Source organism: Candidatus Electronema sp. PJ (assembly GCF_048287395.1).
Classification (GTDB): Bacteria; Desulfobacterota; Desulfobulbia; order Desulfobulbales; family Desulfobulbaceae; genus Electronema.
Genome location: NZ_JBLWEO010000046.1, coordinates 1 through 110,690, shown reverse-complemented (window position 1 = coordinate 110,690; position 110,690 = coordinate 1). Strand labels below are relative to the sequence as shown.

General features: G+C 54.2%; 111 protein-coding genes, 1 tRNA gene and 2 pseudogenes. 44 read left to right on the top strand and 70 right to left on the bottom strand.

From position 1 onward, the window contains the following. Positions 1 to 197: 197 nt before the first annotated feature. The 4 genes and pseudogenes from ACNKIB_RS07695 to elbB form a co-directional block, all read right to left on the bottom strand. Entirely contained in the window at positions 198 to 254 is a 57-nt protein-coding gene (locus tag ACNKIB_RS07695) for a hypothetical protein (protein WP_417909965.1), read from the bottom strand. Positions 255 to 321: 67 nt separating this feature from the next. Then, positions 322 to 663, bottom strand: a pseudogene (locus tag ACNKIB_RS07690) (23S rRNA (pseudouridine(1915)-N(3))-methyltransferase RlmH); the annotation flags it as partial. Then, positions 663 to 1,085 (bottom strand): YkgJ family cysteine cluster protein, encoded by a 423-nt coding sequence (locus ACNKIB_RS07685; RefSeq protein WP_417909959.1) that lies wholly within the window; start codon positions 1,083 to 1,085, stop codon positions 663 to 665. The gene ACNKIB_RS07685 and the pseudogene ACNKIB_RS07690, both read right to left, overlap by 1 nt. A 10-nt stretch (positions 1,086 to 1,095) precedes the next feature. Further along, on the bottom strand, positions 1,096 to 1,764 hold the full coding sequence (gene elbB / locus ACNKIB_RS07680; RefSeq protein ID WP_417909958.1) for an isoprenoid biosynthesis glyoxalase ElbB: 669 nt from the start codon (positions 1,762 to 1,764) through the stop codon (positions 1,096 to 1,098). Positions 1,765 to 1,977: 213 nt separating this feature from the next. On the opposite strand from elbB, the gene ACNKIB_RS07675 reads away from it, so the two are divergent. Beyond that, a complete protein-coding gene (locus tag ACNKIB_RS07675; RefSeq protein ID WP_417909957.1) occupies positions 1,978 to 2,181 on the top strand; it encodes a hypothetical protein in 204 nt (67 codons plus the stop codon). A 39-nt stretch (positions 2,182 to 2,220) separates the two neighbouring features. Here the strand turns inward: ACNKIB_RS07675 and dauA are convergent, their stop codons facing one another. After that, the gene (dauA, locus tag ACNKIB_RS07670; protein WP_417909956.1) at positions 2,221 to 3,912 is read right to left on the bottom strand and encodes a C4-dicarboxylic acid transporter DauA; all 1,692 of its coding nucleotides are present in this window, start codon (positions 3,910 to 3,912) and stop codon (positions 2,221 to 2,223) included. Positions 3,913 to 4,309: 397 nt separating this feature from the next. Between dauA and ACNKIB_RS07665 the strand changes: the two genes are divergently transcribed. From ACNKIB_RS07665 to ACNKIB_RS07650, 4 genes are all read left to right on the top strand, one after another. Beyond that, positions 4,310 to 5,545, top strand: coding sequence for an aspartate kinase (locus ACNKIB_RS07665; protein WP_417909955.1), 1,236 nt, complete (start codon positions 4,310 to 4,312; stop codon positions 5,543 to 5,545). 346 nt (positions 5,546 to 5,891) lie between these two features. Next, positions 5,892 to 6,902, top strand: coding sequence for a cytochrome-c peroxidase (locus tag ACNKIB_RS07660; protein ID WP_417909954.1), 1,011 nt, complete (start codon positions 5,892 to 5,894; stop codon positions 6,900 to 6,902). Next, a complete protein-coding gene (locus ACNKIB_RS07655) occupies positions 6,892 to 7,791 on the top strand; it encodes a hypothetical protein (RefSeq protein ID WP_417909953.1) in 900 nt (299 codons plus the stop codon). Before ACNKIB_RS07660 ends, ACNKIB_RS07655 begins: the two co-directional genes overlap by 11 nt. Before the next feature lie 22 nt (positions 7,792 to 7,813). After that, positions 7,814 to 8,545, top strand: a complete 732-nt coding sequence (locus ACNKIB_RS07650; protein ID WP_417909952.1) for a UPF0280 family protein — start codon at positions 7,814 to 7,816, stop codon at positions 8,543 to 8,545. A gap of 3 nt (positions 8,546 to 8,548) precedes the next feature. Here the strand turns inward: ACNKIB_RS07650 and rfbD are convergent, their stop codons facing one another. The 20 genes and pseudogenes from rfbD to ACNKIB_RS07550 form a co-directional block, all read right to left on the bottom strand. Continuing rightward, a complete protein-coding gene (rfbD, locus tag ACNKIB_RS07645) occupies positions 8,549 to 9,430 on the bottom strand; it encodes a dTDP-4-dehydrorhamnose reductase (protein WP_417909951.1) in 882 nt (293 codons plus the stop codon). Continuing rightward, complete coding sequence (rfbA, locus tag ACNKIB_RS07640) at positions 9,427 to 10,308, bottom strand: glucose-1-phosphate thymidylyltransferase RfbA (RefSeq protein WP_417909950.1); 882 nt, start codon at positions 10,306 to 10,308, stop codon at positions 9,427 to 9,429. The genes rfbD and rfbA overlap by 4 nt, the downstream gene beginning before the upstream one ends. Before the next feature lie 243 nt (positions 10,309 to 10,551). Next, entirely contained in the window at positions 10,552 to 10,806 is a 255-nt protein-coding gene (locus ACNKIB_RS07635) for a hypothetical protein (protein ID WP_417909949.1), read from the bottom strand. Positions 10,807 to 10,884: 78 nt separating this feature from the next. Next, positions 10,885 to 11,598, bottom strand: coding sequence for an ABC transporter ATP-binding protein (locus ACNKIB_RS07630; RefSeq protein WP_417909948.1), 714 nt, complete (start codon positions 11,596 to 11,598; stop codon positions 10,885 to 10,887). Next, positions 11,598 to 12,371, bottom strand: coding sequence for an ABC transporter ATP-binding protein (locus ACNKIB_RS07625; protein ID WP_417909947.1), 774 nt, complete (start codon positions 12,369 to 12,371; stop codon positions 11,598 to 11,600). The genes ACNKIB_RS07630 and ACNKIB_RS07625 overlap by 1 nt, the downstream gene beginning before the upstream one ends. Beyond that, positions 12,368 to 12,985, bottom strand: coding sequence for an HNH endonuclease (locus ACNKIB_RS07620; protein WP_417909946.1), 618 nt, complete (start codon positions 12,983 to 12,985; stop codon positions 12,368 to 12,370). The genes ACNKIB_RS07625 and ACNKIB_RS07620 overlap by 4 nt, the downstream gene beginning before the upstream one ends. A gap of 8 nt (positions 12,986 to 12,993) precedes the next feature. Continuing rightward, positions 12,994 to 13,950, bottom strand: coding sequence for a DNA cytosine methyltransferase (locus ACNKIB_RS07615; protein ID WP_417909945.1), 957 nt, complete (start codon positions 13,948 to 13,950; stop codon positions 12,994 to 12,996). Further along, positions 13,950 to 14,966 carry a catalase family protein gene (locus ACNKIB_RS07610; protein ID WP_417909944.1) on the bottom strand — a complete coding sequence of 339 codons (1,017 nt, stop codon included), beginning with the start codon at positions 14,964 to 14,966 and terminating at the stop codon, positions 13,950 to 13,952. Before ACNKIB_RS07610 ends, ACNKIB_RS07615 begins: the two co-directional genes overlap by 1 nt. Positions 14,967 to 15,076: 110 nt before the next feature. Further along, complete coding sequence (locus ACNKIB_RS07605) at positions 15,077 to 17,923, bottom strand: alpha-amylase family glycosyl hydrolase (RefSeq protein WP_417909943.1); 2,847 nt, start codon at positions 17,921 to 17,923, stop codon at positions 15,077 to 15,079. A gap of 147 nt (positions 17,924 to 18,070) precedes the next feature. Then, positions 18,071 to 18,259: a hypothetical protein gene (locus ACNKIB_RS07600; protein WP_417909942.1), complete on the bottom strand. Its 189-nt coding sequence runs from the start codon at positions 18,257 to 18,259 to the stop codon at positions 18,071 to 18,073. Then, complete coding sequence (locus tag ACNKIB_RS07595; RefSeq protein WP_417909941.1) at positions 18,240 to 18,737, bottom strand: type II toxin-antitoxin system VapC family toxin; 498 nt, start codon at positions 18,735 to 18,737, stop codon at positions 18,240 to 18,242. Before ACNKIB_RS07595 ends, ACNKIB_RS07600 begins: the two co-directional genes overlap by 20 nt. Positions 18,738 to 18,739: 2 nt before the next feature. After that, positions 18,740 to 19,807, bottom strand: coding sequence for a hypothetical protein (locus tag ACNKIB_RS07590; protein ID WP_417909940.1), 1,068 nt, complete (start codon positions 19,805 to 19,807; stop codon positions 18,740 to 18,742). 268 nt (positions 19,808 to 20,075) lie between these two features. Then, complete coding sequence (locus tag ACNKIB_RS07585) at positions 20,076 to 20,348, bottom strand: type II toxin-antitoxin system YafQ family toxin (RefSeq protein WP_417909939.1); 273 nt, start codon at positions 20,346 to 20,348, stop codon at positions 20,076 to 20,078. Next, positions 20,345 to 20,572, bottom strand: coding sequence for a hypothetical protein (locus ACNKIB_RS07580; protein WP_417909938.1), 228 nt, complete (start codon positions 20,570 to 20,572; stop codon positions 20,345 to 20,347). Before ACNKIB_RS07580 ends, ACNKIB_RS07585 begins: the two co-directional genes overlap by 4 nt. Positions 20,573 to 20,587: 15 nt before the next feature. Further along, positions 20,588 to 21,847 carry a branched-chain amino acid ABC transporter permease gene (locus ACNKIB_RS07575; RefSeq protein ID WP_417909937.1) on the bottom strand — a complete coding sequence of 420 codons (1,260 nt, stop codon included), beginning with the start codon at positions 21,845 to 21,847 and terminating at the stop codon, positions 20,588 to 20,590. 9 nt (positions 21,848 to 21,856) lie between these two features. After that, on the bottom strand, positions 21,857 to 22,870 hold the full coding sequence (locus ACNKIB_RS07570; RefSeq protein WP_417909936.1) for a hypothetical protein: 1,014 nt from the start codon (positions 22,868 to 22,870) through the stop codon (positions 21,857 to 21,859). 9 nt (positions 22,871 to 22,879) lie between these two features. Continuing rightward, entirely contained in the window at positions 22,880 to 23,158 is a 279-nt protein-coding gene (locus ACNKIB_RS07565; RefSeq protein WP_417909935.1) for a hypothetical protein, read from the bottom strand. 18 nt (positions 23,159 to 23,176) lie between these two features. Further along, complete coding sequence (locus ACNKIB_RS07560; RefSeq protein WP_417909934.1) at positions 23,177 to 23,329, bottom strand: hypothetical protein; 153 nt, start codon at positions 23,327 to 23,329, stop codon at positions 23,177 to 23,179. Positions 23,330 to 23,344: 15 nt separating this feature from the next. Next, positions 23,345 to 26,935 (bottom strand): formate dehydrogenase subunit alpha, encoded by a 3,591-nt coding sequence (fdhF, locus tag ACNKIB_RS07555; protein WP_417909964.1) that lies wholly within the window; start codon positions 26,933 to 26,935, stop codon positions 23,345 to 23,347. Further along, a pseudogene (locus ACNKIB_RS07550) lies at positions 26,936 to 27,466 on the bottom strand (2Fe-2S iron-sulfur cluster-binding protein); the annotation flags it as partial. It abuts the gene before it with no gap. A 563-nt stretch (positions 27,467 to 28,029) separates the two neighbouring features. Here ACNKIB_RS07550 and ACNKIB_RS07545 point away from each other — a divergent pair. From ACNKIB_RS07545 to ACNKIB_RS07525, 5 genes are read left to right on the top strand one after another with little or no spacing between them, the layout of a single operon-like run. Beyond that, on the top strand, positions 28,030 to 28,806 hold the full coding sequence (locus ACNKIB_RS07545) for an MlaE family ABC transporter permease (RefSeq protein ID WP_417909963.1): 777 nt from the start codon (positions 28,030 to 28,032) through the stop codon (positions 28,804 to 28,806). 11 nt (positions 28,807 to 28,817) lie between these two features. Next, complete coding sequence (locus ACNKIB_RS07540) at positions 28,818 to 29,603, top strand: ABC transporter ATP-binding protein (RefSeq protein WP_417909933.1); 786 nt, start codon at positions 28,818 to 28,820, stop codon at positions 29,601 to 29,603. A gap of 12 nt (positions 29,604 to 29,615) precedes the next feature. Further along, the gene (mlaD, locus tag ACNKIB_RS07535; RefSeq protein WP_417909932.1) at positions 29,616 to 30,068 is read left to right on the top strand and encodes an outer membrane lipid asymmetry maintenance protein MlaD; all 453 of its coding nucleotides are present in this window, start codon (positions 29,616 to 29,618) and stop codon (positions 30,066 to 30,068) included. 14 nt (positions 30,069 to 30,082) lie between these two features. Then, positions 30,083 to 30,868 (top strand): VacJ family lipoprotein, encoded by a 786-nt coding sequence (locus ACNKIB_RS07530; RefSeq protein ID WP_417909931.1) that lies wholly within the window; start codon positions 30,083 to 30,085, stop codon positions 30,866 to 30,868. A gap of 35 nt (positions 30,869 to 30,903) precedes the next feature. After that, complete coding sequence (locus ACNKIB_RS07525; protein WP_417909930.1) at positions 30,904 to 31,509, top strand: MlaC/ttg2D family ABC transporter substrate-binding protein; 606 nt, start codon at positions 30,904 to 30,906, stop codon at positions 31,507 to 31,509. Positions 31,510 to 31,531: 22 nt separating this feature from the next. Here the strand turns inward: ACNKIB_RS07525 and yhbY are convergent, their stop codons facing one another. Next, entirely contained in the window at positions 31,532 to 31,876 is a 345-nt protein-coding gene (gene yhbY / locus ACNKIB_RS07520) for a ribosome assembly RNA-binding protein YhbY (protein ID WP_417909929.1), read from the bottom strand. A gap of 193 nt (positions 31,877 to 32,069) precedes the next feature. On the opposite strand from yhbY, the gene gspG reads away from it, so the two are divergent. From gspG to ACNKIB_RS07465, 11 genes are all read left to right on the top strand, one after another. Beyond that, a complete protein-coding gene (gspG, locus tag ACNKIB_RS07515) occupies positions 32,070 to 32,489 on the top strand; it encodes a type II secretion system major pseudopilin GspG (RefSeq protein ID WP_417909962.1) in 420 nt (139 codons plus the stop codon). Continuing rightward, positions 32,461 to 33,006, top strand: coding sequence for a pilus assembly FimT family protein (locus ACNKIB_RS07510; protein ID WP_417909928.1), 546 nt, complete (start codon positions 32,461 to 32,463; stop codon positions 33,004 to 33,006). Before gspG ends, ACNKIB_RS07510 begins: the two co-directional genes overlap by 29 nt. Further along, positions 33,003 to 33,437: a type IV pilus modification PilV family protein gene (locus tag ACNKIB_RS07505; protein ID WP_417909927.1), complete on the top strand. Its 435-nt coding sequence runs from the start codon at positions 33,003 to 33,005 to the stop codon at positions 33,435 to 33,437. Before ACNKIB_RS07510 ends, ACNKIB_RS07505 begins: the two co-directional genes overlap by 4 nt. Then, positions 33,434 to 34,120 (top strand): PulJ/GspJ family protein, encoded by a 687-nt coding sequence (locus ACNKIB_RS07500; protein ID WP_417909926.1) that lies wholly within the window; start codon positions 33,434 to 33,436, stop codon positions 34,118 to 34,120. Before ACNKIB_RS07505 ends, ACNKIB_RS07500 begins: the two co-directional genes overlap by 4 nt. A 3-nt stretch (positions 34,121 to 34,123) precedes the next feature. Beyond that, entirely contained in the window at positions 34,124 to 35,188 is a 1,065-nt protein-coding gene (locus tag ACNKIB_RS07495; RefSeq protein WP_417909925.1) for a general secretion pathway protein GspK, read from the top strand. A gap of 13 nt (positions 35,189 to 35,201) precedes the next feature. Beyond that, entirely contained in the window at positions 35,202 to 36,728 is a 1,527-nt protein-coding gene (gene gspL / locus ACNKIB_RS07490) for a type II secretion system protein GspL (protein ID WP_417909924.1), read from the top strand. Position 36,729: 1 nt separating this feature from the next. Then, on the top strand, positions 36,730 to 37,275 hold the full coding sequence (locus tag ACNKIB_RS07485; RefSeq protein WP_417909923.1) for a hypothetical protein: 546 nt from the start codon (positions 36,730 to 36,732) through the stop codon (positions 37,273 to 37,275). A 3-nt stretch (positions 37,276 to 37,278) separates the two neighbouring features. Continuing rightward, positions 37,279 to 38,226, top strand: coding sequence for a type II secretion system protein GspN (gene gspN, locus ACNKIB_RS07480; protein WP_417909922.1), 948 nt, complete (start codon positions 37,279 to 37,281; stop codon positions 38,224 to 38,226). After that, positions 38,223 to 39,002 (top strand): type II secretion system protein N, encoded by a 780-nt coding sequence (locus tag ACNKIB_RS07475; protein ID WP_417909921.1) that lies wholly within the window; start codon positions 38,223 to 38,225, stop codon positions 39,000 to 39,002. Before gspN ends, ACNKIB_RS07475 begins: the two co-directional genes overlap by 4 nt. A 696-nt stretch (positions 39,003 to 39,698) precedes the next feature. Beyond that, on the top strand, positions 39,699 to 40,121 hold the full coding sequence (locus ACNKIB_RS07470; RefSeq protein WP_417909920.1) for a NifB/NifX family molybdenum-iron cluster-binding protein: 423 nt from the start codon (positions 39,699 to 39,701) through the stop codon (positions 40,119 to 40,121). An 8-nt stretch (positions 40,122 to 40,129) separates the two neighbouring features. Then, on the top strand, positions 40,130 to 40,429 hold the full coding sequence (locus tag ACNKIB_RS07465; RefSeq protein ID WP_417909919.1) for a DUF134 domain-containing protein: 300 nt from the start codon (positions 40,130 to 40,132) through the stop codon (positions 40,427 to 40,429). A 22-nt stretch (positions 40,430 to 40,451) separates the two neighbouring features. Here ACNKIB_RS07465 and ACNKIB_RS07460 read toward each other — a convergent pair. The 5 genes from ACNKIB_RS07460 to ACNKIB_RS07440 form a co-directional block, all read right to left on the bottom strand. Further along, positions 40,452 to 40,528 (bottom strand) — tRNA-Arg (locus tag ACNKIB_RS07460). A gap of 50 nt (positions 40,529 to 40,578) precedes the next feature. After that, positions 40,579 to 42,930 (bottom strand): cysteine--tRNA ligase, encoded by a 2,352-nt coding sequence (gene cysS / locus ACNKIB_RS07455; RefSeq protein ID WP_417909918.1) that lies wholly within the window; start codon positions 42,928 to 42,930, stop codon positions 40,579 to 40,581. A 116-nt stretch (positions 42,931 to 43,046) separates the two neighbouring features. Further along, positions 43,047 to 43,949, bottom strand: a complete 903-nt coding sequence (locus tag ACNKIB_RS07450) for a response regulator receiver protein (RefSeq protein ID WP_417909917.1) — start codon at positions 43,947 to 43,949, stop codon at positions 43,047 to 43,049. Positions 43,950 to 44,257: 308 nt separating this feature from the next. Beyond that, positions 44,258 to 44,860 carry an RNA 2'-phosphotransferase gene (locus ACNKIB_RS07445; protein ID WP_417909916.1) on the bottom strand — a complete coding sequence of 201 codons (603 nt, stop codon included), beginning with the start codon at positions 44,858 to 44,860 and terminating at the stop codon, positions 44,258 to 44,260. A gap of 9 nt (positions 44,861 to 44,869) precedes the next feature. Next, positions 44,870 to 45,919, bottom strand: coding sequence for a ferritin-like domain-containing protein (locus ACNKIB_RS07440; protein WP_417909915.1), 1,050 nt, complete (start codon positions 45,917 to 45,919; stop codon positions 44,870 to 44,872). Between the two features lie 311 nt (positions 45,920 to 46,230). Here ACNKIB_RS07440 and ACNKIB_RS07435 point away from each other — a divergent pair, with 311 nt between their 5' ends. The 4 genes from ACNKIB_RS07435 (at position 46,231) to ACNKIB_RS07420 (ending at position 49,440) form a co-directional block, all read left to right on the top strand. Continuing rightward, positions 46,231 to 47,040 (top strand): leucine-rich repeat domain-containing protein, encoded by an 810-nt coding sequence (locus ACNKIB_RS07435; protein WP_417909914.1) that lies wholly within the window; start codon positions 46,231 to 46,233, stop codon positions 47,038 to 47,040. A gap of 198 nt (positions 47,041 to 47,238) precedes the next feature. Then, the gene (locus ACNKIB_RS07430) at positions 47,239 to 48,015 is read left to right on the top strand and encodes a leucine-rich repeat domain-containing protein (RefSeq protein WP_417909913.1); all 777 of its coding nucleotides are present in this window, start codon (positions 47,239 to 47,241) and stop codon (positions 48,013 to 48,015) included. Positions 48,016 to 48,066: 51 nt separating this feature from the next. Further along, positions 48,067 to 48,390 (top strand): hypothetical protein, encoded by a 324-nt coding sequence (locus ACNKIB_RS07425; protein ID WP_417909912.1) that lies wholly within the window; start codon positions 48,067 to 48,069, stop codon positions 48,388 to 48,390. A 222-nt stretch (positions 48,391 to 48,612) separates the two neighbouring features. Continuing rightward, positions 48,613 to 49,440 carry a leucine-rich repeat domain-containing protein gene (locus tag ACNKIB_RS07420; protein WP_417909911.1) on the top strand — a complete coding sequence of 276 codons (828 nt, stop codon included), beginning with the start codon at positions 48,613 to 48,615 and terminating at the stop codon, positions 49,438 to 49,440. Between the two features lie 98 nt (positions 49,441 to 49,538). Here ACNKIB_RS07420 and ACNKIB_RS07415 read toward each other — a convergent pair whose 3' ends face one another. The 4 genes from ACNKIB_RS07415 to ACNKIB_RS07400 all read right to left on the bottom strand — a co-directional run bounded on the left by ACNKIB_RS07415 (position 49,539) and on the right by ACNKIB_RS07400 (position 54,171). Beyond that, on the bottom strand, positions 49,539 to 49,811 hold the full coding sequence (locus ACNKIB_RS07415; protein WP_417909910.1) for a Txe/YoeB family addiction module toxin: 273 nt from the start codon (positions 49,809 to 49,811) through the stop codon (positions 49,539 to 49,541). Beyond that, positions 49,792 to 50,064: a type II toxin-antitoxin system Phd/YefM family antitoxin gene (locus ACNKIB_RS07410; RefSeq protein ID WP_417909909.1), complete on the bottom strand. Its 273-nt coding sequence runs from the start codon at positions 50,062 to 50,064 to the stop codon at positions 49,792 to 49,794. Before ACNKIB_RS07410 ends, ACNKIB_RS07415 begins: the two co-directional genes overlap by 20 nt. Positions 50,065 to 50,181: 117 nt before the next feature. Further along, a complete protein-coding gene (locus ACNKIB_RS07405; protein WP_417909908.1) occupies positions 50,182 to 51,618 on the bottom strand; it encodes a tetratricopeptide repeat protein in 1,437 nt (478 codons plus the stop codon). A 174-nt stretch (positions 51,619 to 51,792) separates the two neighbouring features. Continuing rightward, positions 51,793 to 54,171, bottom strand: coding sequence for a sulfurtransferase TusA family protein (locus ACNKIB_RS07400; RefSeq protein WP_417909907.1), 2,379 nt, complete (start codon positions 54,169 to 54,171; stop codon positions 51,793 to 51,795). Between the two features lie 294 nt (positions 54,172 to 54,465). Here ACNKIB_RS07400 and lepB point away from each other — a divergent pair, with 294 nt between their 5' ends. Continuing rightward, complete coding sequence (gene lepB / locus ACNKIB_RS07395) at positions 54,466 to 55,119, top strand: signal peptidase I (RefSeq protein WP_417909961.1); 654 nt, start codon at positions 54,466 to 54,468, stop codon at positions 55,117 to 55,119. A 96-nt stretch (positions 55,120 to 55,215) separates the two neighbouring features. On the opposite strand, the gene ACNKIB_RS07390 is transcribed toward lepB, so the two are convergent. The 3 genes from ACNKIB_RS07390 to ACNKIB_RS07380 all read right to left on the bottom strand — a co-directional run bounded on the left by ACNKIB_RS07390 (position 55,216) and on the right by ACNKIB_RS07380 (position 57,762). Further along, positions 55,216 to 55,341 (bottom strand): hypothetical protein, encoded by a 126-nt coding sequence (locus tag ACNKIB_RS07390; protein WP_417909906.1) that lies wholly within the window; start codon positions 55,339 to 55,341, stop codon positions 55,216 to 55,218. Between the two features lie 123 nt (positions 55,342 to 55,464). Continuing rightward, on the bottom strand, positions 55,465 to 55,944 hold the full coding sequence (tsaE, locus tag ACNKIB_RS07385) for a tRNA (adenosine(37)-N6)-threonylcarbamoyltransferase complex ATPase subunit type 1 TsaE (protein WP_417909960.1): 480 nt from the start codon (positions 55,942 to 55,944) through the stop codon (positions 55,465 to 55,467). A gap of 6 nt (positions 55,945 to 55,950) precedes the next feature. Continuing rightward, positions 55,951 to 57,762: an extracellular solute-binding protein gene (locus tag ACNKIB_RS07380; RefSeq protein WP_417909905.1), complete on the bottom strand. Its 1,812-nt coding sequence runs from the start codon at positions 57,760 to 57,762 to the stop codon at positions 55,951 to 55,953. A 418-nt stretch (positions 57,763 to 58,180) separates the two neighbouring features. Here ACNKIB_RS07380 and ACNKIB_RS07375 point away from each other — a divergent pair, with 418 nt between their 5' ends. From ACNKIB_RS07375 to ACNKIB_RS07360, 4 genes are all read left to right on the top strand, one after another. Beyond that, positions 58,181 to 58,387, top strand: coding sequence for a hypothetical protein (locus ACNKIB_RS07375; protein WP_417909904.1), 207 nt, complete (start codon positions 58,181 to 58,183; stop codon positions 58,385 to 58,387). Next, positions 58,377 to 58,796: a PIN domain-containing protein gene (locus ACNKIB_RS07370; RefSeq protein WP_417909903.1), complete on the top strand. Its 420-nt coding sequence runs from the start codon at positions 58,377 to 58,379 to the stop codon at positions 58,794 to 58,796. Before ACNKIB_RS07375 ends, ACNKIB_RS07370 begins: the two co-directional genes overlap by 11 nt. 31 nt (positions 58,797 to 58,827) lie before the next feature. Further along, on the top strand, positions 58,828 to 60,141 hold the full coding sequence (trmFO, locus tag ACNKIB_RS07365; protein WP_417909902.1) for a methylenetetrahydrofolate--tRNA-(uracil(54)-C(5))-methyltransferase (FADH(2)-oxidizing) TrmFO: 1,314 nt from the start codon (positions 58,828 to 58,830) through the stop codon (positions 60,139 to 60,141). A gap of 282 nt (positions 60,142 to 60,423) precedes the next feature. Then, complete coding sequence (locus ACNKIB_RS07360) at positions 60,424 to 61,026, top strand: Uma2 family endonuclease (RefSeq protein WP_417909901.1); 603 nt, start codon at positions 60,424 to 60,426, stop codon at positions 61,024 to 61,026. Positions 61,027 to 61,166: 140 nt separating this feature from the next. Here ACNKIB_RS07360 and ACNKIB_RS07355 read toward each other — a convergent pair whose 3' ends face one another. Genes ACNKIB_RS07355 through ACNKIB_RS07340 form a run of 4 tightly spaced genes read right to left on the bottom strand, consistent with a single transcriptional unit; the run spans position 61,167 to position 63,719 of the window. Further along, the gene (locus ACNKIB_RS07355; protein ID WP_417909900.1) at positions 61,167 to 62,372 is read right to left on the bottom strand and encodes an ABC transporter permease; all 1,206 of its coding nucleotides are present in this window, start codon (positions 62,370 to 62,372) and stop codon (positions 61,167 to 61,169) included. 30 nt (positions 62,373 to 62,402) lie between these two features. Next, on the bottom strand, positions 62,403 to 62,783 hold the full coding sequence (locus tag ACNKIB_RS07350) for a PIN domain-containing protein (RefSeq protein WP_417909899.1): 381 nt from the start codon (positions 62,781 to 62,783) through the stop codon (positions 62,403 to 62,405). Continuing rightward, positions 62,770 to 63,009: a hypothetical protein gene (locus ACNKIB_RS07345; RefSeq protein ID WP_417909898.1), complete on the bottom strand. Its 240-nt coding sequence runs from the start codon at positions 63,007 to 63,009 to the stop codon at positions 62,770 to 62,772. The genes ACNKIB_RS07350 and ACNKIB_RS07345 overlap by 14 nt, the downstream gene beginning before the upstream one ends. A gap of 11 nt (positions 63,010 to 63,020) precedes the next feature. Continuing rightward, entirely contained in the window at positions 63,021 to 63,719 is a 699-nt protein-coding gene (locus ACNKIB_RS07340) for an ABC transporter ATP-binding protein (RefSeq protein WP_417909897.1), read from the bottom strand. Positions 63,720 to 63,752: 33 nt separating this feature from the next. Between ACNKIB_RS07340 and ACNKIB_RS07335 the strand changes: the two genes are divergently transcribed. After that, positions 63,753 to 63,983 (top strand): hypothetical protein, encoded by a 231-nt coding sequence (locus ACNKIB_RS07335; RefSeq protein ID WP_417909896.1) that lies wholly within the window; start codon positions 63,753 to 63,755, stop codon positions 63,981 to 63,983. A gap of 132 nt (positions 63,984 to 64,115) precedes the next feature. On the opposite strand, the gene ACNKIB_RS07330 is transcribed toward ACNKIB_RS07335, so the two are convergent. From ACNKIB_RS07330 to ACNKIB_RS07315, 4 genes are all read right to left on the bottom strand, one after another. Next, positions 64,116 to 65,426 (bottom strand): efflux RND transporter periplasmic adaptor subunit, encoded by a 1,311-nt coding sequence (locus ACNKIB_RS07330; RefSeq protein WP_417909895.1) that lies wholly within the window; start codon positions 65,424 to 65,426, stop codon positions 64,116 to 64,118. 39 nt (positions 65,427 to 65,465) lie between these two features. Beyond that, positions 65,466 to 66,041, bottom strand: a complete 576-nt coding sequence (locus tag ACNKIB_RS07325; RefSeq protein WP_417909894.1) for a DUF4405 domain-containing protein — start codon at positions 66,039 to 66,041, stop codon at positions 65,466 to 65,468. Next, complete coding sequence (locus tag ACNKIB_RS07320; protein ID WP_417909893.1) at positions 65,992 to 68,094, bottom strand: hypothetical protein; 2,103 nt, start codon at positions 68,092 to 68,094, stop codon at positions 65,992 to 65,994. Before ACNKIB_RS07320 ends, ACNKIB_RS07325 begins: the two co-directional genes overlap by 50 nt. Positions 68,095 to 68,254: 160 nt before the next feature. Then, positions 68,255 to 68,872 carry a Spy/CpxP family protein refolding chaperone gene (locus tag ACNKIB_RS07315; RefSeq protein WP_417909892.1) on the bottom strand — a complete coding sequence of 206 codons (618 nt, stop codon included), beginning with the start codon at positions 68,870 to 68,872 and terminating at the stop codon, positions 68,255 to 68,257. Between the two features lie 977 nt (positions 68,873 to 69,849). Here ACNKIB_RS07315 and fdnG point away from each other — a divergent pair. From fdnG to ACNKIB_RS07295, 4 genes are read left to right on the top strand one after another with little or no spacing between them, the layout of a single operon-like run. Further along, complete coding sequence (gene fdnG, locus ACNKIB_RS07310; RefSeq protein ID WP_417909891.1) at positions 69,850 to 72,873, top strand: formate dehydrogenase-N subunit alpha; 3,024 nt, start codon at positions 69,850 to 69,852, stop codon at positions 72,871 to 72,873. Next, the gene (locus tag ACNKIB_RS07305) at positions 72,873 to 73,688 is read left to right on the top strand and encodes a formate dehydrogenase accessory protein FdhE (RefSeq protein ID WP_417909890.1); all 816 of its coding nucleotides are present in this window, start codon (positions 72,873 to 72,875) and stop codon (positions 73,686 to 73,688) included. Before fdnG ends, ACNKIB_RS07305 begins: the two co-directional genes overlap by 1 nt. A gap of 3 nt (positions 73,689 to 73,691) precedes the next feature. Beyond that, positions 73,692 to 74,843, top strand: coding sequence for an aminotransferase class V-fold PLP-dependent enzyme (locus ACNKIB_RS07300; protein ID WP_417909889.1), 1,152 nt, complete (start codon positions 73,692 to 73,694; stop codon positions 74,841 to 74,843). Then, a complete protein-coding gene (locus ACNKIB_RS07295; RefSeq protein WP_417909888.1) occupies positions 74,840 to 76,906 on the top strand; it encodes a tetratricopeptide repeat protein in 2,067 nt (688 codons plus the stop codon). The genes ACNKIB_RS07300 and ACNKIB_RS07295 overlap by 4 nt, the downstream gene beginning before the upstream one ends. Before the next feature lie 175 nt (positions 76,907 to 77,081). Here ACNKIB_RS07295 and ACNKIB_RS07290 read toward each other — a convergent pair whose 3' ends face one another. After that, positions 77,082 to 77,228 carry a hypothetical protein gene (locus ACNKIB_RS07290; RefSeq protein WP_417909887.1) on the bottom strand — a complete coding sequence of 49 codons (147 nt, stop codon included), beginning with the start codon at positions 77,226 to 77,228 and terminating at the stop codon, positions 77,082 to 77,084. A 54-nt stretch (positions 77,229 to 77,282) separates the two neighbouring features. On the opposite strand from ACNKIB_RS07290, the gene ACNKIB_RS07285 reads away from it, so the two are divergent. Both ACNKIB_RS07285 and nrfD read left to right on the top strand, forming a co-directional pair. Further along, on the top strand, positions 77,283 to 78,059 hold the full coding sequence (locus ACNKIB_RS07285) for a 4Fe-4S dicluster domain-containing protein (protein ID WP_417909886.1): 777 nt from the start codon (positions 77,283 to 77,285) through the stop codon (positions 78,057 to 78,059). After that, positions 78,056 to 79,186 carry an NrfD/PsrC family molybdoenzyme membrane anchor subunit gene (gene nrfD, locus ACNKIB_RS07280; RefSeq protein ID WP_417909885.1) on the top strand — a complete coding sequence of 377 codons (1,131 nt, stop codon included), beginning with the start codon at positions 78,056 to 78,058 and terminating at the stop codon, positions 79,184 to 79,186. Before ACNKIB_RS07285 ends, nrfD begins: the two co-directional genes overlap by 4 nt. A gap of 129 nt (positions 79,187 to 79,315) precedes the next feature. Here nrfD and ACNKIB_RS07275 read toward each other — a convergent pair whose 3' ends face one another. Together ACNKIB_RS07275 and ACNKIB_RS07270 are read right to left on the bottom strand one after the other, a co-directional pair. Further along, on the bottom strand, positions 79,316 to 81,163 hold the full coding sequence (locus tag ACNKIB_RS07275; protein ID WP_417909884.1) for a SulP family inorganic anion transporter: 1,848 nt from the start codon (positions 81,161 to 81,163) through the stop codon (positions 79,316 to 79,318). A 206-nt stretch (positions 81,164 to 81,369) separates the two neighbouring features. Continuing rightward, positions 81,370 to 81,552 carry a hypothetical protein gene (locus tag ACNKIB_RS07270; protein ID WP_417909883.1) on the bottom strand — a complete coding sequence of 61 codons (183 nt, stop codon included), beginning with the start codon at positions 81,550 to 81,552 and terminating at the stop codon, positions 81,370 to 81,372. 247 nt (positions 81,553 to 81,799) lie between these two features. Here ACNKIB_RS07270 and ACNKIB_RS07265 point away from each other — a divergent pair, with 247 nt between their 5' ends. After that, positions 81,800 to 83,215, top strand: coding sequence for a sensor histidine kinase (locus ACNKIB_RS07265; RefSeq protein ID WP_417909882.1), 1,416 nt, complete (start codon positions 81,800 to 81,802; stop codon positions 83,213 to 83,215). Between the two features lie 345 nt (positions 83,216 to 83,560). After that, the gene (locus ACNKIB_RS07260; RefSeq protein ID WP_417909881.1) at positions 83,561 to 84,925 is read left to right on the top strand and encodes a sigma-54-dependent transcriptional regulator; all 1,365 of its coding nucleotides are present in this window, start codon (positions 83,561 to 83,563) and stop codon (positions 84,923 to 84,925) included. 84 nt (positions 84,926 to 85,009) lie between these two features. Here the strand turns inward: ACNKIB_RS07260 and ACNKIB_RS07255 are convergent, their stop codons facing one another. The 3 genes from ACNKIB_RS07255 to ACNKIB_RS07245 all read right to left on the bottom strand — a co-directional run bounded on the left by ACNKIB_RS07255 (position 85,010) and on the right by ACNKIB_RS07245 (position 88,090). Beyond that, positions 85,010 to 86,074 (bottom strand): hypothetical protein, encoded by a 1,065-nt coding sequence (locus ACNKIB_RS07255; RefSeq protein ID WP_417909880.1) that lies wholly within the window; start codon positions 86,072 to 86,074, stop codon positions 85,010 to 85,012. A 578-nt stretch (positions 86,075 to 86,652) separates the two neighbouring features. Beyond that, entirely contained in the window at positions 86,653 to 87,096 is a 444-nt protein-coding gene (locus ACNKIB_RS07250) for a hypothetical protein (protein WP_417909879.1), read from the bottom strand. Beyond that, entirely contained in the window at positions 87,086 to 88,090 is a 1,005-nt protein-coding gene (locus ACNKIB_RS07245; protein WP_417909878.1) for a sulfite exporter TauE/SafE family protein, read from the bottom strand. The genes ACNKIB_RS07250 and ACNKIB_RS07245 overlap by 11 nt, the downstream gene beginning before the upstream one ends. 316 nt (positions 88,091 to 88,406) lie before the next feature. Here ACNKIB_RS07245 and ACNKIB_RS07240 point away from each other — a divergent pair, with 316 nt between their 5' ends. Then, positions 88,407 to 89,264, top strand: a complete 858-nt coding sequence (locus ACNKIB_RS07240) for a universal stress protein (RefSeq protein WP_417909877.1) — start codon at positions 88,407 to 88,409, stop codon at positions 89,262 to 89,264. Here the strand turns inward: ACNKIB_RS07240 and ACNKIB_RS07235 are convergent. The 6 genes from ACNKIB_RS07235 to ACNKIB_RS07210 form a co-directional block, all read right to left on the bottom strand. Further along, positions 89,194 to 89,646: a hypothetical protein gene (locus tag ACNKIB_RS07235; RefSeq protein WP_417909876.1), complete on the bottom strand. Its 453-nt coding sequence runs from the start codon at positions 89,644 to 89,646 to the stop codon at positions 89,194 to 89,196. The two genes, ACNKIB_RS07240 and ACNKIB_RS07235, sit on opposite strands and share 71 nt — an antisense overlap. An 89-nt stretch (positions 89,647 to 89,735) precedes the next feature. Further along, positions 89,736 to 90,704 (bottom strand): tryptophan--tRNA ligase, encoded by a 969-nt coding sequence (trpS, locus tag ACNKIB_RS07230; RefSeq protein ID WP_417909875.1) that lies wholly within the window; start codon positions 90,702 to 90,704, stop codon positions 89,736 to 89,738. A gap of 87 nt (positions 90,705 to 90,791) precedes the next feature. Further along, positions 90,792 to 91,703, bottom strand: a complete 912-nt coding sequence (locus ACNKIB_RS07225) for a neutral zinc metallopeptidase (protein WP_417909874.1) — start codon at positions 91,701 to 91,703, stop codon at positions 90,792 to 90,794. Positions 91,704 to 91,743: 40 nt separating this feature from the next. Further along, the gene (locus ACNKIB_RS07220) at positions 91,744 to 92,313 is read right to left on the bottom strand and encodes a UbiX family flavin prenyltransferase (protein ID WP_417909873.1); all 570 of its coding nucleotides are present in this window, start codon (positions 92,311 to 92,313) and stop codon (positions 91,744 to 91,746) included. Then, positions 92,310 to 93,017, bottom strand: a complete 708-nt coding sequence (locus ACNKIB_RS07215) for a ubiquinone/menaquinone biosynthesis methyltransferase (protein WP_417909872.1) — start codon at positions 93,015 to 93,017, stop codon at positions 92,310 to 92,312. The genes ACNKIB_RS07220 and ACNKIB_RS07215 overlap by 4 nt, the downstream gene beginning before the upstream one ends. A 1-nt stretch (position 93,018) precedes the next feature. Beyond that, on the bottom strand, positions 93,019 to 93,849 hold the full coding sequence (locus ACNKIB_RS07210) for a menaquinone biosynthetic enzyme MqnA/MqnD family protein (protein ID WP_417909871.1): 831 nt from the start codon (positions 93,847 to 93,849) through the stop codon (positions 93,019 to 93,021). A gap of 81 nt (positions 93,850 to 93,930) precedes the next feature. Between ACNKIB_RS07210 and ACNKIB_RS07205 the strand changes: the two genes are divergently transcribed. Further along, positions 93,931 to 94,155 (top strand): hypothetical protein, encoded by a 225-nt coding sequence (locus ACNKIB_RS07205; RefSeq protein ID WP_417909870.1) that lies wholly within the window; start codon positions 93,931 to 93,933, stop codon positions 94,153 to 94,155. A 447-nt stretch (positions 94,156 to 94,602) separates the two neighbouring features. Here ACNKIB_RS07205 and ACNKIB_RS07200 read toward each other — a convergent pair whose 3' ends face one another. The 7 genes from ACNKIB_RS07200 to ACNKIB_RS07170 all read right to left on the bottom strand — a co-directional run bounded on the left by ACNKIB_RS07200 (position 94,603) and on the right by ACNKIB_RS07170 (position 102,092). Then, positions 94,603 to 95,826, bottom strand: coding sequence for an amidohydrolase family protein (locus ACNKIB_RS07200; protein WP_417909869.1), 1,224 nt, complete (start codon positions 95,824 to 95,826; stop codon positions 94,603 to 94,605). Continuing rightward, positions 95,823 to 96,878: a cyclic dehypoxanthinyl futalosine synthase gene (gene mqnC, locus ACNKIB_RS07195; RefSeq protein ID WP_417909868.1), complete on the bottom strand. Its 1,056-nt coding sequence runs from the start codon at positions 96,876 to 96,878 to the stop codon at positions 95,823 to 95,825. Before mqnC ends, ACNKIB_RS07200 begins: the two co-directional genes overlap by 4 nt. A 342-nt stretch (positions 96,879 to 97,220) precedes the next feature. Next, the gene (locus ACNKIB_RS07190; protein WP_417909867.1) at positions 97,221 to 98,648 is read right to left on the bottom strand and encodes a sugar transferase; all 1,428 of its coding nucleotides are present in this window, start codon (positions 98,646 to 98,648) and stop codon (positions 97,221 to 97,223) included. Between the two features lie 3 nt (positions 98,649 to 98,651). Then, on the bottom strand, positions 98,652 to 99,587 hold the full coding sequence (locus ACNKIB_RS07185) for a glycosyltransferase family 2 protein (protein WP_417909866.1): 936 nt from the start codon (positions 99,585 to 99,587) through the stop codon (positions 98,652 to 98,654). A gap of 204 nt (positions 99,588 to 99,791) precedes the next feature. Continuing rightward, positions 99,792 to 99,938: a hypothetical protein gene (locus ACNKIB_RS07180; protein ID WP_417909865.1), complete on the bottom strand. Its 147-nt coding sequence runs from the start codon at positions 99,936 to 99,938 to the stop codon at positions 99,792 to 99,794. Between the two features lie 42 nt (positions 99,939 to 99,980). Further along, positions 99,981 to 100,805: a glycosyltransferase family 2 protein gene (locus ACNKIB_RS07175; protein ID WP_417909864.1), complete on the bottom strand. Its 825-nt coding sequence runs from the start codon at positions 100,803 to 100,805 to the stop codon at positions 99,981 to 99,983. A 63-nt stretch (positions 100,806 to 100,868) separates the two neighbouring features. After that, positions 100,869 to 102,092 (bottom strand): LL-diaminopimelate aminotransferase, encoded by a 1,224-nt coding sequence (locus tag ACNKIB_RS07170; RefSeq protein WP_417909863.1) that lies wholly within the window; start codon positions 102,090 to 102,092, stop codon positions 100,869 to 100,871. Positions 102,093 to 102,494: 402 nt separating this feature from the next. Here ACNKIB_RS07170 and ACNKIB_RS07165 point away from each other — a divergent pair, with 402 nt between their 5' ends. Beyond that, on the top strand, positions 102,495 to 102,902 hold the full coding sequence (locus ACNKIB_RS07165) for a Fur family transcriptional regulator (protein WP_417909862.1): 408 nt from the start codon (positions 102,495 to 102,497) through the stop codon (positions 102,900 to 102,902). An 88-nt stretch (positions 102,903 to 102,990) separates the two neighbouring features. Here the strand turns inward: ACNKIB_RS07165 and ACNKIB_RS07160 are convergent, their stop codons facing one another. Genes ACNKIB_RS07160 through ACNKIB_RS07150 form a run of 3 tightly spaced genes read right to left on the bottom strand, consistent with a single transcriptional unit; the run spans position 102,991 to position 105,397 of the window. After that, positions 102,991 to 103,644 (bottom strand): hypothetical protein, encoded by a 654-nt coding sequence (locus ACNKIB_RS07160; protein WP_417909861.1) that lies wholly within the window; start codon positions 103,642 to 103,644, stop codon positions 102,991 to 102,993. Continuing rightward, positions 103,644 to 104,582 carry a S66 peptidase family protein gene (locus tag ACNKIB_RS07155; RefSeq protein ID WP_417909860.1) on the bottom strand — a complete coding sequence of 313 codons (939 nt, stop codon included), beginning with the start codon at positions 104,580 to 104,582 and terminating at the stop codon, positions 103,644 to 103,646. The genes ACNKIB_RS07160 and ACNKIB_RS07155 overlap by 1 nt, the downstream gene beginning before the upstream one ends. Further along, complete coding sequence (locus ACNKIB_RS07150) at positions 104,582 to 105,397, bottom strand: type III pantothenate kinase (RefSeq protein WP_417909859.1); 816 nt, start codon at positions 105,395 to 105,397, stop codon at positions 104,582 to 104,584. Before ACNKIB_RS07150 ends, ACNKIB_RS07155 begins: the two co-directional genes overlap by 1 nt. A gap of 127 nt (positions 105,398 to 105,524) precedes the next feature. Here ACNKIB_RS07150 and ACNKIB_RS07145 point away from each other — a divergent pair, with 127 nt between their 5' ends. Then, complete coding sequence (locus ACNKIB_RS07145; protein WP_417909858.1) at positions 105,525 to 106,565, top strand: KamA family radical SAM protein; 1,041 nt, start codon at positions 105,525 to 105,527, stop codon at positions 106,563 to 106,565. Between the two features lie 321 nt (positions 106,566 to 106,886). Here ACNKIB_RS07145 and ACNKIB_RS07140 read toward each other — a convergent pair whose 3' ends face one another. Both ACNKIB_RS07140 and hemG read right to left on the bottom strand, forming a co-directional pair. Further along, positions 106,887 to 108,281 (bottom strand): tetratricopeptide repeat protein, encoded by a 1,395-nt coding sequence (locus ACNKIB_RS07140; protein ID WP_417909857.1) that lies wholly within the window; start codon positions 108,279 to 108,281, stop codon positions 106,887 to 106,889. Positions 108,282 to 108,290: 9 nt separating this feature from the next. After that, positions 108,291 to 109,697, bottom strand: a complete 1,407-nt coding sequence (gene hemG, locus ACNKIB_RS07135; protein WP_417909856.1) for a protoporphyrinogen oxidase — start codon at positions 109,695 to 109,697, stop codon at positions 108,291 to 108,293. A gap of 162 nt (positions 109,698 to 109,859) precedes the next feature. Between hemG and ACNKIB_RS07130 the strand changes: the two genes are divergently transcribed. Next, positions 109,860 to 110,690 (top strand): ATP-binding protein (locus ACNKIB_RS07130; RefSeq protein WP_417909855.1); only part of this gene is annotated, 831 nt, incomplete at its 3' end.

Below are 110,690 nucleotides of genomic sequence, written 5' to 3'. Positions count from 1 at the left end.
TTTCGGCGGTCTGCCAAAATTGCGCAGCCCTTGTTCGACAACCTCAAGCATCCTGGCGAAGGTCGAACGATCAACACCTGTCGATCGCTTAAAATCCTCATCACTCAAACGTTGCACACTTTCGTATCTCATTCACACAAGGTACACGGCAGGCTCGACTTATGCAAGGGGGCTACTGACACCTCTGCAAGCTCTCATTACTTGTGATAATTATGCCCAGCCTTGATAGAGCAAGCCCGGTAAAGCTGTTCCAGGAGAAATGAAACGGGTCATTTCATGGGTAAAGGTAAGGCGCGAGAGCGACCAAACCAGCCCGGCTTGCCGTCGCACCCGCTCGTCCAAGCCAAGATGGCCACCAATGAGGAAGCAGACTGTGTGCAGGCCCCGATTTCCCCAGTCGTCCAAGGCCGCAGCCATCGCTTCTGAGGTTTGCTCGCGGCCAGTTGGGTCAAGGGCGACGGTGAGCGAAACCGAGGCGGCCTGGGCAAGGAGCTGCTCGGCTTCGTGTGCCATGATGACCTGATCAGGAGCATGTCTGCCCTGCTCTTTCAGCACCTTGATCTCTACTGGCAGATAACGACGCAGACGTTCCGCGTAATCACGGATACCCTGGTCAAGATAATTTTCTTTGGTTTTGCCGAGAAAGGGGAGAAGGAACTTCATCAGCAGAGCAACCGCCTTTCTTGCTCTTGCGCCAACAGTTGCCTGAACACCACGCAGAATTGCTCCCAGCTCAATTCCCGATTAATGCCCGGACAGGAATCGCGAATGATCTGAAAGTTGTTTTCATCGGTTAAAATGCTCGGATGCAAGGGCCACTGGCCGCACCGCCACGGGCGGCCCTCATGGACAGTGCAGCCCTGCTCCGGGCTATAGAAAATGCAGTGATGATCAACGATCTTCATCTGCACCACGCTATTGGTCACGCGCCAATAGGTTCTTTCTATTTCCTCACGGGGTAAGCCGAGCTTGGCAATCATCCTCGCTTGATCGTCTTGGTCAAGCGAAACAGTGGTTTCCCCCTGGCAGCAGTAGCCGCAGCGGGTGCAGGTGAAGATGTCAGACAAACAGGCAGCGGCACGCATCTGTTACTCCTTACGCGCTGGGCAGCTGCATCAAGTCTAGCATGGCTTGAATCAGCTTGTCCGCGCCTGCACCGATCTGATCAACCCTAGAATCGAGCATGTAGCAGGGTGTGGTCACGATCTTATTCTCTTGATCAACCGAAATCTCGCCTTGCCAGGTCGGCGCATGGTTTCCACCCAGAGCAGATATGTTGGCAGCAGTCGCTGCATCCTGACCAACCGTGACCGTCACCTTGCCCAGTACCTTGGCCAAGATAACCGGAGCGATGCAAAGCGCACCAATCGGCTTGCCCTGCTGGTGCATGGCCTTGATGGCGTGCGCTACGTCCGGGTTAACCGTGCAATCCGGGCCAGCAAAGGCGTAAGTGCAGAGATTCTTGACTGCGCCTACCCCGCCAGGGATTACTAAGCCATCAAAGGCGGTGGCTTCAAAGTTCGCCAAATCCATAATCTTGCCACGCGCAATCCGGGCAGATTCAAGCAGCACATTGCGCTGCTCTGGCATCTCCTCGCCCGTGCAATGATTCAGCACATGGTGCTGCATCACATTGGGGGCAAAGCACTGGTACTCGGCTCCGTGCTTGTGAATGGCCCAAAGGCTGAGAGTTGCCTCGTGAATCTCCGAGCCATCGCGGTGGCCGCAGCCAGATAGGATGACGGCGATGTTTTTGCTGGGCATACTATTCTCCGGTTGTTCTATTTTGGGGGATGAGAAAAAGAGATCTCCTGGATACTTCAAGAAAAAGGGCTACGCTCCATATTACCACAAACAACCAGCAAGTTGCAGCGGCGAGCACTCCTTTTGCTCCTGCTTGGTCTCGTTTTCTACTCGCTTGCCAAGGAGTTTGGCTTGGCCAGAAAGGAGTTGTAGTCGGCAGAAAAGGAGTTCGGCTTGGCCAAACTCCTTTCTTGGTTAGCCATAAAGGAGTCTTGCCGACTTGCAAAGGAGTTAGAGTTGGCAAAACTGCTTTGGTACTCGGCCAGACTCCTTTTCTGCCGAGTACAACTCCTTTGCAAGTCGGCAGAACTCCTCTGTTGCCAAGCAAAACTCCTTTGGAAACGAGCAAGAAAGGAGTCTTTGCTACGAGTTCTTTAAGATGCGCTGGTGATATCTCTATGGCAACAACCAACACTCTTACAGCATTTCCTTTGCCTTTTCAATACCCTCGGCCAAAGAGCGTGAGAACTCCACCTTCCCGGCTTGTTTGCGGAGTCCGGCCTTGCGGAGCGTGAGAATCATCCTCGGTTGGAGGTTATTTATAACCAAACCCAGGCCGTTTTTCTCTAAATTTCGACAGATCGTCTCCATTGCCATGATCGCACTCATGTCGATCATATTGACCTTGGTCATGTCTAAGACAACTACGCGCACATCAGGAGTGACAGAGGTGATATTCTTCATCGCCTTTTGTGCTGAACCAAAGAAGAGCGGCCCATTGATGTCGTACAGCGAAATAGCTGCGGGCAGCTCGCCGTATTCCTGATTGCGGCCTTCTACTTTGGTGGCCGTGGTCAAGCTAATGCTCCGCTGGATAAAAAGAACCGCTGCCAGACTCATGCCCACGCCCACCGCGATCACCATGTCAAAGAGCACGGTCAGAGAAAAGCAGATCAACAGCACCGCAACATCGCTGCCAGGCGCAACCTTCACAGTGCGGATGAAGTGTTTCGCCTCGCTCATGTTCCACGCAACCATTAAGAGCAACGCAGCCATCGAGGCCATTGGAATATACGAGAGCAGCGGGGCCAAAATGAGAATCGCCACCAGAATAAACAGGCCATGCACTATCGAGGCAATGGGCGAACGCCCGCCTGCCTTGATATTGGCCGCTGTGCGGGCAATGGCGGCAGTGGCTGGGATACCGCCGAAAAAGGGGGCCAGCACATTACCGATCCCCTGGCCGATCAGCTCGTCGTTTGAGTCATGCCTGCTGCCGACCATGCCGTCGGCAATCACTGCGCAGAGCAGTGATTCAATCGCGCCTAAGACAGCAATGGCAATGGCGGAAGGGAATAAATCATGAATGAGATTCCAGTTAAGACCAACTGGTGTGCCATCTGCGCCTGGTAGGTTCCAAGGCCAGTTCAGGCTAGGCAAGATGGGCGGGATGCCGCTGCCTTGCAGTCCATTCAGCTCAAAATGAAACCGGCTGCCAATGGTAGCGGCCACAAAGTCTGGGCTGATCTTCTGAACAAGCACGGCAGCAAGAGCACCAAGCAGTACCGCCACTAAATGGCCTGGTACTTTGGAACGAAACCTCGGCCAGAGGATCAACACCAGCAAACTTAAGAGGCCGATCAGGAAATCCGCCAGAGTGATCGAGGGCAGAGCGCGGATAATCGCCCCTACCTTTTCTATATAGTGCCCATCCACAGCCTCTACGGTCAAGCCAAGGAAATCCTTGATCTGCAAGGTGGCAATCACCACCGCGATACCTGCGGTAAAGCCGACAGTCACGGGATACGGTACCACTTCGATCAGTGTGCCCAGTTTAGATACGCCCATGATAATCAGGATGATTCCCGCAATCAGGCCACTAAGCAACAGGCCGCCAATACCGAACTTTTGGACAATCGGCAGCAGGACAACAACGAAAGCCGCAGTTGGCCCTGAGATATTGACAAGCGAGCCACCTGTGAGGGCAATGACTATACCCGCCACAATAGCCGTGTATAAGCCATGCTGCGGTGGTACGCCGCTGGCAATCGCGAGTGCCATTGACAAGGGAAGGGCAATGATGCCAATCGTAAGCCCAGCCAGCACATCGGCCTGGATGGTAGCGACCGAAGGTCTTGGCTTGATGGTGTTGATGAGAGCTGAAAACATTGTGTTGTCCTTTATGATAGATGGTGTTGAAACGTTTTCAGGCAAGTTGCGCATAGAACGGTAGGTGGAATGCGTCAGCTTGACCCGCTGCTGCATTGGTCGTGCTGAAAGGAGGGGAATATAGCGCAGCCTGCTGATGTGTAAAGGGAAATATTGTCAATTACCGTTTTTCAGTAGGAAAGGACTTGTCAGGCTCTAGGGTAAACCAGTGCCAGGCAGCACGGATTGCGCTTGCAAAATTGCCTGTAGCTCTTTAAAGTAGTGTCCTTTTAGGGAACTTGGCTACCGCAGCTGACTGAACGGCCTTCTCCTTACGCTTTCAACAGGTTGCGGAATGTTTTTGTAGGGGCCTTGCCTCTACGTGCGCCTTTAATCTCAACCAACCGCAACAGCTATTATGGCATTGATAGTGCAGAAATACGGTGGGACCTCAGTCGGTTCCATCGAGAAGATAAAGAATGTGGCCAAGCGGGTGCTCAGAGGGCAGCAGCAAGGGCACCAGATGGTCGTGGTGCTGTCAGCTATGTCTGGCCAAACGGACAAGCTGATCAGCATGGCTACGGAGATACAGTCCATCCCGGATCAGCGGGAGATGGACATGCTCTTGTCCACAGGAGAGCAGGTGACAATCGCGCTCTTTGCGATGGCGGTCAAGGATGCAGGCAGCGATGCCATTTCCTTGCTGGGCGACCAGGTGCGGATTGTGACGACCAACATGCACACCCGTGCCCGCATCCGCGACATCGACACTGCGCTGATCCACAAGCACCTTGATGCAGGCAAGGTGGTGGTGGTGGCAGGCTTCCAAGGTGTAACTGAAGAGGGCGACATCACCACGCTGGGCCGGGGCGGCTCAGACACCACTGCCGTTGCCCTCGCAGCTGCGCTCAAGGCAGATGCCTGCGAGATATTCACCGATGTGGAGGGAGTCTATACCACTGACCCCAATATCTGTGCGCAGGCCCGCAAGATCAACATGATCACCTATGACGAAATGCTGGAACTGGCCAGTCTCGGTGCTAAGGTCCTGGAGATCCGCTCCGTGGGTCTGGCTAAACGCTACAAGGTTCCGCTGCATGTTCGTTCAACATTTTCCGAAAACGAAGGCACTTGGGTTGTCGAGGAGGACAGAATTATGGAGTCAATGCTGGTGTCAGGCATTACCTACAGCAGAAAAGAAGCGCGTATCACCATCAAGGCTGTGCCAGATCAACCAGGTGTTGCCTCAAAGATCTTCCAGCCGATCTCCAGTGCAGGCATTTTGGTCGATATGATTATTCAGAACACCAGGGAAGGGCAGTTGACTGACATCACCTTTACGGTGCTGCGCACAGACTATGCCCGGACAATGGAGTTACTGAAGAAGACCGCCGCAGAGATCGGGGCAGAGTCGGTAAGTGGTGACGAAACAATTGCCAAGGTATCCATTGTTGGCGTGGGAATGCGCAATCATTCCGGCATCGCCTCGACCATGTTCCAGGTAATGGCCAGAGAGGGAATCAATATCATGATGATCTCTACTTCCGAGATTAAGGTTTCCTGTGTTATTGCTGAGAAATACACGGAGCTGGCAGTCCGTTCCCTGCACGCAGCCTTTAACTTGGACAAGGACAACCCGCCTGCGGCAGAATAAGTATGGGTGCAGCCTTTGAAGGATCATGCCTGCATGGCATTTTACGACATCGAGGCATGTCGTTTTCTTCCATGCAGGCATCGCGCTAGACGGCATGCAGGCATAGCGTTGTACGGCATCGAGGCATGCCGTTACCCTCCATGCCTACATCGCGTTAGACGGTATGCAGGCATGGCGTTAGACAGCATCGAGGCATGGCGTTTTGCCCTATGCCTCCTTGTTAGAGCCAGCCCTCCACTCGATAGAGACTTTCCCGTTTGACTTCTGCCCTTGCTCTCCGATAGAATATTTTCTATATCAGGAGTAGGTAGCACCGTTCGCAATTATCAAACAGGAGGAAAGCACCATGGCAGTAAAAGCAAAACAGGGCGTTATCTCAGCTGCTTTATTGACGGCAGTCGTAACCGCTGCTGGGATGGCTTGGGCGGAAGAAGAACCGATTCAACCAATCACGCCAGCCAAGGAGATCAATCAGCCCAAAGCAGAGCTGGGCAAGAAGCTGTTCTTTGATCCCCGGCTGTCTAAGTCTGGCTTTATCTCCTGCAATTCCTGTCATAACCTGAGCATGGGCGGTTCAGACAACCTCAAGACCTCCATTGGCCACAACTGGCAGCAAGGGCCGATTAACGCGCCTACCGTGCTTAACTCCAGCCTGAGCTTTGTGCAGTTCTGGGATGGTCGGGCAGAGAACCTCAAGGCCCAGGCTGGTGGCCCGATTGCCAATCCGGGTGAGATGGCCTTTACCCACGCTTTGGCCGAGGATGTGCTGAAGTCGATGCCTGGTTACGTCAGCGAGTTCAAGGCTGTTTTTGGTGAGGAGAAGATTGATATTGATAAGGTGACTGATGCGATTGCCGAGTTTGAGAAGACCTTAGTTACCCCGAACTCGCGCTTCGACAAGTGGTTATTGGGTGATGCCCAAGCCCTGACCGAGCAGGAGTTAGCCGGGTATAAACTGTTTAAGGCATCGGGCTGCATTTCCTGCCACTTTGGGCCAGCAGTGGGTGGGAACACCTTCCACAAAATGGGCATGGTAGAAGAGTACAAGGCTAACAGTCCAGCAGAAGGCCGCAAAGCAGTTACTGGCAAAGATGCAGACCGGTTTATGTTTAAGGTGCCTAACTTACGCAATGTTGAGCTGACCTACCCGTACTTCCACGATGGTGAGGCCGCAACCCTGACCCAGGCTGTTGACACCATGGGCCGCTTGCAGTTAGGTAAGAAGTTCAATGATCAAGAGAACGCCCAAGTAGTGGCGTTTCTCAAGAGCTTGACTGGCGAGCAGCCTTCCTTTACTTTGCCGTTGCTGCCGCCTTCTTCGGATAAGACTCCACCACCCAAGCCGTTTGAGAAATAAAGCAGACGCGAATGCAGCGCAGCCAGGCAATCCTTCTGCCCTGGCTGCAACAGTGTATCAAGTTGCCTTTGCTGGCCACTCAGTAGCCATCCGCTTGAGTACGGACGCAGCGCACACGTTCCTGGCTTTCCTCTTTGCTGATCTGCACAGCCCAGCTGCTCCTGAGACAACGCCTCTGCTGGAACTCACGGCGCAAGATACTCACTATCTCCTGACTGATCAGAGCAGGACACTCTACTCCGGTAGATTAGACGTACAGTTCGCTGCGGTTCTCTTTGACCAAGTTATTTACCATCTTCTCCATACCCAGCACAACGGGGTTGCGCTGCACGCTGGGGCAGTGTCCTGGCAAGGCCAAACCATCTTGCTGCCTGGCCGCAGCGGTTCTGGCAAGAGCAGTGTCACGGCCTGGCTGACTAGCCAAGGCTGTTCGTATCTCAGTGATGAACTCGTCTTTCTCCCCAATGACGGTGCTGGGGTTGTCATCCCTTTTCCACGGCCCTTCTGTCTTAAGCCTGGATCAGCAGCCGTGGTCAAGGCGTTACTGCCTGCGGCCCAGCAGGTTGGCTTGCTGGCTGACGAGCACGGCGCAGTTATTCCCCATCGTCTCTTTAACCCAACATGCACCCTGGCTAGCACACCGCCTGGCGTGCTCCTTTTTCCTGTCTATCAAAGCGGAGCAGTGCTGCACGTGGAACAGCTGTCTCAGGCCCGCGCTTCTGCCCTTCTGATGAGCTGCGATGTCAATGCCCGCAACCTACCTGATCACGGTTTTCACCAAATAACTCAGCTGGCCCGTTCAATTCCTGCCTGGCAGATCACCTATAGCAGCTTTGCTGGCTTGCCTGAGGTGTGGTCGGATTTGGCTGCTTCGTTCACATCCCCCTAACCAAATGCGCCCGAACTCCCCCTTGTCCTATCAAGAGCGTGATTATCGCAGTAGGCATAATGCGGGCTTGATTGCCACAGTTGTCAAGATGGCAGAAACGGATTTGCACATCTTGGCTACGCAGCCTGTGAGTGATCAGGCTCTCGTGGCTGTAGCGCGGGTGCGTACAGAGATCGAGGCTTATATCCGGCAGTATCCGCTGTTCCTGACCAGCTTAGTCCCGTTAGTCCTGGATAGCTCTGCGCCGCTGCCTGTGCAGGCGATGCTCGAGGCAGCACTGGTCGCTGGCGTTGGGCCAATGGCAGCTGTGGCAGGAGTGATTGCCGAAGAGGTAGGGAGGACACTCCTCAAGCAAGGTGTTGAGGAAGTGATTGTCGAGAATGGTGGTGATCTCTTTGTTGCTCGCCAGCAAGCGAGCATCGTGGCCATCCATGCGGGTGCATCTCGCTTGAGTGGCAAACTAGGCATTAGTTTACGGCCTGAGCAAATGCCCTGTGGCTTGTGTTGTTCTTCAGGCACAGTCGGGCATTCCCTCAGCTTTGGGCAGGCTGATGCTGCCGCAATACTGGCACCCTCTGCGGCCTTAGCTGATGCCGCTGCCACCTGTATTGGCAATGCAGTGAAAAGCCGGGACAGCAAGAGCGTTAATCGGGCAGTTGCCTTGGCCAAAAGCATTAAGGGGGTAACTGGAGCGGTGGTGATTGCCGGTGATCACCTGGGTGCCTGGGGTGATCTTGAACTGGTGCCGGTCTGATGATTAACTGTGGAGTGCCTCATTCAGTAACTCTTCTTTATACATCTCCACAAACGTATCAATATCTTCCTGCCAAGGCCGCATCACATTGCATCCTTGCTCCTTGAGGCGACGATTTTCCAGGATGGAGTTTGCAGGCCGCTTGGCTGGGGTTGGATACTCTGCGGTGGTGCAGGGCACTAGCGAGAACGGCACCTGCATCGCTTCCAGGAAATACTTTGCCCCTGCATACCAGGTACTGTGTCCTTCTGCTGTGGCATGAACAATGCCGGTCAAGCCGCAGTCTAAGACTCGCTCGATCTGACGCGCTAAACTCAGCGTCCAGGTCAACGAGCCATACTGATCATTGACCACCTTGATCGTACGCTTTGGATTAGCCAGTGCCAAGCGGAGCATAGTCTTGAGGAAGTTCGTGCCGCCAATCCCATACAGCCAGGCTGTGCGCAGGATAAGATAGTTCTGCATCCTGGCCGCAATCTCCTCTTCACCAGCCAGCTTGCTTTTGCCATACATCGAGATTGGGGCAACTACATCTTCCTCTGTATACGGTTCTGGCACAGGCTTCTGGCCATCAAAAACATAGTCGGTTGAGATATGCAGCAAGCGACAGCCAAAGTCTGCGCAGGCCTCGGCCAAGTTGGCGGCCCCTTGGGCATTGACAGCTAGACAACCTATCTGCTCTTTTTCACAGGCATCAACAGCAGTAAAAGCAGCACAGTTAATCACAACATCAGGTTCAATATCGTGGACCATCTGCTGCACGTGCTGGGCTAAAGTGACATCTAACTGCTTGGAGGTGAGCGCACAGATCTCGTGTCGATCCAGCATGAGCCGAACGCAATCTTGTCCTAACTGACCACCTGCCCCAGTAATAAGCAACTTCATCGCAGCGTCCCCTCCTCCTGGATGAGTGACATGAGGTATTGACCGTACTGGTTCTTTAACATCGGCTTGGCAGTACGTTCAACCTGTGCCGCATCAATGTAACCTAAGCGATAGGCAATCTCTTCTAAGCAGGCTATTTTTAGACCCTGCCGATCCTGCACCGCTTGCACATAGCACGCTGCTTGTTGCAAGGATTCATGCGTGCCCGTATCTAACCAGCAAAAGCCCCGGCCCAGCAACTCCACCTTCAAGTTGCCTTGCTGAAGATAGGCGGTATTAATATCTGTGATCTCCAGTTCGCCCCGCGCTGACGGCTTAATGCTTGCGGCAATCTCGACCACGCTATTGTCATAAAAATAAAGACCCGGCACCGCATAGCGGGATTTGGGTTTTAACGGCTTTTCCTCAATGCCAATTACCCGTCGCTCGGCATCAAATTCAACCACGCCATAGCGCTCTGGATCTTTCACCAGATAACCAAAGATAATCCCGCCTTGCTTGAGCTTGCTGCACCGCTTCACGATCTCTTGAAAACCTGGGCCAAAAAAGATGTTATCCCCAAGCACCAGGGCCACTGCCGAGCGGCCAATAAAGCGTTTCCCAATCAGAAAGGCCTGGGCCAAGCCTTCGGGTTTTGGCTGTTCTGCATAGGAAATGTGCAGGCCCAGCTGGCTGCCATCGCCAAAGAGCTGGGTAAAACGCGGCAAGTCTTCAGGGGTAGAAATAAGCAGAATATCACGAATACCCGCCAGCATCAGCACAGACAGCGGGTAATAGATCATGGGTTTATCATAGACCGGAATCAGCTGCTTGCTGATCACCTGCGTCAGAGGATAAAGGCGGGTACCAGAACCGCCTGCGAGGAGGATGCCTTTCATTAGTTATGATCCAGTGCCTGCATGAACAGTTGCCTCCTGCGGGCAGAAAAGAAGTCTATCTTGAATAAAGCGAGGGGTTATCTTATGGTAAGAAGAGCGGCCTGCTTTGTCAAGAATATGCTGAATAAAGGAGATATTTTTCTCGCAGAAGTGAGATATCGGGCACTGCTTAAGTGAGGGCGGAAAGAGCTTCACTCTTCTCTTTGGCGGCATCTTCCGCACCTTGGAGAAGAGCTGTGCAACTCAGTAAGGGAAGAGTCCTGCTCGTTTGCCAAGGAGTTTGGCTCGGCAAGAAAGGAGTTGGAGTCGGCAAAAGAGGAGTTCGGCTTGGCCAGACTGCTTTCCTGTTAAGCCGCAAAGGAGTTTGGCCGACTCAAACTCCTTTCCAAGTCGGCAAGACTCCTTTCTGGCCGAGCCAAACTCCTTTCCTACTCGGCCAAACTCCTCTTCTACCGAGTACAACTCCTTTGCAAGTCGGCAGAACTCCTCTCTTGCCAAGCCAAACTGCTTTGCAAACGAGCAAGAAAGGAGCCTTAACTCAGGGTGATGCGAAAAATACCGCCAGCGCAGCAGTGTTTAGGCTCCGAGATAGGCTTTTTTTACTTCCGGGTTATTGAGCAGATCAGCCGCCTTGCCTTCTAGGACTAACCTGCCGTTCTCCAACACGTAGCCACGCTGGGCAAACTTGAGGGCGAGGCGGGCGTTCTGCTCCACCAGCAGGATAGTGGTGCCATGACGGTTGATTTCCTTTAAGGCAGCGAACATGTCGAGCATCAGCAGTGGGGCCAGGCCCATTGACGGCTCGTCCAGCAGCATGATCTTCCTGCCGCTGATGTAGGCCCGGCCTACCGCGAGCATCTGCTGCTCGCCGCCGCTCATGGTTCCGGCGAGCTGATCGTGCCGTTCGCGCAGACGAGGAAAGAGATCGAAGACCCACTGCTCGTCCTTGGCCACTGCGGCCTTGTCTTGGCGGGCAAAGGCAGCAAGGCTGAGATTCTCCGCCACCGTCAGGTTGCCGAAGATCATCCGGCCTTCGGGCACGTGCGAGATACCCAGCCGCGACACCACCTTGTCGGTCTTGTATTTCAGCAGGTTCTCGCCCATGAACTCCAGCCGCGAACCCGGTTCCGCTGGAATCATGCGCGAAATGGCCCGCAGAGCTGTGCTCTTGCCTGCACCGTTTGCGCCGATGATAGTGACAATCTCGCCCTGCTCAACCCGAAAGCTGAGTCCGTGCAAGGCGCGGATATTGCCGTAGGAAACGGAGAGATTCTCCACAATGAGCTGCATCAGTGAATGTCCTCCTTGCCCAGATAGGCTTCAATCACCTGCGGGTTGTTCTGGATGGCGGTAGGCGGGCCAGCCGCGATCACCTCGCCGAAGACCAAGACCTGCACGCTGTCGCACAGCTCCATGACAAATTTCATCCGGTGTTCAATCAGCAGAATCGCCACGCCGAATTCGCGGTGCACCTGCCGGATAATCTCAATCATCCTCACTAACTCGTCTGGGGTCATGCCAGCGGTGGGTTCGTCGAGAAAGAGCACCTTGGGCCGAGTAGCCATTGCCCGCGCCATCTCGACCCGCCGCTGCGCACCATAAGGCAGGCTGCCGACCAGCTGATCAGCAAAGCGGCTGATATCAAAGGTCTCCAGCAGGCGGCGCGACTGCTCCTCAATCTCCTGCTCCTGACGACGGCAGGCGGGCGTGGCGAACAGAGCCCCGAAGATGCCGTAGCGGAGCTGACTATAATGGGCCATGCGGATGTGATCGAGCACACTTAGGTGCCGCCAGAGCAGCAGGTTCTGAAAGGTGCGGCCAATGCCGAGCGCGGCGATGCGGTGCGTCTCCATGCCGCGAATGTTGCGGCCATCCAGCAGCACCTCGCCTTCGGTCGGCACATGCACCCCGGTGATCAGGTTGAAGACTGTGGTCTTGCCTGCGCCGTTCGGGCCGATCAGTCCGTGAATCTGGCCCGGTTCAATGCGGAGATTGAAGCCGTTGACCGCCCGCAGGCCGCCGAAATAGTGGGACATGTTCTTGACTTCAAGCAGGGCAGTCATTTCGTATCTCCTGCGGAGCGGTGATGCGCCTCTTTGAACAGTTCCTCAGCCTGCTTTGGGAACTTCTGAATAAGCCATTTCAGCAGCTCCACCTGATCGCCGCCCTTAGCCCGTCTGACTTGAATGAGCAGCTTCTGCGCCGAGGGCCGTTCCAGCGTGAGATTCGATGCGCCTTCATTGCACACGGAACATAAAGCGCGGAGATTCGCAGGATCATCAGTTCCGCCTTGCGACTTGTCAACAATATGGCCGATATGCAGCCGGGTCTTCCGCGTCTGATCATACGGATGCGGCTCGCCAGCCACTGCGCCGCACATCTGGCAGGTGAAGCCGTTTCTGTCCAACACAAAGGCTCTGGTTTCTTTGGAGATTGCCCGCTCAAACGCAGGCTGCGGCTTTGGGTCAGTCAGGATATATTGCCCCGGCTTCAGGTCACTGCGGTCATTATGAGTTTGAATCTGATAGCCTTCCTCAGTCCGCAGCTCCCGCACCCGCCTTGCCCATTCTGTGATGCCGCCTGCGACTTCACGCAGTTCGTCAGAGTTCATCACCCTGCCGAGATTGGCGAGAAAGTGCTGTCTCAGCTTTGTCCGTGCTCCTGCATCTTTTGCCATACAAGCCCTCATGCCGCCAAAGCGAATATCTTTCTTTGCGTCAAGGCCCGGCAGACTGCCGCCGCCGCCGCATGAGCGACCGGCGGCGGAAAGGCGTTGCCAATCTGACGGTAGGCCGGAGTCTTTTTGCCGACAAACTGCCATTCATCAGGAAAGCCTTGAATCCTTGCCACCATCGGCACGGTCAGCCTCGGCATTCCGACAAATTCCCGCTCCGGCGCGGCATCTGCCACGCCCTTGCCGTCAACACCCAAGGCCGCCCAGGCCTTCTTTGCCCGTGTCGGCCCCAAATCCGCGCCGCCGTGCTTCTTTGAGCCGCCCACGATGGTCGGCGCAATGTCGTCCGCCTGCTTCGCCCACTGCGTTGCGCCAATCCAGCCGTTGCTGGCCATCTGATCGTGCAGCAGCTCGCCGACCGTCAGCGGCGGCCTGCCGCAAGGATGCGGCCATGTCATCGCCGCAGACAAATCTTTCCGCAGGGCGACAATCACCACGCGCGGACGGAGCTGCGACACACCGTAATCAGAGGCGTTAAGCAGCCGCCATTCGGCAGTGTAGCCCATCCGCTCCAGCTGGCGTTTCAAACGCAGGCGGTAGTCCTCAAAGACTGCATCTAAAAAGCCGCGCACATTCTCCAGCATCACCGCCTTGGGCCTGATTTCCTCCACCAGCCGCAGTGCTTCCGGGAAGAGGTCGCGCTCGTCATCGCTGCCAAGCTGCCTGCCCGCCTTGGAGAACGGCGGACAGGGCACACCGCCTGCCAGCAGATCAGCACCGCGATACGGCCTGCCGTCGAACTCTTTCACATCGCCCTCAATCACCTGCCAATGCGGACGGTTGGCCCGCAGCGTTTTGCAGCATGGGCTGTCAATCTCCACCAAGGCCAGCGGCTCGAACCCGGCCCGTTCCAAGCCAAGGGCCTGCCCGCCCGCGCCTGCGCAGATTTCAACACAGGTAAGCATCATTACACTGCCTTCTTCCGCCGTTCACGCTCGGCAAAGCTGGCCTCATACACTGCCTTGCGCAGCCGGTTGAGGCTGCCCAGCGGACGATGCTCCTTGAGTGCGTGCCACGGGTTGAAGGACATGCCTTCGCACCGCTGCTCCAGTTCGCTGCTGCTGTTGACTGCCTGCCTGCTGATGCGCAAGGTCGCTACCTTAATCGGCACTGACTGCTGCTCGTCCCAATAGACCGAGGCATTCTCAATCGGCATCTTCAGCGCATCTCCCTGCTTCTGCACCTTGAAGTCAAAGACAACTTCGCTGGCAGCGAGCTGCTTGGCAACGGCCTCTCTCAGGTAGTCTGGCGGCAAATCCTCTGGATCAGCAGGCCCTGCTGCAAGCACAGGCGGAACAGCGGAATACTTCACGGCCTGCCCTGCTGTTGCGGCAGCATCGCCAAGCCAGTACGGCACCCCGCTCCAGTAAGTGATGCTGAGTGGGCTGGTCACAGTCTTCTTTCTGATCTCCTTGATGATCTTGAGCTGCTCAGGTTCAAAGAGCTGAAGATGGGCAAGGGCAAGGAGATCGCCGATCAGCGGCACGCTCTTGTGCTTGATCACATCCCGGTATTCTGCCGCGTTCGGAAAGGGAAAGACAGGATGATCCACGAAGAGGAAATCCTGGCTGTTGTCCGTGTCGCTGGCCATTGCCCGCTGCCCAGGAACATTGAGCAGCTTAATGGCCAAGCCTCTGGCGGTTCGGTCGCCATCGGGCGTGATTGTGCCTTGGGCATTGGAGAAGCGGACAATGGCCTCAAAGACCCGGCCTGGCTGGCTGAACACCCCATAGCGGAGATTGGCTGGAATATCCGGCGCAATCTCAAAGGTTGCGCTGACGCAGGCCGTGGCCTTGGCGTGCTGAACACGCAGCGGACAGCCGTCTTTCGATTCTTCCATCAGACCAATGGTCAGCTTGATCATTTCCTTGATGATCTGCTCTTCGCCTTCTGTGGAATAGTCTGGCAGCAATTCTGGATTCATAGATATTCTTCCTTCACCTTGTTGGTGATGCGCTGAGGTTGTGCAACCTTCCGCAAAGATCACCTTTGCGGATGCCACATACGAGCTGCTCCCATTCTCTTCACGTCCAATCAACGTTTCTCCAGCATCACGACTCCGTAATCGGGGATATTCAGCCAGTCGCCACGGTGCATGTGGGCATCCCAGCCGCCGTTGGAGTGTTCGTCTTCCCACTCAACCCGGTAGTCTCCCCAGGTTGAATTCAGCAGCTCCTTGTACTCCCCATCGGGCAGGTTAAGCTCCGCGAGCGAACGCCAGCCAGACCAGCCGCTGAAGTTCAGGAGAATGAACAGATCGTTGGCCTCGCCGCGCGTGAAGGCCAGCATCCCTTGCTGCGCGAAGTTCACCCGGAGCGGCGAGGGACCCTCAAGACGCGGATTGCCACGGCGTATCTCGGAGAGCCGGTTCCACCAGTTCCGCAAGCAACAGGCTGCGCCATCCTGTTCATAATGGTTGAGATCAAGCGCTTGTTCACCATCCTTGTGAAACTGCCGCCACTCGCCCGTTTCCGCGCCCATGAAGGAAAGCGGAATGCCCCGGCTCAGGAGCGTTGCCGCGTTCGCCACCTTGTTCCGCCTCAGTCCTTGGCCAGGCCCAGCCACACAGCTGATGCGGTTCGGCTCATTGCCCACTTCGTCGTGACTCTCGGCATAGTTGGTTGCCTCATGCCAGCGGGTGCAGGCCGTGTGCGTCATCTGCACAGCATCCGCCAAGCGGTTCATCATATCCCAGCCTCTGCACGCATCAATCATGCGGTCATGGAAATCATCGCACCATTGCGTGTCCATCGGGCCGCTGTTATAGGTGAGATCCCAATCATTCGGCAAGTTCTCGGCCATCATCAGGCAGCGTCCGTCAACCTGACGGACCGCTTCGCGAAGCCGCTGCATGAAGCCCCAGCCGCCGCCGGAGCCTGGCTGCTTGACATGGGCGATCCACTGATTGCCGAAGCGGACAACGCGGGTGAAATCAAAGCGGAAGCCGTCGATCCTGTAGTTCTGCATGAAGTGCGTCAAGTTGCGCTCAAAGAAGTGCAGCACCTGGGGATGGTCGAAGTTGATCATCGGCCCCCAGTCCGTGTCGCCGTCAAAGAAGCTCTCAGGGGCGACACTCCACAGCACGTTGTCCGAAGCCGAGGCATGGTTGAAGATCACATCCATCAGCACCGCTTTGCCCTGCTGATGACAGGCATCGACCAGCCGCTTGAGCGCGTCCGGGCCGCCATAGGCAGACTCAACTGAGTAGAAGAACGAAGGATTGTAGCCCCAGCCGCAGTCTCCGGCAAACTCGCAGGTGGGCAGCAGCAGCACGGCTGTCGCCTTGACCTTGCGGAGATAGCCGTCAGGAGCCGTCATCTCGCGCGTCACAGCGTCAAGACCGTGCTGCCCGTCGCGGCTGCTGAACCTCGATGGATGAAGCTGGTAGATGTTGAGAGATTCCCAGCCAGGCCGCTGCCAATCAGATGCCTGCCAAGCAAACGCCTGATGATCCACCAGCCTTGAGGCACTGCTCAGATCTGAGTTGTCCACCCAGTCGGCAGCCGGATCTTGCACCAAGCGCACCTGATTGAGCCGGAACTTGTAGCGTGCCCCATGAAAGGAGCCGCCAAGCGCGGCAGTGATATCCGCGACCGGCACCTGCGCCCACCAATAGGTGCCGTCGAGGGTCGAGCGCATGGGCAGCGGCGAGTCCTGCCAGCCGGTCCAGTCGCCCACCACTTCGACCGAGGCGGTCTTAGGGCAGTGCAGAGCGAAGCGGAGATGGCCGTCGGCAACCCACACGCCTGGCCGTTCGATGTCGAAGGGAGGATTGCTGAAAAGATCAGCCGGAGGCTGCATTGGCAGAATATCTGCGCGATCAAGCACCACGTAGCAATGCATCTCGCTTGCATCATCCGCTGCCTTGACGAAGTGACGTTCTACCTGCTCGGCGGCGTTGTCAGAGCGGAAAGAGAATGATGTGATCACTTCCGGGTAGGTTTGGAAGCGGTAGTGCCCATCCGCATCGGCTGTCAGGCCTGTATGCAGTTGCGTGCGCGCTCTGTTGATCCAGACATCGAGGAACAAGGGCGTTTCCAGCGTGCAGCCGGAGCCTTTAGCCGCAATCTCAAGGCAAATCTTTTTGTCTGCAAACGGCTGCCTGCCGAACAGCTGGTTATCTCCTTCCAATGTCCAGACACCTTCCTTGCCCAGTTTGCGTCTGGCGCTGTCGCCGGCAAAGGTGCAATGTCCACCATCCGCATCCAAGAGGATGTTCCGTTCAGCCTCCTTGCTCTCCCACTCGCCCGGCAGATCCGGGCTGCGCAGCATGAAGCAGTACTCGCGCCCGGTGTATATATCATGCCTGAACCGCACCCAGCCGTCTTGGCACGGCTCGCTTTCCTCGATGGTGGTGACGAAATCAGAATCGTTCTGCCACAGATGCAGATGCGGCGGTGCCTGGGTGCCTGTTTGGAGGACATGGACGATCAGCGGTTTCTTGACAGGCGCGGCAATGCTGACAGCTGCGGCCTGACTGTGCGCCCATATCTCCTCGCCGTCCTGCGCGACCCAGAGGCGATTGGCGTAATCAGGCTCAAACGTGCCATGCTTGTCCAAGAACTTGAAAAGGAACAGATTGCGCTCCGGCTCTTTCAACGTAACATCATAGACCGGCCCATGCTCGTCTTCCTTGCTTGACGAGACAAAGCGGCCCGCGCGTCCCGGAGTCCAGATATACAGCTGCCCTTCCCGATATTTTCCTGCCGTGATGAGATGGACAGTCACCTTCTCCCTGCCGCTGACTGCGAATGGATTTTCGGCGGCAACCCGCGCCGCGCCTTCGCAAGTCCAGAGGTCATCAGGGAAACGACGCTCTTTAATGCTAAAGAAATCTTTGGCGCGGTTCTTCCATGTCCAATTCAAAGTGTGAAGCTGCATGTGCGCTGCCTGGTGGATTTGGTGATCGAGCTGCGCCTCGAAGAATTGACATCTGTCCGCGCGCGTCCTGTATGCAGAGACTCTTCGGCGCGAACTGTGCTGCCAGCCGCTGCTTGGTCAAGCCAGAGCTGGAGCAGCGGCGGTGAACTATGAGCGGGCTGAAGCTGCCTCCGCCGCGCGCCGGGCAGGATAACGCACATACTGGCGGCCGGAAGACTGCTGCTGCGCCCTGATGCTGCGGAATATAGCTTTGATGTCATAGCCGAACTGCGCCGCGTGATCATGACGCGCCTTGCGCACTTCATCCACAATCGGATCAATGGTTGTCGTCTTCATCTTCAGGCTCCATGAGTTCGGCGGGTGTGCAAATGATGGTTGGTTCATATCCTGCCTTCCGGCAGACTTCCTCAATTCTTGAACGCATCGTCGCATTGGCGATATGCCGACAATTCCAAGTTGCTAAATACTCAACGCCGTTGGTGACGGCAATCGAAACATGACCTGCGTCCTCAGCCGCCTTGCTGGGGATTGCGCCGGATGCGATCAGAATTCTTGCCAAATCCTCTGCTTCCTCAGACGCATCAAGAAGCGTTGCGGATGCAAGCGCGGCAAGGCGTTCACGGGCAGCATCAGCATCGCCTGAAGCGGCTTCAAGCAGGACAAGTTCTGAAGCAACCAGATCAAACCTTTCCGCAGCAGTATGCCACCATTCACGGGTTATCTGCTGATTGCCTGCAATCACTATATCACGAGATGGCTTGGCAGTGAGATAACTGACCACTGTTGTCTCTATATACACTTTAGGTTTCTTCATGTTCAGGTCCCGCTGCTCACATCCAATATGTCCACCATCCGGCTCGTGTATTCATCCCTGACCTTATTGATCAAGGCGGTGTAATTCTCCACCATCACCTCAAGGCTGGCCAGCGCAGAATCAGCATAGCCGAGCAGAGTATATACGCCGTTCTCCGTTACCTGCACCCCATCGCCTGCTGCGCCGCCTTCGCTCATGTCTAAAAGACTGAGCCGCAGCTTGCCGTCCTGGGCATTGAGCGCGGCCTGAATCCGCACTCGTGCGCTAGTTGCTGCCCCTTTGAACTGACCACCAGTCACGCCAACCAGCGGGCTGGTCTCGGCCCCGCTCAGGATGCCACTGCCAGCAATCAAGTTGACTGCCAACGGCGTGCGCAGCAGGCGTTGATACGCACCAGTGCGCAGGGTACCGTGCGCTGTGTAGCGGGTCGAGACCGAGACCCGGTACTCATTGTTCCAATGATCGGGTTGAATTGGAATCTCAGGCACCACTAACATCATGCTATTGCTGATCATGGCGAAGCGGCTCTGCACGGCCCGGCCAGCGCGGGTGCCTTCGATGACGCATTCGCCACTGCCAGTCTTGGGGTCAAAGAGCATGTCCGTCCCAGTCAGGCGCAGCGCGCCAGCGGGATTGAGCACATCCTTCAGGTCGAGCACGGTGTCCTCAGCACCAGCAATGAATGGCACCTTCTGCTCAGGTGGCAACCGTTCCAGCTTCACGACCGGGCGCATCGTTTCAACATAAGGCCGCACTGCGTACACTTGGACATTGACCGTGCTGTCCGGCGGCAATGGATCGTCAGGCGCGTCCATGCGGCCAGTGATAGAAAGATGATAGGTGAAGGAATTTTCCAAAGAAACCTGTGAGCCTTCCAGCAGAATCTCTTTAATCTCCTCATCGCGCAGCCGCAGCACAGCCTCGGCCTGCTCTACACTGCACACCGGGTTTTTCTGGACGATGCGCTCTGCCAGTCTCTTGTAGCCAAAGCTGTCTTTCGGGATGACCCGCGCCCGGTAGGACGGTGGATTAGTCAGGGCATTGAGTTCAGGCCGCCATTGTATAGCCATGATTGTTTCTCCGTGCTGAAAGGTTTAACGGCTTGGGGCTTATTTGAAAAATAACTTCAATCAGACATGGTAGAAATGCGAGGAGCCTTTGTCAATAACAAATGCACGGACAGTGGAAGCAGGCTTCGAGATAAACCGCAAGCACGCTTACGGGGAGATCGCAAGCCTGCTTGCGAAGGAATCGCATGCAGGCTTGCGAATGGATTGCATGCGTGCATCGAGATTTTCCCGAAGGGCTGGTACGGGTGGTTATCAGCTGCTGCGGACTTTACCGGAAAAGCTGTGAATGCGTTCCGGTTCGATAGAGAATCAGCTCGTTGTCTTCAATGGCGTAGATCAGAAGCCAGTCATCTTCAATATGACAGTCGCGCTTGCCTTTGAAGCCGCCTTTCAAGAGATGATCGCAATATTTCTTCGGCAGCGTCTCGCCCTCGGCCAGTTTGCTGATGACCAGAAGCAGCTTCTCCATATCCTTGCCGCCGCGTTGCAGTTGTTTGACATCCTTCTTGAACTGCGCGGAAGGTCGGACAGCGTATTTCATTGCAGCAAATCCTTGCCCAGCGCATCCATTGAGGTAAACACAGGCATGTCGTGCTTGTCCTCCGCAAACGCCGCTAGCGTCACCTCATTCGGTATCTTGAAGTGATGACGCACCTGCTCGTCTTCCAAGATATACCGGGCAGCAGCAAAGCGCTCTTTAGCAGGCAATGCCTGAAAGAGGCGGTAAAAGGCTTCAGGCGCACTGATCGTGCTCGTTGATTTCATGTTGTCCCTCTTGGGTTATTTAATCTGCCTCGCCCGCATCAGCCGCCGCACATTCAGCTCTGTGAAGGCAATCAGGCCGTGCGGGCGGTAGATCATGATCAGAATCAGCATCAGGGGAATGATGATCCACTTGAACAGCTCCAGCGGTTTGAGAGCCTCGCTGAGAACGCTGATGCTGACCGCGCCGAGAATGGACCCGGCGATGGAGTTGAGGCCGCCGAAATAGACCATCGCCAGCATCTCAGCCAGGTTCTGAATGCCGAAGCTGCCGGGATTGATGTAGCGGAGGACGTGCGCGAAGAGGCCGCCTGCCACGCCTGCCCAGAAGGCTCCGAACATGAAGGCGGTCATCTTGGTCTTACGGGTGTTGACAGTCATGGAGCTGGCTGCGGCCTCGTTGTCGCGCACTGCATTGAGAGCCTTGCCCCGGATGGAGGTGGTGAAGTTATGCACTGTCCAGATGCAGAGGCTTGTCCAGACAAAGATCACCGGCAGGGAGGAGTAGTCGGGCTGACTGCTCAGGCCGCGCGGCCCGCCCAAGAACTCCATGTTCTCAATCGCGCTCTTGACCATGAACATGAAGGCCAGCGAGATCACGGCCAGGTAGTCGCCACGGGTGCGGAAGGAGGGGATGGCGACAATCAGCGAGCCAAGCGCGGCAGCGGCTCCGCCGACGATGAGAATCAGCGGGAAGAGCCAGGGGCCAAGGGCCGGGTCAAGCACAGCCGGGCCAAAGAGTTTGTCGTTGGCAAAGAGGCGCAGGGTCAGGAAGGAGGAAGTGTATGCGCCCAGGGCCATGAAGCCCGGATGCGAGCAAGAGAACTCGCCCTGCCAGCCATTGATGATGTTGAGGCTGAGGGTAAGGATGATCGAGATGAGGATCAGCTTGACTACCAGCACCCGGTAATCACTAATGCCTGCCCAGAGGTGCAGGATGCCGTAGAAGGCGGCAAGATGCAGCAGAGTGGCCAGCCAGGTTGGCAGCTTCTCCAGCCCAGCGGCTACACGGTTGGTCAAGGGCGCGGAAAGCCAGGCAAGTAGCAGGGTCGGCAGGAGGTAAATCAGCAGGTCGTAGCCGATTATGCTGGGAATAAGCTGCGGGCTTTTCAGCACCACCAGCGTGCCGAAGAGCACTGGTATCTTGGGCAGATAGAGGTAATAGGAAATCGCATCGCCGAGGTAGTATTCCAGCACCACTGCTGCAAAGGCACCAAGCAGCCAGCCGGAGAGCGGGATGGGGGCGAAGAGGTTCAGTAGTTTGCGGAGTGGTTGCATATTAAAACGTTATTCACATCTATCCGCCGGGGCCTGATACCCCAGCAAAGTCTGGGCGGCAAAAGGCTGCTGCCGGTTGTCGGGCTGCACCGTGATCACGGTCGCATCCGCCGGATCCTGATAATCGCCCCAAGCGTTCAACCGCCACAGATTCGGAGCCTGCTGCCCGCCGAAGTCCTTGTCCATGCAATAGGGATTGGTATCGCCATGCACCAGCAGCACCGGCCTGCGGGCCTCGCCCCGCTTGGCGAAGTTGCGGGCGTTCAGGCGCAGGTTGTCACGGAAACTCAAAAAGGCATCGCAGTTCATGCGGTTCACGCCAGTGCAAGGGCCGCCTGCCTCCTGCGCAGTCACATCTGCCTGCGTCACAAGCACCATCGCCTTGGCGTCAGCCTTCAAGGCCGCGTCAAACGACTCCTGCATCCAGACCCGGTTGGCCTGATCCCGCGCCTCAACCAAGGCCAAAGCGGCCTCAGCGTCATCCCGAAGTATCTCGCGGCGGCCATTATTGGTGGCGACCAGATGCACGGTGATGAACATCACGCCGTCCTGCATCCAGCGAGCGTTCTCCGGGAAATTGGGCTGCCTGGCATACTGCCAGCTTTCCGGCAGATTCATCGGCTGGGCGAAAAAGAGCTGCCGGAGCAGATCAAGGCTGGCCAGCTCGGAGACCGGCTGCTGCAAGGTGGTGCGGTCGCAGTCTGTCCATTCGTTGTCTCCCGGCGTGTAAAAGACCCGGCCCGGCAGCAGGTTCAAAACCTCGTCCCGCCGCCGCGTGAGCAGCTCTTTAGCGCAGGTTTCGCTGCCGCCTTTGATGTCGCCATAATGCACGACAAAGGGAACGCCCGCCGCTTTGATAGCCGGGGTAATCTCCTGCTGAAGCCGCAGCTGTTCTTTTTCCGAATAGGGTGTGTCGCCAATGGCAATGAAGCGCATGGCATCTTGGCTGTTTTGCTGCTGCGCTATTACGCAGCCTGCGGACAAACTTGCAATGATGCTGAGAAACAATGCTGTCTTGTTCATCTGTTCTCCTTAGAGCCTGAACTGCGTGCTGTGAGTCATGCCAAAAAAGCCGCATGACCGTGACTGATTATTGCGTGCTTCTGCCGCAATATAGCATACGCCAGGGAAGATTCCTACTCGTTTGCCCAGGAGTTTGGCTCGGCCAGAAAGGAGTTCGGCTTGGCCAAACTCCTTTCCTGTTAAGCCACAAAGGAGTCTGGCCGATTTGCAAAGGAGTTGGAGTCGGCAGAACTCCTCTGCGGCTTGGTTGAACTCCTTTGGTACTCGGCCAGACTCCTTTTCTACCAAGCAAAACTCCTTGGCAACTCAGCCGGACTCCTCTTCTACCGAGTACAACTCCTTTCCAAGTCGGCAGAACTCCTTTCTTGCCAAGTACAACTCCTTTGTAAGCGAGCAAGAAAGGAGCCTTAACTCAGGGTGATGCAAAAAATACGGCAACAAAATTACTGCGTACACCATCAGGAGCTACTCAGCTCAGTGTTCCTCCCGCACCACCTCCGCCTTAATCGCACAGAGCTTGTACTCCGGCGTTCTGGACAGGCGGTCTAAGGCATCCAGAGTGAGGAAGTTGACCGGGGTGTCTGCGTAGTTGTAGGTGGTGAAGATCGTACCTTGCTGGCTGCGTTCGGTGATGGTTGCTTTGATCAGCACAGAGCCTCGCCGCGATGTCAGACGGAGCATATCGCCTTCCTGCATCCCCAGTTGGGCCGCATCTACCGGGTTGACTTCTGCTAAGGCTTCAGGCGCGATGTCGTCTATCTCCACGGTCTTGCCTGTCATGCTGCTGAAGTTGTAGCGAGCATAATGGCGGCCTGTGGTAAAGAGCAGCGGGTACTCAGCATCGGTGGGTTCCTTGGGGGCCAAGTAGTCTTCTGGGACAAACAGCCCTTTGCCCCGCGTAAAGCTCTTGGTATGTAGGACTGGAGTGCCGGGATGCTGCTGGTCAGGCACTGGCCATTGCAGGCCTCCCTTTTCCAAGCGGCTATAGCTGAGACCATGATACTGCGGCAGCAGTTCACAGACTTCAGTAAAGATATCCTCTGCCTTCTGGTAATCCATCTTATAGCCCATCTGGGCAGCCAGCTCCGTGAAGATGAGCCAGTCAGGTTTGGCTTGGCCAGGCGGCTCTACGGCCTTGCGTACTCGTTGCACGCGACGTTCCGTGCAGGTGAAGGTACCATCCTTTTCGGCAAAACAAGCGGCTGGCAGCACTACATCAGCTTCCTTTGCTGTATCTGTGAGAAAGATATCCTGGACAATGAGCAAGTCCAGTTCCTTTAAGGCGTGATGGACATGACCAATATTGGCATCCGCAATCGCCGGATCCTCACCAAAGACATACAGAGCGCGGATCTCGCCCTTCATGATGTTATCCCAGACCTCTGTCGCTGGCTTGCCTGGCTTACGAGGGAGCTTTACGCCCCAGCGTTGCTCATAGCGGTCGAACAGCTCGTCATTGCTCAAGCCACCATAGCCTGGCAGGGTATTAAAGAGCGCACCCATGTCACAAGCACCCTGGACATTGTTCTGGCCACGGAGCGGATTACAGCCACCTCCTTCCACGCCTACCTTGCCACAGAGCATCGCCAGATTCGCAATAGCCTTAACTCGGTCGGTGCCAGTTGTGTAGTGGGTGATACCCATGCCATGATAGATAGCATGGCGGCCTGGACCTGCATACATCCGGGCAGCTTGTTCCAGCTGCGCCACAGAGAGACCAGTAATCTGGCTGACTAACTCAGGTGGATACTTGGCAATGGTTGCTTGCAGTTCATCGAAGTCCTCAGTCCGTTCTGCCACGAACTGCTTGTCCCAGAGATCCTCTTTGAGGATAATGTGCATCAGGCCATTCAGTAAAGCCACATCTGTGCCAGGGATAATCCTGAGCCAGAGATCAGCCAGTTCGGCTAACTGGGTCTTTCTCGGGTCAACCACAACTAATTTGGCACCGCGAGCTACTGCCTGATGAATCCGCAGACCTATAGTTGGGTGACTGGTATCTGGGTTGCTGCCGATCATCAAGAAGAGGTCTGTCTTATCATGCACAGCATCAGCAATGGAGTTGGTCATTGCGCCGGAACCAAAGGTGATGGCCAAACTGGCCACGGTTGGCGCGTGTCAGAGCCTTGCACAATGATCTATATTGTTCGTCCCGATCACGGTGCGCATGAACTTCTGCATCAGGAAGTTCTCTTCATTAGTCGCTCTGGCACAGGAAAAGCCTGCCACGCTATCTGGCCCATGCTGTTCCTTAATGGCAGTGAGCTTGTTGGCAATGAAGCTGTATGCTTCGTCCCATGTAGCCTCCTGAAGTACTCCATTCCGACGGATCAACGGAGAAGTCAGCCGCTCCCGACTGTGGACAAAGTTGAAGGCAAACCGACCTTTGACACAGAGTGCCCCGTAGTTAGGTGCTAGGTCTGGTTCAGAGTTCACCTCCATGATCGTGTTACCCTTCACCTTCAGTAGCATCTGGCAACCAGCCCCACAGTAAGGGCAAGTGGTGCGCACCTGTCGTACTGCTTCCTCAGTTACTGGGACGAGGAGATCTTTCTTACGCAGACTGCCAGTGGAGCAGTGGTCAGCACAGTTGCCGCAGTGGACGCAGTTGTCATTGAAGCGCAACGAGATATCTACTGCCCGGCCCTGGGCATCCGTAGAAGCACAGGTCAGGTCAAGGGCATTATACTCGCAGGCGTTAGCGCAGCGGCGGCAATAGACGCACTTGTTGAGATCCACCTCCAGCATAGCGTGCGAGCTGTCTTTGCTGTAGCGTGGCGCACTGGCTTGACAGACCTTATTCGGATCAATGCTATTATCTAGGCAGAGCTGCTTGAAGTCGCAGCGGTCATAGGCGAGACAGCCGCAAGAAAGGCAACGCTTTGCCTCACGGCGAGCTGACTCCTCATCTAAGCCAAGGCGGATTGGTTCCTTGTCCTGTACAGCTTCCTGAAAGGGACGCTCAGGCATCTTAGCCCGCATTTCTACAGCCAGACCAGTAAAGGTACTTAGGTTGACATCAGCAAAAGCCTTGCCTCTGGTGAAGTTGAAGCGCAGTTCTGCTGGTGCCTTGCTTGCTCCTGTCAAGGTAGTATGGATGGTCTCTGCCACCTTCCTGGCTGAACTAACCACCTGAATCAGAGCCTTCGAGCCATTGCTAGCCTCACCCGCAGTATAGACCTTGTCTATATTGGTTAGGCCGCTACGGCTATCCTGCTTGATCAGCTCTTGTGCTGTCAATTCCAGAGCCGTATCAGCGACCAAGCCATCGGCACAGGCAAGCTGCCCCAGCGCATACACTACTGTGTCCACATGCAGGATATTCGTTGCGGGTGGCTCGCATGGGACTATCTGTTGCCTTCCTCGTTGATCAGGCGCACCTAAGCGCAAGCGGTTCAATTCTAACGCGAGTAGCCCATGCTCGGCCTTGATCGTCTTGGCTTCAGCCATGAACAGGAACTGCACCTGCTCGGCCTCTGCTTCCCGCAGGGCAGCTGGCGTTGCTGCCAGTTCTGCCAACTCTGTTTTCGGGTTGATCACTGTCACCCGAGTATAACCAAGCCGTCGCAGGCACCGGGCACTCTCTATAGCGATATTACTACCGCCAAGCACCGCTGCTGTCTTACCCTGAAGGTCTGCGGTCTTCCCGGCATTGAAGCGGCGCAGGAAATAGAGACCAGGCAGCACCCCGTGTAAATCTGCCCCAGGAATTGCCAAAGGCTGATCCAAGCCTGCACCAATGGTCAGCAACACTGCATCGTACTGGTTCTTCAGTGTAGCCAAGGGAAGATCTTTCCCCAAACGCTGACCTGTCCGCACCTCAATCCCCAGTTTGAGGATATTGGCAATCTCATAATCCAGCACCTGCTTAGGTACTTTGTATTCAGGCACCCCATAGCGCAGCAGGCCACCGAGTTGCTCCTCAGCTTCATAGATGGTCACCGCATGGCCGTTCTTCGCCAAGTAGAAGGCGGCAGTCAGACCAGCTGGGCCACCACCAACCACGGCTACTCGTTTGCCGGTCTCTGGCTGCTTGGGTATCTTGAGATCCGCATTATGCTTCATGCACCAGTCGGCAACGAAGCGCTTGAGGTGATTAATGGCAATAGGTGCATCCATTAATACCCGACGGCAGCGGCTCTCGCAAAAGCGTCGGCACAGTCTGCCTACAGAAAAAGGCAGCGGATTGCGCTCCATAACTAAACGCACCGCCTCTTCGTATTGGCCTTTGGCAACATGGCCAATATAGCCCTGGACATTAATCTGGCCTGGGCAGGTAAGATTACAGGGTGCCTTGCAATCACCAAAATGGGTCTCTGCTAAAATGGCCAGCCGTTGGCGGCGGTGCTCTTTTACCTCTTCGCTCTCTGTGGCAATGACCATTCCTTCGCTTACAGGCGTAGAACAGGCGTACACCAGCCCTTGGCTTGCGCAGGTCACAGCACAGATACCGCAATGGCCGTGCTCTGGCTTTTGCGCAGTAAGATGACAGAGGGTAGGAATGGTAATGCCTGCCTGACGGGCGGCTTCGAGAATAGTCATGCCCGGTGCGGCAGATACCTGAACGGCATCAATGGTCAAACTGATTTTCTTCATGCGATTGATGTCTGGTAAAGGATCAGGGAGGGAGTGAAAAGGATACTTATTGCCACTCTTATCTACCAAATTTTCCGATTGATGTCAATCCTGGCCCGCGAGCAGCAGAGGTAAGAGACCTGGGTTGCCAGCCTGATCTAGCGGCAACAAGAAATCCATACGCACAGCTCTTCTTATAGCCGTGGAAAAACCATCCTAATGGGTTCGACCATACTATCCTAATGGGTTCACCTGTACCATTCTAATGGTTTTTTGGTACTATCCTAATAGTTCCCCCAATACCATCCTAATAGTTTCTCCGGTACCATCCTAATGGTTTTTGTCTTTCGACGAGTATCCCTGTGACTCTGCCTTGCTCTTGCCGTTGGCAGACAAACCAGCGTTATGCTACCATAGCGGCCAGGGAAGCAGGCTAACTGCGGTTGCACTCCTCTTCCCTGCAAAATATTCATGCAATTTTTCTCTGTTGTGGTAAATTGCCCTGACTGCAAACTACCACCTTTTCTTTCATCAACCCAGAGACCCTGTTGCAGAACACGACAATCACCGCTTGGGCCAAACCCTTGTTTCATCTCGGCGACCAGTGCCTTGCCCTGCTGGCTGATATGGGCACGATGGGACTGTTCCTACTCTCCACCGTGGCCGGTTTGTTCCGCAGACCCTTTCGCGGTCGAGAGCTGTTGCGACAACTCAGCTTTATCGGAGCCGGTTCTGTCGCAGTTATCTTCTTCACGGCCCTTTCTTCGGGGATGGTTCTGGGGTTGCAAGGCTCATACACGCTGAAGAAGTTTGGAGCAGAGGGAATGCTGGGTTCGGCAGTCTCTTTAACCCTGATTATGGAATTGGGGCCGATTCTCACTGCCCTGATGGTTGCAGGCCGAGCTGGTTCTGCGATGTGCGCGGAAATAGGTATCATGCGGATGAGTGAGCAGATAGACGCACTGGAGTGTATGGCAGTGGACCCCTTTCGCTACCTGATTTCCCCAAAGCTACTGGCGACCATCCTTTCTGTGCCACTACTGACTGCGCTGTTCGACGTGGTTGGGATTTACGGTGGCTATGTCGCTGGAGTCCAACTGATGGGGGCGAATGCAGGCTCGTATATGAACAGTATGATGGTCAGTATCACGAATCATGAAATTCGTTTAGGTGTGATCAAATCATTCGTCTTTGCCTTGCTTGTCGTCTGGATCAGTACAGGACGAGGATACTTTGTCCATCGCATTCGGGGTGCAGGCTTTGGTGCAGAGAGTGTCAGTAAGGTAACGACACAAGCAGTGGTCTTGTCTTCCATCTCTGTCTTGATCTTTGATTACTTGCTCACAGCTGTGCTGTTGTAATGGAAAGAGGAATGACGTATAGTACAGCTTCCCTAGGCCAGACCGCTATTGAGTTCATCCAGGTGACGAAGACCTTTAGCGACCGCCAGCAACGGGTATTGAATGCAGTGAGCTGGGCTATCCCTAAAGGCAAGACCACAGTAATTGCGGGGGGTAGCGGTCAGGGGAAGAGCGTGACCCTCAAGCTCATCCTTGGCCTCCTTAAACCAGACAGCGGCCAGATCTTGGTGGATGGTGAGGATGTCGTGCGGATGGGACAGCGACAGCTCCGGCAATTACGGACCAAGTTCGGTGTACTCTTCCAAGGGGCAGCCCTATTCGACTCCTTATCTGTGTTTGAGAATATAGCCTTGCCGCTCCGCGAGCGTACGCAGCTGAAGGAGACGGAAATTAGGGCTAAGGTACTGGCCACCTTAGAAACCTTGGAGCTGTCTGGTCATGAAGAAAAATATCCTGCTCAACTCAGTGGTGGGATGAAGAAACGAGTAGGGCTGGCCCGCGCCCTCCAGCTTGAGCCAGAGATTGTGCTCTTTGATGAGCCGACTACAGGACTCGATCCGCTGATGACCTTGGAAATCTATCACCTCTTTGAGCGGATGCAAAAGCAACTGGGCTACACAGCTGTGATAGTCAGCCATGACATCCCTAAAGTCTTTGAACTGGCTGATCAGATTGTCCTGATCAACAAAGGGGAAGCAGATGTCTTTGCCCAAGCCAGTCAGATCATCACTTCCAATAAGGTGCATATCCGTGAGTTTGCCGAGAAGACGATGGGCCTCTCCCTTCCTGCGGCCTGAACAGGAGTTGTTATGAACAGTACTTCCCGTATAGAAATCGTGGTTGGTCTCTTCCTTGTCCTGGGCTTGGCTGCCTTTGGTTGGTTGGCAGTACAGCTAGGTGAGGTCTCTTGGCTGACTGGTAGCCGTACCTATACGGTGTATGCCGAGTTTGAGAATATCTCAGGTATCAAGAGCGGCTCAGAAGTCCAAATAGCAGGCGTAGCTGTGGGAACCGTAGCCGAGCTGCGCTTGAACGAGGACGGCAAGGCAGTCGCTGCCTTCAAGCTCAATAAGAACGTTAAAATACCCAAAGACTCCATTGCTTCGGTTAAGTCGCAAGGTATTATTGGCGATAAGTTCATCCGCATTCTCCCTGGCGGTGACACCGCCAGTTATAAGCCTGGCGAGACGATTGTGGATACCGAATCTTCGCTGGATATCGAGTCGCTGATCTCCAAATTCGCCCTGGGCGGCGTAAAATAAGCCGTAGATTGATCATGAAGAGTATGCTCATGCGCCTTGCGCTGCTCTGTCTTACCCTGTCGAGTCTTAGCCCAGGTATGGCACGGGCTGAAGACAACACGGTTGCAGACAACGGGATGAATGTTCTGGATGACTCGTTCTATGAGGACTCATCCTCAGCTGAGGATGCGGTGTCTGACCCCTTTGAGCAGTTCAACCGACTGATGTTCCAATTCAACGATGTTACCTATACCTGGGTGATGGAGCCAGTGGCTTCCTCCTACAGCAGTACCGTGCCAGAGGATATCCGGCAGGTGACAGATAACTTCTTCTACAATCTCCAAGAGCCGATCCGCTTTGTCAACGCTTTGCTTCAGCTCCGCTTTACTGATGCAGGTACGGTGCTGACCCGCTTCGCCATCAACACGGTTGGCGGTATTGGTGGTCTGGCTGATCCCGCAGGCCATGATCTTGGCTTCAAACCAGTAGAGGCCTGTCTCGGCGAAACCCTGGGTTTCTGGGGCGTAAAGGATGGGGCCTATCTGGTGATGCCAGTGTTAGGCGCAACCACCATGCGGGAATTGTTTGGCACTACTGTTGACGGTCTTTCTATGACCCCGTATTATTTCTGGGCAGACAGCTGGCGAGAGAGCACGCTGATCTACATGGGCAAACGAGTGAACTCTCTCTCCCTACGGCTGGGCGACTACGAGGGCATGAAGGCCCTGACGATTGACCCGTATAAAGCCCTGCGTGACAGCTATTTCCAGTACCGTAACCAAGCTAGGCGGCATTCTGCGCCAACTGATGATAAACTATAACCCCCTCGTTAGTTCTTCTCTGTAAGGTACGTACAATGAAAAGTATTCTCTCTTCGCTGTTGATCCTCCTGCTCTGTTCCTTTATCGGTCAAGCTCTTGCTGCACCTAACCCGACCGAGCAGGTGAAACCCTTTATCCATCGCGTCGTAAGCCAACTGCAAGACCCCTCCTTTAAGCAGGACACGGTTGATAACCGCATTGACCGGATCGTTACCTTGGTCTCTGAGCATTTCGACTTTCAGGAGATGTCCAAGCGAGTGGTAGGTAAGCCGTGGCAGACCCTACCTGCGGCCCAGCAGCAGGAATTTGCCCGCCTCTTTGCCAAGTTGCTTGGTCATATCTATATTGATAAGGTCGATGCCTATGTCGAGATGAAGATTGAGTTTGGCAAGGAGCAGATCAAAGGCGAACGGGCTGAGGTGAAGACCATGTTTGTCGATGCCGCCAAGAGCATCCCGGTCTCCTACGTCATGATGCTCAAGGGCGACAAATGGATGGCCTATGATGTCTTTGTGGAAGGGATCAGCCTGGTGCGTAACTATATGGAGCAGTTCAAGGGTATCCCTCAAGATCAGCTGATCCCTGTACTGGAGAAAAAGCTCCAGGAGCTGAAGACGAGCAAAGGGGAGAAAAAGCCTTGAGGCCAGGCTGGAGGCTGCGGTATCATTCCTCAGCTTTAGGGAGAACGATGCGCTGTTCTGGCTTGAGCTTTTTGTTGGGCAGATAGAGAAGGATGGTTCTGCCAAGGAGCTGCACCACTGCTGCACCGGTTAGCCCGGATAACACAGTTGCAGCTTCCTCTGTAGGGACGACGCAGTTCTGGCCCAGCTTTACCTTGATTAGCTCACGGGTTTTAAACGCCTCGCGGGTGGCCTTGGTCAGGTTGTCAGAAAACCCTTCCTTGCCCATATATACCACCGGATCAAGATGGTGCCCCAGGCCACGCAGGAATCGTTTTTGTTTCCCTTGCAGATTGACTTTGCTTTTTTCCTCGGTTTCCGATTTCATAATTTCTGATATCTGTTATGCTTGCTCAAATGCAGCCAGCAGCGGGAGTCTGGCAGCGCGGCAGGCTATTCTGCCGCAACTCGATGAAAAAGTCCAGGCCTGTTTTTTCTTAAAGCAGGCAGGAACGGCAACTCTTTCCCCCAAGGTAAAGGACGCGCAGGTGAAAACAGAACGACAAACACGAGCCGCTGATATGCGCGGCTTCACCCTGATTGAGCTGATGGTGGTCATTGTTATCCTCGGTATCCTCGCGGGGATGATTGTGCCCAGGATCATGGATCGGCCTGAGGAAGCCCGGCGAACCAAGGCTGGGGTTGATATCGGGGCCATATCCCAGGCCCTCAAGCTCTACAAGCTGGATAACGGCAAATATCCTACTACCGAGCAAGGATTGACCGCTCTGATTGAGCCACCCTCCGTAGGTAGCCTAGCCAAGAAATGGCGCGAAGGTGGTTACTTGGATAAGAAATCTTTGCCCAAAGACCCGTGGGACAACGACTACGTCTATATCAGCCCTGGCCTACACGGTGATTTTGACCTGATGTCCTACGGCGCAGACGGTCAGTCAGGCGGAGACGGCGAGAATGCGGATGTCAATAGCTGGGAGCAGTGAGGCCACTGACCAGGGGTTCACGCTGGTTGAGCTGATCGTAGTGATGGTGCTGATCAGCCTGACTGTCTCTTTTGCTGTTCCACAAATACGCTCGGCCCTGTTCGCCAACGAGCTGACAGCAGCAGTACGCCGCTTTGTCGGCCTGATCGCGGAAACCGGCCAAGAGGCCCGGTTGAAGCGGACAACGGTTGTCCTCCGCTATGACCGGAGACAGCGGCTGTTTACCGTTTCATCAGCTGCCACCGAAAAAGACGGGGAAGGCAGTAGTAAAAAATATCAAGAAGTTCAGCTGGTCGATTCAGTGCAGGTAACGGATATCGAAGCGGCCCACCGCCAGGAGAGCACTGACTTGAGCATCATCTTTGATGCCCGAGGCTATGTGGATAGGACGGCTGTGCATTTCCGTCACGACAATGGGGATGAGCTGACGGTTATGCTCTCCCCGTTTCTTGGTGTGACTCGGATTCTTGACGGCCATTTCAGCCTTGAAGACGACCGGATGATGCTGACTCGATGACCGCCATCAGGATGCACTTTAGGGCCTGGATGCAGGAGGATGCCTTCACCCTGCTGGAGGTCATGGTGGCAGTGGCAGTAATCGCCATGTCCTTTGTTGCTCTGCTCTCCTCGCAGTCGCAAAGCCTGTCTATAGCTGCACTGACCCGTTTTGAAACCGTCGCCAGTCTGTTAGCCCGGCAGAAGTTAGCTGAACTAGAAGTCGCAGGCTTTGACAAGCTGAACAGCAACAGCGGCCAGTTCGCTGATGATTTTGCCGAGTACCATTGGCAGGCTGAAGTAAAAGAGCTGGATGAGGCAGAGACTGGGATCAATGGCAGCAACGGGATGCTCAAACTGGTCGAGCTGACGGTGAGTCGAGACGCGAAGGAGGCCTTCGAGGTACGCACGTTGGTCATGGCCAAGATTGAGCCTACTGAAGAGCAACCATGAGCCTCCGTCAGGCTGGGTTTACTCTACTGGAGATTATGCTTGCCATGTTGGTCTTGGGCATGGTGGTGGCAATGGTCTCCGTGTCATTGTCCGGTTCGATCAAAGTAATTGAAGGCGCGATGGATCAGGGCGATGTCTATTACCGGGCGCAGGTGGCCCTGGAGCGGATCAGTGAGGATCTGACCTCGGCTGTGCTGTCGGAAGACACCGAGTTTATCGCCCGACAGGAGGAGAGCAGCGGCAGTCAAAGTGCGATCCTCACCTTTGCCTCGATGACCCATCTCGCCTTTGACCCGGAAAACGGTCTGCCCGGCTTAGGGATCATCAGTTACGTAACGCAGTCAGATAAGGACAATCCCCGCCAACTCTTCCTCTTGCGGGCTGATACCCTGTACCGACCTAGAGGCGAGGAAAAGAAAAACAGCGAGGAAGTCGAAGCCTTTCTTCTTGCTGACCAACTGCGTTCAGTGAAATTCACCTTTCTCGACCAGAATGGCGAGGAGCAGACCAGCTGGGACACTACAGTTAAGGAAGGCGAAGAGGACAAGGAACGCCACTTGCCTACTGCGGTTACGTGCCGTCTGGAGTTCTGGCTGGATCAGGAGCAGGAAGTCTCTATCGCCTTTCAGACGGCAGTACCGCTTCCAACCGGGCTAATCCGTCCACAGCCACAGGAGCAATGAGACATGCTACACGACCGGAAAGGTATGGCCTTGGTGCTGACCCTACTGGCGGTTAGTTTCATGGTGGCAGTGACAGTGCAGCTCGGCAGCTCAGTGAACTGGCAGATGCAAGCTGCTGCTACGCAGAGTGACATCGTGCAGCTCGATGCCATGCTGCTTTCTGGTCTGCACTTGGCGCAGGCAGCCTTGCTCGCTGATCAGCGCGAGAATCAATACGATTCGGCCTTTGATCGCTGGGGTACCTTTGATGTCGAGGTGTTAGCTGCACTTTTTCCTGGAGGCAAGCTGGACGTCCAGGTCACGGATCTGTCCGGTCTCCTCCAGATCAATGCCCTGGTGCTGACAACAGAAGAGAAAAAGCAGCAGGAACAACAGAACAAAAAAAACAAGAACGGAACAGGGCAACAACAGGACGAGGAGAAGCAGCAGAGAGAGCTATGGCAGCGTTTCCTCAAAAACACCGCTGGGCTAGAGAAAGAAGAGGATATCCTTTCGCTGCTAGACAGTCTGGTTGACTGGATCGACGAGGACGACGAGGAACGAGAGAACGGTGCGGAAAAGACCTATTACAGTAGTCAGTCACCACCCTATGCTCCAGCGAACCGGCCAGTTCTGTTGCCTGAGGAGCTTTTTTTGATCAAGGGCTGGGATAAGCTGCTCCGCAGGGAGAGCGAGGATGACGACACAGAGGAGGCAGCGAAGAAAGCTGCTGCGATCATTCAATACCTCAGCGCAGCAGGGGAGGAAGGTACGATCAACCTCAATACGGCTCCGGTTCAGGTACTGCAAGCTTTACATGAGCAGATGACCGAAGAACTGGCCACCAAGCTGGTCGAATTCCGGCAGGCCGAGGAGAATAAGGATAAGCTGGAGGAGCTAGACTGGTACAAGCAGATTCCGGGCTTTCCCGGTGATATTGTGTTTGATAATGAGCTAGTCACAGTGAGCAGTAGCTGGTTCAAAGTGACAGTGGACGCTGAATTCAAGGGACTACAGCGTACCGGTATAGGCGTGATTCATCGGATGGACAATCAGGAGCAGGAGCTGCTTTGGTGGAAGGCGGAGTGAGTCGAAGAGAGGCATGGCGCAGATTTCAGCAGGTATAGACATCGGCGAAGATTTGCTGACAGCCGCAGTTGTGGCTGGCTCAGGCCGTGAGGCGCAGGTGATGGCTTGCGCAGCTGTACCTCTGTCTGCTGTTGACCAGGAGGCAGGACTCCGGCTACTGCTGGAGCAGCTAGGATTGGAGAAATCGGTCCGCTGTGTCACGGGATTGTCCTTGTCCTTTTTGAGTTTACGCAATCTCTCTCTGCCCTTTGCCGAGGAAAAAAAGATCCGGCAGATCCTTTCCTTTGAGCTGGAGGAACAGCTTCTCCAATCGGTGGAGGAACAGGTCATCGCCACCGTCTCGACCTCCGGGCGCAGCGGTGGCACTGCTCTACTGGCTGCGGCAGCAGAGAAAAGCCAGCTGCGGAGCATACTAGAGACTTTTCAGAACGCCGAACTCGAACCGGACAAAATCTGCCCAGCGGTTTATGTACTCGCCGACCGCCTCTGCCGGACAGATCATGCGGGCGGTACGTTTCTCCTCCTCCACGGCGAGATCAGTTCGGTGCAGATGGCTGCGGTGCGGCAGGGAGAAATTGTCTTCATGCGGCGGCTTGCCTGGCCAGATGTAGTATTCACTCAGGCTGTGTTTCAGTACGATGGAAGTAGCATCAGCATTGCCGATCCAGCGGCGGCAGAGGAGGCTATGCACAGCCTGTACGGACTGGTGCAGCAGAGTCTGGACTATTTTGCCCTGCAGAGCGGAACAGAACGAATCACGCCAGAATACTTCGTGCTATCCGGGCTGATGCAGACCTGCCCCGGTTTCCGGGAGATGCTGGAGTCTGGGTTGGAAATCTCCAGCAGACTCTGCGATCTGGTGCGAGATGGCGCAGCCTCACTGACTCCGCAGGCCGCTGGGCAATGGCAAGCTGCGGTTTACGACAAAGCTTTGGCTTTAGCCCTGCATCAGGCGGGCCGCCGAGATCGAGAGGCTGGGTTGGATTTCCGCCAGGGTGAGTTTGCCCCTGCGCACCGTCTGCTCCGCTCAAAACGGCAGATTGTGGCGTTGGCAGGAGGCGCAGCACTGCTTCTGCTTGCTTGCTGCGGCTGGCTCTTTGTGGAGTACCGGCAGCTGGAGAAAAAGCAGAGCCAGTTCGCGGTAAAGATGGAGAAGGTGTTCCAAGAAAGTTTCCCTGGAGTCAAGGCCGGGCCGGATCCTCTCATGCACATGCGCTCACGGCGAAAGAGCATGGCGGCTTCCCCCGCAGCTATGTCGATCTTTGGCGATGAAAAGCGGGTACTGGTTATCTTGGCCGATATTTCAGCCCGGATACCTGCTTCTCTTCAGGTACAGGTGGATCGGCTGGTGATCGATCAGAACATGGTGAGCCTCCGGGGTACGACTGATGCCTTTAACAATGTCAACTCCATGCAAAGCCTGCTCAGTAAATCAAGCCGCTACGCTGAGGTGAAGATCGTTTCCGCTACCAAAGGCAAGCAGGATGAGGGCATCCTTTTTGAGATCAGGCTTCAGCTGAGAACGGAGGCTGAGTCCTAACATGCGCCAGTTGAGTGAGAAAGATCGCCGTGCCCTGTTGTTCTGTGCAGGTGCCTTGTTGCTTTTCGGTTTGGTACAGTTCGTACTATTTCCTCTTCTGGATGGGCGGAAGCGTTTAGAAAAGGACATCGTCAACCGCGAGAAAGCCTTGGCGGAAATGCAGGCCCTGCAAACCGAAATCAAACAGTTCAGCCGCCAGAACACCAGTCTCGGTGAGCGAGTAGCCCAGCGGCCTGCCTCATTTAGCCTGTTTTCTTTTTTAGAGAAAAAAGGCGAAGAAGCGCAGGTGAGGGACAATATACTCTACATTAAGCCTTCGGATACAGTCAGCAACGAAGATGGGCTAGTGGAGCAGGTGGCGGTGGAAATGAAGCTTCAGGCCGTGCCGTTAGCCCGGCTGGTAGCTTTGCTGGAGTTGATTGAGTCACCAGAGAACTTGGTCGAGGTGGAGCGAATTTCTATACTGACCAACAAAAAGGAACAGGGCGGGCTGGATGCGGTCATGCGAGTGGTCAGTCTGGCTCAGGCGAAACAGGGCGGGGAGTAAGCCATGCAGAGGATGACGCGGATGCTGGGAGGCTGCGGCTACCTGCTCTACACTGTCGCTGTGCTGCTGCTCATGCTCTGGCTCCAATTTCCAGCAGCAGCGGTCAAGAGTAAGGCTGAGGCCGAGCTGAACCGATTGGCTCCCGGCCTAGAGTGGCGGATTGGCGCGGTTGGGCTGGCTCTACCTGCTGATCTCCACTTCAAGCGGATTACAGTCAGCAGTAAGGGAGAAAAGGAGCCGCTCATGTTCCTAGACAGCTTCAGTCTGCGGCCTGATTTCATGAACTGGCGGAAGCTCGGCAAATGGTCTTTTCTCTACCAGCTGCATCTGTTTGGCGGGAGTGTTAGCGGCAGACTGACTCCGGCTAAAGAGCGTGCCGTACTGGATTGTGTCGGCGAACTGAAGGAGATCAGCTTAGACAGCCCTGGCCTGAAGAAGCTGCTGGCAGGTTACGGGCGGACCGTTTCTGGTACTTTGTCTGGGACGTTTACCAGCAAGTATGACGGACTACAGGGTTCTCTTGCTGAGATGGAGACTGCCCTTCATCTCGGTAAAGGAACAGTAAGCCTGCAAGAGCCAGTGCTGGGTCTCAAGCAGCTCACCTTTGACAGCCTGCGCAGTACGCTGCAAAGAAGCCGCGCAGGACAAGTACTGATCGAGGGCGGCAAGCTGGAGTCTAAACTCCTGGAGGCAGATTTCACTGGCGACCTCCAACTGACTGAGCCTGTTGCCTCCTCGTCGATCCATCTCAAGGGCGGACTGAATCCTCGCCCAGAATTCCTTGCTTCAATCGGCGGCAGCCCCTTGCTTGCCAATGTACTGAAAAGCCACCTGCAAAAGGGCAAGCTGCCTTTTACTGTCAGTGGCACCCTGAATGAGCCAGGCATCATTTTTGCTGGGCTGCCAACGAATTTCAATCAGCAACTTCAGGGTAGGGGCAGGCAGCCATGATCCGGGTCGCCGCTAAACTCGCTTTCATCACTGTGCTTGCCGCTACCGGAGTGCATTTCGGGTACAAGTATCTGGAAAAGAAGCTGTTGACCATGAGCTGCCTGCCTGCTGAGTCACCCAAAAGCAGTCGCAGGTCAAGCCAAGCAGAGACAGCAGCTCCGGCACTGCCTGGTGAATCTGCGCCCGCCGCTGTTGTCCAGGATTTCGAGATCATCGTTAGCCGCGACCTCTTTAAGAGCGCAGCAGACAAGACGGCTATGGATAAAACGAAAGAGCCTGTGCTGCCGACGCAGGTTGTGCCCACAAAACTCAACCTGATGCTCGCAGGCACGGTCGCTGGTACTGAGCAAACAGCGCGGGCCGTCATTGTTGACAATGCCTCGAAGAACCGGAAACAGCAGATCCTCCAGATTGGTGACGGAGTCCAGGGGGCGGTCATCAAAGCAATTACCTGGAACAGCATTACCTTGGATGTAAATGGCAAATTAGAGGTACTCGAAATGCCCAAGCCCAAAGACGTGCCTGGCTTTGGCCCGCCTGCCGGGTTCAATCGGCCTCCCATGCCGGAGCCTGACATAAGTGAGAATCTCCCCGCAGAAGAGGGAGATGTACACGGCAGGCCACCAGTACGGCCCAACCGACGGATCAACTTGCCGCAGGAGCCTGAGCCGGTTGAAATACCTGATGAGGCTGCGCTTGAACCGCCTATTGAAGAGCCGATGCCGCCAGAGCTGCCTGTCATGGAAGAGGAACCGCAGCCAATGGATGCGGAGTAAGTGCGCTTGGTATGAAGAAGGCAAAACCCCTACCTTTCTCTTTTTGTGCAAGATTTTGAAGAGATGTGCAAGTAAGAAAGGGAGAAGTAGTGCTCACTTGCCAAGGAGTTTGGCTCGGCAAGCAAGGAGTTGTACTCGGCAGAAGAGGAGTTCAGCTTGGCCAAACTGCTTTCCTGTTGAGTAACAAAGGAGTTTGGCCGACTATAACTCCTTTCCAAGTCGGCAGAACTCCTCTGCGGCCAAGCCAAACTCCTTTGGTAGTCGGCCAGACTCCTTTGCGGTTTGACAAGACTCCTTTCCTGATAAACTAAACTTCTTCCCTATCGAACCAGACTTCTTGCTGGTTTATCTGCAAAGGGATGTGGCTCGGCCAAACTCCTTTATTGCCGAGTACAACTCCTTGGCAATTCAACAAGAGAAGTCTTGTCCCCGGTCGGCTTTCAGGTATTGACAAAAGTATCACGGTCGGGCCTTCTTGTTTTTTGTGCCCTGATGCCTTCCCCGCCTGTCTATCAAACCGTATTTAGAATATCCTGAACTGGAAAGAACAAGGCATGATTATTCCCGGCTATTCTGCTGCGCTTGTCCACCGATGGCCCTGGATTTTTCCTCCTTGACAGACTGCGGCAGGAAACGTAATGTGCATATGTCTAAAAAGAGTGCGGCAGCTTTAGTCTGCCGCTGAATGAAAACTTCATGCAACGGAACAGAAAACAAATGGATTCAACGATGATGCTGGCAGTGCCGTCCACCAGTCCGGGCGGCTTGGAGGCGGAGATTTCCGGTCATTTCGGCCACTGCGACGTGTTCACCCTGATCAACATTCAGGAAGGAAAAATTGCGGCGGTGGACACCGTCACTAACGTGGAGCATGGCGCGGGTGGCTGCGTCGGGCCAGTGAAGCTGCTGCAAAGCAAAGGTGTTGGCACGCTCGTGGTCGGTGGCATGGGAGCGCGGCCTATGCAGGCTTGCGCCGACGCAGGCATTGCTGTCTATTGTGCCGAGCTGATTGGCCTGAAGAAGGTCGAGGATGCTGCCACCGGACTGCTGGCAGGAAAATTCACCCTGATGCGGGCTGATCAGACCTGCAAGGGCGACGGCAACTGTCATCATCATTGAGTTGACGCATGTCGCCGCGTCCCCGGAAAAAACGCTGCTGCGAAGGTGTCTGTCCCAGTAGCGCATTTAAACCTGTGGGCATCTCTCTGTACAGCCTGAGGCAGATCATTCTTTTCCGCGATGAGCTGGAAGTGCTCAAGCTCTGCGATTTAGAGGGGCTGTTTCAGGAGCAGGCCGGAGAACGGATGGGGGTTTCCAGAGGCACCGTGCAGCGGCTGCTTGCCTCCGCTCGCCGGAAAACCGCCGATGCGCTGGTTTCCGGCGCGGCGTTGGTCTTTGCGAAGGAAGAGCCGGAAGCCTCGCCCTGATCATAACGGAATTATATTTTCTTGGTGCGCCAAGCAGGATTCGAACCTGCGGCCTACGGCTTAGAAGGCCGTTGCTCTATCCAGCTGAGCTATTGGCGCGGATGCGGCGGGATGTACCGGAAATAATATACCGGGCTGGTCAGCGAAAATCAACCCTCATTTCGGGCTGCCTTGTCGCAGGTGCGGCAGGCTTCGTTCTGCTCCCAGACTGGGCCGCTGGCAGTGTCATGCACGGTCACGCCCCGGCGGAGCAGCTCGGCTCTGGCTGCGTCAGCAGCGGCCCAGTCCTTGCGGCGGCGGGCTTCTTCGCGCTGCTGAATCAGGCGGTTAATCTCCGGGGCGAGGGAGCATTCGTCCAAGCGCAGGAAGCCGAGCACTAAATTCATCCGGCGCAGGCAGGCGAAGACCTCATTCTTCTGCGCCAAATCGAGCGAACCGGCAATCAGGGCCGGGTTGGCCTTCTTGATGAACTCGAACAGCGCGCCGATGGCCCCGGAAATATTGAGGTCATCGTTCATTGCGGCGGTGAACTGCTCCTCCAGCTCGGCGGTGAGCTGGCTGATCAAGCGATGCGGCAGGCCGGGCGGCAGGCAGAGCAGCTTGCGGGTGAATTCATCTATCCGTTTCAGGGCGTTGCGGAAGGCATCGAGCTTGCGGTAGCTGAACTCGATGGACTTGCGGTAATGCACGCCCAAGAGCATGAAGCGGATTTCCCGCCCGCTGTAGCCCTTGTCCAGCACCTCGCGCAGCGTGACCACATTGCCGGATTCCTGCGCCATCTTTTTGCCGTTATGGAGCAGCAGGCCGGAATGCAGCCAGTAGTGGGCCAGCGGCTTGCCGGTCAGCGACTCAGCAATCGCGATCTCGTTTTCGTGATGCGGGAAAAGCAGCTCCTGCCCGCCGGTGTGAATGTCAATGGTCTCGCCAAGATGCCGGGTGGACATGGCCGTGCATTCGATATGCCAGCCGGGCCTGACATTGCCCCAGTCGGTGGCGAAAAAGATGCCTTTCTTCAGCTCCCCAAGAGTGGAACGCTTGAGCAGGGTGAAATCACGGGGATTGTCCTTGTCGTAGTTGTCGAGGTCAACCGTGCAGCCGGTCTGAATCTTGCTCAGGTCAATCCCGGACAGCCGCCCGTATCGCTTGAACTTCGAGATGTCAAAGTAGATCGAGCCGTGCTTCTCGTAGGCATAGCCCTTGTGAATCAGCTTATGGGCGATGTCAATCATCTCGGCCACCTGCTCTGAGGCGCGCGGATAGCCGGAGAAGTCGTTGATGCCAAGGATGCCCATCGCCTCGCGGAAGAGGGAGATATGGCGTTCAGTGAAGGCGGTCAGCGGCTGCCCGGCTTTTTCCGCGCCCGCAATGGTCTTGTCGTCCAGATCGGTGAAATTCATCAACGACTGCACCTCGAAGCCGCTGAAGCGCAGATGCCTGATCATCAAGTCCGCTGCGGCCATGCGGCGGCAGTGCGCCAAATTCGGCGGCTCGCAGGCGGTCGGGCCGCAGGCGTAGAAGGTCACGCTTTTCGCATCCGCCGGTTTGAAGATCTCCTTCTTGCGGCTCATTGAGTTGTGATAGCGGATTTTCCCCTCCAGGCTTTCCTCCTTCTCCTTGCGGACAAAAAGCGTCGTGCTCAGGTAGCGCTCGCCGCCGTCCGGGAATATCGCCACCACATAACTGTTCTTGTCCTTGGCCGCCTGCTCCATCGCCGCAAACATCGCCGCGCCGGAACTCATGCCGACCAGAAGCCCCTCTTTCTGGGCGAGCAAGCGGGCGGTGCGGAAGGCATCCTCGTCCGCCACGTTGACAATCTGATGCGGCAGGGTCTTGTCAAAGATCTCTGGGCGGTAGGACTCCTTCATGTTCTTGAGGCCCTGAATTTTGTGGCCATAGTACGGCTCCACCGCGACCACCCGCACGTCCGGGTGATGCTCGCGGAACCAGCGCGACAGCCCCATCGCCGTGCCTGACGTACCCAGCGTGGTGACGATGTGTGTCACCTTGCCCTCGCTCTGCCGCCATATCTCCGGGGCCGTGCTCTTGCAGTGCGCCTGCCAATTGGCCGGGTTGTTGAACTGGTCGGTGAGGAAGTACAGCTCCGGCTGCGCAAGGGCGAGGGAGTAGGCTTTCTCAATCGCGCCGTCCGTGCTGCGGCGGGCCGGAGTGAGGATCAATTCCGCGCCGTAGGCCCGCATGATCTGCCGCCGCTCCATGCTCGCTGACTCCGGCATGACGAGGCAGCAGCGGTAGCCCTTGGCTGCGCAGACCATCGCCAGGCCAATGCCGGTGTTGCCGCTGGTGGCTTCCAGCACGATCTTGTCCGGGGTCAGCAGGCCGCTTTCCTCCCCAGTCTCGATCATGTTCAGCGCGGGCCGGTCTTTCACCGAACCGCCGGGGTTCATGGCTTCCAGCTTGGCGTAGATTGCGCCGCCTTCAGGCGATGCCAGCCGCCGCAGCGGGACTATGGGCGTGTTGCCGATCAGGGAGAGGAGGTTCATCAGAACGAGGGCGGAAAGAGTTCGTGCGGGAGTTGTGGGGTTAAGCGGTGATTGGCACGCCCTACTTGGCTGAAGCGCGCAGAGCGGAAGCGTCCGCTCCATTAGCTGGTTATGTATCACGGCCAACCATAATACCGTTGCAAGGCACTTGCTAAAAGACTTCCAGCGACACCAAGCTCGACTTGCCAAGAAGCGTCGACGGCTTTGCTCATCATTTCTTTTATCCAGCTTTTTACCGAGACCCCGAAGGTGTTCGGCTCATGAACTGGGGCCAAGGCATCATCGTTAATTGCAGACTTCAGGTTATTGATGTCACTATCGTTTACGCCCTGGTGTCTGAGTGTCTCTGATAGGGTATTGAAATCGCCTTTGATAATGGTCGCGGTTACCTTTTGAGTATTTCCGTTTCCAATGATTATCGTCGTGTTATTCCCAAAGATTGCGTTGTTGAATATATTTTCTGCGTCTGTGGATGCTGCGCGGGTTTCGATTTCGGCATCTGTAAGGTTACCAGGCAGTGCCTCGTTTAGGTATAGAACGAAATCTAATAATCGAGAACGCACTTGGGTTGTGATTTGCTTCACGTCGGCAAACTGGACCTGAGACCACGCCCTCTGCACCTGAAAACCGTTTGCGAGTCCCTCACTTAGGCGACCGTTGGCTTCCATAGAAATAGGTACCGCAAGACGCTCACCTTCACTTTGCAGAAGACTTTCTATCGCACCGAGTCCTTGTCGAACGGGGTAATTTTTAAATGATTGTTGTAGATGGCCGGTGGGAATCGGATGTGCGCTTTTTTGGTAGTATCCATCTGAAATATCGCCGAGTATTTGAGTTTTTAATACACGATACGCAGGAACAGCAGATGCGGCGGAATATCCGTTTAGTTCGTTGTTGACCCAATCGACGAGGTCTTGCTTTCCGATCTTGTGCAGGAGAATCTTGGTCTTCAGAAGTGCTCCGACAAGATTCTGTGATTCATCACTTAGTGCCGCTATGAGTTCGTCTATAAGCTTCATTTGCTTTCCCGTGAGGCCTTGCAAAAATTTGTATAGAACTATATAAACTTACAGCTTACGCAAGACGTACATAAAAATCGCAGCGTCCTGTCCAGCCAGCTTACAGCGCACATCCCCCCGCGTCAACAGAGAAAACCCCGCAGCGCAGCAGGCGGCTTCCACTCCATGCCAGCATGGAGGAAATCTCGATGCAAGCATGGAACGACCCTCAATGCAAGCATGGCGGGTGGCTCCAACGTAGCATGGAGGATGCCTCCAACGTAGCATGGAGACTCGCTCCATGCTTGCATTGACTTTGCCCGCCGCTCTCATCCCGCGCCTTGCTCTGGCCTTGATGAACTTTTCGGGAATGGCAAGGCTGCATCAAAGACGATGTAGGAAGATGGAACTGCATCAACCAGCCACACGTTGTTTTCTGAAAGGAAAAATTTGCAGCCTGCTTGATACATTCGGGCCGCATCAATTTGCAGAACAACCGGTTTTCCATGCCGCGCACCGACCCGCAAGGCTGTTGCGGCATCTGCGGACAAATGCACATGCTGCCGCGCTCCGGGCAGCAGTCCTTTCTCTCGGATAGATGACAGAAATCTGCTGGCCGTCCCATGAAACAGACAGGGCGGCGGCACATGTTCCGGCAGATTAAGCGCAACTGGAATCGAATGGCCCTGATTCGCCCGAATGAAGGCGCAGTCTGCGGTCAGACTGAACCGCTGCTTGTCATTCGTCTGCACGACGCTGCAAATCACCTCGTGCGAAAGGACAATGTTCTTCTCTGCCGCGTTCGCAATCAGCGCATTGATATCCGCCCAGCCTTCCGCGTCGAGACGCAGGCCGATCAGCTCCGGCTTATGCCGCAGCACCAAGCTGAGGAATTTGCTGACATACATCGCTTGGATTTCTTGGAACTCCATCAAACAGGTTCAGACTGTCGCCTGCCACCCTTTCCGCCCGTCTTCCGCAAGCGGAGCAAAATCAAACCAATTCGGAATCACGCCCGCTTTCCAGCAGGCGCGGGCATTATTGACCAGCTGTTTTGCCACATTATGTACCGCTGACCACAGTACCGCACTGCCGCCGAAATTGACACCTCCATTGGTCCAAAGTGTCTCCAGCAGCAAGAGAAGCTGTAAAAAGTTTTGCTGCAACAGCTTATTCACAGGATCAGCAGGCCCCTCCACGCCGGTAAACACCGCAGGCAGACTATCGGTCTTCAATTTGAGAAAACGGCCAAAATGAGAGTAGCCGTTGTATGGCTCTGGGTCATTGGGGTCGTTCATCAGCCGGTAGAACGGTGGGATAGGGAAGTTCTTTTCTGTCCACGGCGGTGATTGCAAGACACTGTCAATGATATGCCCTTCACCTTGATTGGTCACAGCTTGCACAGCATTCCGCGCATCAGCATAGTTGGCAATAATCTGGGGAAACATCTGGGTCGGCCAATGCGCCTGCTGATGCTGGGTTGTCCAGCTGAATTGCTCGACGCCGATCTGTTTGATCCCTACCATCAGGCCGTCGTACATCTCACCAATAGAGCTGTAAGGGTACTGCGGGGTTGAGTGATCAAGAGCTTGGCCAAAAGGAGCAGAAGGAATCTCCTCAGGATTCTCAATATCCAGCATGGTATTGAGAGTTTCATCGTTGAGCGGCCCCAGTACGGCATTGAGAAAGCCCCGCTCGCCGGTTTCTGGATCATACGGCTTGATGTAGGGGATATCCGAGCCATATTGAGGCGGCTTGAAATTGGGTTCTGTATCCAAAGCAGCGCAGAGATTAGCCGCCAGCTGAAGATGCAGCATCTCCTCAACAGCCACACTGAAAATGATTCGACAGGCTTCATGCCCTGTGTCTTTTACCGAAGTCATCGCGGTAAGGTAAAAGGGCAGAGTATATAATTCAATAGCTGCTGCTGCCTGGGCATGTTCCTGCACGAGTTGTTTAGTCCATATTTTCGGGGTGTCCGGGTGTATCATGGCAGTTCTCCTGAACAGGTAGGCAGAGGCGGGTTTCATGTAGCCCTATAAGTATAGCTTTCTTTCTCGGTAAACGTCAAGGCAAAGTCTTCAAGCGATATTGACCAGTTGCTTGCTGAGATGCAGGGGAGGTAAGTCTGCACCAGACAGAGTTCACGGCATCTCTAACCTTCAGCTTGCCTGATAAGTTCCTATGCGATATCCTGAAAGAAAGCCCGGCATTCTTTTGCCTGGTTCCCATCTGTAATTTTCCCAAAAAAAAGTTCACACCAACTTGGTGTGAAAGGATGAGGGTTGAGGAAGGCAGAGCAATGAAAGGCATAGAGCTGCTCAAGCTGTTGCACGATCCTAGGGCAAGGCAAGCCAAAGGGCTTGACCTCAGCCGCAAACGGCTCACGGCTTTGCCACCGGAAATCGGCTCGCTCACCAACTTACAAGCACTGTATCTCTCGGATAACGCCCTGACTAAGCTGCCGCCAGAAATCGGCGCGCTGTACAAACTGAAAGAGCTGTACCTGGATAACAACCAGCTCACCGCCCTGCCGCCGGAAATCGCTGGCCTGACTAACCTGGCCAGGCTCTCCCTGGGGATGCTGCCTCTTACTGAGCTGCCGCCGGAAATCTTTCAGCTGCCTCATCTGGAGGAACTGTACCTCGACAGCTGCCAGCTCACCGAGTTGCCACCAGCCATTTTCCACCTGACCAACCTGGAAGCCCTTGTCCTCTGCAACAACCAGCTCACCGAGTTGCCGCCAGAAATTGGGGCCTTGACCCAACTGAAAGAACTGAACCTCTACGGCAATTCCCTCTCCAGCGTACCGCCTGAGATCGGCCTACTCACCAGCTTGACCACGCTCAATTTGGGTTGTAACCAGCTCACGGCCCTGCCACAGGAAATCTTTCAGCTGACCAGTCTGCAAAAGCTCTGTCTTGGTGACAACCAGCTCACCGAGCTGCCCGTAGGAATCTGTCATCTGATCGATTTGAAAGGGCTAGATTTGAGTGGCAACCCCCTTGCTCCAGATCTGCTCGACGCAGCCTGGCAAGGCATAGAAGCTGTGCAAGAGTATTTCGCTTGCCAGCTCCAGCTGCCTGTGCCGCGTCCGCTCAGGCTGTATTGAAGGCTGCTCGCCCTTGCAGCGGTTCCTTGACAAAATAAGTAGAGCTATTTAGGATTGGCTCGGCAAAGAGACCAACTGCCTTACCCTCTCCTTTTGCTCATAGTGGCTGAACAACCCAGGCAGTTCCTTGACAAAATACTCGCTGCCCCGTAGCATGAGCCTATGAGGCATGACTTATTCCTGAAGAGAGGTGCTGCCATGACAAACGAAGAACGACCTGAAATACTTGACGAGTCTGAAGCAGACGAGGTAACAAGCCTCAACCTCAGCGACCACGGCCTGGTCTCGCTGCCGCTGGAAATTGTCCACCTGCCGAACTTGCTGCAGCTTGATCTGAGCTTAAATCATTTAAGCAAGCTGCCGCATGAACTCTTCCAGCTCACCAGCCTAACCCATCTTGACCTCAGCGACAATGAGCTGACCTCCCTATCCCCGGAAATCGGCCAGCTGGTCAACCTGACCGAGCTTGATCTCAGCTTTAACAAGCTCACTTCTTTGCCCGCAGAAGTCTTTCAACTGCCCAAGCTCACCAGTCTCATCCTGAGCTGGAACAAACTCACCAATCTGCCGCCGGAAATCGGCCTGTTGACCAGCCATTCGCAGCTGCATTTGGGCTTTAATCAGCTTACAGAACTGCCGCCAGAACTTTTCCAGCTCACCAGCTTGACTCAACTTGACCTGAGCGGCAATCAGTTTACGACTTTACCGCCTGAGATTGGACTCCTAACCAATCTGACCACGCTCGTCCTCAGCCGCAATCAGCTCACAACCCTACCGCCGGAAATCGGGCAGCTGACCAAACTCGCGAAACTGAACCTCCGTCTCAATCAACTCACTACCCTGCCGCCAGAAATCGCCCAACTCTCCAGCCTCAAGGCTCTTCTCTTAGAAGACAACCCTCTTGACATGCCTATACTGCGGATCGCCAACCAAGGCCTTGAGGTCATCCGGGAGTATTTCGCCACCAGCCACTAAGCAGGGCAGGCCACGCCAGCTGCCCTGTTCTCCGCCATCCTTCGCATCTCCTTGACAAACACAGCTCTCCTGCTTAGGATAGTTGTTCAGATTCTGCACGCAGTTGCTACAGACAGGTGCACCACACAGTTCCCTTTCCTGGAGAATACCGAGCTGTACTGCTCGTTTGCCAAGGAGTTTGGCTTGGTAAGAAAGGAGTTCTGCTCGGCCAAAGAGGAGTGCTGCCGACTTGTAAAGGAGTTGTACTCGGCAACAAAGGAGTTTGGCCGAGTAACAAAGGAGTTCGGCTTGGCCAAACTGCTTTCCTGCCGACTCAGCAAGGAGTTTGGCCGACTACAACTCCTTTGCAAGTCGGCCAGACTCCTTTGCGGGTAAGCAAAACTCCTTTGTGAGTCGGCAGCACTCCTTTCTTACCAAGCCAAACTCCTTGGCCAGCGAGTCAGCAAGGAAGCAAAAGAGGTGTTACAGGATTGCTCAGAATCTCGTGATCGGCTAAACTCACTTTTGATTTTTTGCAATGAGGTCAACTTGTGTTCGCAGGCCCGATAACAGCAAGCACATTGCCCCTGACCTATTTTAGATTAAAGGCTATCCGCTATGACAGACGAACAACTCCTTGAAGTGATTCAAGAGACCGTGGAAAGCAAAGCGGCAGTTCTTGACCTGGGCCGCAAAGACCTCTCCACCCTGCCGCCAGACATCGGTAGATTGACCTGGCTAAAATCACTTGACCTCAGCGACAATAAGCTCTCCTCTCTGCCGCCTGAAATCACCCATCTGAAGAATCTGACGCACCTTTTTCTCAGCGGCAACAAACTTACCACCCTGCCGCTGGAAATCACCCAGCTGACCAACCTGACCCATCTCTTCCTCAGCGATAATCAGCTGGCCTTGCTGCCGCCAGAAATCGCCCGCCTGACGCAGCTGGAGGTGCTGTACCTTAGTCACAACTGGATAAACAGCCTACCCGAGGAAATCTGCCAGTTGACCAGTCTGGCAGAGCTTGATCTTGATGACAACCAGCTCGCCGAATTGCCACCGCAAATCTTCCGACTGACCAGCCTGAGGCATCTCTTTGTCAATGACAACCAGCTCACCGAGTTGTCGCCAGAAATTGCCCAGCTCAACCAGTTAACCAGCCTGAATCTCTGTGGCAATCAGCTTACCTCCCTACCACCAGAATTCTTCTGGCTGACCCGGCTGGAATGGCTGTACTTAGGGAAGAATCACCTGACCATTCTGCCGCCAGAAATCTGCCAGCTCACCGAGCTGGAACATCTTTCCCTTGACGGCAACCTGCTGGTCTCCCCGCCGCTGTGGATAGCCAGGAAAGGCATTGACGCAGTACGGCAGTATTTCGGCGCGCTCTTCACCAGAGAGCTGCGTGAAGAAGCGCGCGAGCACTTTCTTGAGTATCACTGGTGAGGTGACGGGGTATCTCTCCCCTTTTACTTGCGTTGTAGCTTTGGGGGCAAGCAGAGGGAGTTGACCTGATAAAAATGAGATGACGGTCGCGATCTCTCTCACTTAATGTTGTCATAATGCCCGCCAATGGCAAAGATATAGATGCGCTGTTCGTCAAAGTTATAGATCAGGCGATCTTTATGCGAGATCCTTCGCGACCAGAGGCCGGAGAGATTGTATTTCAAGGCCTCCGGTTTGCCGATCCCCTGAGTCGGGTCATTTCTCTGCATCTCCTGCAAAATGCGGCAGAGGTTCTTGTGAACGGTTTTGTCTTTACTGCGCAGCGTTTCGTATTCCTCCCAGGTGTTGCCTTCAAAGACTATTGATCTCATCAAGCTGCTCCTGTGTCGGGCAATAGCCTTCCCCTTTGTGGTGCGATACGGCTGATTGCTTGATTTGCCGCATCAGATTGGCATTTTGTAGGACATAAACGGTCTCCTGGAGCTGCTCCCAGTCTTCTGCGCCGATGACCACGAAATCTTGCCCCTGCTTCTGGATTATGCGCAGCGGTTCGTGGTCGGAAATGGCCTGATCGGTGTAATTCTTCAGGTTTGCTTTGAATCTACTGACGGTAATTTCGCGCATAGTTACCTGCCTGATGTTGTCAACTTGAGAAAAAACCTTGCTGCAAGGCGCAGCAATGAAATTCATTAAACATAATTCGTCGCTAGGGTTGTATTGGAGTTTGCACTTCAGTATAGCCTACTGCCCAGCCATCTTCTCCTTCAGTTTATCGTAGTTTCTCTGAAGTAAATCAAGATTCGGATGCCCGCCTGGGAACTTGGCCTTCATGATGGCAATGGCACGCTGACATAGCGGCTCGGCTGCCTCGTATTTCCCCTGCGCGTAATACAGCAAGGCCAGATTGTTCAGGCTTTGCGCTACATCTGGATGGTCTTTGCCCAGCTTTTGCTCCCTTATCTCCAGGCTACGCTTGTACAGCGGCTCTGCTTTGTCGTATGCGCCATGCGTACGATATAGCTCTGCCAGATTGTTCAGGGCGTTTGCCACATCTGGATGGTCTTTGCCGAGCTTGTGTTCCCAAATCTCCAGGCTACGCTTGTACAGCGGCTCTGCTTTGTCGTATTTTCCCTGCGCTTCATACAGCCTAGACAGATTGTTCAGGAAGATTGCCACATCTGGATGGTCTTTGCCCAGCTCTTGCTCCCCGATCTCCAGGCTACGCTTGAACAGCGGCTCTGCTTCGGCGTATTTTCCCTGCGAGTCATACAGCAAAGCCAGATTGTTTAGGGAGCTTGCCAGCCCAGGATGGTCTTTGCCGAGGGCTTTTTCCGTTATCTCTAGCGAACGCTTGAACAGCGGCTCGGCTGCCTCGTATTTTCCCTGCGCTCTGTACAATTCGGCCAGATTGTTCAGGGTGGTTGCCACATAGGGATGGTCTTTGCCCAGCTTTTGCTCGTAGTTCTCCAGGCTCCGCTTGAGCAGCGGCTCCGCTTCGGCGTATTTTTCCTGCTCGTAATACAGCTGTGCCAGATTGTTCAGGCTTTCTGTCACATCTGGATGGTCTTTGCCCAGCTTTTGCTCATAGATAACCAGCAAACGCTTATACAGTGGCTCCGCTTCAGCGTATTTTCCCTGCTCAAAATACAGTCCGGCCAGATTGTTCAGGCTTTTCGCCATGTGCGGGTGTTCCTTTCCAAGAGATTTCTCCAGTATCTCCAGCGCACGCTTTAACAGCGGCTCCGCTGCATCGTAGCGGCCCGTTGCTTTATACAGCCCTGCCAGATTGTTCAGGGTGGTTGCCACATCGGGATGGTCTTTACCCAGCTTGTGTTCGTAGATCTCTAAGCTACGCTTGAGTAGCGGCTCTGCTGCCTCATAGCGACCCTGCTTGTGATACAGCGCAGCCAGATTGTTCAGGCTTTCTGCCACATCTGGATGGTCTTTGCCCAGCTTTTGCTCCCTTATCTCCAGCGCATGCTTGTACAGCGGCTCTGCTTTGTCGTAGAGAGCCAGCACTTCATGCAGCCGTGCCTGATTGTTCAAAAACTCTGCCTCAGTCAGCTTCTGCTTGGTGAAAAATAGCGGTTTAATGATCAGGGCAAAGACCAATAAGCCAAACCCCACCAGCACCAGCGGGTGCTGCAAATAGGGTATCCACTCGTTCAGATTGTTCATAAGCTCTCCTTCTGGCTTTGTGGGCAAATTGGTGACGAATGCCGCATAATACCCTAGCAGTGCAGAGAAATCACCCCTGTTTTTTGCCGTTTTCTTGAAGCTGCCACCAACGCAAAACAAAAGACGGAGCAGGCAAGGGCAAAAAATCTTTAGCCCTTGCTCTTTCTGGAATCTTTACCCCTTCTCAATCAGCACTGTCCACTGACTGCCGATTTGCTCTTGCTTGAGAATACGATGCCCTTCAAGCTGCACTGAGCCAGGCACATTCTCAATTGGCTCGCCGTCATCAAGAATGATCTCCAAGGTCTCACCTGCATTCATGCCAGCCAGCAGCACTTTGGTACGGGCAAAGTTGAGCGGGCATTTCACACCGCTTAAATCCTTGAACCGATCCGCCTTTCTTGCCGATTCAGGCAGAACAGGCGCAGCCATTTCCTCGGCTTTCCGCTTCACGGCCAGATTCTCGTGCTCTCCAGGAAAGCGCATCGTGCTGTCCATCTTCTGATATAGCTCGATCATTTCTCGGCCCAAGGCCAGCACCTGGCTGAGGTGCTGGGGCAACTCAGCAACCTTGCTTGCCTGAACCAGATCAACCAGTAATCGCTGTTCGGCCTTGACCAACCCGGTGTCCAGGAAGTGCTTGGCAAAAAGCTGGAAGGTCTCCTGCTCGGTCTTTGGCTCTTCACCCCGTGTGACCAGCAGCATTCGGGCCGAACGGAAGACTGCCTCTTGCAGTACAGACACAGCCGCGTTGCCTGATTCCATTTCCCGCAGCAGCTTCTTGATCTCCTTGTCATCCACATCGATCATGTCGTACATGCCTGCCGAACACTCAGCCCGGCCCAGGTCCTTGACCGAGAAAATCTGCTCTGCGCCATGATCAAAGTAGTAGTTCTTATCTTCCTCAAAGGAGGGAATGCGGTTGTATTTGCTGACACAGAGCGCAGCCACGCTCTCTTTGCCACCACTGTGCCACCAATCGCTGAACGCGTTGTTTGGTTGAACTGCTTTGCAGTCAGCATACATTTTCAGCACTTCAACGACAAAACCAGGCAGGTCAAAAGAATGTACCCAGCCCACCAACTCGGCCAGCCGGAGTTTGCCCTGGCTGAGACCGCCATTGCCGAGAACGTTATATGTGGGCACAGCGCGACCAAGGACATGCCGCACCTTGCCATGAAAGGCCAAATCGCCAAGCCAGTGGTTAGCGCAGGAATTAGGGCAGCCACTGATGCGAATTTGCACATCGTCAGGCAAGGGAAACTCAGCCTGATCAAGGGCGCGGAAGATGGCCTTCGTTGCTGGCCTGGGCCGATTGATGCCAACTTGGCAGGTCTGCGCGCCAGTGCAGGGCACGAGGTTGCCATAGAGCACCGGCTTGTCGCTGAGGGTGTTGCAAGCGATGATTACGCTGTGCAAATTGGGCAAAAAGCGTTCTGGGATGTTGCGAATATACAAATTCTGATCTGTACCGCAGCGCAGGGTGTTCTCACCAAAGGGCTGCAGAAATTCGGCCAAACGGAGGCAATCCTCTGGCGATAAATCACCCAGCAACAGGGGCAAGCGCACGCTGCACAGGCCTGCCTGCTTTTGCTGGCTGACCTGCCGTTTCTGCCAAAGGGAAAAACCAGGCGCAGGCACAGCCAGTGGCTCCAGGTTAATCGGGCGGCTTAGGTTGGCGGTGTTGTCTATCGGCAAAATTGCTAAATCAGGAGAGCCTTGGGCCAGCACCTTCTCGAATTCCTCCTGATACGCAGCGCGGAAAGCCGCCTCGCCCATGTCATCATGGATGAGGAATTTGATGCGATTGCGGTGCTTGTTCTTGCGATTGCCGTGGCTATGAAAGAGATTCTTGATCGCCCTGACCGCATGATACACTTTTTCCTCGGGCAGGAAGTCTTGCAGGAGAATGCCAACCTTAGGCCTGGCTCCGAGGCCGCCGCCAACATACAGCTGGTAGCCGCGCTGGCCTTGTTCATCCAGACAGGCGATAAAACCAATGTCCTGCACCAGCGCAAAGGCGGCATCATCGTTACGCGAGGTGAACGCGGTCTTGATTTTCCGGGGCATCTCCCAGCTATCTGGCTCCGCAACCATTCGGCTGGTCAGAGCAATCGCGCAAGGTTCGACATCGAAGATTTCTTGCAGGCTGATGCCGGAATCTGGGTTGGCAACGATGTTGCGAATGGTGTTGCCACCGCCGCCTAAGCAGGACAATCCAGCTTCTTGGAGCTGGCGCAGGACTGTGGCGACATTTTCCTCCTTGAGACAGTGGAGTTGGATTTCCGCTCTGGTGGTGACATGCACGCGGCTGTCGCCGTATTTCCGCGCTAACTCCCCAGCTGCCTCCAATTGCGATGGCGTAAGGATGCCACCGGCGCAGCGAATGCGGAGCATGTAGGTAGTATAATTTCGTTCCAAATAGACCCCCATTTTTACCCGTTTGGCGGTGAAGGCGGTGTCGTGCAGCTTGCCAGCTCGGAACTCAGCCAAGTCCGCTTCAAAGCGGCAGTTCTCTGCCTCCAGCGATGAAGGCATCTCATAGTGCAGCATTTTCTCCCCCTTTTTTGATAAAACCTGGCGCAGTCGGCCACATATTCGGCTATTATAGCAGAGAGGCAAGCGACCTGGGTTATGCAAAATACAGCCCAGCAGAAAATCGTGGCCGACGCAGATGCCGCTTGAACTTTATTACTTTTTCGGATATTTCTTCTGATTCTGCTCGAACAGCAAGGCAACGCCGTGTTTCGAGAGGTACAAGCAGATCACTTTTTTTCATTTATCATGCGAGGCATGTTCATGCAAAATCCGCAGCCCGAAGCCCTGAATCAGGTTGAAGAATACCCAATGAGCAACAGCCAGCCCACCCAGCAGAGCAAGTCGGTTGCCCGCGAATATGTCGAGGCGATTATCATCGCGGTGCTGCTTGCCTTGTTCATCCGCACCTTCCTCGTCCAGGCCTTCAAAATTCCCTCTGGTTCCATGCTGGAAACCCTCCAGATTGGCGACCATGTGTTGGTAAGCAAGTTCATTTACGGCATTCGGAATCCCTTTTCTGGCGAGGTATTAGTCCCAATCAAAGAGCCAAAGCGCGGCGATATCGTGGTCTTCAAATATCCGCAGGATCCCTCGCTGGATTACATCAAACGCGTGATTGCCGTGGGCGGCGAGACTGTGGAAATCAAAGACAAGAAGGTGTTTATCAACGGCCAACCGCTGGCTGATGAGCATGGCCAGTTCAAAGATAACCAAATCATTCCTGCTTCAGACGGGCCGCGCGACAATCTCGGCCCTATAGCGGTGCCAGCAGGCAAGCTCTTTGTCATGGGCGACAATCGGGACAACTCTTTTGACAGTCGCTTCTGGGGTTTTGTCGATTTGAAGGCGGTGCGCGGCAAGGCCTTCATTCTTTATTGGTCGTGGGACTTGAACGAAAAACTGCTTTCGGTGGATCGCTTCACCTCAGTGCGCTGGGGAAGGATTGGCAATCTGGTGCGGTAACAAGGCCAGCGGCTTTGCTTGCCTGGCTCAATCAGTGGATAACTTTGCGCGGGGAAAAGGCTCCTTTCCTGGTTAGCCACAAAGGAGTTTTGCCGACTAAAACTCCTTTCTGAGTCGGCAGAACTCCTCTGCGGCCTGGCCAAACTCCTTGCTTACTCGGCCAGACTCCTTTATTGCCGAGTACAACTCCTTTGTAAGTCGGAAAAACTCCTTTGCGGCCAAGCCAAACTCCTCTGCAAGTCGGCAAAACTCCTTTCCTAGCGAGTAGGCGACGTTGCCAAATACCTCTACCAGCTCTTTTCCAGGGTAAGATTTGGCAAAGATTTACGGCACCTTCAACAAGAGTCAGCGGCAATGCAGTTGCGCAAGCCGCTCCTTGCCCCAACCCTGGGCCTCCAGCCTGCACCGCCGCCCGCTTTCGCTGACTGCTTCGAGGAAAACATCTAGCCGCTCCGCAGGCTGGAGACTGTCCAGCCGTTCTGGCCATTCAACCACGGTCAAACCGGTTCTGCCGATATATTCCAGCAGCCCAGCCCCTTCCACATCCTCCTCACCAGCTAACCGATAGCAATCAAGATGAAAAAGCGGCAAGCGGCCCTGGTATTCGTGGAGGAGAGCAAAGGACGGACTGCTGACATACTGATTTGACGGCACTCCTAGTCCCGCAGCAATGGCCTGGGTCAGTGTGGTCTTGCCAACACCCAGCCCGCCATGCAGCAGGAGCACATCGCCATGCTGCGCTATCCTGCCCAACTGACGGCCCAGCTCGGCTGTGGCGGCCAGATCAGGCAGGAATAAGGTCTTCTCTTCCTTGGCGATGAGCATGGCCACTTACTCAAGCCACCATGTCCAGAGCAGATTATGAGGATTGTAGTAGAGCGGCAGCTGCTCCGGCCTCTTCAAGGTGCTGACAAAGGCCACCCGATGATAGGCCAGATACCAATTGGGCACCACATAATAGCCATACCACAGCACCCGGTCTAAGGCTTTGCAGGCCGCAGTCAGCTCGTCCTGACTCTGGGCGTAGATCAACGAATCTACCAGGCTATCAACCACTGGCGACTGCACTCCGGCCAAATTGCCCGAGCCTTGGTGCGTAGCTGAGGACGAGGCCCAGTTATCGCGCTGCTCATTGCCTGGTGACTGCGACTGACCAAAGCTATGGACAATCATGTCGAAGTCAAAGCTCTTGATTCGCTTCTCGTATAACGCTGGATCGCTGGTACGGTAGGTAGCCTTAATGCCAAGCATCGCCAAATTCTTGACAAAGGGAGCCATCACCCTTTCAAAGGTGGGTTCAGCGAGCATAATCTCAAATACAAACTTGCTGCCGTCCTTGGCAGTCAGTACCCCATCCTTGACCTCCCAACCCTGTTCACTCAGTAGTTGTTTAGCCTGCTTAAGATTGCTCCTCAGACTGTTCGGTGGGAGGGTTGAGGGCGGTGCCAACGGTGTAGTAAACACCTCAGCAGGCATGTCGTTAGGGTATTTCTCCTGTAATGGTTTGAGCAACTTCAGCTCGGCTTCACCAGGCAAATCCGTTGCTGCCAGCAGGGAATTACTGAAGTAGGAATTGTTGCGGGTGTATTGCTCAAAGAAGAGCGCCTTGTTGGCCCATTCAAAGTCAAAAGCCAAGCCAATTGCCTGCCGCACCTGACGGTTGTTAAACAGGGACTTCCTTGTATTAAAGAGGAAACCTTGGAGGCCAGCGTTGTTGTGATGAGGGAACTCTTTCTTCAGCAACTTGCCGCTGTCAAAGTGACGACCACTAAGGTCTCGCTGCCACTGCTTGGCCATATTTACCCACATAAAGTCAAACTCACCTGCCTTGAATGCTTCAACACTGACGACCTGATCCTTGAAGTATTTAATGGTGACGGTATCGAAGTTAAACATCCCCTTGCGAGTTGGGTGCTCGGTCGCCCAGTAGTGTGGATTTCGGGCATAGGTAATGGTTTTACCTGGATTGACTTCCTTAATGATGTAAGGCCCTGAACCCACTGGTGGCAACAGAGGATTTCCCTTGCTGTCCTCCCCAAAACCATGCTGCTCGTAGAACTTCTTGTTCAGCACAGGCAACTGCGCTGCCAGCATGTGCAGCTCGCGATTCACCTTAGCAAAGTTGAAGCGCACCTTCAATGGCCCTAAGATCTCTGCCCCACTAATATCCTGGAGATAAATCTGATAGAACGGGGCCGCCTTATCGCTCTTAAGTGTATCCAAAGAGTACTTCACATCCTCGGCAGTAACTGCTGTACCATCGGAGAACTTTGCCTGCTCATTCAGGGTGAAGGTAATAGATTTCTTATCCTCTGCTAATGCAATATCTTTGGCCAGCAAACCGTAGGCAGCAAATGGCTCATCAAGGCTGCTAACCGCAAGCGGCTCAAAGATGAATTGATCTAGGCCAAAGGGCGGTGTTCCCTTCAGGGTATAGGGGTTCATTTTGTCAAAACTGCCTAGATCATGCAGCGTCAAGGTGCCGCCTTTCTTGGCATGAGGTGCGGTGTAGTCAAACTGGCTAAACCCAGCAGGATACTTCAGCTTTCCATCAATAGATACGCCGTGAGCAGCATAGCTCTCAGACAGGGATAATAGCGCAAGGCTGGCCAGCAGCAGGCTGGAGAAGAGCATCTTAAGCATACGATCAATCCGTGGTTAAGGTTAACAGTTTGATATCTAATATAACCTACAGTTCAGAGCTGAACAAGGGCAATGAACCTTTTCAGTTATCGGCTCAGGTTAGCAGCCAACATGCAGGATAGTTGCTACCCAACATGCGTAATAGTTGCCGACCAACATGCATGCATGTTGCCTCTCAACCATGATGCAACTGTAGGGGCAACCCCCTGTGGTTGCCCTGTGGCAATGCCACCGTATTCTCCGCAATAATACCACCGTCTATTCTGGAATAAGGGCAGGCACAGGGGCCTGCCCCTACAACTCTCTATCTCTACCAAATACCACCCATTGCATCATTTTCTTGACAAGCAGCGCAGACCTGCTTAGGATAGCTCTTTATCTACATGGTTGCAGGCAACAAGAACGCCAAGGAGCATGTATGCATGCCATCACCTTTGAGACCATTGCCCACAATGGTATGATCAATATTCCACAGCAATATCAGCAATTGTTTACGGAAGATGTCCAGGTAACAGTGTGGGTCAAAACACTGAAGAAAGAGGCGGTCATAAATACGGACTTTCGGGCCATCAGTGTGGCAAGTAAGGAGTTCACCTTTAATCGCGATGAGGCCAATGGACGGTAAAGTTTTCTTTGATACCACTATCCTGCTTTATCTCTATGCTGCGGACAAACCGAAGAAGCAAGCCACTAGTATTAAGGTAGTCCAAGAGTGTAAAGTTAAGCCCACGATTAGTACCCAGACGCTCAGTGAATTGGCCAATACTCTGGCGCGTAATATGCAGTTACAATGGTATATGATTGAACAGGTTTTGACCGAGATTGAGCAGGCTTTTACGGTTGAGCTTATTACTGTACCTATGATCCATAAAGCAACTAGTATTGCGGAAAGCTACCATTACTCTTATTACAATAGTATTGCCGTGGCAACTGCCCTGCTCTCAGGTTGCACGGTCTTCTTAAGCGAGCAACTTGAGCATGAACAATTGATTGACGATCAGCTCCACATCCGTAATCCTTTCCTGGCTTCTTGAGTGTAAGTAAGGCCTAAGCAGCAGTGATTCTATGACCCAAGCAATTCAGATTATTGGCGGTGGATTAGCAGGCTGTGAAGCAGCTTGGCAGGCAGCAGAACAGGGAGCAACAGTAGAGCTGTATGAGATGAAACCACATCGCTATAGCCCTGCTCATGAGTCTGAATTATTAGGCGAACTTGTCTGCTCAAACTCCTTCAGATCCAATGCAGGTGACTCAGCAGTTGGCTTGCTGAAAGAGGAGATGCGACGGTTGAACTCCCTGGTCATGCGCGTGGCACAAGCCACCGCAGTACCAGCAGGGTCGGCTCTAGCTGTGGATCGTCTTTGCTTTGCAACTGCGCTCACGCAGGTCATCGAAAAGCACCCACGGATTACGGTAATTCGCGAGGAAGTTACGGAGCTGCCCACAAGCACTGCACCAGTCATCCTCGCCACAGGGCCGCTGACCTCACCAGGCATGACGACCAGCTTGCTCCAGCTTACTGGCACAGCACATCTTGCCTTTTATGATGCCATTGCACCCATAGTGTCGGCAGATTCCTTGGATAATGCAATCATCTATCGTAAGTCGCGATGGGATGAGGCCACACCAGGGGATTACCTGAATTGCCCGCTTGATGCTGATCAGTACGCGAGATTTATAGATCTCCTGTCCTCAGCAGAGACTGTGCCGCTCAAGTCCTTTGAAGATCCCAAGTACTTTGAAGGTTGTCTTCCCATTGAAGTTATGTGCGAGCGAGGTAGAGACACCCTCCGTTTTGGCCCGATGAAACCCGTGGGACTTGCTCACCCACAAACCGGCAAGGAGCCGTATGCAGTGGTGCAATTGCGGGCAGAGAATTGCGAGGGCACAGCCTATAATTTAGTGGGCTTTCAGACCAAGTTGACCTATGCAGAACAGAAGCGAGTCTTCAGGACAATTCCTGGCCTGGAACAGGCAGAGTTTGTCCGTCTTGGTTCTATACATCGCAATACTTTTATCTGCGCACCTGCCTTGCTGGATGCGTCCTTGCAGATGAAGAAACAGCCTGGTTTATTCCTGGCTGGACAACTTTCAGGTGTAGAAGGGTATGTGGAATCAGCGGCTATGGGTTTGCTCGCAGGAATCAATGCCGCACGCTGGCTGTCTGGAAAAGAAATGGCAGTACCCCCAGTAGGCACTGCCCTGGGTGCATTGATCCGCCATCTTACTGAATCTGATCCCCAACATTTCCAGCCTTCGAACGTCAACTTCGGGCTTTTTCCATCCCTGACCCAGCGGTTGCGGAAGAGGAATAGGGGTGAATATCGGGCAGCACTTGCCTTGCAGTTACTGGCTGAGTGGCAGGTAGGATTGGGGTGAAAGATGCACCATAGTTGGGAGGCAACTATCATGCATGTTGCCAGTCAACTATGGTGATACTTGCCGACCAACATGCATGCATGTTGCCTAGCAACCATAATGCAACCGTAGGGGCAACCCCCTGTGGTTGCCCTGTAACAATAGCACTATCTATCCCGAATCAAGGGCAGGCACAGGAGCTTGCCCATACGGTTATCTGTCACGAATCAACACCACCGCATCGTAGGGGTAACCCCTGTGATCGCCCTTATTATTAAGCCTTGGCTAAGACAGGAGGTTATTATGCAGGCATCTGAACAGCAGTACCGGCTTTCCCCGGAAGAGTACCTCACTGCGGAGCGCGCCTCTATTCTCAAACGAGAATACCTTGATGGTGAGATCTTGGCCTTGGCAAATACTAGTCGGGAGCATAACCAGATTGCAGCAAATATGGTTAGGGTATTGAGCAATCAGCTGATCAATAGGCCATGTCGGGTCTTTGCTAGTACTATGAAGGTGAAGATCCGGGCATTCAGGACCTATACCTATCCTGACCTCGTTGCTGTCTATGGTCAAGAGGAGTATGAAGATGGCAATAAAGATGTATTGTTGAATCCTGTCCTCATTGCTGAGATCCTTTCTGATGCCACGGAAGCCTACGACCGGGTTGATAAGTTCTCCCATTACCAGCGCATTGCTTCTTTTAAGGAATATGTCTTAATCTCCCAGTACAACTGTAAGGTGGAAAGGTTCTCAAGACAGCTGGATGGCATCTGGGTCTATACTGCCTATCAGCACCCAGAAGACCGGCTTGTTCTCAGCTCGATTCAGTGTGAAGTGCCTCTCAATGAGGTATATAGTAAGATGCAATTCCGCAAGCATCGTCTGTACCGATTTCTCGCCTAGTTTACTTCTGCGAATAGCTGACTGCGGCAGGGCTTGTGCTTGGTCTCAGCAGGCAAAAAGGCAGGCAGTATGGAGGCTGAGAAGCAGCCTCCATGGCAAAGAAAAAGGGAGATAGGCGAGAGGTGGTAAGGCAGAAGCGACTACTCATGCCGTAAGGCATCTATGGGATCAAGACGGGCAGCTTTTAAGGCGGGGAAATAGCCGAAGATGACTCCCACTGCGGCAGAGAAAAGGAAGGCGATGAGGATGATGTTGAAGTCAGGCAGATAGGGAACCTCGAGCATTTGGGTTATCCCATACGAGGAGGCTAAGGCAATGATGATACCGATGATGCCACCTAGGGAGGAGAGCACCACTGATTCAGTTAGGAACTGAAGCATTACCTCGTGTTCAAAGGCCCCAATAGCCAGGCGGATGCCGATCTCGCGGGTGCGTTCTGTGACCGAGACCAGCATGATGTTCATGATGCCAATCCCACCCACCAAGAGACTCACTGCTGCTACTGAACTGAGCAGGGCTGTCATGGTTTTCGTGGTGCCAGTAAGCATGGCAGCGAGTTCCTTAGTGTCTCGTACATTGAAGTTATCCTCCTCGCTTTCTGCCAGGTGCCTCCGTTTACGGAGCAGAGCCGTTACCTCTGCTGTGGTCTGCTCGGTTGAACCGCTTTCTTCCACGGAAAGCTGAATACCAGAGACATCCCGGTTGCCTGAGAAGCGACGCTGAACTGTCAGGAGGGGCATGATGATAATATCATCCTGGTCTCGCCCCATGCTGGATTGGCCTTTCTCCTGAAGTAGGCCAATCACCTGACAGGAAACCTTATTGAGCCGGATATTCTTGCCCACAGGGTCTTCCTCAGCAAAGAGATTTTTTCTTACCGTCTGACCAACCACACAGATGGCCCTACCAGTCAGTAGTTCTGCCGACTCGAAAGTTCTACCGTTCTCAATGATCCAATTACGGACTGTGAAGAAATCATTGCTGCTGCCTGTAATGCTGGTGGACCAGTTCTTGTTGCCTGCCACTGCTGTAGCATTGGCTGAGACCACCGGAGCCACCGCCTTCAGAAAACCAATCTCCTTGCGGATCACCTGCACATCTTGCAGGGTAAAGTTAGGCGCAGAGGAATCCTGCCCTGGCCCGCGATGCTGGCCAGGTGAAATCATCAGGACATTGGTACCCATGCTGGCAATCTGGCCTGTAACCTGAGCAGTGGTGCCGTTGCCGATAGTGACCAAAGTGATCACCGCGCCCACACCGATGATGATGCCGAGAATAGTCAGCACCGAGCGCATTACGTTGCGCCGGATGTCCCGCAAGGCGAGCAGGATGGTGTTGAAGAACATGTTTTTCAGTCCTCCTTGAAGATCATTCTGCTACAGGCAGTCATATCTTTCGATGTGTTTGCGAAGTTTCGCATCAAAAGTCAGCACTTCCTGTTGTTCAACAACATGGTATGCCCACAGTAGGGTATCAACAAAGTCAAAAGTTGTCGAGCCATAGCATTCAAGGGCTTTCAGTAGGACATCAGCCTTCTCGACAATAACCAGATGCCTGCTTATGAGTTCACTGAGATGCCGCTGAATCTGCTGTCTATCCACCTTGTAGACTTTTTCGAGAACATAGACAACTTCACAGGCCACCTCCATTGGCAGAACTGCGTCCCGTTTTTCAATGATCGCCGCTGCTTTTGGCGACAATTCATGATGATCGTCCAGCAAATAGCGCAGGACGATATTTGCGTCAACGAGGATCATGTTTTTTCTTTACCGCCTCCTGCCAAGCATCCTGCTCAAGGGCGATTAGAGCGGGATTTGCATATTGACGCAGACAGCCTTGGAGACTTCTTTCAGAACTTGGGCGACACTCCTGCTGTGGCACGGCAAACACGATAATTTCAACCTGCTGTCCCCAGAACTGTTTGGGAAGCCGCAGCTGAACTTGTCCATCTTTTACGGTCTGAATCTTGCGGATTGCTTCCATTGCATCTCCTGTTATGCGGCCACCTGCCCATCCACAAAGCGGATGATCCGCTTGGTATAAGCGGCCATGTCTGGCTCGTGCGTGACCATGACGATGGTGATTCCCTTTTCTTGATTCAACCCAACGAGCAGTTCCATGATCTCATGGCTGCGAGAGGTGTCGAGATTGCCAGTAGGTTCGTCGGCAAACAGCACTGCTGGGCTGGTGACGATGGCGCGGGCAATGGCCACCCGCTGCTGCTGGCCGCCGGACAGCTCGCCCGGTGTGTGTGATTCTCGGCCTTCCAAGCCAACGATCCGCAGGGCTTGCCTGGCCAGTTCACGCCGTTTGCGGGCAGGCGTGCCTCGATACATCAGCGGCAACTCGACGTTTTCGATGGCTGAAGTGCGGTTGAGAAGATTGAATCCCTGAAAGACAAACCCAAGATAATAGCGGCGGAGCGAGGCAAGCTGCTTGCGACTCATCCGGCTGACTTCCAGCCCGCCAAACAGGTACTGGCCAGAGGATGGTGTGTCCAAGCAGCCGAGAATGTTCATGCAGGTAGATTTGCCAGACCCGCTTGGCCCCATGATTGAGACGAAATCTCCCTTGGCAATGTCTAAGTCAACCCCGTGTAAGGCGTAGGTCAGGGCTTGACCGCTGCCGTAAGACTTAGTGATGCCGCGCAGTGCAATCAACGGCGGCGCAGCCTTTTCTGTGATGTCAGTCATGAGACCTCTGGCAGACAAGAAGAGTTGAGTTCCATGTTACCGCATCAGATTAAAGCGGAGAGCGAGCTTTTTTCTCCTGTTTTTCTCCAGAACGCTGAGAAACGACTCCTTTCTTGCTCGCTGGCAAAGGAGTTATACTCGGCAGGAGAGGAGTTCTGCCGACTTGAAAAGGAGTTGTACTCGGCAAGCAAGGAGTTTTGTCTACCCGCAAAGGAGTTTGGCTTAACCAGAGAGGAATCTTGCCGACTTGGAAAGGAGTCTTAGTCGGCCAAACTCCTTTGCGGCTTAATAGGAAAGCAGTTTGGCCAAGCCGAACTTCTCTCTTGCCGAGTACAACTCCTTTCTTACCGAGCCAAATTCCTGCGCAACCGAGCCGTACTGGTGTGCGCAGGAGTTCTATTTCTGCGGCCTGGGGCTGGCAATGCCGGTTATGACCTGTTCGCCAGGTTTGATCTCCCCTTCTAAAATTTGGACATTGTTGCCATCATTGAGGCCGATTTTGACCGGCACCTGCTGGGGTTGCCCGTTTTTGCCCAGCTTCCAAATTTGCTGCGGGGCTTTGCTGTCCACTGCTGCTGGCGGCATCCGTCTTTCTCTAGGCAAGCGCCGGGGCATGAGCGAGTCGAGCAGTGACTTTTTCTTTGCCCGCTTCTCCGAAGCCTGCGGCGTAAAACGCAGGGCTGCAACCGGGACGAGCAGAGCGTTTTCCGCTTTTTGGACAACAATCTCGGCGGTGGCCGTCATACCAGGCCGGAGCACCAAATCAGCATTATCAACCATCAGCACGGTTTTGTAGGTGACAACTCCATTCGTGACTGTGGAGGCAAAACGTACTTGCCGGATCACGGCAGAAAATTTGCGATCAGGATAAGCATCTACTGTGAACTTCGCGTCCTGCCCTTCCCGCACCTGGCCGATATCCGCCTCGTCCACATCGACGTGCAGCTCCATCTTGGTCAGGTCTTCAGCCAGCTTAAACAACACCGGCGCAGAAAAAGAAGCAGCCACAGTTTGCCCTTTTTCCGCAGTTCGACTCAAGACGATACCATTAACCGGGGAAATAATCTCTGCTTTGCCCAGATCAGTGCGGGTCATGTCTAACTTGGCTTGCACTTCAGCCACGCCAGCCTCGGCACTGGCTTTTTCTGCCCTGGCCCGTGCTGCGCCGGCCTCTGCTGCGTCAATGTCAAACTGGGAAGGTGTTTTGCCGCCACTTAATTCCCGAATTTTTTCCAACTGCCGGAGCTTGCTGGCCGTTTCCTGGATGGTAGCTGCCGCAGTCAGCACCTTGGCCTTAGCTGCCTGCAAAGAAGCCTCGGTCTGTTTGACCTGAGCCTGGAGCTTAGAGACATCCAGTCGAGCCAGCACCTGCCCGGCTTTGACCTGATCGTTGAAATCGGCCAACACCTCCTCAATGTTGCCAGATAACTCGCTGCCTACTTCCACCTGATTGGTCGGCTGCAAGGTACCAGTGGCCGTGACATTGATGGTCAGATCGCCACTGCGGACTTCCTCGGTTTTGTACTCGACCTGAGCGGCAGCAGACTGGCGGCTTTCTTTCTGCTGTTCAAGATAGAAATAACCAGCAGCAGAAAGGCCGCCAAGCAGAAGCAGCCAGAACAAGCAGCGCAACCTGCTTCTTCTGTGGGGCGGTTCCAGCAGCAGGGCCGGGTTAATTTCCGCCTGCTGCTTCGGAGGTGTTTTCATAGTGCATGGCTCAGGTCAAGTTTTGGACGGCGGCGGGTTTTATTTGTCCAACAACATCTTCAGAAAGCGCATCTGCTTGTGCCAATCATCACCGACCAGCTCGCTCAGACTTTGCTGGGCTGACTGCACGGCAAGCCCTTCCTTCTTGAGCTGTTCAATCAACTGGTCAGGATTGCTTTTCGCGACTTGGGCCACGACGGTCAGCGGAGCCTTAGCCAAGGCCCGAATCGGCACCGCAAAAGGAGGCTCGCCGCTGCCGCTCAAAGGCGAGAAACAGACCAGCAGAATGAGGACAAACGCGCCCAGCAAAACTAAGCCCTTGCGCTGGACGATATACTTTTTGAAGGCGGAAAAATTTACTGCCACATGAACGGCTACAACTGCCAGAAATCCCCAGCTCAACCATTCATGTGCCTCTTTGGCAAGGCGTGGCGCGGCATGAAAAAACATAAACACGCCGGTGACGGCGAGAAGCAGGAACGCGCCTGCGGTGATTGGGGTGGTCCATTCACGTTTGATGCTCATTTCGATTCTCCTTGGTTGTGGATTGAAGAGGAAAAAATACCTATTTATAGAATATAATTGCCGTAATAACGAAAAAAGAGCTACTGACAACGGGCCAATACAGCAGCCTGCCGATATTTATCAGCTTGTCTTTATGCAGCTGGTCATTCCGATGAAATATAATTGATGCAACAACAAGAAAGGTCAGAATGAAATATGTTATTATGTAGAAATATTCCAAGTAGAATATCTCGTAAACAGCGAAATTATTTCTTGTATTGACATGCGCAAGAACAATGGCAAAAAACATGCCACTGCACATACTTATCAAGCTTTTTGCATCAGCTTCTATAGAAATAAAAGCAAAAAGCATAACATAAACAACAATCAACGGAACTAAATTTGATATGAATGCATTTGTAAATACTCTCTTCGTTGAAACCGAAAAGGCAAGCATAGGAAAATTCTGTTTCGATATAGTGTCTTTTATGCCAAAATTTGAGCTGTTAACCTTTTCTTGCAATACAAATCTACTGCTCGTAATAATCCACCCTGGGATAAACGCTCTACTGTCAATGCCAGGTTTTAGTATCGGCACTATCCTCGTGTATGACTCAAAATCAGGGACAAGGACTACATTATGATTCAGATCTTTGTGAACTATTTTTAAAAAAAAGCTTCCGTGGTCTATTGGGTATTTTGAATAGTCAATATTCTGCCTGATTGATACTGAAAATGACCAACGAACAAATTCATGGTCACCTTGCTGCTGTTTAAGAACTTCTGTGATTTTTGATTGAGATGCTCTGACAAATGCTATTCCTCGTGACAGATCATCATGCTTTCCTTTTTCGTATTTCTGCCACACATACCCTGTCAGTTCAATCTCGTTTGGGTTGATGAATTTAATTGTCTCGACATAAATTCCGGTTGGCAAAAAACGAGGACGTTGAAGGTTATGGTTTTGGCAAATATTTTCATATTCTTTCTTTGCTTCTTCAACTGCTTTATACGAAAGGACTTCCTTGACATCTTTGCGGACTAATTTATAATGAGCAAGGTAACTACCCCAAATAAAACCGATACCAGACAGAAGGAGCAACGAGGAAACGGCAGAAAAAATCCATTGTTTTTTATGCGCATCTGCTGGCACTGCCTGAAGAAGCAAGGCGCATAAGGCCACAAGAAAAAGAATAGTGCTGACAAGAAGGTTTATCTGTTTTTGTTTCACCATGTTTTCATCTGCAAACATATTCTCCTTTAAAAAAGTCACTTGCAGCGACCAGCCAGAGGAAGGAACTGGTTCCCAAACCAGCCAAGAAGGCTTGTGCGTGGAGACACTGATGTGGTTATCAATCATGCCTCTTTTTAGTTCCTTTGCCTGCTGCGCAATAAGCATCCTGTCTCTGTCATGTTGTTCTTCAGCGACACGAGCCAAGTTGCGCATACTCGTAACATATTCATGATCAGGGTAATATATGTAATTACCATCCTTGGTCGTCAAGGCAGAGAATCCATTTATGCCAACGTCAAGAGAGCCTACAATTTCATAGATTCTATCAAGAGAAATTGACAGCGCGACAACTCCTATAGGTGATTTTTTATTTGTATCGCTGTAAAATGGAACACTGTATGTCAGGATCAACGCATCACTTGCTTTTCCCCAGAAAGGATCCATCCACATGGCCCTGTTCTCATTGAACGGATGATAAAAGAAATTTGATAGATCGGTATGTTTTGTGTAATCATACACTTCTCCAACATCAACGAGTTTTCGTTGACCATCTTTTATATGGAGATACGGCCCAAAAAGATATTTATCTTTTCTATAGGCATAAGGGCCGTAAAGAACACTGCTGCCTAACAAGTCCGTATTACTGTCCAGCTCATCGGAGAGCTGTTTTTCAATGGCATCAGGAGGAAGATTCTGGTGAGTTGAAAAGGTATCAGCCATTTTTTGCGCCTGCTTCTCCACCCGCTGAACAATTTCCCCCAAATCGCTGACCGCTTTTTTGGTTAAAGAAACAACCCGTTCTTTTTCAATCTGTTCTGCTGAAGCAATGAATTGCCTGTATTGGAACAGCACCCTTGATAGCACCACTCCAAAAATCACATTGATCAGCAGCAGAAAACAGAACCATTTCGATTTCACAGAAAATTTCATGACAGCCTCCTCCTGGCAGTCAGGTGCTTGTTGATGATCACAATTGCACTGACAAGGAGGCTTGCTACATCTGGCAGCAGCGTTCCTTGTCCGGCATGGTTCCTTTGACAGGACAACATACCGGACAATAAGCGGCAAGTCCAGACTTTTGTTGCTAATTTTACTGCTTGCCCGGGCCGTTTCCATTGCAGGGCTTATTGCCGCCTTGGCCGCCCATCGGACACGGTTTGCCACCATTACCCTGACCCATACCTTGACCGTTCATGCCACAAGGTTTACCTCCGCCCATGCCTGCGCCACGTCGCATATCCATTTTTGCTACTTGCTCCGGGGTGAGGATTTTCTTCATTGCCAGTCGCTCTTCGGTCATTTGTACAGCCATTTTTCCTTTTACTGCGGAAATCTTCTCGGTCAGCTCAAGCACTGCCTTTTCATCTACTGGCTCGGTGGCAAAAGCCTGATCCATCTTCAGCCGCAAGCTATCCAGTTCCGCATTGAGGGGTAACTGCTTCTCACGGGCAGCGAATTCTGCTTCCTTCAGCTTCTTGACCTGCTCTGCGCTGATGCCTAAATCCTGTACGGCTTGCGGATTCTGCCAAATGCCAAAAGCAGCACCACCTCGTCCGCCCCTCATACCGCAATCCATGCCCATTCCCTGGCCGCCACCACGTCCGCCTCTGCCGCCACGACAAGCCTCTGCTGCTGCGGGAATAAGTGCTGCCGAAAGCAAGGCTGCCATGAGGACTGTGCCGATTCTCTTGTTGATTATTGCGTTCATACTCTTTCTCCTTGAAAGATGGTTGCTGATCAATGGGAGTTGCTCCCTTTCTTTATGTCTGAAATGTACGCGATGAATGTAAAGAGAATTTGTTGGCGGCAGGATAAATTGTAAAGGTTGTGTAAATGCGGCAGGAAGAATACGTAACCGAAGACGGAACGGTTAGAAAACGTGCATCAGCTCAACTGGAACGAGATATCATCTGCCCGCAACATACTTAGTAGTTTCAGTGTATTGATCTGTTTTCCTTTCCCGTTTCAATGCAGAAATTGCCGTTTAACCTGGCCTGTTTTACTCTTAAATCAAGGCAATTCACGCTTAAATCGGCCCGATTCACACTTAAATTGATCTAATTCACGCTTGAATTACTCTGATTCACTCTTGAATCGGGATGATTTAAATTTAAATTGCCATGAATCACGCTTGAACCAGCGTGATTCACGCTTAAATCAGGCCAATGTAAGCGTGAATTGGGATGATTTAAATTTAAATTGCCATGATTTACGCTTAAACCAGAGTAATTCACGCTTAAATCAAGCCAATGTAAGCATGAATCAAAGTAATTTAAGTGTGAATTGAGGCGATGCAAGTGTAAATCAGGCCAGTTCAACCGCGTTTTATGGCAAATAACGCAAAGGTTCAGCTAAAGAAAAGTGGTCTCGTAGCGTAGATTTTTACAATGAATATCCCTTTGTTGAGGATTGCTTTGCTCTTCGTCAACCCGCTGCGTTTGTAGGGGAAGCTACTCAGAATCGGCGGGAGAAAAGAGCATAAACAAAAATGATCGCTTCTATCAAAAAGAATCGTTTTCCGGTTGACACAGAAGGCGAGGCAAATATATATTAGTTCGCTTGCAAATAACCACATTGTGGTTCACGAACAAGAGCACGTTGTGGCTGTGGTATGCCACAAGACAGAAAAATATTTTTCAAACAGCAGGTTCCACGCAAATGAAACGCTCACAGGAGGCGCATGGCATGAAACTGACCCGCCGTTCCCTGCTCAAGACAGCCGGAGGTCTCGGCGCAGGTCTGGCTTTAAGCGATCTCGGCTTTGACGTGAAGAAAGTCAGGGCAGCAGCAGCTCTAAAGGAGTCGCGAATCAAGAACGCCAAGGAGTTTACCTCCATCTGTACCTTCTGTTCCTGCGGCTGCGGAATGCTTTGTCATGTGCGCGACGGCAAACTGATCAATCTTGAAGGTGATCCCGATCACATCATCAACGAGGGAGCCTTGTGCAGCAAGGGTTCGGCGATGGCCGCCATGCCCAATTCCCCTGAACGCATCCAGACCCCCCTTTACCGCGCTCCTGGTTCTGACAAATGGCAGAAAATCTCTTGGGACGAGGCGATCAGCAAGGTTGCAGCCAAGATGAAGGAGACACGAGACAAGCATTGGATCGCTACCGAGAAGGACGGCGAGACAGAATTCCCGGTTAGCCGTACTGACGCGATTTCTTTTCTCGGCGGAGCGCAGAACAACAACGAAGAATGCTATCTGATGTCCAAGATGACCCGCCTGATAGGTGCGGTCTTTGTCGAACATCAGGCCCGCCTCTGACACAGCCCCACGGTCGCCAGTTTGGGCGGCTCTTTCGGGCGTGGCGCAATGACCAATCACTGGCTTGATCTGAAGAACGCCAAGGTCTTCCTGATCGAGGGCAGCAACTGCGCCGAAAACCACACCATGTCCATGCGCTGGATCATGCGGGCCAAAGAGAAAGGGGCCATCGTCATCCATGTTGATCCGCGCTTCACCCGCACCTCCAAGATGGCCGATATCTACGCCTGCATCCGGCCCGGCACGGACATCGCCTTCCTCAACGCGATGATCAGCTACATCTTGGAGAACAAGCTGTATGACGAAGAATACGTCAAGCTGAACACCAATGCCCTTTTGCTCCTGCGCGATGACTTCAGCTTCAGCGAAGGCCTCTTCTCCGGTTACAACGGCACTGATTTTAAATACGACAACGCTTCCTGGAGCTATCAGCTCGACCCGGCGACCAATAAGCCGCTGCGAGCGGAGAGCCTTGACGACCCACGCTGCGTTTTTGCCAAGCTGAAGGACTTCTTCAAACGCTACACCCTCAAGGTTGGTTCTGACATCTCTGGCATTCCAGAGGCAACTATCAAGCAAATCGCTGACACCTTAGTCGCCAACCGGCCAGGCACTATTCTGTATGCCTTGGGCATGACGCAACACACCGTGGGCGTGCAGAATATCCGCTCCTTCGGCGTGCTGCAAATGCTGCTCGGCAATATGGGTAAGCCGGGCGGCGGTATCAACGCCTTGCGCGGCGAGCCGAACGTGCAAGGGGCGACAGATATGGCTCTGCTCTTCAACACCCTGCCCGGTTATCTTGCTTGTCCGAATCATAATCAGCCAACGATAAAGGACTGGACGAAAAGCACCGGCACTTTCCGGGCTAAGTTCATGGTTAACCTGCTCAAGGCTTGGTTCGGGGAGAACGCCACAGCGGAGAACGATTTCGGCTACGCTTGGCTGCCCAAGAAGAACGCGAAGAAGAACTACTCTATCTTCCGTATTTTCGAGACCGCCTTGGAAGGCCAGATGAAGATGCTCTACATCATGGGCCAAAATCCCTTGGTGACGAACCCGAATCTGAATCTGGTGCAAGACGCGCTCGCCAAGCTGGACATGCTGGTGGTGGCTGATCCCTTTATGACTGAGACGGCCTCGTTCTGGGAAAAGCCGGGGGTAAATCCGAAGAATATTGCCACCGAGGTGGTGTTCCTGCCTGCGGCCTCCTTCTTGGAGAAAGAAGGTTCGCTGTCCAACTCTGGGCGGCTTGTGCAGTGGCGCTACACCGGGATCAAACCGGTGGGTGACTCAAAGAGTGATCTAGAGATTATCGATCTGCTCTACCGCAAGCTGCGCGAGCTGTATGCCAGCTCAACAGAGGAGAAAGACCAAATCTTCCAGCGGGCAGTTTGGAAGTATGAGCCGGAGAACATGGCCGAGGCTGTGCTGAAGGAGATCAACGGCACTGACCTGAAGACCGGCGAGCCGCTCAAGGGCATTGCCGGATTGCAAGCTGACGGCTCTACCTCCTCCGGCTGCTGGATTTATGCAGGGGTGTTTGGTGGCGGCAAGAACTTGGCCAAGCGTAAGGACAACAAGAATGACCCTAGTGGCCTTGGCCTTTATCCCGGCTTTGCCTGGAGCTGGCCCGGCAACATGAAGGTGCTCTACAACCGCGCCTCCTGCGATGCGCAGGGACAGCCCCTGGACAAAGAGCACTCCCTGATCTGGTGGGATGCGGCCCAAGGCAAATGGGCTGGGCATGACACACCAGATGTACCCAAGCCGGATGAAGGGCCGGACAAGCCCAGTGGCCAGCGGCCTTTCCGCATGACGGGTGAGGGTTTGGCCAGGTTGCTTACTGCACCTTACAAAGACCCTGATCCGACTAATACTGAAGGTCTGCCGCGTGACAGCTCCTCGGTGCCAGCAGACGGCCCGCTGCCGGAGTTCTACGAGCCGATGGAAAGCCCGACCGCCAACGTCCTGCATCCGAGCGTGGCAGTGAATCCCTGCGTCAAGTATCCGCGCATCAAGCCCAAACAGCCTGTTGGCACGGTGGCGGACTATCCTTTTGTCCTCTGCACCTCCAGCATTGCCGAGCACTGGTGTGCAGGCACCGTCACCCGCAACGTGCCGTGGCTGAACGAGATGGTGCCGGAAACCTACGTGGAGATACCGGAACGGCTGGCGGGCAAACTCAGCGTCAGCAGCGGCGACAAGGTGCGGGTCTGGTCGGCGCGGGGCGAAGTGACTGTGCCCGCGATGGTGACTAAGCGGATGCAGACCTTGCAGGTGAACGGCCAGGAGGTCTTCATCGTCTGGATGCCTTACAACTGGGGCTTCAAGGGCCTCAGCCAAGCAGCCAGCACCAACCTGATCACCATTGACGCAGGCGACCCCAACACGTGGATTCAGGAGACCAAGGCCTGCCTCGTCAATCTGCGGAAGGCGTGATGAGTCCGGTCAAACTGGAAGAATTGCTGCTGCGGCATCCGCATCTGGAGGAGCTTGCCCGCCTGCATGAGTGTCTTGAAGAGGCATTAGCGGAGGCTGGCCCGCCTGCGGGTAGGGGCGGTTCGCAATTGCCTCTTCTCCGGCATCAAGGTCTTGACACCGCCCTCCTGATCCAAGCGGGCGAGGTGCTGCGGCAGGTTTTGGAGGCACTCCCTGTCGCCCTTCTGCCGACACCATTCCTCGATCAGTGCGGCCAGCTCCGCGAGCGGCTGCGGCAGTCGCCGGGAGAGGCGGCTCTGGCAATTGAGACTGTGTTGACGGAATGCAGGGGCGGTTCGCGAACCGCTCCTGCGGTGGTGCAGGAATCATCCCTGCTCACCTTCTTCATCTGGAAGATATTAACCAAGCTGCTTGCCCCTTGGCGCGAGGACTTGGAGCAGCGGCTGCCGGAGCTGGCTTGGGACAAGCCGCTTTGTCCCTTCTGTGGCAATGGCCCGGCAATGGCGATGCTCAAAGGCACCCGCAGCGGGCGGAAACGGCTGCTGGTCTGCGGCTGCTGCGGGATGCGCTGGCCGTGGCTGCGGCTCGGCTGCGCCTTCTGCGGCAACGAGGAGCACAGCCAGCTCTCCATGCTGGAGCTGGAGGACGAGGTGTTCCGCCTTGATCTCTGCCATCAGTGCCAGGGCTTTCTCAAAACCTGTCTCAGGGCAGATGCTGACGAGCTAGTGCTGGCTGATTGGACAAGCCTGCATCTCGATGCGCTCGCCTTGGCGCAGGGCTGGCAACGGCGGGCCGCTTCGCTTTACGCACTTTGATTCATGCCGTACCTGGATAACGCCTCTACTTCTTGGCCCAAGCCTGAGCAGGTCAAGATTGCTGTTCATCAATGGTTGGAAAGCAGCTATGGCTCGCCGGGCAGAGGGCATCATGCCTTTGCCCAAGCAGCTGCGGACTTGGTGAACCATTCTCGCCGTCGCCTTGCTCGCTTCTTTAACCTCCTCAACCCGAACCGGGTCATCTTCTGCGCCAGTGCAACAGATGCCTTGAACCTTGCGCTCAAGGGCTTGCTTGAGGAGGAGGATCACGTCCTCATCTCCTCGATGGAGCACAACTCGGTGCTGCGGCCCCTGCGCGGCCTGGAGCGGGAACGCCGCATTCGCTTGGAGATCATCCCCTGTGACCAGCAAGGCCGACTTGATATGGATGCGCTGCGCCGCAGTCTGACAGAGCGCACCAAGCTGGCCGTCATTTCCCATGCCGCTAACGTCACCGGCACCTTGCAGCCTGTCGAGGCCATTGGCGCGATGGTGCGGGAGCAGGGCGCGTATCTCCTCGTCGATGCCGCCCAGAGCGCGGGCATTGTCCCGCTGGACATGCAGCAGCTCCAGGCAGACCTGCTGGTCTGTTCTGGGCATAAGAGTTTGTATGGTTTGCCTGGCACTGGTGTGCTGTTGTTGGGCGAACGGATTAAGAAACTCCGGCCTTGGCGTGAGGGCGGCACCGGCTTCAATTCTCTGTCAGAAATGCAGCCGCAGGAATGGCCCGAAGCCTTTGAGGCAGGTACGCCCAATCTGCCAGGAATCCTCGCGTTAGGTGAGGGGCTGGCTTTTATCGAAGAGCAGGGGCTGCTGCGCATTCGGCAGAAGGAGATGGAGCTTTTTGCCCAGCTTTGGCACGGCCTGGAGAGGCTAGGGGTCACGCTCTACGGCCCACCGCCCGGTGAGGAGCGCATCGCCATTCTCTCCTTCACCCTCGAAGGCTGGGAGCCAGAGGATATTGGCGATGTGTTGAGTCACAACTACGGGATTCAGGTGCGCACTGGCCTGCATTGCTCGCCCCTAGCCCACCGGACGCTGGGCACCCTGCCGCTGGGCACGGTGCGGCTCAGTCCCGGCTTCTTCACCAGCCCGGCGGATGTCCAGCAGGCGGTCGCTGCCATCCGCATGATAGCAGAGACGGTGCTGCCATGAGCACAGTCAACCAGCATATAGACGGCAACGGCAACACCTTCTCAGGCAGCGGGGATGTGCAGAGCAACCGCTTTGACAGCCACGGCGGCACGCAGAACATTGCCCAGGGCACGAATCCCATCGCGCAGCAGAACAACTACTACAACAGCCAGCCTGCGCAACCCATCATCCCCCGCCACCACCCTCCCCTTGATGACTGCTTCCTTGGCCGCGACAAGGAGTGTGACTGGCTGCTTGATAAACTGCATCCAGGCAAGGTCGTTGCGGTCTGCGGGCCAGGCGGCATGGGCAAGAGCGCACTGGCTGCGCAGGCAGTGAGTAAGCTGGAGCCAAGCCGCTTCCCGGACGGGATTGTCTTCCATAGCTTCTATGGACATCCCAAGACGGAGACTGCCCTGCAAGCCATTTGCGAAGCCTTTCAGGTGGAGGCCAAGGCGGGGCTTGAAAGCACCGTGCGGCAGGTGCTCTCAGGCAAGAGGGCCTTGCTCATCCTCGATGGTGCAGAGCAGGCCGATGACCTCCCAGCAGTGCTGCGGCTGCGTAGCTCGTGCGGTGTGCTGATCACTACTCGCAGCAGGAAGGATGCGCAGGGTGTGCGGTTGAATATCAAGCCGCTGGAAGATGAGGCCGCAGCAGAGGTCTTCCAGGCGTACAGCGGTATTGCGGCAGATGATCCCAGCGTAGTGGGCATCTGCAAGATACTCGGTGGCTGGCCGGTTGCTCTGCGCATTGCGGGCAACTATGTGAGCAGCACGGAAGAGAGCGCAGCAACGTATTTGAAGTGGCTGGCCAAGGAGCCTTTCAGGAAGCTGGGAAAGGAGGCGCATCAGCAGGAGAACGCAGCTTTGCTGCTGCGGCGCAGCGTAGCGCAGATGAGCACTGATGCGGTGCAAGTGCTGCGGCTGGTGGGTATTCTTGCCTTTGCGTCCATTGGCCTTGGGCCGGTCATGGCAGTGTTGTCCAAGGAGGATGAAGACCCGGATGACCTTGAGCCGCGCAGCCTAGAGGCCCTGGGTGAGCTAGTCAACTACGGCCTGCTGGATAAGCACGATAAGAAACAGGATGAGAAGCTCGACGAACGCTGGCAGATAAGCCACGCGCTCATTCATACCTATGCCCGTACAGAGTTGGCCCTGAGCAAGGAGAGCCTTGAACGGCTGGCAGGCTGGTACATTGCTTTCTGCGAGGCGCAGAGCAAGGCCGGGCTGGAAGGCTATGCCCGCCTTGATGGTGAACGGGTGCACTGCCTGCGGCTGATGGAGAGCTGCCTTGCCAGCAAGCTGTGGCAGGAGGTGCAAGACTTGGTGGGGGCAACCTATATCTATTTAGACAGGCAGGGCTGGTGGACAGACCAACTAACCGCCATAGGTATGCGACTAACTGCCGCCCAGCAGAACGGCGACCGCAAAGATGAGGGGGAGTGCCTGAACGACCTTGGGTACACCTGCCAGCGGCGCGGGGACCGTGAGAAGGCTCTTGCCTACTATGAGCAATGCCTGCCGATACGCCAGCAGCTCGGCGACCGCAAGGGAGAAGGAGCAACCCTGAACAACATCGCCGATATTTACCGGCAACAGGGCAAGCACGAGCTGGCCTTGGAGTATTGCCAGCAAAGCCTAAGCATACGGCGGGAAGTCGGCCACCGGGAGGGGGAAGGCACGACGCTGAATAATATCGCCAATGTTTATTATGCCCAAGGCGACTATGAGCAAGCCTTGTCGTATTTTGAGCAGAGCCTGCCTATCGCACAGGAGGTTGGGGATAAGGAAGGGGAAGGCGTAACCCTGAACAACATTGCCGGGATTTACCGTGTGCAGGGCAAGCCTGCCAAGGTGCTGGAGTATCTTGAACAGTCCTTAGCGATACAGCGGGAAATAGGTGATAGGGCCGGAGAAGCGGTAACGCGCTGGAACATCGGACGCACCTATGAAGAACAACGCGACCTTGCTCAGGCGGAGGAACATATCAGCCTGGCCGTGCAGCTTGCAAAGACCATTGACCATCCTTTACTGGAAGGATGGTGCAAAGGATTGGCGCAGGTGCGGGCAAAGCGGCAGGGGTAGGGGGCGGCATGGAGTCATACCGTTGATTCCCTCAGTATCATCAGTATGACACCAGCCGAGTCATAGGTATGACTCCGCCCGTGTCACCATGGTGACTCGCAAAGTATCACCATGGTGATTCGCCAAGTACCAGCATGGTGATTCGCCAAGTATCACCATGGTGACTCGCCAAGTATCACCATAGTGACTCGCCAAGTACCAGCATGGTGACACCCGCCGAGTCACCATGCTGACTCGACAGGAGTGACCTTGCCGTCAGCAGGGAAAGCGGCATGGTGCCAGGCGTGGCGTTTCCCTGCGAGGAACAGAACAACGCATTCATCCGCCCGCAGCCCTTGGGCGGAACAACCAATCAGAGCATAAGGAGGACAAGACTATGGCAAAAGCAGTGCTGGTTGACCTCACCCGCTGCATCGGCTGCCGGGGCTGTCAGGTCGCCTGCAAGCAATGGAACGAGAGGAAGGGGCTGAAGACCTCCTTTCACGGCGACTTCACCAGCCCGGTGAAGCTGAACGCGGACACCTACACCCTCATCCGCTTTGTTGAGGCAGAGAACAAGAGCGGGCCGGTCTGGAGCTTTGTCAAGGAGCAGTGCTTCCACTGCCAGAACCCGGCCTGCGTGTCTGCCTGCCCGGTCGGGGCCTTGCAGAAGAGCGCGGAAGGAGCAGTGTGCTACGACTTCGACAAGTGCGTGGGCTGCCGCTACTGCATGATCGCCTGTCCCTTTGGTATCCCCAAGTATGAATGGGACAAGGCGCAGAATCCCTGGGTGCAGAAGTGCGGCTTCTGCGCCGAACGCATTGCCGAGGGCGGGCTGCCTGCTTGCGTCAAGACCTGCCCGACCAGCACCATGCTCTTTGACGAGCGCGACAAGGTGCTTGCCGAGGCCAAGCGGCGCATGGCCGCCAGTCCGGGCAAGTATGTCAACCACATCTACGGCAAGGAGGAGGCGGGCGGGACAAGCTGGATGTACATCTCCGCCGTGCCCTTTGAGCAGCTCGGCTTCAGGATGAATGTGCCCTGCGAGGAGCTGCCCCAATACACCTGGGATGTCTTGCAGCATGTGCCGCTCAAGGCGGCGGGCATCGCCGCTGTGCTGGGCGGCATCGCCTATCTGAGAAACCGAGGCGCAAACGAGGAGAAACGCTCATGACTACGTATCAGACCAGCGCGGCCAGGCCGTCTTTCTTTTCACCCGGCGCAGCGCTGCTCCTGCTGCTTGCTGTGATCGGCGCAGGGGCGGCGGCATACCGCATCACAGCCGGACTGGGCGCGACGACCCATCTCTACGATCAGTTCCCTTGGGGCCACTGGAAGCAGGTCAACGTCCTGTTCGGCGTGGCCCTGTCCGGCTGCGGCTTCACCATGGCCGCTGTGGTGTACATCTTCAATCTGAAGACCTACAAGAGCCTTGCAAGGCCAGCGGTGCTCGCCGCCCTTGCCGGCTACCTCAGCGTCACCATCACGCTGATCTTCGATCTGGGCAAGCCCATGTCCTTCTGGCATCCGATCGTGATGTGGCAGCCGCACTCCATGCTCTTTGAGATCATCTGGTGCATGATGCTCTACACCGGCGTGCTGGTGCTGGAGCTGTCCCCCGCCTTCTTGGAAGGCATCGGCATGAACAAGCTGGCCAAGCTCATGCACGCCCTGATGATCCCCTTTGTCATCGCGGCGGTGACGCTGTCCTTCCTGCACCAGTCCTCGCTCGGCGGCATCTTCCTGCTGATGAAGGGTACGCTCAGTCATCTCTGGTGGACGACCATGCTGCCCTACAACTTCTTCCTCTCGGCTGTCGTCTCGGCCTTGGCTGTGACCACCATCATTGCCTACTACGCTGCCAGCCTGAACAAGCAGGAGGCTGATCCCAAGGTCGTGCAGGGCTTGGCCAGAGGCACGGCTTATGCCTTGCTGGTTTATGCCGTTGTCCGGCTGGGTGACATGCTGCTGAAAGGCAACCTTGGCCTGGCCTTCACCGGCAGCTTTGCTGCCACCTTCTTCCTGCTGGAAGTCGCAGGCGGCGTGCTCCTGCCCATGCTCCTGCTCTTTGTCCTTGGCAAAAGCAAGGCGGGCATCCTGCTCGGCCAGAGCTTGGTGATTGCCGGAATCCTGCTCAACCGGCTCAATGTCGCCTTCTTCACCCAGGCCCAGGACGGAGCAATGTACATGCCTTCGCTCACCGAGTTCCTCCTCAGCTTCGGGGTGGTTGCCGGAGCGATCCTGCTCTTCAAGGCGGGAGCCGTCTATCTGCCGATCATCACGCCAGCTCCAGGGAAATAGCCTACGCAAACGCGAACGGAAAAGGCATAAAAGCACAAGGCGGTTGCTCACGAGAGCAACCGCCTTTTTTGTTGATGATGCGGAGAAGAGCAGGGTTGTTGCGCTATTGCTGGCAAACCCTTGCTGTACTTACGCCTGCCCGGCCAGCGGACGATGTAGAACCAAGCCGGGTTCAGGAATAAGCTCCTGGCCACCTAGCTGTTTGGGTTTTGGATACGACTTTGTTAGGCCAACAACAGATACGCTCGGCTGGCATTCTTTGAACAGTAAAGCCGTACAATTCGCGCATTGGTGCTGATCGAGATTTCTGTGAATCGTGGCAATGGCCTTGCTCTTGGCATCAAAGAAATGATCAATGCCAATCTTCTTAATCAGCCCCACTTTTGCGGCAAATTCATACACCGCAGGCTTCATATCCACAAAATACAGCCCGCCACCGAGCCGCCGCAGGCGATTATGCTCGGCAATTAAGGCCTCCACTCCTGCCAGATCGATCATATTAATGCCGGTGGCGATGATCAGGATGTTGGCAATGCCTTCCTTGTCCGTAATCTGCGCCAGGCGGTCCTGAATACGGTTGATCGAGCCGAAATAAATCGACCGATCAATCCGAATGATCTTCAGCTGCGGGCACTCAAGTAAGGGCTTTTGGCCAAGATCAATGAATTTCCTTCGTCCATCGACTCCGGTCGCATCAATAGAGAGCGCAGGGATTTCCGGGACGGATGTTTTCGCCAAAAACATGACCAGGGAGAGCAGCACACCTAAATAAATGGCAAACTCAAGCTCAAGAAAGAGCGTGGCTAAGAAGGTGGTGAGCAAAACAGCTGACTCAGTCTTGCTCGCGTGCAGCACCTGGTTGATATGATGAAAATCGATCAGGTTATACGCCACGAGTAGGATCACGCCACCCATTGCCGCAATCGGCAAATAGGCGGTCAGGGGCGCAATCAAGAGCACAATGCCCATCAAAGCCAACGCGGCAAACAAAGCAGACAACGGGGTCTTGGCACCAGCTTCATAATTGATCCCAGAACGGGTGAAAGACCCAGAACCTGCGTAGCTGGAAAAGAAACTGCCGAGCAGATTGGACATCCCTTGGCCAATGAATTCCTGATTGGCATTAATCCGCTGGCCAGATTTCGTGGCTACTGCCCGACTGATGGACACAGCTTCAATTAAGCCTAATAGAGCAATCGCAAAAGCCTGTGGAGCGAGCATTTTAATCGTGGCTAAGGAGAAATCAGGCGCAGAAAGCGGCGGCAATTGCGCTGGAATCTTACCCACAAACTTAATGCCCTCAGCAAAGGTGCTGAAATATACTGCCAGCACGCTGCCAACCACCATCCCGACTAAGAGATTAGGCACCTTGGGGAACATCTTCTTCGACGTGAGGGAGATAACCAGGGTTGCCAGGGCAATAAGGAGCAAATAGATGTTGAGATCTTGGCTCCCTTCGATGAGCTGCATCCAGGTGTGCAAGAACTCTGATCCTGCTTTGATGGGAATACCCGTAATGTGCTTGAGTTGGCTGGTGGCAATCAACACGGCTGCCCCAGCAGTGAAGCCAATCACCACCGTATGCGAGACAAAGTTCACCAGCACTCCCAGCCGGGCTAAACCAAAGGCAAGCTGATACACCCCGGCTAAAAACGTTAGCGTTAGGGCTACAGAAATAAACTCCGGTGAACCAGGCGCAGCATATTTGCTGACAGCAGAGAAAACCACAATGGAAATGGCGGTGGTTGGCCCTGAAATCAGATGAAAAGAAGAGCCAAACAGGGCAGCAATGATGGGCGTAATCATGGCTGTATAGAGACCATATTCAGGGGGCAGACCAGCAATGGTAGCAAAGGCCACCCCCTGCGGTAAGACAATCACAGCCCCGGTGAGTCCGGCAAAAAAATCTGCCTTCACGCTTTCCTTGGTAATCAATTTAAACCAAGAAAGAAAAGGAAACAACGCTTGCAACTTCATGTAAAACGCCTCCGATGAAAGAATAGAGCGAATGACCCGGTGGTCAGTCGTTAGCTGTACAAGAGATGCTCATCTTCGTGTCCTTCGTGATCTTCACAAGGTGATCTTGACTCTGCGGAGATGAGGAAGAGCGCGAAGCAGCACTCCTTTGCTGCGCACGACTCCCAGATGCCATGCGCAGCAAAGGAAAATGGAATTAATGGTGTTTACGCAAGAGGAGTAAGAGGGGCCAGTTTTTCTCTGCTGACTACCGGCGCACGCAGCTGGGCCTTCCGCTCTGTCTCTTGCCGCCGCAGCAATTCGCGGGCAGTCTGATGCTCATTCTCTTCGGCAAAAGCAGCTGCGCTGAAGCTCTCTTCAATGGCCTGTAATGTGCAAATGAGTTTCATTTTGTTCTCCTTAAGATTAAGATGGAAGCGGAATCCGCTGTTTTGTCTGACCTTGGTTATGCAAATCCCATGCCAAACCACAAGTTGTTGGTACTTTGCTGATATTGCCTGCTAAAGCAAGAAAACTTGCGCTCGGTCAAGATGCTACAAAAGGCAACACCCCTGCGCTGACAGCACCTACAAGGCCATCTGCCGCGCTGTGCAGAAGATGTTGCGTTGGAGGCACAGCTGTTGCATTCTGCAATCAATGAAGAACCTGCCCTTTCTCAACAGTCTTTCCCGCCGCATCCAGTTGGGCTACGGCTTGATGGTGACTTTGGTCGCCTTGATTATGATCTTGGTCGCCTTGGGCTTGGCTGATATCCGCCAGCGCATCTCTGCCTTGGAGGCGGTCTCGGCTCTGAGTGACACTGTCTTGGAAGTGCGCCGCTACGAAAAGAACTGGCTGCTCTACCGTCAGGAGGGGGATTTCCAAGAAAACCAGTCGCAACTCGACAAAGCCTTAACCCTGCTCCAAGAAAAGCAGACTGCCCCATCGCCCAATCAGGCCGAGCTGGTACGTGAGCTGTTGCGCTACCGCGAACTGATGCAGGCAGACTTCAGCTACTTCCAAACTGTGCAGCATCACGCAGAAGAGGAGCTGCTACGGAGTGTTGGCAAACATCTGGTTGAGCTATCCGGGGCCATGAATCAGAGCATCCGTAGCTCGATTGAGGCCAAACTCGCGCGTCTGACCGTGACTGGCATTCTCTTGGTCCTGGCTGTGGCTGGCCTGGCCCTTTTCCTTGGCCGCCAGATGACCACCCTGGTCGTCAGGCCTTTGCAAGGCATTGTGGAATATACGCGCAACATTGCGCAGGGTTGCTTCACGGATCCGCAGGAGAACGAAACCAATCTAATGGAAATCCGGGCAGTGACTGAGGCTATCCGTTCGATGTTAGAGGTGCTGGAAAAACGCGAAAAGCAGCTCATACAGAGTGAGAAGCTGGCCGCAGTGGGCACGCTGGTGGCTGGCGTGGCACATGAGCTGAATAACCCGCTTTCCAATGCCAGCACTTCAGCGCAAATTTTGCTGGAGGAATTACAGGAGCTGAATAAGCCAGAAAATGATTTTCTGGTGGAGATGGCAGCCCAGATTGACGAGGAAACAGACCGGGCGCGGAACATTATCCGCTCCTTATTGGAGTTTGCCCATGACCGCGAGATGCGGCCAACTGAATTGGAGCTGGAAAAATTTCTTCAGCAGACTGCCAAATTGGTCAAGGGCGATTTTCCGGCGGAGATTGAGTTCAGCTTGGTGCTGACCACCCAAAATGGGCTGTTCTTGGCTGACAAACGACAGCTTCAGCAGGCCTTAATCAACGTGCTCCGCAATGCTGCCCAGGCTTTAGAAGGCAAAGGCAAAATTGTGCTTCGGGCTGGCATTGAGCCGGAACATGGCCAGGTGCTGATTGAGATACAAGACAACGGCCCTGGCATTGCCGCCATGGATGTGGAAAAGATTTTCGACCCCTTTTACACCACTAAAGACGTGGGCAAGGGCAGTGGTCTGGGTTTGGCGGTCACGCGCGAGATTATTACCAAGCATGGCGGGGAAATTACCGTCGAGAGCGAGGAAGGACACGGCGCAACCTTTCTTATTCGCCTACCCTTGCCACAATAGATCTCCAGCATACAGCAAGAAGACGGGTTGCGCTCGATAATATCGCCAGCAAGCCGCAGATTGTAGTGAAGAATGAACCATTTTTGTCTGCTTGGGCAGCTTTTGTAAGTCGTAAAGCAGGAGCCTGGCTCATTTATAAAGGAGTTCGGCTCGAACAGAAATGAGTTGTAGAGCTGGAGCATCATAAAATGCTTCCCTTACCCTGCGCCAGATTGTCCATCTCGTAGGGGCGAACCCCTGTGTTCGCCCTGGAATGAGGAGGGCAGGCACAGGGGCCTGCCCCTACGACGCAAAGATTGCTCCTTTCTGTCCAAGCCATAAACTATCTAAACCCAACCAAAGGCGATGAACAAGCCAAAGATCTTAGTCATTGATGACGAGCAGACCGCCGTCCGCAATCTGCAACATATCCTTAACAAAGAGGGCTATGAAGTGCTTGTCACCCAGAGCAGCCAGAATGCCCTGAAGCTGCTGGAACAGCATTCGTTGGATCTCGTGCTCACTGATCTGCGGATGCCGAATGTGGATGGCATGGAAATCCTGCGGCGGGTGAAAGAACTTTCCCCTGATACCGAAGTCGTGATGATCACGGGCTATGCCACGGTGAGTTCAGCGATCTCAGCGATGAAGATGGGCGCTTATCACTATGTGATCAAGCCGTACAAGCTGGACGAGGTGCGCCAAGTGGTACGCGAGGCCCTAGAAAAGCGGCGTTTGCGGCGGGAAAACATGGAGCTGAAGGAACGGCTGGCCAAAAAAGCGCAGGGCGGCGTAAGCATCCTCACCGAAGACCCTGGAATGCAGAAGCTCCTGCAAACCGCTCGTGAAGTAGCGCAGAGCGACTGTTCGGTGCTGATCAGCGGCGAATCAGGTACGGGCAAGGAGTTGCTGGCCCGTTACATCCACGAACACAGCCCTCGCGTTGCTGGGCCGCTCAAGGCAGTTAATTGCGGGGTGTTTACTGAAGAGTTGCTGGCCAATGAACTGTTTGGCCATGAGAAAGGAGCCTTTACTGGCGCAGACCGCTACAAGATAGGCCTGATTGAATCGGCTATTGGCGGCACTCTGTTCCTTGATGAGGTGACAGAGATGACCTTGGCCATGCAGGTCAAGCTGCTGCGCGTATTGCAAGAAAAGGAGGTGCTCCCGCTTGGCGCAACTGAGCCGATTAAAGTGAATGTTCGCTTCTTAGCTGCTACGAACCGGGACCTAAGCCAGATGGTCAAGGAGGGTGGATTCCGACAGGACCTCTATTTCCGTATTAATGTGATGCACCTGCACCTACCGTCACTGGCTGAACGGAAGCAAGATATCCGCCTCCTCGCCCAGTTCTTCCTTGACCGCTTTAGTGCAGTGATGCGCAAGCCCGTCAAAGAGTTATCGCCAGAGGCGTTGACCCGGCTGCAAGACTACGCTTTTCCTGGCAACGTGCGCGAGCTGGAAAATATCATTGAGCGGGCCGTAGTGCTGGCTGCTGGCGAACGGATTGAGACTGCGCACCTACCCGCAGAAGTAGATATCAAGACGTTCCCCGCCCCAGAAGCAGAACCAACCGGCACTACTATCCCCTCGCTCGATGATCAGGAGCGGAAGTACATTGAATGGGTATTGGCGCAGACCGGCCAGAATAAATCAAAGGCCGCCGAGATCCTGGGCATCAACCGGGTCTCGCTCTGGCGCAAGCTGAAGAAGTATCATTTGGAGGACTGAGTCTTTTGCATCGTAGGGGCAGGCCCCTGTGCCTGCCCTCTCTCCTTGCGCCCAAGCAGATGCAGACAGCATCCCCGCCTTGTACTACGCTATGACCATATCTAAGATATCGTACATCCTCCCTAGATATTTGGTCTTGACCAGCGTCTTCAGAGCAGCCCAATCCACAGTAGTTATTTCGATGCTTGTTATCAATGAGCCTGCATAGCCGTTGATTGTATAGGCCGCATTATCGTTGACAATAACAGCGTCTCCTACCTCTCCATCTTGAGTCATATCTGCCATCCAGAGCCGCAGTATATCATCCTGAGCATTAACGTCGGCACAAATACGGATGTTTGCTGTTGCGCCAGTAACGGCAGTTACATTGGCTAAAGCGGCGTTTTCGTTGCTTGACAGTATTCCTTTTGGCAATGCCCCTGAGGATATCGTCAAATCGCATCGCAAGTAGCTACTGTATGTTCCTGATCGGAGACTGCCGTTCTCTGTGTACCGCGTTGTAACAGTTGCTTGGTATTCGTTGTTCCAGGAGTTTGTCTGGGAGGGAACATTGCTCAAGAAGGATATTTTAGACGGCTTCCGTTCTACAAAATCTGTAATGACTGTACTTGTGCTTTTTGTCCCGGTAATAGTGAGATTGCTGCCTGCTATACCAGGGCCAATCAGGAGATTCGACCCGGTCATAATACAGATGGGATAACTGGCAGAATAGACATTCGGAAGCCCAAGGGATGTGTTCATAAACTCGGTAATGACCGGACTCTTCTCATCAGCAGGCAGCTTCTCATACGATGCGCCTTGCCGTACATCATCTCGTAAGGTTACTGATGCCGATATTGTTGTCATTAATGACGTGCCAGGTGGTGGCATGGGTGAGGAGGCAGTTTCCAAGCGCACATTGGCTGTGGTCTTAAAGGAGCAGAAATCTTTGAGCGTAACCGAGTTGCCGTTGTTGAGCTGAATCCTCACCTCTTCTCGTAATTCCCGCAGGATGGTTTCCACGGTGGCAGCAGAGAAGTTAGGATTGCGGGCGGCAATTGCTTCTGAAACAGCTGCGTAATCCATTGCTACCCTGGGCATGATGCGGGCCTTGTAGGATGTAGGATTGGTAAGCGGATTACTTTCTAGTCTCCATTGTATTGTTGCCATGATCTGCCTCCTAGGAATTATTAATTGATAACGAAACCGTTCCCTGTGAACATAGCCTATTTCTGGGAAATATACAATAAGATTACAGTCGATACTCAATGTACTTATTGACGTAGGGGCGAACTCCTGTGTTCGCCCTTGAATGCGAAGGGCAGGCACAGGGGCCTGCCCCTACGACGCAAAGGTCTCAGTACGTATTAGGGGATGGCAACAGTATGTACTGTCGATTGGCAACAGTATGTACTGTCGATTGGCAACAGTATGTACTGTCGATTGGCAACAGTATGTACTGTCGATTGGCAACAGTATGTACTGTCGATTGGCAACAGTAGGGGTAGGCCCCTGTGCCTGCCCTGCTCATTTCAGGGCGAACACAGGGGGTACTCCCCTACGACGCAAAGGTTGCATGAGAAACATTTTATACTGCTTGAGAGGAGGGCAGGCACAGGGGCCTGCCCCTACGACGCAAAGGGTACTTGCTGGAGGGTCGCTCCCTATGCAGGGGGCGTGGATTGAAGCAGCTGCAAGCGCAGGTATAGGGGTAAGGGCGAAGAGGTCTTCGCCCTTATGTGCGGCTCTTAGTGACCTGCTTTGAGTAAACCACTAGCAGCTAAAGCAAGGATCACAACCTCAACAATCGCCATGATCATATACGCTTTTTCGCCTTTCTTCTTAAAGACCGGCACAATCACGGCATAACACAGCATGGTGATGCCGGAAAGAATGGCGATGGGCAGGAAGTTAAGGAAATCCCCCTTGCCGATTAGCTTGAGCCAAGCCCAACCTGTAGGCGGATGGTCCAGATGCAGGAAATTGTTATTCACTGCGGCTAGATATTCCTTAACTGGCAGCTTCCAGTAATTAGCCAGCTCATCCAACGGAATCACTGGGGTGATAATCCCAAAGACATAGAGGGCAAAGCTGATGACAATGAGAACCAGCCCAATCAACATTCCTTTTTCCAGCCACGCAGCGTAGAGCAGCTGCTCTTCTGAGGCGGCACTGTTCTTGTTATTTTGCATGAGAAGCCTCCTGAGTATGATGGGATGCAGGTGCAGGTGTAGGCGCATTCATCGCCTTGATGCCGTCATAGAGTGATTTACTGCCCGCAAAGGCAAGAATGCCAATAACCATCCAGCGAATAAAGGAGGGCTTGGCTACTTTGAGAATCCGCACGCCAACAAAAGAGCCGAGCATGATGCCAATCAAGGACGGCGCAACGAGCATGGGAATAACTGCGCCATTATTCAGATATACCCAGGCAGCAGAGGTATCGGTGATCGAGAGGAGGAACTTACTAGTGGCAACACTGATCTTTAGGGGTGCGCCCATCATCAGATTAAGCACTGGTACGTTGGCCCAACCTGCACCAAGGCCAAACATCCCTGCCATAATGCCGATGATGATAAAGGTGAGCAGACCAGGAATGGTGCGATGGATCTGCCAGTTCATTGTTTTATCTGGAGCCTGGTAGATGCCGTAGATACCAAGGGCCGTTGAAAGTGCATCAGCCTTGGGTACATCAGGATAATCCGACTTCTTGGCCGTAAACATAATCACCACAATGCCGAGGATAGTCACGCCGAGCAACAACTTGACGATGTACGCGGGCAAAGCCAGACCGAACATCGCCCCCACAATAGCACAGCTTGAAGCAACTAAGGCCACTGGGATAGAAAGCCGCAAGCTAGCAAGGTTGGCCTTCAGTAAGCCTGGTCCTGCCGCGAGAGCACCGGATAGGGCCACGAGCAAACCAGCACCACGTACGAAATCTATATGGAAAGGGAAGAAGCCGCCGATGATGGGTACGTACAGCACGCCACCACCGACGCCGCCCAGCACCGCAATGATCCCCATGACAAAGGTCACTACTAGCAGCAGCAGTGGCCAGACCCACCAGGCGGTTGTGTCTGCCGGAGCTGCTGCTGCCGCCCAGGACACGACTGGACTGGCCAGCAGTAAGGCTAAGGCTGCAAACGCCACTCCTTTGCCCCTTTTCAATCTGCTTTCCTTCATTGTTCCTCTCCTATCCTCTAGTGTTGAAAAATTAAACTGCTGTTGAAAGATTCAACAGCAGAACATGAAGTCAAACAACAGCACAGTAACAATAACTCGCTGAATAGCGAAGTAAAACCATCTCCATTCTCTCCATGTGGCACTGCCACAATAGTTGACAGGATAACGGAGTCAAGAATAAAATGGAAGTCAAGAATAAAATACAGGCGAAAGCGGCCCCTGCGGCTTGCTATTTTTGGCAACAGTGTTAAGATGACAGGAAACTTTGCTAGGAGCAAAGACTTTCTTTTCAACCAGATATACAAAGGAGGTAACTATGAACGGACGACTGATCGGCCAAGCGGAAATCATCGCGTTGGCAACGGACGGCTCTTCCTATACAGACGGTGCAGTGCAGGAAACGATCTTTTTGGCCCAAGCGTGTGGCGCAAAGATTGTGGTACTGTATGTTATCCCGATGGACTCAGAATTGGCAATGGGGGCCAATTCCCTGTCCGAGGAGATGTCCGAGGAAATCGAGACCCATTTTGACCATATCAGGAAGATGGCCAAGGATAACGGCATTGCCTGCGAGACCATCCTGCACGAATCCTACCAGCCAGACAAGGCAATTGTCGAGTTGGCCCAGCAGCACAAGGCTGACCTCCTGATCATGGGCCGACACGGAAGACAAGGACTGCTCAAGCTGCTCGTCGGCAGCATGACCGCTAAGGTCATTGGCCACGGCTTCCCCAGAGTACTGGTTGTACCGAAGAATTGCACCAGCAGCGGTCAACGAATTTTGGTCGCGATTGATGGTTCAGCCGCCAGCGACATGGCCGCAGAAGAGGGCATTGGCATGGGCGTTCATTGCTCCAACCTGAAAGAAGTGTATGTCGTTTCCGTGGCCGCATCTGAGGAAGGGCTGGCTCATGCCAAGGAGCTGACCAAGGCTGTCTGCAAGAAAGGACAGGAAAAGGCCCCCCAAGTAATCTTCCAGCCACTCGCCCTCATCGGTAAACATGCGCCTGAAGTGATTGCGACAGCCGCACGCGAGCATAATGTGGACATGATCCTCATTGGTGGTCACGGCAAAGGCCTGAGCAAGCTGCTCATGGGTCATGTCACGGAAAAGGTAATCGGTAAGACCCAGTGCGCGGTGCTGGTGGTGGAGAAGAGAAAAGAAGGGGAATAGCGAGAAAGCGGGTCAGAGCAATGCTGGCCCGTTCGTTTGAAGACCGCAGTTCTGCGGAACCTGTTTTTACTCCTTTGCGGATTGACAACCAAGGAGTTCGGTTAAACAAAACTCCTTTTTGGTTTAGCTGCATTCCTTTTTTGTCGAACAAAATTCCTTTTCGGTTTAACAACCAAGAAGTTTTGATAAACAGCACTCCTTTGCGGTTAAACCAAACTTCTTGACGGTTTAACAACAAAGGAATTCGGCTAAACCGAACTCCTTCTCTGTTAATTACCACTCCTTTGTTACCAAACAAGATTCCTTTGCGAACGAGCAGGACTCCTCGATTGCTTATCGCAGCAGCAACTCCAGGCCGCGTATTTTGGAGCAGCAGTCTCATGAATGGTCATGTTCTCCTCGCGCCTTCAGTTGCTGCGGTTATCTTTCTCTGAAGAGCTAGGCGACTTGGTTTTCTGGCTTGTTTGCAGCTTAATACCGCAATCCAGCCCGGTCTCGTACCAAATCCAAGGTGACTACAGCTTTAGCCCGGGCTTTTTCTGCGCCCTGCTTGAGAATTGCCCGCAGCCCGTCTTGATTGGCCATCAGCTCTTTTTTCCGTGCTCTGGCTGCGGTAAAATGATCTCGGATCAACTCAAACAAATCTTGCTTGAGATAACCGTAGGCTGCGCCACCGTTCACGTATAAGCCATGCACTTCTTCCATTTTTTCCTTGGAAGCAAAGAGCTTAAGCAAAGCGTAAAGATTGCACTTGGCCGGATCTTTGGGATCTTCCACTGGCGTACAGTCGGTTTGCACCGCCATAACCCTTTTCCGCAGCTCCTTATCCTCTAGGAACATCGGAATTGTGTTGCCATAGGACTTAGACATCTTCTGGCCGTCAAGACCAGGAACGACAGCCGTGCTTTCGCTGATTGCCGCTTCTGGCAGAATGAATGTTTCGCCAAAGTTATTGTTGAAACTGACCGCAATATCGCGGGCCACCTCAAGATGCTGCTTTTGATCCTTACCCACAGGCACTATTTCAGCCTGATAAAGGAGAATGTCCGCTGCCATAAGAACTGGATAGGCGAAAAGACCGTGGCTGGCAGCTATGCCTTTGGCTGTTTTGTCTTTGTAAGAATGACAGCGTTCCAACAAACCCATTGAAGTGACCGTGGAAAGAATCCAGGCCAGCTCGCAGACCTCTGGTACATCTGACTGCACCCAGAAGGTGCATTTATCAGGATCAAGACCAAGAGCCAGAAAGTCTGCGGCGGCCTCTAAAGTGCCTGCGGAGAGTTTGGCTCGGTCGTGGACGCTTGTGAGAGCGTGAAGATCGACGATGAAAGCGTAGAGATCAGCTGTCTCAACGCTGGAGATCACTGACTTCATCATGCCAAAGTAGTTGCCGATATGGAGCTGGCCCGAAGGCTGGATGCCGGAGAGGATGCGTTTCATGGCGGATTCTGGGTTCATAAGGGTTCAGAACAGACGGGCGAGAATATACCAGCAAAAAAGCCCTGCTGCAAGCCGCCACTGGTTTCTTTATTGCTTACCGAAGGTATTGCAGCTGTCCAGATCGCCGTTCTGCAAACCGGTCTTGAACCATTGCACCCGCTGCGCCGCGCTACCGTGGGTGAATGAGTCTGGTACTACATAACCCTGCTGCTGCTTCTGCAAGGTATCGTCGCCGACCGCACTGGCAGCGGCCAAACCTTCCTCCACATCGCCTGCTTGCAGCAGCTTGCGGTTTGTTTGGGCATGATAAGCCCAGATTCCGGCAAAGCAGTCGGCCTGCAACTCCTGCCGAACCAGTAGCTTGTTGCTTTCGGTCTTGCTCATCTGCTTGCGAGCCGCATGAACCTTGCTGGAGATGCCGAGGAGGGTCTGCACATGATGACCAACTTCGTGGGCAATCACATACGCTTGGGCAAAATCCCCTGGTGCATTGAAGCGGTCTTGCAGTTGATCAAAGAAACTCAAATCAAGATAAACCTTCTTGTCTCCTGGACAATAGAAAGGGCCTGTGGCTGAATCAGCAAACCCGCAAGCTGAATCCACGGCATTGCGAAACAGGACCAAGCGCGGCTCATGATAAGTTTTTCCCTTTTCTTGAAACAGTGCCTTCCAGGTCTCTTCGGTGTCTGCCAAGACAACGGAAACAAACTCCACCATTTGCTTCTCTGCCGCAGTCTCTTGCACTGGCTGGGAGGAGATCTGCGTCTTTGTTGGCCCTTGCTGGAGGCCAAGTAAGGCCAGCATACTGCCCAGATTGCCTGTAAACAACCCATACAAGCCTAAGCAGACAACCGCAATCGCTGTGCCTTTGAAGCCAAGAAATTTCACCGCCATCGGCAACAAGCGCAGCATATTGCCACTGCTGCCAGAGCCGCCAGAAAATTCCGTGTTGCGCTGATCTTCTACATTGTCGCTTTTACGTCTTCCTTGCCAGTTCATAGTGGTCTCCTCCTTATTGGTATTGTTGCTTGCTGCGCTATCACACCCCCTCCCACCGCTGCATCCCCTCAATTCTGATCCCCAGCAAATCGCAAAGTCGCCCGGCAAACTGCTGTGCCATCTCGTGTAAATCAGCTGGATGCAGGTAAAAAGAGGGCATGGGCGGACAAATAATCGCCCCAGCCTCATGTGCAGCTAGCATGTTGCGGAGATGGGTGTGGTTCAGCGGGGTTTCTCGCACTGCTAAGAGCAATGGTCTCCTTTCCTTGAGGGTCACATCTGCTGCCCGGTGAATAAGATTACCAGAATAGCCCCCAGCAATCGCCCCTAAAGTGCCAACTGTGCAGGGTAAGATCAGCATCGCCTTGTAGCAGGCCGAGCCTGAAGCTGGCGGGGCAGTAAAATCCTCTGCCGCAAACCAACGACTGATGCCAGACAAGTCTTCCGGGGTTTTGTTCTGCTCCAGGCGCAAGACTTTCCTGCCAGAGTCAGAGATAATGCCATGCACCTCCACCTCCTGTTCAGCCAGCAAGTTGAGCAAGGCTGTAACGTAGATCATACCAGTGGCACCAGTGATAGCAAGCAGGATGCGGCAGGAAGGCTGCTTCATTTGTTTCCTATATAGATAGACACAATGCCCAAGGAGAGCTGTCTGCGCTGGACATTGGCAAAGCCGGTCTCGCGCATCATGGCGAGTAGCTCGGTTGGTTCGTAAAAAGAGGCGATGGAGCTGGCCAAATACTCGTATGCCTGGCGGTGGCCGGCGCAGAGACTGGCGATCCGAGGCAGCATATAGTGCAAATAGCAGTTATAGATCGGCTTGACCAGGGGATTTGCTGGCCGCGACAGCTCCAGAATCAGCAATCGACCGCCTGGTCGCAGCACCCGGTGCATTTCAGCCAACCCTTGACGGGTATCAGCCAGGTTACGCACGCCAAAACCGACAGTACAACCCCAGAAGGTATTACTTGGCGCAGGAATATACTCGCCATCACCGCAGACCGGAAAGATGCGCGCTGCCCGCTGATCAATAGGCAAATTGCGCAACCCAGCTCGCAGCATCCCCTCGCAGAAATCCACGGCCAGCACCGTGCGTTCTTTTGCCTGCCGCGTTAGTTCCAAGGAGAGCGGCATGGTGCCAGCGCAGAGATCCAACACTGGACCGCTGGGAAAGTCCCGCAGCAAGCGGACTGTACGCCAACGCCAGCAGCGGTCGAAGAGCAAGGAGAGGAGGGAGTTGAGCAGATCGTATTTATGGCTCACTGCGGAGAAGATCTCCCGCACGTACTCCTTCTTCTTGTCCAGAGGAATCATGTCAGGGAAACAATTTCAGCGGCAAAGCTGCCGGATCAGCCTCGCCACGCCGAATCAACAGCTCAAAAAATTTGGTCAAGGCCTGTTGTTTGGCTGGGCCAAGGTCGTATTCAATGGATTGAAAGTATTGGAGGCAGGCTTCTTCGCTCATGGGGATGCAGGGCGCAGTTGCGGCGCAGATTTCCGGCAGTCGTGCCAGCCCTTGTCGGCGGCAATTGAGCAGGGTCTTGTGAATAGCTTGGGCAGCGACCAAATTATTGTGCAAAAAATCCTCGCGCACAGCGCAGACTGCAAAGACAAACGGCAGGCCAGTCTGCCGATGCCAGTATTCACCCAAATCAATCCGAATAGGATACCTTCCTCCTTTGCGGGCAGCAAGTCGCAAGGCTTCATCACCAATTGCCAGCATTGCCGCAGGCTCTTCAGACGGTGCGCGCGCGGCAAAAACCTCGCCCCGGATATACTGCGGCTTCACCCAGAGAAATTCCTCCAACATCAGCTTCAGCAGATGGGCCGAGGTATCGGATTGGCCCGTCAGCAGCACCAGCTTGCCATCCAATTGCTCAGGTGGCACGGACGAGAAAAGGAAAACACTGCCCACAGGCCCGGTAGCTGAGATGGAAAGATCAGCCAGCAGCCGATACAGCTTGGGCCGGGCTGCGTATTCATAGGCAGAGGCAAAGCCGAGATCAAGTGCGCCCGCAGCCAAAAGCCGGTTGAGCCGCACAGGTGGGGCTTCGGTCACGAGCCAATCAGGCTGATGCACCTGCGCCTTCCATATTGCATAGATAGGCGCGGTGTTGATGTAGTTGACCATGCCGATGCGGGCCATCGAGTCCTTCTTTTCGGTCTAGGAGTTGAAGAAAATGCACTACCTATCGGTTCAACTGGCTGACATCACCGTGCAAACCTTTTGCGCTTCATCCTAAAAGGCCGCCTAGTCTTTGTCAAGGAAATGCGTGCGCTAGCAGAACTTCCGCAACTGAAAAGCAGCCGCGCTCGCATCCAGTCAGGCCAGATTTGCCTCCTTTCTGGCCAGGTAGCAAAGGAGTTTGGCTCGGCAAGAATCGTGTGCCTGGAGATTTTGGATGTCCGCGACCAGTATTCACACGTCTGTTTGGAGCATTCAAACGAGTGAATGCTCTATTCACTCGTTTGAATAGAGCTTGCGGATGTCCAAAAGCAGCATTCATACGTCTGTCTGGAGTATTCACACGAGTGAATGCTCTGTTTACTCGTCTAAATGGAGCTTGCGGATGTCCAAAAATAGTATTCACACGTCTGCTTGGAGCGTTTAGACGAGTGAATACTCTGTTTACTCGTGTGAATAGAGCTTACGGACGTGTAAAAACAGTATTTACTCGTCTGTTCAGAGCGTTTAGACGAATGAATGCTCTGTTCACTCGTTTGTATGGAGCTTTTGAATATCCGCAAGCAGCATTCACTCGTCTGTTTGGAGTGTTTACACGAGTGAATGCTCCGTTTACTCGTTTGAATGGAGCTTTCGGATGTAGGAAAACAGCTTGTAGACAAGCGGAAACCAGGGCAAAACCTGCCTGACTAGGTGCTTTCTGTTGCGGAAGAGTTACAACCGCCGCAATCTACAGCTCCCGCCCTGTTGCACCAGCTGTTCCTGCACTGCTTCTGCGGTGCGAGCGGGAGAATACAGCTCAACAGCCAGTACGGCTGCGTCCTTACCCGGTTCTAAGGTACCGAGTTGCTCTAAACCCAGGGCCGTAGCCCCGCCTAAGGTGGCCATAGCGAGCAAATCTGTCGGCGAGAGGTCTGGATGTTGGGCGGCAAGGAGACGCATCTCCCGCCAGATCGACAGTTCGGGATTGCTGGCCAGGCTATCCGTGCCAAGGGCGGGGAGAATGCCCTTGCGCAGGAGCAGCTCTACCGGCGCAGTGTCCACACCCAGATAGGCATTGCTGCCTGGGCAGAGGCAAACTTTGGCCCCGAATTTGACAAGCAAGTCAACCTCGCCCTCTGCGATATGCACGCAATGGACGCAGAGCGTGCCTCGGTCAAGCAGGCCGTAGCGGTGCAAATAATTCACTGCGCCGGTTTCCCCTAGGGGCAGAGAGTCGTCCCACAGGCCGCGTTGTTCCAGGAAGGCGCGCAGTTCTCCCTGGCCAGTGCGGAGCAGCTGGATCTCAGCGGCGGATTCGGCAATATGGATGGGGAAAATATAGCCGAGACGGGCGGCTCTGGCCTTCAGACCGCGCAGAAGGTCAATATGGGTGGAGTACAGGGCATGGCCAGTGCAGTATTGCGTGTCTGGCTCGGCGTGCAGGCGGCTCAAAGCACCTCTGACCGCATCTGCTCGCAGGCGGAGGTATTCACTGAAACAGAGGAGTGTGCCATTGAACTTACCAACCAGGTTGCGACAAAGACCAGTGTTGCTGATATCGGCAATGGCCACCACGCCCTGCGCTTCCTGGGCGGCCAAGGCAATTCTGGCTGCGCTGGCAGCGCATTCTACTGCCGCGTCCATGTCCGCTGCGGCCTTGGCTCGTTCCGCAATCAGCAGGACGAGCCATTCGGTGAAAGAAGCTGGCGCAGGTAGTCGGGCGAGATGGGCGAGATGAGACAACTCAAGGTGGGTATGGGCGTTGATCAGGCCAGGCAGGAGCACTGCCTCAGGATGATCAACCACGGCAATCCCTGGATAGCTGCTGGCAATCTCACGGAATGCGCCAGCAGCAAGAATCTTGCCGTTGCCAACGACTAAACCGCCATCCTGAATGGGTGGTCGGCAAATAGGGAGCAGCCAAGGCGCACGGTGGATGACCAGGAGCGCGTTCATGCCCGACTATAGTCCATTAGCCGCTGTTCAGGCTGAAAGCCAGCAGCTGTGACCAAGTGGCGGATCTCCTGCTCAGAGAGGCGGAAGTGCACACCTGCGGCAGCAACTACGTTTTCTTCAATCATGGTTGACCCAAAGTCATTAGCTCCGAAGAAAAGGGAGATTTGGGCGATCTTCGGCCCCTGTGTAACCCATGATGCCTGAAGGTTAGCAATATTGTCAAGGTATATTCGGCTCAGAGCCAGCATCCGCAGGTAAGCCAGGCTGGTAGTCTTCTCGGTACTGTCTGCCAGAGCGGTGTTATCCGGCTGAAAGGGCCAGGGAATAAAGGCAGTAAAGCCGCCAGTACGGTCTTGCAGGACACGCAGCCGCTCGAGATGCTCAAGCCGCTCTTGCCAGGTCTCGATATGGCCGAACATCATGGTGGCGGTCGTGCGCATACCCAGTTGATGGGCCGTCTCCATCACGGCCAGCCACTGGTCAGCCGAACATTTGCGGGGCGCAAGCTGTTGCCGCACCCGATCAGCGAGAATCTCTGCCCCACCCCCAGGAATAGAGTCCAAGCCAGCGGCCTGCAACCGCTCCAGCACCGCTCTGATCGCTAGGCCAGAGAGCTGGCTGAAATGGCAGATCTCTGGTGGCGAGAACCCGTGAATGTGGATGCCAGTAGCCTCCTTCATGAAGCGCAGCATGTCTTCATAAAACTCCAGCGCGAGGCTGGGATGGAGGCCACCTTGCAAGAGGATCTGGGTGCCGCCCAGGGCTTGGGTCTCCCTGATCTTCTGGAGCAGCTCCTCTTTACTCAGGACGCTGCCTTGCGGATCTTCAGGGGCTTTGAAGAAAGCGCAGAACTTGCAGGCGGAGATGCAGATATCCGTGTAGTTGATGTTCCGGTCAATAACATACGTGACCTTCGCCTCTGGGTGGAGCCGCTGCCTGACAGCATGGGCGAGAAAACCAAGCTGGTAGAGATCAGCCTTGGTCGCAAGGTAAAGGAAGTCCTCGCCGCTGATGCGCTGGCCAGCAAGGATTTGCTTAATGATGTTCTGCATGGTTAGAATAGACAGTGTGCATAAGCAGGGTAGCAGACCTTTATGTCTGCCCGGATTGAATCTCTAGGGCGCAGTTTGCAGCATGGAGCACGAGCAACCGCTTGCTCGTTGCGTGAGCAACTTCTAGGCGTTTGACGAGCAACCATTTGCTCATTGTACGACCAACCACTTGCTCGTTTCATGAGCAACTTCCTAGGCGTTTGACGAGCAACCACTTGCCCGTTATGCGAGCAACCATTTGCTCATTGTACGACCAACCACTTGCTCGTTTCATGAGCAACCTCCTAGGCGTTTCACGACCAACCACTTGCTCGTTGTGCGGGCAACCACTACCCTGAACAGTCAATACGCCCCTTTCCCACTGATCATGCAGCCAATCGTCTTGAGGATGATCTTGAGGTCGCCTGTCAGCGAGTGGTTGAGCACGTACCAGTCGTTTAACTCCACGCGCTCTTGGTAGTTCTCCGTATCGCTGCGCTTGGTTACTTGCCACGGCCCAGTGATGCCCGGCTTCATCGAGACATAACGGCCTGCACTTGGCTCGCCACTGCCTTTGTAGTATTCCTCCAGCTCCCTACCCACTATGGGCCGCGCCCCAACCACGCTCATCTCACCCTTGAGCACGTTGATAAACTGGGGAAACTCATCCAAACTGGTGCGGCGGAGGAAGCGACCCATCCGGGTGATGCGCGGGTCGTTTTTCAGCTTGAAGTTATTCTGCCACTCTTCAGCCAGGTCTGGGTTATTCAGGAGCAGCTTGTGCAGCTTCTTGTCTGCATCCATCACCATCGTGCGGAACTTCAGGCATTCAAATTCCCGGCCTGTCGCCATGATCCTACGGTGGCGGTAGAATACCGGCCCCTGGCTGTCGAGCTTGATCAACAGCATGATCAGGAGCATCAACGGGGCGGTGAGGAGGAGAATAAGGAGGGCGAAGGCAATATCAAAGCTCCGTTTCCAGCCGTAATCGGGGTTGAAGCTGAGGACTAACATATCACCGATGGACTGGATCTCTGCATGATGCAGGCCAAAGATATATAGGTCGGGCACAAGGTAGAGATGGGCACCCAGGTCACGGCATTCCCGGAGAATCCAGAAGATCTTTCGCTCTGCCCGCATGGGCAGGGCAATATACACATAGTCAATGTCATTGACCATGAGGTATTCCCGCAAATCCCTAATCCTGCCCAGCCAGGGCTTGTTGATTGCGGCAGGGGCATTCTGTTCCAGCCGGTCATCAAAGAAGCCAAGCACCTCAATGCCTGCCCAGGGAATCGCCTCAGTCTGTTGGGCCATGCGCAACCCCAGGTCGCCTGCACCAACAATCACCGCATGACGGATATTCTTGCCCTGCGCCCGGTAATGCCGGAGCAGCTTCCGTACTGCCAAATGGGAGAGGAAGAGCAGCAGCGGCGTGGTCAGCGACCAGATGATGAAGACCACGCGCGAGTAGCCTTCCGAGACCTTGAAGGCGAAGAAGTAGAAGAGGAGCACGCCGATTACCGCTGCCCAGGCTTTCAGGATGACAAAGAACTCGAGATAGAGCTTCCAGCCCCGCCACGAGCGGTAGAGCTGGAAATAGTGAAAGCTAACAAAGCAGGCGGTGAAGACAACAAACTCCAGCCAGGTGTAGTAACGGCTCCACGGCACCTGATAGAGCAGCACCAGCAGGGCGAGGTGGCCGCAGACGAGGGAGCAGTCAAGAATATGCAGCAGCTTGTAAATGGAAGACGTGCGCTGGCGCAGGTTCCAAGACAGGGCAGGCGACATACCTCAGCCTGCCCAACCTTGCCAGTTGGGATTCATGCTCAGTCTTTTCACCCAGGAATGGGGCAGAAGGCGATATCGTTTGCCCAGGTGATAGGCGATGAACTTGCCTGCGTTGCGGCAAAACCATTCGGGGAGAAGCTGATACTGCCGCCGCTCTAAGAGCAGGTTCAGCTCGGACAGCACATATTTCCGACCTTCACCACCAGGACTGCCGAACTGCCGCAAGAGAACCTGCTCTTCGGTATGAAACACGCCAATGTCGAAGTAACGTTGCATGTCCTGCCCAAGGGAGTAGTTGTGCGAGTGCCAGACCAGGGCCTCGCTCACATACTGCGCATGATATCCCTTCTCAAGCAGTTTTGCCAGGGTCAAGCTATCTTCACCAAAGAGCAGCTTTGAAGGAAAGTAGCCCTGCTCGGCCAGAGGTTCCCGTCGCCAGGCGGCAAAGGAGTTAGAGATAAAGACGGTCTTGAAGCCAAAGAGGGCTGCGTCCTTGCGGCGGCGCATCTGCGACTGCGCAGGGTAATTGAATTGCCGCAAATGCGCACTGAAAAAGGTAGCATCGAGCGCAGGGAGCTGCCTGCCGTAGGTTGCTGCCAGTTGCGCGTCATCCTGAAAGGGACGGATCAGCCGCTCCAGCGCGTCATCCGCTGCTGGTACTGCGTCTTGGGTCATACAGACGATGATCTCGCCAGTGGTCTGCTGGGCAGCCCAGGTACGGGTGCCGCCATGGTCGAAATCCTGCTGCGGGATGTGCAGCAAGCGGAGGCGGGGATTCGCAACTTGATGCTGTCGGATGATGGCCAGGGTATCATCGGTGGAGCCGGAGTCAACCAGCAGGATTTCATCCGGCAATAGCGTCTGCCGGGCCAGTGCGATGAGCAGCTCGTTCAGCCATTTGCCGCCGTTCCAGGTGGGAATGATCAGAGAGACGGTCATTAACCTCTTGCACAAGTCAGATAAGAAGCGTTGAGTTCCAGGTTGCAGCGGAGAGCAGGCCTTTTTCTCTTATTGCAGTATTTGTTGCATTACTCTGAGTAAAGATTCCTTTCTTGCTCGTTTACATAGGAGTTTGGCTTGGTCAAAGAGGAGTCCTACCGACTTGGAAAGGAGTTGAAGTCGGCCAAACTCCTTTGCGGCTTACTAGGAAAGCAGTTTGGCCAAGCCGAACTCCTTTTCTGCCGACTCCAACTCCTTTTTTGCCGAGCCAAACTCCTTTGTGGCTAAACAGGAAAGCAGTTTGGCCGACTTCAACTCCTTTCCAAGTCGGTAGGACTCCTCTTTGACCAAGCCAAACTCCTTGGCAAACGAGCAGGACTCTTCCTTACGTCTTCATATCTGCAAGCAGCGGACAGCGGCATATTTCAGCAAGGCCCAGAGGATGTAGGGCGAGGGATGGCGACGATAAAGGAGTAGTTCGTTCTTTGCCGCAATCAGGCGCATCTGGACAGGCATAGCCTTGCGGTCGTTCTGCCAGCCCCGGCAGTGATGCGCCACGACTTCGGGCAGATACACAATCTTCCAGCCCGCCTGCCGCAGCCGCAGGCAAAGCTCAATGTCCTCTTTGTAGAGAAAGAAGGCCGGGTCAAAGACGGCATCGCCGGGCAAAGCCACTTGCTCCAGCGCAGTCCGCCGGGCAAGCAGAAAGGCCCCGCAGACTGCTGGTACGTCCTCCTGTTCTCGGTGTTGGCCACTGTCTGGCTGGCCTTGGTCGCGGTCATACCAGCGGCCATACCATTTCGTGAATACCCCTGTGGAATCGAGCAGGCCGGTGGGCTGGCCGCTTGCTGCGTCAAAGCCAAGCAGCCGACCGCCAACGCAGCCAACAGCCGGGTTGGCTGCAAGAAAGGCGCAGGCCCGCTCCAAGCTCTCCGAGGCGGGAAAAGCATCTGGGTTGAGAAAGAGCACCAACTCCGCCTCCTGCCGTACCATCTGCCAGCCGAGGTTGTTGGCTTGGCTGAAGCCGATGTTGTCGGTGCAGCGGACGATGAAGCCGGGCTGCTGGCTGTACGCCTGCACATAGCCAGCGTCTTCTGAGCCAGAGTCAATCAGCGCGACCACGACTGACGGCGCGGTCTGCGCGGCCAAAGCGGCAAGGCAGCGGCCCAGCACCGCCTCAGCGTTGTGAGTGACTATGATGACAGTGTTAACAGCCATCTTGTGCTACTCGCCATCTTTCTGACTCTGACCGAAAGCACAAGCTACAGCCGGAGGATGAACTCAGACAAGAGCCGCTTTGATCCGCTCCAAGGCCTTCACCACGTTCTCACGAGAATTGAAGGCAGACAGCCGAATATAGCCCTGCCCGCATCTGCCGAAGCCCGCGCCCGGCGTGCAGACCACGCCCGCCTTGTTCAGCAGCAAGTCAAAGAACTCCCATGAGTCCCGCCCGCAGCGGATCCAGACATACGGCGCGTTGGCCGCGCCGACGTAATCGAAGCCCAGCTCCTTGACTGCTGCCGCGATCAAATCAGCATTCTCCAAATAGCCGTTGATCAAGGCCTTGCACTGCGCTTGGCCTGCGTCCGAATAGACTGCCTCCGCCGCCCTCTGCACCGGATAGGACACGCCGTTGAACTTGGTGCAGTGGCGGCGGTTCCAGAGCGGATGAATGAGCTGTCTGCCGCCCGCGCTGTCATAGGCGGCGCACTCCTTGGGCACGACGGTGTAGGCACAGCGGGTGCCGGTGAAGCCTGCACTTTTCGACAAGGAGCGGAACTCTATCGCCACTTCCCGCGCTCCTTCAATCTCGTAGATGGAATGCGGCAGAGATTCATCCCGAATGAATGCCTCGTAGGCCGCGTCAAAGAGAATCAGGGCCTTATTGGCCTTGGCATAGTCAACCCACTGCTTCAGCACGGCTTTGCTGACCGTTGCGCCGGTCGGATTGTTGGGGAAGCAGAGATAGATCAGATCAACCGGCTCGCTCGGCAGGGCAGGCACATAGCCGTTCTCTGCGGTCGAATCCAAATAGACCAAGCCCTGATAGCGGCCATCGGCGAACGCGCCAGTGCGTCCGGCCATGACGTTGGTGTCCAAATAGACCGGATAGACCGGGTCAGGAATCGCCACCCGCGCGTCTGCGCTGAACAGTTCTTGGATGTTGCCGGTGTCGCATTTTGCCCCGTCGGAGATGAATATCTCGTCCGCGCTGATTGCCGCCCCGCGAGCTTGGAAGTCGTGCTTGGCTATGGTTTCGCGCAGGAAGGCGTAGCCCTGCTCCGGGCCGTAGCCCCGGAAGCTGCTGTCCGCCGCCATCTCATCCACGGCCTTGTGAAAGGCGGCGATGCAGGCGGCTGGCAAGGCTTTGGTCACATCGCCGATGCCGAGGCGGATGATGTGCTTGTCCGGGTTAGCCTGCTGGAACGCAGCCACCCGCTTGGCGATGTCGGAAAAGAGATACGAAGCCTGAAGCTTCAGGTAGTGCTCGTTGATTTTCAGCATGATCGTCCGGTGTTTTTCGTTGGGCGCAATTCAAAAAGAGTGCTGGATATTACCTGATATGGGCGAAAAGTCAAGGTGCTGAGCTAGAAGAGAACGAAGCAATATGATTAAATCCTCCATGTTTAGCGGTGTAACTTCTATAAAATTTCATAGGCATTCAAGGTGATACTGCCTGTCAAGAACTATCCAATAGCAGTCCTGATGTATTGCGCTTGACAATTGCAAAAATTGGCTTATGATCACTGGTTATTATAAATAATTCGCAATAGCGAATGAATTTTAACGCTTTGTGTTAACAAAATCAAGCAGTTCTTCAGCTACGGGAGTCGGCTGGTAAGCTGCACAGAACACGAGCAAGGATGTCCTCATAAAATCTTTTTAAATTTTCGGCGGTGAACCATTATGAACGCACCGGACCCTATGATCCGTATCACCACCCAACGGCAGATTCTGCTGGAGGAACTCAGTAAGGCGAAAAACCATCCCACAGCCTGTGAGCTGTATGACATGGTGCGGAAGCGGCTGCCCCGCATCGGATTAGGCACGGTATACAGAAACCTTGAATTGATGGCGGAGACCGGTATTATCCTCAAGCTGGAGGTCGGCGGCTCGCAGAAACGCTTTGATGCCGAAATTGAGCCGCACTACCACATCCGCTGCTCCCGCTGTAGTAAAGTGGAAAATATTGAGGTGGATGTCATCCAAGACATCGTCGAAGCTGCAGCAAAGAAAACTTCCTACAACATCATCGGACACCATATCGAATTTTCCGGCGAATGCCCGGAATGCCTGCATAGGATTAAATGCTAAGGCATAAAGGTTATGGAGTGAGGAAAAATTTTCCAGCATGTTGTACGTATCGCTAAACCGGAATGTTGAGGTACTAGCCAAATTTTCACTACAACGCAAACCTTATATTCCAGCCATTTCTGATGATCGTATTGAAGACCGGTGATTTCAGCTCCTGTGGCCTGAATTGCCAGTCTTCAGCAGTAGTCTGCTCAAACTTGCTAATCCCCCATTCTGGCCCGATTTGCACATGACAGAAGAAGCGCGGCGAGGCCAGTAGGCCAGTGCGAATCTTGACTGGACAGAGGGAAAAATCTACAGGCCGAACGCGATCGCGCATGATCACGGTGCGGGTGGCAGGATCAAATTCCAAGATTAGCTCATAGAGCTTATGCAGTCGGGCCAAGGCCATCCAGCGGCACCAATTGGGATCATCGTAATGCCAGCTTAAGCGAATTGTCTTCCCCTTTTTCTCCGCCCGCACTGGATTGGGAATCTCATTGATGCCAAGGAGCATGAACTCCAGCATTTCTTGGAGTACTGGCTCACCCTGTCCAGGGAAGAACCATATCTTGTGGATGATTAAGCGCAGCAGGAAGGGAGAAGGCAGGATATACAAGGCAGCCCAGACGAGCAATGCAGGCAGCAGGAATTGCAATTCCACATGCGGCCAGACGATCAGCAGAGGCAGCAGACTCAAGCCCCAGCCGAGCGGCAAAAGGAGAATCAGGCCTAAGGTCTTGGCGTAGCGGACGCAGAGCATCAGGGGCTGGCGCAGGTGTGGGGCAGGAATGTAAGAATGCCACTCAAGCTGTTCATGCGTGCTTCCATACCAATCGGCAGGGCAAAGTTCTCCTGCTGATGACCAACTGGAAAGCCACCCCAGACCGGATATGTGGCCGCAGTGGTTAGCTCCAGCACCCGTTGCCAGATCTGCTCATTCAGGCGCAGGATCTCCAGTCGGTCATCATGGCCGGGATCAAAGCGACCAAGAATCAGGCCGGAAAGCCGTTCCAGCAGACCGCAACATGCCAGATGAGTCAGCATTCGATCGAGCTTGTAGAGCGGCTCTGCTGTATCTTCGAGAAAAAGGATACAGCCCTCGGTTTGCGGTTGCCAAGGCGTACCGAGCAAATGGCAGAAAGTGGTCAGATTGCCGCCGAGCAGCCGTCCTTGACCAAAACCACCACGCAAGATTTCCAAGCCCGCAGGCCGCTCACAGGGCCGGAACTCACCTGCTAGTACCTCCCTGAATCGCTCGTAAGATAAACGATCTGCCCGTGCTAGGGTGCTGATCATTGGGCTGTGCAAGGTGACAAAGCCTGTACGCGCTGAAATGCCATTGAGCAGCACGGTCAGGTCACTAAAGCCGAGGAGCCATTTCGGACGAGCGCGGAGGAAATCCCAATCCAGCCTGTTGATCAGGCGCAAACAGCCATAGCCGCCACGGGCTGCGATCAGGGCTTTTACCTCCTCATCCGCCCAAAGCCGATGCAGCTCGGCCAGTCGCCAATGGTCATCAGCAGCGAGATAGTCAGGGCCACTGCCCTTCGGCGGCAGCTCGCAACGGATGTGCAGGCCGAAATCACGCAATATCTGCACGCCCTGGACAAAACCTTCCTCATCCCGCACTGGCCCAGCAGGATGGATGATAGCAATAGTATCGCCAGGCTGGAGGCCTGGTGGCAGGACAGGCCGCATTATGCGCTGCCCTCGATGCAGTTGCGTTCATGGAGAATCCGCAGCCCAGTCAAAGTCAAGATCGAATCAACATACTCCAGCACTGAACTGTAAGGACTGATCAGCTCAGCCATGCCGCCGGTAGCAATGACGCTTATCTTGCTGTCTGCGGCAGCTGCACCCTGTTCTTGCATGGCTTGACTCAATCGCTCCACCATTCGATCGATTAAGCCGCCAAAGCCATACAACATGCCAGAGCGAATAGCATCTATCGTGGTGGTACCAATCACTGCCGCAGGCTTTTCGTTGAGATCAACCCGGGGCAACTTGGCCGTGCGTTCAGCCAGAGCCTCTAAGGAGATACCAATACCGGGATGAATAGTACCACCCAAGTATTCGCCCTTATCACTCACGCAGTCAAAGGTAATGGCGGTACCAAAGTCGATCACGATCAGAGCAGTGCCGCAAGCCTCCCAGGCAGCAGCCGCATTGACCAGTCGATCTGCACCCAACTCTCCTGGGCTGGGAGTGAGGATCCTCAGTCCTGTGTCAATTTGATGGGAAACCGCAAGCGGTGGTGAAACTAAGCCAGTAAAGTACCGTTCTGCAAACTTCAGCCAAACTGCTTCCAGAGCAGGTACGACTGAACAAACAACAAAGCCAGTAAGATCGTCTTTGCTGAGATCATCAAGGGCAAACAGGGTATGACAGGCCAGAATCAGCTCGTCAGCGGTAGTACGGCGATCAGTCTTCAGTCGCCACTGGTGCACAAGGGCCTGATTATAGAAGATACCGATTACGGTATGAGAATTGCCGACATCAACGGCGATAAGCATGGAGATCACCTAGGCTGGCTGTTTTCGTTGACGGAACTGTTTCGGGCCGGTATAGAAAGACCATTCTGACAGAAGAGGGGAGTCGGTCTTTAGAAGAGATTGTAGCACTAAATTGGGTAGAGGAGCAATGACAAGCTGGCAGGAAGAAATAAAAAATGCCGTTACGAGCAGTGCAGGTTTGACCCATACCCTAGGCGGCGAGTCGGCGGCGATAGAAACGGTGCTTGCCCGCTATCCCATGCGCATTCCGCCGTATTACCTCGAGCTGATCAAAAAGGCAGGCGAGCCATTACTGCGGCAGGCAGTGCCTGATCTGCGTGAGCTGGATGATCCTCTCGGTCTCGCCGACCCCTTGGGCGAAGAAGACCTGAGTCCTGTCCCTAATTTAGTGCATAAATACCCTGATCGGGTGCTTTTGTTGGTAAGCAGTCAGTGTGCGATGTATTGCCGCTTCTGTACCCGCAAGCGCAAGGTGGGAAGTCTGGCTATGCAGTTCAGTGAAGCCGCCTTTGCTGCGGGCTTAGACTATCTGCGGCGAACTCCTTCGGTACGGGAAGTGCTGATCAGCGGGGGCGATCCCTTGCTCCTCGCTGATACCCAGCTTGCAGAGATCTTGCACCGCCTGCGGGAGATTCGCAGCATCCAGGTAATCCGCATTGGCACCCGGACACCCTGTACCTTGCCCATGCGCATCACGCCGGAACTGGTGGCCATGCTGCGGCAACACCATCCACTCTACATCAACACCCATTTCAATCATCCGGCAGAGCTGACAGACGAGGCTGCTCGCGCTTGCACGCTGCTGGCGGATGCTGGCATCCCTTTGGGCTGCCAAACCGTGCTGTTAAAAGGGGTGAACGATGACCCTAACGTGCTCCGCGAGCTGTTTTGCGGCCTACTCCGCCTGCGCGTCAAACCGTACTATCTGATGCAGGCGGATTTAACACAAGGCACCAGCCATTTCCGCACGGCAATCCAGACCGGACAGCAGCTTATGCGCCAGCTCATCGGTACTGTCTCAGGCATGGCCGTGCCCAAATTCGTTTTAGATGCCCCAGGTGGCAAAGGCAAGATTCCCCTCAGCCCAGAGTATATTACGGCCCGACATAACGGCCAATTGAACTTTGTGAATTACCAAGGCCTGCCCTGTTCGTATCCTTTGGAGTAGAAACAGGAGCAGTTCTGCTGGGTTGGCAAGAAATTATACTCGGCAGAAGAGGAGTCTGACCGAGTAACAAAGGAGTTCTGCTTGGCCAAACTCCTTTCCTAGTCGGCCACAAAGGAGTGTTGCCGACTAAAACTCCTCTCCAAGTCAGCAGAACTCCTTTCTGGTTCGGCCAGACTCCTCTTCTGTTTAGCCGGACTCCTTTGTTACTCGGCCAGACTCCTTTCCTGCCGACTACAACTCCTTTCTTGCTCGGCCAAACTCCTTGGTAAATAGGCAGAACTCCTCCCTGGCCTATTTACCCACGTGACCAAGCAGGCGCGCCTAATGCTCTGCCATCTTGCGCTTGAGCGCATCGTAGTTTTTCTGCGCAAGCTCAAGGTGTGGATGCTTGGCAGGCAGGCTTGCCTGGAGGATGGACAAGGTACGTTGCAGTAATGGTTCTGCTTCTTTGTAGCGTCCTTGCTTGGAATACAGCCCAGCCAGATTGTTCAGGCTCGGCGCGATATCGGGATGATCTTTGCCCAGGATTTTTTCACTGAGCACCAGAGACCGTTGCAGTAACGCTTCGGTTTCTTTATCTTTGCCTTGCTGATAATACACGTAGGCCAGCTCGTTCTGGGCTAAAATCAGATCCGCATCATTCTTTTCCGCTGCCTCTCGGATTTTGAGCAGCCGTTCAAGCCATATTTGCGCCTGTTCATAGTTGGCAAGCGTGCGCGCCACGTTGCCAGCAGCCAACAAACAGTCTGGACTGTCTGGTTCTAAGGTTACGGCTTTCTTGTACTGCTGCATGGCCTTGGCGTAATCCAGCCTGCCTTCTGCCAGTTGGCCACTTTGGAAAGCAGCAAAGGCAGCAACCTTGCTGGCATTGTCTGCTACCGCATCAAAGGCGATTTCTGCGGCTTCTGCCTGGCCCTGCTGCAAGTTGGCCTGGGCTGTTTCCAGCTGGGCAGCGGGCAGCAGGCCTTTGAGCTTGGGAATGGCCTCGTCCGCAGCCTTGCGGAGTTGCAGCTCTTCGTGGTAGCTGTGCTGGAGATCGGCCAGCTTCTCCTCGACAGCTTTCCACTCCTGCTCCAGCAGATGCCGTTTCTCCTCATTACCCCCTGTTTCCGTCATGGCTTTGACAATGCCTTCCTGCCGTTCCTTCAGCTTGGCCGAGAATTGCAGTTCAGTCAGGCCATACGTGTTGATGGCCATGTCTTTGCCAATCTGAATATTGCCCAGGACGCTGACAGGCTGCTTCGTACCACCTTTGTTGCCGATCTGCTTGGCCAGTTGCTGCGCGAATTCGTTGCTAGGCTGGGCGGGCGTGTTTTTGTTGAGGGCATTCCAGTTTACGGCAAAACCCGCGACGATGACAAACAGCAGCAACACGCATATTCCCTGATACGCTTTTTTGCTCAAACCCTTGGAGTCGAGCTTGCCCAACTGCTCGCCTTTGCTGGGTAGGATTTTTTCCTGCCAGACCAGCGCGGCCCCGGCCACAACCTCCAGCAAAGTGATGAATGCTGCCAGGGCGATCTGGGTATCGTTCCTTTTCAGAATGATAACCGCCAGCATCATCAGGAGCACGAAGAGGACAAACAGCTTGCTTGACTCTGGCAGATGCCTGCGGTATCCAGTTACCCGCACGAGCAGGGCAAAGATAAACAGGTTGAACCCTGCCAGCACTAACGGGTGCTGGAGATAGGGTATCCAGGCGTTTACATTGTTCATGGTACCTGCTTAGAAATACACTCCCTTGATCTCCTGCCCTGCTCCTTCCTGCACACCGCTTAAAATCCGCTTCGCCACCTTCCACGCCTCCTTGTGCATATCATTAATGCCGATGCCCTGCCAGCCAAAGCCGCAGATGTGCAGGCTGTCGAGCATCTCGTGCAGCTGGTTCCGCCAAGCGAGGAGAGCCGGATAGCCTTCCTCCATCTGCGGGATGCCCCAGCGGGGCCGCAGCACCCGGCTGAAGACCGGCGGATCGGGCAGCTCCATCAGCTGCTTGATGTCTTCATAAGCCCGCGCCACGATTTCCTCGTCCTGCAGCTCCAGCCGCTCTGGATGCCTGCGCCCGCCGACCAGTGTTTCCACCAAAAGATGGCCTTCCGGGGCGCGTCCAGGGAACATGTGCGAAGAAAAGAGAATGCCGAGAGCGAAACGCTGTTCCTGCTCCGGGGCGAGATAACCAAAGCCGAACGGAACCTTGGCCTTGTCAGCGGCAAAGCCCATTGCCACAGTGGCAAGTTTTGCCTCCGGGACAGACTGCATGGGCGGTTCGGGCAAACCTGCGCCGATCAGCAATTCAAGGCAGCGGTTGACCGGCAGAGCGATGATCAGATGGCGGGCGTGCAGTTCAAGCTGGCCAGTGCGGACAAGCCAGCCGTTGCCGGTCTGTTGAACACTGCGGGCAGCGGTGCGGTACATGATTTCCTGATTGGGAATCAGCTTGGCAGCCATCGCCTGCGGCAGGCGGGCCATGCCGGTGCGGAAGCTGGTCATCGCGGGCAGCCCTTTCCGCTTCTTGTCCTTCTTTTCCTTTCTCGCCGCGAACATTTTGGCAATACCACCGCGCAGCACCGAGCCGTGCTCCAGCTCCAATTTGCGCAGACCGGGCATCACGCCTTCTATTTTCAGTCGGGAAATGTCGCCCGCGTAGGTGCCGGTGAAGACCGCATCGGCAAAAGGCAGCATCGCTTTGCCAAAACGGTGTTCAATCCACTGGGCAACGGTCGGTTCATCCGGCAAAGGCTTTTTCCACAAATCCGCCATGACTCGGAATTTAGCTGGCCACGACATCAGCGGTGCCCGGAGGACTTTCCAAGGACTTTGCGGGATGAGATTCAGCTTGCCGTCTAAACAAATATAGCGGACAAACTCCGACAGCGGAGCCTTTTCCACCTCGTTCGCCAAGCCAGCCTCATGAATCAGCACCCGGCTTTCCAGGCAGTTGTCCAAGAAGCCATGCGGCCCGCCTTCAGCCAAATAGCCTTCCTCCAAATGCGAGCGCACGGCTCCGCCGGGCTGTTCTTCCCGCTCAATGACTAACAGAGAAATATCCGGCTGCTTGTGCTTGAGGAAGGTGGCGGCGGCAAGGCCGGACAAACCGGCTCCGATGATCAAGACATCTTTGGATGAATTCATGGCGGGCAAGGCTGATGGAAACGGTTACGGTTTGCAGTCCGGGCAATGCAGCCCGTCTTGACAGCGGCCTGATCGTGCTTATTGTTGCGGCACAATCCGTTATCTAACCACAGATATACTGTCCAGACCATAAAAAAACACCTGCCAACGAGGATGCCGATCATGACCGCACAGGCTCAGACTAAGGAATTTCAGGCCGAGACCAGAAAGGTACTCGATATTGTCATCAATTCGCTCTACACCGAGCGGGACATTTTTGTCCGCGAATTGGTCTCCAACGCTGCGGACGCGCTGGAGAAATTCCGCCATGTCTCGCTGACCGAGAAGTCGGAGTTCGATGCCCATGTGCCGCTGGAAATCAGCATTGATTGCAATGACAAAAAGCACATTTTGACCATCACCGACACCGGCATCGGCATGACCGCCGCAGAGCTGGAGGCCAACTTGGGCACCATCGCCCATTCCGGCTCTGGTAAATTCCTCGCCGAGCTGGCCGAGACCGCGAAGAAAGATGTCAATCTAATCGGCAAATTCGGCGTGGGTTTCTACTCGGCGTTCATGGCAGCCAAGACGGTCAAGGTGCAAAGCCGCTCCTGGGACGGCAGCCAGGGCCACGAATGGTTTTCGGACGGCAACGGCAGCTACACCATCAGCCCCTGCGACGGCCTGCATCGCGGCACGAAAATTGTCATGGAGCTGAAGGAGGATGCGCACGACTACGGCCAGAAATTCACCATCGAGCGGATCATCCAGCAGTATTCGACTTTCATTCCCTTTCCGGTCAAAGTCGAAGGCAAGAAGGTCAACACGGTTGAAGCCATCTGGACGCGGGCGAAAAGCGAAATCAAAGACGAAGAGTACACCGAGTTCTACAAATTCGTGGGCAATGCTTACGATGAGCCGCTCTACCGCTATCATTTCTCTGCCGACAGCCCGTTAGCGATCAACGCGCTCCTGTTTGTGCCGAAAGACAACTTTGAATCTATCGGTCTG

What these genes read in the sequence shown, in the direction of transcription:
- mqnC (WP_417909868.1), bottom strand. Translation starts at nt 96,878, where the DNA reads ATGCAGAACATCATTAAGCAAATCCTTGCTGGCCAGCGCATCAGCGGC.
- ACNKIB_RS07265 (WP_417909882.1), top strand. Translation starts at nt 81,800, where the DNA reads ATGAAGAACCTGCCCTTTCTCAACAGTCTTTCCCGCCGCATCCAGTTG.
- ACNKIB_RS07275 (WP_417909884.1), bottom strand. Translation starts at nt 81,163, where the DNA reads ATGAAGTTGCAAGCGTTGTTTCCTTTTCTTTCTTGGTTTAAATTGATT.
- ACNKIB_RS07500 (WP_417909926.1), top strand. Translation starts at nt 33,434, where the DNA reads ATGAGCCTCCGTCAGGCTGGGTTTACTCTACTGGAGATTATGCTTGCC.
- ACNKIB_RS07560 (WP_417909934.1), bottom strand. Translation starts at nt 23,329, where the DNA reads ATGGTGTACGCAGTAATTTTGTTGCCGTATTTTTTGCATCACCCTGAG.
- ACNKIB_RS07580 (WP_417909938.1), bottom strand. Translation starts at nt 20,572, where the DNA reads ATGAAATCAACGAGCACGATCAGTGCGCCTGAAGCCTTTTACCGCCTC.
- ACNKIB_RS07420 (WP_417909911.1), top strand. Translation starts at nt 48,613, where the DNA reads ATGACAGACGAACAACTCCTTGAAGTGATTCAAGAGACCGTGGAAAGC.
- ACNKIB_RS07250 (WP_417909879.1), bottom strand. Translation starts at nt 87,096, where the DNA reads ATGCAAAATAACAAGAACAGTGCCGCCTCAGAAGAGCAGCTGCTCTAC.
- ACNKIB_RS07255 (WP_417909880.1), bottom strand. Translation starts at nt 86,074, where the DNA reads ATGGCAACAATACAATGGAGACTAGAAAGTAATCCGCTTACCAATCCT.
- ACNKIB_RS07475 (WP_417909921.1), top strand. Translation starts at nt 38,223, where the DNA reads ATGATCCGGGTCGCCGCTAAACTCGCTTTCATCACTGTGCTTGCCGCT.
- ACNKIB_RS07235 (WP_417909876.1), bottom strand. Translation starts at nt 89,646, where the DNA reads ATGAGACTGCTGCTCCAAAATACGCGGCCTGGAGTTGCTGCTGCGATA.
- rfbD (WP_417909951.1), bottom strand. Translation starts at nt 9,430, where the DNA reads ATGAAGTTGCTTATTACTGGGGCAGGTGGTCAGTTAGGACAAGATTGC.
- ACNKIB_RS07270 (WP_417909883.1), bottom strand. Translation starts at nt 81,552, where the DNA reads ATGAAACTCATTTGCACATTACAGGCCATTGAAGAGAGCTTCAGCGCA.
- ACNKIB_RS07355 (WP_417909900.1), bottom strand. Translation starts at nt 62,372, where the DNA reads ATGTTCTTCAACACCATCCTGCTCGCCTTGCGGGACATCCGGCGCAAC.
- ACNKIB_RS07440 (WP_417909915.1), bottom strand. Translation starts at nt 45,919, where the DNA reads ATGATACACCCGGACACCCCGAAAATATGGACTAAACAACTCGTGCAG.
- ACNKIB_RS07335 (WP_417909896.1), top strand. Translation starts at nt 63,753, where the DNA reads ATGTTACCGCATCAGATTAAAGCGGAGAGCGAGCTTTTTTCTCCTGTT.
- ACNKIB_RS07360 (WP_417909901.1), top strand. Translation starts at nt 60,424, where the DNA reads ATGCAGGCATCTGAACAGCAGTACCGGCTTTCCCCGGAAGAGTACCTC.
- ACNKIB_RS07170 (WP_417909863.1), bottom strand. Translation starts at nt 102,092, where the DNA reads ATGCTGAAAATCAACGAGCACTACCTGAAGCTTCAGGCTTCGTATCTC.
- nrfD (WP_417909885.1), top strand. Translation starts at nt 78,056, where the DNA reads ATGACTACGTATCAGACCAGCGCGGCCAGGCCGTCTTTCTTTTCACCC.
- ACNKIB_RS07160 (WP_417909861.1), bottom strand. Translation starts at nt 103,644, where the DNA reads ATGCTCTGCGTCCGCTACGCCAAGACCTTAGGCCTGATTCTCCTTTTG.
- ACNKIB_RS07435 (WP_417909914.1), top strand. Translation starts at nt 46,231, where the DNA reads ATGAAAGGCATAGAGCTGCTCAAGCTGTTGCACGATCCTAGGGCAAGG.
- ACNKIB_RS07375 (WP_417909904.1), top strand. Translation starts at nt 58,181, where the DNA reads ATGCATGCCATCACCTTTGAGACCATTGCCCACAATGGTATGATCAAT.
- ACNKIB_RS07315 (WP_417909892.1), bottom strand. Translation starts at nt 68,872, where the DNA reads ATGAACGCAATAATCAACAAGAGAATCGGCACAGTCCTCATGGCAGCC.
- ACNKIB_RS07305 (WP_417909890.1), top strand. Translation starts at nt 72,873, where the DNA reads ATGAGTCCGGTCAAACTGGAAGAATTGCTGCTGCGGCATCCGCATCTG.
- ACNKIB_RS07240 (WP_417909877.1), top strand. Translation starts at nt 88,407, where the DNA reads ATGAACGGACGACTGATCGGCCAAGCGGAAATCATCGCGTTGGCAACG.
- ACNKIB_RS07540 (WP_417909933.1), top strand. Translation starts at nt 28,818, where the DNA reads ATGACGTATAGTACAGCTTCCCTAGGCCAGACCGCTATTGAGTTCATC.
- rfbA (WP_417909950.1), bottom strand. Translation starts at nt 10,308, where the DNA reads ATGAAAGGCATCCTCCTCGCAGGCGGTTCTGGTACCCGCCTTTATCCT.
- ACNKIB_RS07620 (WP_417909946.1), bottom strand. Translation starts at nt 12,985, where the DNA reads ATGGCAAAAGATGCAGGAGCACGGACAAAGCTGAGACAGCACTTTCTC.
- ACNKIB_RS07495 (WP_417909925.1), top strand. Translation starts at nt 34,124, where the DNA reads ATGCTACACGACCGGAAAGGTATGGCCTTGGTGCTGACCCTACTGGCG.
- ACNKIB_RS07165 (WP_417909862.1), top strand. Translation starts at nt 102,495, where the DNA reads ATGAACGCACCGGACCCTATGATCCGTATCACCACCCAACGGCAGATT.
- ACNKIB_RS07245 (WP_417909878.1), bottom strand. Translation starts at nt 88,090, where the DNA reads ATGAAGGAAAGCAGATTGAAAAGGGGCAAAGGAGTGGCGTTTGCAGCC.
- ACNKIB_RS07595 (WP_417909941.1), bottom strand. Translation starts at nt 18,737, where the DNA reads ATGAAGAAACCTAAAGTGTATATAGAGACAACAGTGGTCAGTTATCTC.
- ACNKIB_RS07370 (WP_417909903.1), top strand. Translation starts at nt 58,377, where the DNA reads ATGGACGGTAAAGTTTTCTTTGATACCACTATCCTGCTTTATCTCTAT.
- ACNKIB_RS07200 (WP_417909869.1), bottom strand. Translation starts at nt 95,826, where the DNA reads ATGAACGCGCTCCTGGTCATCCACCGTGCGCCTTGGCTGCTCCCTATT.
- ACNKIB_RS07260 (WP_417909881.1), top strand. Translation starts at nt 83,561, where the DNA reads ATGAACAAGCCAAAGATCTTAGTCATTGATGACGAGCAGACCGCCGTC.
- ACNKIB_RS07350 (WP_417909899.1), bottom strand. Translation starts at nt 62,783, where the DNA reads ATGATCCTCGTTGACGCAAATATCGTCCTGCGCTATTTGCTGGACGAT.
- cysS (WP_417909918.1), bottom strand. Translation starts at nt 42,930, where the DNA reads ATGAACCTCCTCTCCCTGATCGGCAACACGCCCATAGTCCCGCTGCGG.
- ACNKIB_RS07660 (WP_417909954.1), top strand. Translation starts at nt 5,892, where the DNA reads ATGGCAGTAAAAGCAAAACAGGGCGTTATCTCAGCTGCTTTATTGACG.
- ACNKIB_RS07470 (WP_417909920.1), top strand. Translation starts at nt 39,699, where the DNA reads ATGCAACGGAACAGAAAACAAATGGATTCAACGATGATGCTGGCAGTG.
- gspG (WP_417909962.1), top strand. Translation starts at nt 32,070, where the DNA reads ATGCGCGGCTTCACCCTGATTGAGCTGATGGTGGTCATTGTTATCCTC.
- ACNKIB_RS07465 (WP_417909919.1), top strand. Translation starts at nt 40,130, where the DNA reads ATGTCGCCGCGTCCCCGGAAAAAACGCTGCTGCGAAGGTGTCTGTCCC.
- ACNKIB_RS07410 (WP_417909909.1), bottom strand. Translation starts at nt 50,064, where the DNA reads ATGCGCGAAATTACCGTCAGTAGATTCAAAGCAAACCTGAAGAATTAC.
- ACNKIB_RS07575 (WP_417909937.1), bottom strand. Translation starts at nt 21,847, where the DNA reads ATGCAACCACTCCGCAAACTACTGAACCTCTTCGCCCCCATCCCGCTC.
- elbB (WP_417909958.1), bottom strand. Translation starts at nt 1,764, where the DNA reads ATGCCCAGCAAAAACATCGCCGTCATCCTATCTGGCTGCGGCCACCGC.
- ACNKIB_RS07450 (WP_417909917.1), bottom strand. Translation starts at nt 43,949, where the DNA reads ATGAAGCTTATAGACGAACTCATAGCGGCACTAAGTGATGAATCACAG.
- trpS (WP_417909875.1), bottom strand. Translation starts at nt 90,704, where the DNA reads ATGAAACGCATCCTCTCCGGCATCCAGCCTTCGGGCCAGCTCCATATC.
- gspL (WP_417909924.1), top strand. Translation starts at nt 35,202, where the DNA reads ATGGCGCAGATTTCAGCAGGTATAGACATCGGCGAAGATTTGCTGACA.
- ACNKIB_RS07665 (WP_417909955.1), top strand. Translation starts at nt 4,310, where the DNA reads ATGGCATTGATAGTGCAGAAATACGGTGGGACCTCAGTCGGTTCCATC.
- ACNKIB_RS07610 (WP_417909944.1), bottom strand. Translation starts at nt 14,966, where the DNA reads ATGAATCCAGAATTGCTGCCAGACTATTCCACAGAAGGCGAAGAGCAG.
- ACNKIB_RS07530 (WP_417909931.1), top strand. Translation starts at nt 30,083, where the DNA reads ATGAAGAGTATGCTCATGCGCCTTGCGCTGCTCTGTCTTACCCTGTCG.
- ACNKIB_RS07685 (WP_417909959.1), bottom strand. Translation starts at nt 1,085, where the DNA reads ATGCGTGCCGCTGCCTGTTTGTCTGACATCTTCACCTGCACCCGCTGC.
- lepB (WP_417909961.1), top strand. Translation starts at nt 54,466, where the DNA reads ATGAGCAACAGCCAGCCCACCCAGCAGAGCAAGTCGGTTGCCCGCGAA.
- ACNKIB_RS07220 (WP_417909873.1), bottom strand. Translation starts at nt 92,313, where the DNA reads ATGAAGCAGCCTTCCTGCCGCATCCTGCTTGCTATCACTGGTGCCACT.
- ACNKIB_RS07190 (WP_417909867.1), bottom strand. Translation starts at nt 98,648, where the DNA reads ATGTCGCCTGCCCTGTCTTGGAACCTGCGCCAGCGCACGTCTTCCATT.
- ACNKIB_RS07380 (WP_417909905.1), bottom strand. Translation starts at nt 57,762, where the DNA reads ATGCTTAAGATGCTCTTCTCCAGCCTGCTGCTGGCCAGCCTTGCGCTA.
- ACNKIB_RS07625 (WP_417909947.1), bottom strand. Translation starts at nt 12,371, where the DNA reads ATGACTGCCCTGCTTGAAGTCAAGAACATGTCCCACTATTTCGGCGGC.
- ACNKIB_RS07140 (WP_417909857.1), bottom strand. Translation starts at nt 108,281, where the DNA reads ATGAACAATGTAAACGCCTGGATACCCTATCTCCAGCACCCGTTAGTG.
- ACNKIB_RS07330 (WP_417909895.1), bottom strand. Translation starts at nt 65,426, where the DNA reads ATGAAAACACCTCCGAAGCAGCAGGCGGAAATTAACCCGGCCCTGCTG.
- yhbY (WP_417909929.1), bottom strand. Translation starts at nt 31,876, where the DNA reads ATGAAATCGGAAACCGAGGAAAAAAGCAAAGTCAATCTGCAAGGGAAA.
- ACNKIB_RS07445 (WP_417909916.1), bottom strand. Translation starts at nt 44,860, where the DNA reads ATGGAGTTCCAAGAAATCCAAGCGATGTATGTCAGCAAATTCCTCAGC.
- ACNKIB_RS07300 (WP_417909889.1), top strand. Translation starts at nt 73,692, where the DNA reads ATGCCGTACCTGGATAACGCCTCTACTTCTTGGCCCAAGCCTGAGCAG.
- ACNKIB_RS07630 (WP_417909948.1), bottom strand. Translation starts at nt 11,598, where the DNA reads ATGCAGCTCATTGTGGAGAATCTCTCCGTTTCCTACGGCAATATCCGC.
- ACNKIB_RS07345 (WP_417909898.1), bottom strand. Translation starts at nt 63,009, where the DNA reads ATGGAAGCAATCCGCAAGATTCAGACCGTAAAAGATGGACAAGTTCAG.
- ACNKIB_RS07285 (WP_417909886.1), top strand. Translation starts at nt 77,283, where the DNA reads ATGGCAAAAGCAGTGCTGGTTGACCTCACCCGCTGCATCGGCTGCCGG.
- ACNKIB_RS07185 (WP_417909866.1), bottom strand. Translation starts at nt 99,587, where the DNA reads ATGACCGTCTCTCTGATCATTCCCACCTGGAACGGCGGCAAATGGCTG.
- ACNKIB_RS07175 (WP_417909864.1), bottom strand. Translation starts at nt 100,805, where the DNA reads ATGGCTGTTAACACTGTCATCATAGTCACTCACAACGCTGAGGCGGTG.
- dauA (WP_417909956.1), bottom strand. Translation starts at nt 3,912, where the DNA reads ATGTTTTCAGCTCTCATCAACACCATCAAGCCAAGACCTTCGGTCGCT.
- ACNKIB_RS07485 (WP_417909923.1), top strand. Translation starts at nt 36,730, where the DNA reads ATGCGCCAGTTGAGTGAGAAAGATCGCCGTGCCCTGTTGTTCTGTGCA.
- ACNKIB_RS07290 (WP_417909887.1), bottom strand. Translation starts at nt 77,228, where the DNA reads ATGAATGCGTTGTTCTGTTCCTCGCAGGGAAACGCCACGCCTGGCACC.
- ACNKIB_RS07585 (WP_417909939.1), bottom strand. Translation starts at nt 20,348, where the DNA reads ATGAAATACGCTGTCCGACCTTCCGCGCAGTTCAAGAAGGATGTCAAA.
- ACNKIB_RS07615 (WP_417909945.1), bottom strand. Translation starts at nt 13,950, where the DNA reads ATGATGCTTACCTGTGTTGAAATCTGCGCAGGCGCGGGCGGGCAGGCC.
- ACNKIB_RS07215 (WP_417909872.1), bottom strand. Translation starts at nt 93,017, where the DNA reads ATGATTCCTCTGGACAAGAAGAAGGAGTACGTGCGGGAGATCTTCTCC.
- ACNKIB_RS07605 (WP_417909943.1), bottom strand. Translation starts at nt 17,923, where the DNA reads ATGCAGCTTCACACTTTGAATTGGACATGGAAGAACCGCGCCAAAGAT.
- ACNKIB_RS07340 (WP_417909897.1), bottom strand. Translation starts at nt 63,719, where the DNA reads ATGACTGACATCACAGAAAAGGCTGCGCCGCCGTTGATTGCACTGCGC.
- ACNKIB_RS07155 (WP_417909860.1), bottom strand. Translation starts at nt 104,582, where the DNA reads ATGCGGCCTGTCCTGCCACCAGGCCTCCAGCCTGGCGATACTATTGCT.
- trmFO (WP_417909902.1), top strand. Translation starts at nt 58,828, where the DNA reads ATGACCCAAGCAATTCAGATTATTGGCGGTGGATTAGCAGGCTGTGAA.
- ACNKIB_RS07225 (WP_417909874.1), bottom strand. Translation starts at nt 91,703, where the DNA reads ATGAACTGGCAAGGAAGACGTAAAAGCGACAATGTAGAAGATCAGCGC.
- ACNKIB_RS07320 (WP_417909893.1), bottom strand. Translation starts at nt 68,094, where the DNA reads ATGAAATTTTCTGTGAAATCGAAATGGTTCTGTTTTCTGCTGCTGATC.
- ACNKIB_RS07525 (WP_417909930.1), top strand. Translation starts at nt 30,904, where the DNA reads ATGAAAAGTATTCTCTCTTCGCTGTTGATCCTCCTGCTCTGTTCCTTT.
- ACNKIB_RS07145 (WP_417909858.1), top strand. Translation starts at nt 105,525, where the DNA reads ATGACAAGCTGGCAGGAAGAAATAAAAAATGCCGTTACGAGCAGTGCA.
- ACNKIB_RS07150 (WP_417909859.1), bottom strand. Translation starts at nt 105,397, where the DNA reads ATGCTTATCGCCGTTGATGTCGGCAATTCTCATACCGTAATCGGTATC.
- gspN (WP_417909922.1), top strand. Translation starts at nt 37,279, where the DNA reads ATGCAGAGGATGACGCGGATGCTGGGAGGCTGCGGCTACCTGCTCTAC.
- ACNKIB_RS07505 (WP_417909927.1), top strand. Translation starts at nt 33,003, where the DNA reads ATGACCGCCATCAGGATGCACTTTAGGGCCTGGATGCAGGAGGATGCC.
- ACNKIB_RS07405 (WP_417909908.1), bottom strand. Translation starts at nt 51,618, where the DNA reads ATGAACAATCTGAACGAGTGGATACCCTATTTGCAGCACCCGCTGGTG.
- ACNKIB_RS07210 (WP_417909871.1), bottom strand. Translation starts at nt 93,849, where the DNA reads ATGGCCCGCATCGGCATGGTCAACTACATCAACACCGCGCCTATCTAT.
- ACNKIB_RS07570 (WP_417909936.1), bottom strand. Translation starts at nt 22,870, where the DNA reads ATGAACAAGACAGCATTGTTTCTCAGCATCATTGCAAGTTTGTCCGCA.
- mlaD (WP_417909932.1), top strand. Translation starts at nt 29,616, where the DNA reads ATGAACAGTACTTCCCGTATAGAAATCGTGGTTGGTCTCTTCCTTGTC.
- ACNKIB_RS07295 (WP_417909888.1), top strand. Translation starts at nt 74,840, where the DNA reads ATGAGCACAGTCAACCAGCATATAGACGGCAACGGCAACACCTTCTCA.
- ACNKIB_RS07590 (WP_417909940.1), bottom strand. Translation starts at nt 19,807, where the DNA reads ATGGCTATACAATGGCGGCCTGAACTCAATGCCCTGACTAATCCACCG.
- ACNKIB_RS07600 (WP_417909942.1), bottom strand. Translation starts at nt 18,259, where the DNA reads ATGAAGACGACAACCATTGATCCGATTGTGGATGAAGTGCGCAAGGCG.
- ACNKIB_RS07510 (WP_417909928.1), top strand. Translation starts at nt 32,461, where the DNA reads ATGCGGATGTCAATAGCTGGGAGCAGTGAGGCCACTGACCAGGGGTTC.
- tsaE (WP_417909960.1), bottom strand. Translation starts at nt 55,944, where the DNA reads ATGCTCATCGCCAAGGAAGAGAAGACCTTATTCCTGCCTGATCTGGCC.
- hemG (WP_417909856.1), bottom strand. Translation starts at nt 109,697, where the DNA reads ATGAATTCATCCAAAGATGTCTTGATCATCGGAGCCGGTTTGTCCGGC.
- ACNKIB_RS07430 (WP_417909913.1), top strand. Translation starts at nt 47,239, where the DNA reads ATGACAAACGAAGAACGACCTGAAATACTTGACGAGTCTGAAGCAGAC.
- ACNKIB_RS07415 (WP_417909910.1), bottom strand. Translation starts at nt 49,811, where the DNA reads ATGAGATCAATAGTCTTTGAAGGCAACACCTGGGAGGAATACGAAACG.
- ACNKIB_RS07400 (WP_417909907.1), bottom strand. Translation starts at nt 54,171, where the DNA reads ATGCTGCACTATGAGATGCCTTCATCGCTGGAGGCAGAGAACTGCCGC.